Source organism: Teretinema zuelzerae (genome assembly GCF_021021555.1).
Taxonomy (GTDB): domain Bacteria; phylum Spirochaetota; class Spirochaetia; order Treponematales; family Treponemataceae; genus Teretinema; species Teretinema zuelzerae.
In genome coordinates, this window is record NZ_JAINWA010000003.1 from 1,611,667 (window position 1) to 1,727,009 (window position 115,343).

Below are 115,343 nucleotides of genomic sequence, written 5' to 3' on the forward strand. Positions count from 1 at the left end.
TCATCGAAGCGGCTACAGTGGACGGATGCTCGAAGACCGAACTGCTCGTCAACATCGTAGCGCCGATGAGCAAGGCGACGATCTCGGTACTCTTCACGTTCTTTTTCCTGTGGACATGGAACGAGTTCTTCATCCCGCTCATCATGCTCGTTTCCAATTCCCGCCAAACGGTCCCCATCGCCATCTCGGTGACGCAGGGCCAGCACAACATGGACGCCACCATGGCGAGCGCGTCCGCCCTCTTGGGGATTCTCCCCTGCATCGTCTTTTTCATTCTCTTTCAAAGAACCTTGTCGCGGGGCATTACCGCAGGAGCGATCAAATGAAATTCACCAACGGATACTGGCTTATTAAAGAAGGAATCACCGCTCACCACGCAGCGCAGGCCTACGAGGCCGAACAGGACGGCGGCGAACTTGCCGTGTTCGCCCCGGTCAAACCGACGAAGACGCGGGGAGATACGCTCAACGCGACGCTGTTGACCGTAAGGCTTTCAAGCCCGATGAGGGACATCGTCCGCGTGAGAATTTCCCATTTCGAAGGCGGCCTTGATGCCGGACCCTTTTTCGAAACCGCATCCGATCCGCTCTTCCGACCCGAGATTTCAATCGACGAGAACGAAGCCCGCATTTCGTCGGGCAGGCTGGAGGCGCGCATCGCCTTTTCCGATTCCTGGCTCGTGGAATGGAGCGGAAGCGGCCGGCCCCTCACCTTCAGCGGAACGAAATCGACAGGCTATATGGTCGACCCGGATAAAAAAGCGTATATGAAGGAAGAGCTCAACCTTTCCCCCGGAGAATACGTCTACGGTTTGGGAGAACGCTTCGGACCCTTCGTCAAGAACGGGCAGAGCGTCGATATATGGAACGCGGACGGCGGAACGGCCAGCGAGCAGGCCTACAAGAATATTCCCTTTTATATGACGAACAAGGGATACGGCGTGTTCGTCAACGATCCCGGGGCGGTGTCCCTGGAAGTCGGCAGCGAAAAAACCTCGCGCGTCCAGTTCAGCGTTCCCGGAGAAGTCCTGGATTACTTCATGATCTACGGTCCGACCCCGGCCGAAGTCCTTGAACGCTATACGGCGCTCGTCGGAAGGCCCCCGCTCCTTCCCGAATGGTCCTACGGCCTGTGGCTCACCACGTCGTTCACCACTTCCTACGACGAGAAAACGGTCATGTCCTTCATCGACGGGATGGCGGAGCGGAACATACCCTTGAGCGTCTTTCATTTCGACTGTTTCTGGATGAAGGCCTTCCATTGGACCGATTTCATCTGGGACGCCGAAACCTTCCCCGATCCGGCGGGGCTTATCAAACGCATCAAGGATAAGGGAGTCCGCGTATGCTTGTGGATCAATCCCTACATCGCGCAGCGCTCTCCGCTTTTCAAGGAAGGAAAACAAAACGGCTTCCTTTTGAAAAAAACCGACGGCTCGGTATGGCAGACAGACCTCTGGCAGCCCGGCATGGGCATCGTCGACTTCACGAATCCCGAGGCCGCTGCCTGGTACGCGGAGAAGCTCGAAGCGCTGCTCGCACTCGGCGTCGACGCCTTTAAAACAGATTTCGGCGAACGCATTCCGACAGAGGTCCGCTGGCACGACGGCGGAGACCCGGTCAAGCAGCACAACTGGTACGCGCAGCTCTACAACCGCACGGTGTTCGAGCTGCTGGAATCGAAAAAGGGAGAAGGAGAGGCCTGCCTGTTCGCCCGTTCGGCGACCGCGGGAGGCCAGAAATATCCGGTTCACTGGGGCGGCGACTGCGAATCGACCTTCGAAGCGATGGCTGAAAGCCTCCGCGGAGGATTGTCTCTGGGGCTGTGCGGCTTCGGATACTGGAGCCATGATATCGGCGGATTCGAGGGAACTCCCCGCGCGGATCTCTTTAAGCGATGGATCGCGTTCGGCCTGCTCTCCTCCCACAGCAGGCTTCACGGCAGCAATTCCTACCGCGTGCCCTGGAACATAGACGATGAATCGGTAGAGGTAACGCGCCGCTTCGCGCTATTGAAAAAGCGGCTCATGCCCTATTTGCACAAATGCGCCCGCGACGCGCATGAAAACGGGATTCCGGTCATGCGGGCGATGTTCCTAGCCTTCCCGGACGACCCTGCGTGCGCGTTCCTGGACCGGCAGTACATGCTGGGGCCTGATATCCTGGTGGCTCCGGTCTTTAATCCGGAAGGCCTCGCCGAATATTATCTCCCCGAGGGAAACTGGACTCACCTCATAGACGGCAGAATCATACGAGGCGGTCGATGGATACGGGAGTCGTACGATTTCATGAGCATCCCTGTTTGGGCCTTGGATGGTTCGGAGGCGTCGCTGATTGCGAGGTAAGTCCGCGGTCTGGACAGACCGCTTCCGCTCCCGTATGCTTTATCCCGACACGAGAAGGAGATACTAGAATGAAACGGGCATGGTGGAAGGAAGCGGTGGTCTATCAGATTTACCCGCGCAGTTTTATGGATTCGAACGGCGACGGCATCGGCGACATACCCGGCATTCTCTCGCGGGCGGACTACCTCGCGGAGCTCGGAATCGACGTCGTCTGGCTTTCGCCCGTGTATCAGTCTCCGAACGCGGACAACGGGTACGACATCAGCGACTATCGGGCAATCATGACCGAATTCGGCACCCTCGACGATTGGAAGCGTCTTTTAAAGGCCCTTCACGACCGGAACATCCGGCTGGTGATGGATCTCGTGGTCAACCATTCCTCCGACGAACATCCCTGGTTCGTCGAATCCAAAAAATCCCGGGACGGCGCGTACGCCGATTACTACATATGGCGCGACGGCCGGGGCGGCTGCGCCTGCGACGCGGAGCCGCCGAACGACTGGCAGTCGGTGTTCTCCGGCCCCGCATGGAAGTATTCGGCCGCCCGCGACCAGTGGTACCTCCACCTGTTCGCGGAAAAACAGCCGGACCTGAACTGGGAAAACCCGGTTCTCCGGCGCGAAATATTCGACATGATGAGGTTCTGGCTCGATCTGGGTATCGATGGTTTCCGAATGGACGTCATCAACATGATTTCCAAGGACGCCGCCCTGACGACCTTCATGAACGGCCCCCGCGTCCACGAATTCCTCCAGGAAATGAACGCCGAGATCCTCTCAAAATACGACATTATGACGGTAGGCGAAACTCCGGGCGTAGATCCCGCGCTCGCCGAGCTCTACGTCGGGGAAAACCGGAACGAGCTCAACATGGTGTTCCAGTTCGAGCATATGGACGTGGACTCGGGCCCCGGAGGAAAGTGGGACATACGCCCCTGGATGCTCACGGAACTCCGCGCCATCCTCGGAAAGTGGCAGCGGGAGCTCGACGGGAAGGGATGGAACAGCCTCTATCTCAACAACCACGACCAGCCCCGGATGGTGTCGCGATTCGGAGACGATTCGCCCCTATGGAGGGTAAAGAGCGCGAAAATGCTCGCGACCATGCTTCACACCATGCAGGGCACGCCGTACATCTACCAGGGCGAAGAGATCGGAATGACCAACGTCGCCTTCCCGAGCATCGAAGATTATGAGGACGTGGAAATCCGCAACTGGGTGAAGGAAGAACGCGAACGCGGAGCTCTCCGCGACAACGAACTGCTCAAAAGAATCCACTACCGGGGACGGGACAACGCCCGTACGCCGATGCAGTGGACGGCGGGAAAAGGAGCGGGATTCACCTCCGGAACACCCTGGCTCGGAGTCAACCCGAACTACGCCGAAATAAACGCAGAAGCGGCTTTAGCCGATCCGGACTCGATCTTCCGCTACTATCAAAAGCTCATCGCGCTCAGAAAGCGGAAAAAAGAGCTCGTCTACGCGGGTTCGTTCGAAGACCTCTGTCCCCGCAATGAATTCGTGTACGCGTACCGGAGAACTCTCAAAGCTGAAACCTTTACAAACGCGCAGCCGGAATCGGACAGAAGCATTCTGACCATCCTCAACTTCTCGGGCGAAGCGCAGGACATCGGCTTTCTAACCGATCACATCGATAACGCGGGAGACCTGGTGCTGGACAATCGTTCAACCGACGAAAAAAAAGTTCCTCTGTCCCCGGCGACGCTCGGCCCATGGGAGGCCCGCGTCTATCTCGGAGAAGGCAACTAAGCGCGTAGTTAACCAAACAGGCAAGCTTTCGCCCTCTGCGGGGAAGGCTTGCCTTTTTACCACGTTCATATATTTGTAAAATCCGCAACAAAACATCCTTATTAGATTGCATACAATTAAATCGAGTGCTATACATAATGCAAGGAGATTAACATGAGCGTATACGATTTTTCTGTTAAGAAAGCGAACGGTGCTTCCGTGAATTTAGCGGACTATAAGGGAAAAGTTCTCTTGATTGTTAATACAGCGACTAAATGCGGACTCGCTCCCCAGCTCAGAGGCCTTGAGGAGCTGCATAAGAAATACGCCGAAAAAGGGCTTGCGGTCCTCGGCTTTCCCTGCTCCCAGTTCGCCGGACAGGAGCTAGACGACGCAGACGAAATACATGCCGTATGCCAAATGAACTACGGAGTAACCTTTCAGATTTTCGACAAGATCGATGTGAACGGAAAGACGGCCCATCCCCTGTTCGCATATTTAAGGAAAAAAACCGGCGGACTCTTCGGCAACTCGATTAAATGGAATTTCACCAAATTTCTCATCGACGCGGAGGGGAAAACGATTCAAAGATTCGCGCCCGCGACTGTCCCCGCGAAGATGGAACAGAAGATAGCAGCTCTTCTCGGATGAGGAATTCCTGCGCACGAAACAAACATGCCCAAGGAGCTTGAAATGAACATATACGATTTAACTGCGACAGCAATCGACGGAAAACACATTCCTCTTTCTGAATACAGGGGAAAGGCCCTTGTAATCGTAAACACCGCGAGCAAGTGCGGCTTTACGCCCCAATACGAAAGCCTTGAACAGCTGTATAAAAAATACAGGGACAGAGGTCTGGAAATTCTGGGATTCCCCTCGAACGATTTCGCCGGCCAGGAACCGGGAAGCAATCAGGACGTAGAAAGCTTTTGCAAGATGAACTACGGCGTTTCCTTCAAGCTCACTGAAAAAACGTCCGTGCGCGGCCCGCAAGCTCACAAAGTATTCGCTTTTTTAACGAAAGAGAAACCGTTCAAGGGCTTCAACGCAAATCATCCCATAGCGTCCCTGCTTGAATCCAATCTGCGCACGAATTTTCCGCACTTCATGGAAGGAGACTCGGTAAAGTGGAATTTCACCAAATTCCTGATAGCTCCGGACGGAACGGTGTATGAACGCTTCGAGCCGACTACTGATCCGATGGAAATGGAAGCTGATATTGTGAAGTTGTTGGAAAAACGTTGACAGCGTTTTGGAATACCGCTATACATCACGGGAACGAAGAAGGGGAAGGAACATGTACGAAGAATTAAAGCTCGACAACCAATTATGCTTTCCCCTGTACTCCTGCGCGAAAGGCGTGGTAGGCAAATACAAGCCGTTTCTCGACGAACTGGATTTAACCTACACCCAATACATCGCCCTGCTGGTGCTGTGGGAAAAACGGAAGACTAACGTGAAAACCCTGGGAGAGGCTCTGTCCCTCGATTCGGGAACGCTTACGCCTCTTTTAAAGAAACTTCAGGAGAAGGGATTGATCTCAAGGGAGCGCGATCCGGAAGACGAGAGAAACCTGACCGTAAGCTTGACCCCCGAGGGCGAGAAGCTGGAACTTAAAGCCAGGGAGATTCCTTCCAGAATTTCCCGGTGCATAGACCTCTCTAAGGAAGACTCCATCGCCCTGTACGGAATCCTCAGAAAGCTGATGGCGAAACTGTAGCAACCGACGCTACACCTTGTATCCGAGCAGCTCCTTTTCCAAGGCGCCGCTTGCGTCGAGGTTGCGGTCGACCTCGCGGCGGACGGCCGAGAAAGCCTGTTGCAACCCCTGCATGGCATCGGCCTGGGCCTTAGCGGAAGACGCGATGGACGAAAACCGGCTCAGAGTCTCTTCCAATCCGGACGCCATGAGCGTAGTTTCTCGTTCCTGTATTTCCATCCTTTCGCGGACGATTCGCGAGTTTTCCTGCACCTGATTAATCGACGATTCGACGCTGCTGGTGCCCGCCGACTGCTCTTTCATGGCGGAGGCTATTTCGGCGGAAATGGAAGCGGCTTCCGCTATTCCGCCGGACAGGGAAAGAAAGGCCTGAGAAGTCGCCTCCGAAGAAGCGACGCCCTTGTGAACACGCCCGTCCATCTCCAATACCAAATCTTTGATCTTTTTCGTTTCTTTCGCGGCGGAGGCTGCCAATGAACGAACCTCTCCGGCGACGACCGCGAACCCCGCTCCGCTTGTTCCGGCGTGAGCCGCTTCAATCGCCGCGTTCATCGCCAGCAGATTCGTGTCTCCCGCGATTCTGGAAAGCGAGCCGAGCACTTTCAATACGTCGGCCGCGGACTTTTCGATATCCTTAATCGCCTTCGCCGCCTCATGAACGGAACTGTTTCCGGAGTTTCCCTTCGCCGCCAAGTCGGACGTTACGGCGCCGGAACGATGAGTCATCGACTCGACGGAGCGTATGTTCGCGGACATTTCCTCCATCGCGGAGGCTGTTTCGTCGGTGAACCTGCGCTGAGAATCCACAGCGCCGGCTACCGCCCGGGCGGCGGCGCGCAACGATTCGAGAGAATCTTTGAGAATGCGGGATTCGGTCGCCTGCTTGTCGATGGACGAGCTCAGCGAAACGACCGATTCAATCACGTTCATCGTCGCCGTCTCCGAACCCTTCATAACTGAATCGATGGATTGGGCGGCCTCGCGGGTTTCAGCGGCCGCGGCGCCGATGCGATATATCAGGGATCGGAATCGGTCCATCAGGCGGTTGACCGAATCGGCGAGCTGGCCGAACTCGTCCATTGAACGCAGCGACAATCGCTTAGTAAGATCCCCGCCTCCCTCGATTACATCAAGAAGCCTCTCGTTGAGCGCGCTGATCTGGCCTTTCATTTCGAGGGATCTGGCTCCCTGGACAAGGATGCATACTACGGCGAGAAAAAAGGCGGTCAAGAGGAACACGGCCGTTTCCCTCGTTTCGTAGTCCGCAAGGGCATCCCACGGCAGCGGAACATCCTGAGGCGTGAAGCTCTTTCTGGCGGTTACGCCGGGCACAGCCTTTACGATGCCCGCACGCAGAACATCTTCGGCCCTCGCCTCTCCTGAGGCTTCGGAGCGGAGCGCCTGAAACGAAAGATCCTGGTAAGCAATCAATCCATGCATGTTGAACTGAAGATAGGTAGCCGCGTACACCGCGACGATAGCGACGTGCAGAACCTGCTTGGACGTGCTGCGCATGGCGCGTTTTCTGTTTCCCAATCCGGTGATGCCCAATCGATCGCGCAATTCGCCGAAGCAGATATCGTGCAGAGCCGACTGCGCCGACGCGTACATTGCCGCTCCGGCGATATTCGAAACGAGAATGATCAGCCGGAACGGAGAAGTGAAGCCGCCGATGCCGTCTTCGATTAACACCAGGATGGCGTATCCCATGGCGAAGCCGAAAAGGTTCAGGAATAACACGATCCAGGAAAAGCGGAGCAGGGATACGCGGAGTCGTTCGGTTTCCTCTTCCCCGAGAGAAGAATCGCTTCTGAGCCGGTTCAGGGCCGACTCGAAGGGCCGCGCGGCGAAATACAGCACCAGGCCGAATACTACAGCGGGAGGGACTACGTAGAACAGAATAAAATTGAAAACATAGCCCGGCAAATCAGAAACCGAAGCGATTCCCAATACCGCGTTGTCCCGGAAATAGCCCAATATCTGCATGAAAACATACACGACGAAAATCATTCCTACGGAAATGAGGCTCACCTTCAGGGCGAGTCTCGAGGGGGCGACTTTTTTATCTTTCATATCTGGTTGAATTGTTCCCTTTCGGAACAATCCTGTCAAGAATAAAACCCGCGATGCCGCGCAAACCAGGAAATATTCGCGCGCAGCCCGGTTAATCGTTTATACTTGTTGATAATAACCAGGAGGACGCAATGTATACAGCGACAATGAGGTATAATTTCACCGAAGAAGGCTTTCAGGAAGGGTGCGCTCTGTGGAAAACCATCGTGTTCAACGCGGCGCAAAAGGCCCCCGGCCTGGTTCGGATGCAGTTTCTCACGGCCCAGCCGACCGCCCTCGCCATCGGCACCTGGAAGGATAAAAAACATGCCGAGGACTTCATGAAAACCGGCGTTTTCAAGGAATTAAAAGACGCGCTGAAGGGAAAACTCGTTTCCGAACCGGAACCCGAGCTGTGGGTGCTGGAAAGCTTTTGGGGAGAGAGTTCGGGCACGGGCCGCTGATAATAGCCGAAAACCGTCAATTCATTCATTTTTCCATCCTTTAGACTGCCGTATTGCCGGATAAAAGCTATACTGTAGGCATTACAGGAGTACCGATGAGCACGATCATTCAAAAAACACTCAGTTACTTTTACGCTCCCTACGAGAATGCCGATATACGAATTCAGAAAAAGGCCAGGCTGCTGGCTCCGCTGACCCTCTCGATAGCCGCGCTGTGCGTCCTGCTTTCAATGGTTATGGGCGTAACCGCCGCCTACGCGGTGGCGGGAATCCTTTCCGGATTCATAGTGCTGTGCGTCGCCGTCCTTGTTCTTCTCCGAAAGGGAGCCTACGCGATATCGTCATCACTTTTTCTCTACGGCCTCTTTCTGGCGATGTTCGCTGCGATCAAGTTCGACGCCTACAAGAACATCTATGAAACCTACGTATTCGCATCTTTGGGTCTTTTTTTCATGCTGATGGTGGCGAATCTCGGAGCCCACTACCTCCACGCGCTGGCCGCGACGATCGGAACCCTGGCGGGAATCGCCGCCCTCTACGTTCTCGACTCGCTTCCCGGCGAAGGCGGAACGGTTTCGCTATTGGCTATACAGAATCTTGCGACCTGCGGCGTAATAACCGTCGCCGGAGGAGCCCTGTGCGCGGCGGCGATCAAGATGCAGAACAACCTTGTCCGGGAGACCCTGACATCCGCTACTAAAGCGCGCACCCAGGCGGACGAATTCGGAAACGTCGTCAGTTCAGCCTGCGAGTCCATCATGAAAATCGGCAGCGAACTCGCGGAAGCCTCGGAGACCCTTTCCTCGGCCATCACGCAGTTCAGAATTACCGTACAGGAAGAAACTTCCGGGCTCGAAACGCTCGACGACGTATTGCTGCAGAACGAGGGCGACGAGCGCAAGGGTATCGAGGCCCAGGCGCGGGTGCGCAATTCCCTGGCGGCGTATTCCGGCAGAGTCGAGCGCGTTGCCTCCTCGGTAGCCCGGATGATCGAATCCATCGGAGCGATCGCTCAAAACGCCGGAGAGAGGAAAGCCGCTGTCGATCGCCTGACGGAAATGGCGAAGGACGGCAGCGTAAAATCGAAAGACCTGTCGCGCACGATAGAATCGATCGTCACGGCGACCGCGAGAATGGACGAGGTGAACTCCCTGATCGGAGACGTAGCGAGCAGAACGAACCTGCTCGGCATGAACGCTTCCATCGAGGCGGCTCATGCGGGTTCGGCCGGCAAGGGATTCGCCGTCGTCGCGCAGGAAATCAGAAAGCTTTCCCAACAGGCCGAATCGGGATCCCAAACGATAGCGCAAACGCTTGCCGCGACCAGATCCGCAGTAGACGGAGCGGCGAAGGCCAGCGGCGAAACAGGTTCGTTCATCAACGAGATGGATCAGGAAATCGAGCAGGTGGCGGACACCTTATCCGGATTGATAGAGCGGCTTCAGGAAGTGGCTCGAGGCACCGGGGAAATACGTTCGGCGATGGAAGATTTCTCGGGGCTCGCGGCTGAAACAGGCAAGGAAGCGGCTTCGACGGAGGACCTCCTGAAAAAGGTGATCGACATGTCCGACGTGTCGAGGGAAGTCGCCTCGAACATGAAAACCGACGCGAAGTCCATGATGAAAGCCTGCGACGCCCTGCTGGACAAGGCGGCCCGCGTGCGCGATCTGGGTAAACAAAACATATCCAAGATGCAGGAACTACAGAACTCCGTTTGCGGTATCGCTTCCCGTCATTCATAACGCTTTCCGCCGATGCTGCGGAACCGATCCGACTCGCGTAGGCAAAAAAAGGCGGGAGCCGTTTCCTATTTCAATATATACCTTAATCAAGAGCAACACGAAAGGAGCACGGGATGGATTGGCAGACGCGCATGCTGCGCGCGATAGAGTATCTGGAAGGGTGTTTGACCGCGGATTGGGATCCTGCCGAGGCCGGGCAGAGAGCCAACTGTTCGCCCTTCCACTTTATGCGCATGTTCGAGGTGATCGCGGGAATCAGCCCAGCAGAATACCTCAGGCGGCGCAGGCTTTCCGCGGCGGCGCTCGATCTTTCAGGCGGGTCGGAAAAGGTGTTGGACGTGTCCCTCAACTACGGATGGGATTCGCCGGACGCCTTCGCCAGAGCCTTCAAGAAAGAGTTCGGGTGTCTTCCCAGCGAAGCCCGCCAGAACGGCGCCCGGCTGCACATCTACCCTCCGCTCGCTTTCACTATCGCTCTGAAAGGAGACAAAGCAATGGAATACCGAATCGAACAGACGGGCGAAATCAGGATGACCGGCCTCAGCCGCCGCTTCAACAGCCTCGACGGAAGCAACTTCAAGGAAATCCCGCTCTTCTGGGAAGAGGTCATGAAAACGGATGTCTGCGACCGGCTGTGGAAGGCGAGCAAGCAGGAGAGCCTCGGAGTCGTCGGAGTCTGCTATGACCACGATATGAAAACCGGGGAATTTTCCTACGCGATCGCGATAGAAACTCCGGAAGACCTCACGCTCCTCCCGGAAGGCTGCGTCGACATCCTCGTGCCGGCATCGACCTGGGCGAAGTTCACCTCGCGCGGGCCGCTGCACCCCAACTTTCAGGAAACGATCAAACGCATCTACTCCGAGTGGTTTCCGGCCTCGGGGCGAGAGCACGCGGGAACGCATGAAATCGAATACTACGGTACGCATCCGGACTCTGCCTCGCCCGACTATTGGGCGGAATACTGGGTGCCGCTGAAGTAGCATCCCAGGCGCGCCGCGGTTCCAGCGGACGCAGAGGGCGGCGTACCCGCCGGAGTCCTGAGGTTCCAGCAGCCGCGCCGGCGCTTCAACGGTCGCCGCGGCCGGCGTTCCCGCAGGAGTCCTGATGTTCCAGCGGGAGCGCCGGCGTTATATCCGGCGAGCCTCTGCGGACTCATCCTGTCAACTTTCCTTGTCGTATGGCTGTAACAGTGTTACAATTATATACAGACAAAGGAGTTCTGGATGAAGATACGGTCACAACTGCTCGGAATCATTGCAAGCATAACCGGAGTGTTTCTCCTTTCAGTCGGAGTTTTCTTTACCACCGAATCGAATAAATCGAAAATAGAAAGAGAGTTCAGGCTTCTGGAGGAATTGCGGTATCAATTGTTCCAGGAAACGAGCTTTCTCCACGCGTTCACCTTTACGCCCGCTTTGAACGCGATCGCGGATTACGAAGCGGTGACGGAAAAAACGAATCAGTCCTTCGAAGCGCTTGCCCGTATTACATACCTTCCGTCTCAGCAGGAATCCGTTCGGGAAGCCTTATCGCAGATCGCGCGCATGAACGAGAACATCCAGAAACGCAGGGCAAGTCTTCTTTCAGCGACCGAGGAATTTCTTTCCAAGGGGACAGAGACCGGCGGATTCCGAACCAGCCTCAAGCTCGCGGACTACACCATACTCCCCTATTTCGCGCGAAAGCCCGGATATGAAGACTATCTTTCCGCGGCGAAGGACTTTGCCTCGGCGATTGTGGTGATGAACCAATCCTGCAAGACGAGCATAGATATAATCGACGAAGAATACGAGATTATACAGGGCGCGATTCAGACGATCAGGCGGAATTCGCTCATTTCGTCGGCCCTGGTTGCGCTCATCCTCGGCATTGCCGGATTCATCGTCGCGGCGCGCATAGCAAGGCGCATATCGATCCGCATCCAGCGCCTTGAAGCGTCGACGCGGCTCATCAGTTCAGGAGATCTCACCAGAAAAATCGAGATACCCGGCGCGGACGAAATCAGGGAGCTCGGATCGCTGATGGAAGAAATGCGGCGCAGCATCACGGCCTCGATGAACGCCATCCAGGAAACCGCGACCAAGGCGATGAGAAGCAAAACCAAGCTGGAAGAAGCGGTCGGCAATTCGACCCAGGCGCTCTCCCGCCTGGACGATGAATCCAACCGGGTAGAAAACGTATCGATCTCTCTCAACGAAAACGTAGAACGCGCAAATACCGCAATGGGAGAGATCGTCAGGGACCTGGAAGCCGTATCCGGCATGATCCACTCGCAGGCGGCGATGGTCGAAGAATCCACCGCTTCCATTACCCAGATGGCCTCGTCGATCGTGTCTCTTTCTTCCATAATGGAGAAGAACAAGGACGGATCCGAAAAACTCGTGGAAATCGCGGGAGTGGGCGAACAGCGTCTTCTGGAAACCGGCGAGATCATTTCCCGAATCAATGAAAGCGTGACTACCATTCAGGACATGGCGAACCTCATAAGCGGCATCGCGACCCAGACCAATCTTTTGGCGATGAACGCGGCGATAGAAGCCGCCCATGCCGGTGATTTCGGCAAGGGATTCTCGGTAGTCGCGGACGAAATCAGGACTCTCGCGGAGGCGTCGGCGGAGAACTCCAAGATCATCTCGAAAAATCTCGCGGACGTCATCGGAAACATCACGGACGCGGACGCCGCCAGCAGAAATTCGTCTGAATCGTTCCAGGAAGTTCAGAAGGAGATCCGCAAGGTAAGCAACAGTTTCGACGAAGTGCTGAACGGACTCAGGGAGCTCAAGCAGGGCGGAACGCAGATCATGGAAGCGATGGTCGAGCTCAACTCCTACACGACGACGATAACGGACAATACCGAGGCGATAAACCGCCAGACGGCCCTCGTCTCCGGCGCGATCCAGGCCGTTCAAGGATCGTCGGAAGAAGTCGCGGCCGCGAGCGGAACCATCGGCAACGAAGTCGTGTATATCCGGAACACCTTCGTAGAGGTCGGCAGCCACGCGAAGGCAGTCGGAGCGATCAGCGAAAACCTTAACGAACATGTGTCGCATTTCACGACAGAAGCGGCTGATCCGGCCGGAACTCAGGATTAACCGCGCATTACACGAATCGATAAAAAAAGGGCGGCCTGGAATTGCTCAGGCCGCCCTTTTCCATTTTAAACACTCCGGATGCCGCACGCGAACGGTTTCAGGACGTCGCGAGCAGTCTTGGACAGGCGCGAGCGAACCGCTATATCCTGAAGGTTCCGTTTCCGCTTTCGCAGGAGAAGAAGCCCGCTTCCAGGCCGGTCCGGTTTTTATACGCGGCGCCGACCTGCAACGCGAAGCCTTTTACCGAGTCCTTGTGCACGATCGCGATCGCGCATCCGCCGAAGCCCGCCCCGGTCATTCGGGCGCCGATGCAGCCGTCCGCCTGGACAGCCTCTTCGTACAGGGTGTCCAATTCCAGGCCGGTGACCTCGTAGTCGTCGCGGAGCGATTCATGGGATTGGCCGAGCAGCTTTCCGAGCTCTGCGAGATCGCCCCGTTCGAGGGCTTTCACCGCGTCCAGAACCCGCTCGTTTTCATACACACAGTGCTTTGCTCGTTTGCGGATGATCGGATCGATCAGAACCGAAGCGAGCTTTTCGAACTCCGCCGAGTCCAGATCGCAGAGAGCCTCGATGTTCGCGTGCGCTTTCAGTATGGAAAGTGCGGTCATGCACTCGCCGAGCCTCTCGTTGTATTTCGAATCGGCGAGCTGCCTTTTCTTGTTGGTGTTCATGACCACGATGCGGTAATCGCCGAGCTCCAGCGGCACGTAGCGGTACTCGAGCGTATTGCAGTCAAGTTCCACCGCGTAGCCTTCCTTGCCCATCGCGACGGCGAACTGGTCCATGATTCCGCATTTGACGTTCATGAACTCGTGCTCGGAGCGCTGGCCCATCTTGGCAAGCGTGACCCGGTCGATTCCGAAGCCGTAGAGTTCGCTCACCGCGTAGCCGAAGCCGATCTCGAGGGCGGCAGAGGACGATACGCCTCCGCCGGCGGGGATGGTGCTGAACATGAGCACCTCGAAGCCCGAGTCGAAGCGATAGCCCTCGTCCTGCATAATCTTGAGTATGCCGTTAAGGTAGTTCGCGTAGTCGTTCTCCTTCGCGTAGGAAAGGCCTGCGGAAAGGTCGAATTCCATCCTGCCCGGGAAGCGGAGGTCGTCGTACACGATTTTCGAATCCTTGCGGCGGCGAATCATGATGTAGAGATACTTGTTTATCGCGGCGGGGAAGACTTTACCGCCGTTGTAATCGATGTGTTCGCCGATAATGTTGATCCGCGCGGGAGACGCGAACACGGAAACTTCCGCGAGGTCTCCGCCGTACGCACGCGCGAACTCGGCGAGCAATTCTTTTTTCAGGAGATCGCGCGAAAGAGCCGGATCCCCGCAGTCTGCGAGATAGGCGAGCTTGGCCCGGCGGGTCTCCGCGGCGGTGCGTTCTACCGCCGCGACGTTCGCCGCGGCCCACGCGCCGGATTCGGAGGAGGCGTAGTACTTGATCAAATTCTTTCCGCGCAGGGGAGTATAAAACTCGATGTGAAAGTGGAATGAATCCTTTACGTCGTCGTACTCGGGGCTGTTTACGGGATTCTGATGGAGAACCATCATGTAGGGGAAGGGCCGATCGAAAATATGATCGAAGGCTCCGGTAACGATTTTGAGGATTTCGGCAAGGTCTGTCTTTTCGCCGTCCGTCAAATCCGAAAGATAGTTGCGGTGATTCTTCGCGGTGATGAATACTCCGTACGGATAATCGGTAAAGAACGGAATATAGGCGTAGAAGGATTCGTTTTCGTACACGATGCGTTCGCCGAATTTCTTCTCTTCCTCGTTCATCTTGCACAGAAGGCATCCGCCGTGTTCCTCATGGTGCTTGCGAGCGTTGTCGAGCTCGACCTGCACCTTCTGCGGTATCCAGGAATACGCGTAAATCTGCCCGTGCGGATGCGGCATGGTAACGCCGATTTCTTCGCCCTTGTTTTCGAAGGGCATGACGTATTTGTTCGCAGGAGTTTTCGCCAGCTCGACGCAGCGCTCGGTCCACAGATCGACCAGCTTCCGGATATGGGCAACGGGGAGCTCGTGGAGCGTTTTTGTATGCTCCGGGGAATACAGGATTACCTCGCAGGCTCCCTTCGAGGGCACGGCGCGATAGAAATCAGAACCGACCGGATCAGGCTCAGGAGGGTTGTCGCTCAACGCGGGAAAATCGTTATTGTACTTGTGTACGTCGTAGCGGTCGGGAACCTTCCCCGATCCCGGACAAAAGGGGCACCAGTTCTTCGGCATCTGGGGCCGGTTCTGCCGATGGGAGGCGACCATGGTCCAGGTGCCCAGCAGAGGGTTGTAACGCAATTCAGACATCTCATTCTCCATTTATGAACGCCCCGAAAACCGTCTTCCGGAATTCGGGGCGTCATTATCTTATTTATTCGAGCGCGGAAAGTATTAGCGGTTTTTAGCTTTCGAGGCAAGATCGAAGGCGACGGCGCCGAGGAGAACGAAGCCCTTGATCGCCTGCTGCCAGTCGATTCCGATGCCCATGATCGACATGCCGTTGTTGAGCACGCCCATGAAAAGTCCTCCGACGATGGCGCCGAGAACGGTTCCGATTCCTCCGGTGGTCGAGGCGCCACCGACGTAGCAGGCGGCGATGGCGTCGAGCTCGAAGTTCTGTCCGGCCTTCGGCGTCGCGACGTTGAGCCGGGCGGCGAACACCATGCCGGCAAGAGCGGAGATGACGCCCATGTTCGTGTAGATCCAGAACATCACCTGCTCGGTCTTGATTCCGGAAAGCTTCGCGGCCTTCGCGTTTCCGCCCAACGCGTATATATGTCGGCCGGGAATGGTCTTTGTAGTAAGGAAGTTATAAATCATTATGAGGACGAACAGCAGAATCATGATGTTCGGGATGCCCTTGTACGAAGCGAACACCAGGGCGAAGGCCATGACCACCGCGATAAGAAAGGCCGTCTTGACCGCTACCGCCCACACAGGAAGTCCTTCGAAACCGAACTTCTTCTGCTTTCTCGTCTTATGAATCTCGTTGAACACGATGACGAGCGCCGCCGCCACTCCGACCAGAATGGTCATATAGTTTTTGTCGCTTCCGAAGGGATCGCCCATGAAGCCGGACGACAGGCTCTGGAAAAGCTCGGGGAAGGGTCCCTTCGACTGTCCCTGAAGAACGACCAGGGCCATTCCGCGGAAAATAAGCATGCCCGCGAGAGTGACGATGAAGGCTGGGATCTTGATATAGGCGATCCAGTAGCCCTGCCATGCTCCTATCAAGCCGCCGACAACGAGGGCGAGCAGCATGGCGGGAATAGCGGGAATGCCCTTGTCCACCATCAGAGTTGCCGAGATTGCTCCCACGAAGGCGACGACCGATCCTACCGAAAGGTCGATGTTTCCGGTAAGGATGCACAACAGCATTCCGATCGCCAGAATCAGAATATAGGAGTTCTGCAGAATCAAGTTCGTCAGATTAACCGGCCTGAGGAGAACCCCGTCGGTCAGAACCTGGAAAAAGATCATCGCGGCCGCGAGGGCCAAAAGCATTCCGTACTGGCGGATGTTTTTCTTTGCAATCGTAAAAACGGTATTCATGGGGTGCCCCTTAACGCTGGATTATGTTTCGCATTATTTCTTCCTGGGTGGCGGTCTTGCCGTCCAGTTCCGCGGTTATCTTTCCTTCGCTCATTACATACAAGCGGTCGCTCATTCCGATAACCTCGGGCATTTCGCTCGATATCAGAATGCAGGCCATTCCCTGGGCCGCGAGCATGTTGATGATGGTGTAGATCTCGTACTTGGCTCCGACGTCGATGCCGCGCGTCGGTTCGTCCAGAATGAGAATGCGGGGATCAGTGAAGATCCACTTCGAAAGAACTACCTTCTGCTGGTTACCGCCGGAGAGGTTGTTCGTCAGCTGAAGAATCGAAGGAGTCTTGATGCTGAGCGCTTTCTTGAATTTCTCCGCATGTACGATTTCTTCGTGTTCGTCGATGACGGAATGCCTGGAGATTTTCGACAGCTTCGCGAGGGTCGTGTTCCGCCGCACGTCGTCGATCAAAACCAGGCCGTACTGCTTGCGGTCTTCGGTAACATAGGCGAGCCCGTGTTCGATGGCCGAGGGAATCGAGTTCATGTGCACTTCTTTTCCGTCGATGAAGGTCTGTCCGCTTATGTTCTTGCCGTAATATTTTCCGAACAGACTCATCGCGAGCTCAGTGCGTCCCGCGCCCATGAGTCCGACAAGGCCGATTACCTCGCCCGCCCTGACGTTGATATTGACGCCGTCGATCATCTTCCGCTCGGCGTCTTCAGGGTGCCACGCGTTCCAGTTTTTCACTTCGAATACGACGTCGCCGATCTCGCTTTTCCGTTTCGGGAAGCGGTCGGTGATTTCGCGGCCGACCATGCCCCTGATGATCCGGTCTTCGGAAATGGGGGTATCGCCGACGTCCAGGGTTTCTATCGCCTTGCCGTCGCGAATTATTGTTATTGTGTCCGAGACTTTCGCTATTTCGTTGAGTTTGTGCGAAATAAGAACGGACGATATTCCATGCTTTTTAAGTTCCAGGAGCAGCTGAAGAAGATTCTCGCTGTCCTTTTCGTTCAGCGCCGCCGTCGGCTCGTCGAGAATAAGGAGCTTAACGTCCTTGGCGAGAGCCTTCGCGATTTCCACGATCTGCTGCTTTCCCACTCCGAGATGGTTCACCGGCGTGTTGGGATTCTCCTCGAGGCCGAGTTTTTTCATCAGCTTGAGGGCTTCTTCGCGGGTTTTATCCCAGTCTATAACCAAGGCTTTCGCCTTTTCGTTTCCTATGAAAATGTTTTCCGCGATCGATAAATACGGGCTCAGCGCGAGCTCCTGATGAATGATTACGATTCCGGCCTTCTCGCTCTGCTTTATGTCGCGGAACTCGCAGAGCTTGCCGTCCATGAAAATTTCCCCGGTATACGTCCCGTGCGGATAAATCCCGCTCAAGACGTTCATCAGGGTCGATTTGCCCGCGCCGTTTTCTCCGACAAGGGCATGAATTTCCGCTTTCTTAACCTGCAGACTCACGGAGTCGAGAGCCATAACCCCGGGAAATTCCTTGGTTATGTTTTTCATCTCGAGCAAAATATCCGACATGCGTTTCCCCCTCTGATGCTTCGACGCCGAAACCGCCGGACTATTCGGAGCCGTCCAACCGGCGTCGATCGACGCCGGTTGCGCGGCTCCTTACAGTTTCCGGACGGCGGTTACGCCGTCCCTGGACAAAATGTTATTACTTGATTTGATCGGCTGTGTAGTAGCCGCTGTCGATGAGAGCTGCGGTAACGTTGTCTTTGGTTACGATGGTGGACTCGAGCAGATACGAAGGAACAACCTTTACGCCGTTATCGTAGGTCTTGGTGTCGTTAACCTGCGCGGGTTTTCCTTCAAGAAGGGCGACAGCCATCTGGACAGCCTGTTTTGCGAGAGCGCGGGTATCCTTGAAAATCGTGGAATACTGCTCGCCGGCGAGGATGGATTTGACTGAGGGAAGCTCAGCGTCCTGTCCGGAAACGAACGGCATGGGAGTTGATCCCTTTCCGTAGCCTACGCCCTTGAGGGAGGAAAGGATTCCGAGGCTGATTCCGTCGTAGGGGGAGAGAACAGCGTCGATCTTGCGGTTGGTGTAGAATGCGGAAAGAAGGTTGTCCATGCGGGCCTGGGCGGTTGCGCCGTCCCAGCGAAGGGTGGAAACCTTGTCCATGCCGGTCTGTCCCGATCCGACAACGACTTTTCCTGCCTTGATGTAGGGATCGAGGACGGACATTGCGCCGTTATAGAAGAAGTAGGCGTTATTGTCGTCGGGAGATCCGCCGAACAGTTCGATGTAGAAGGGGCCCTTAGCGGTCTTGAGATTAAGAGCGGCTTCGAGGGTGGACGCCTGCTGTACGCCGACCTTGAAGTTGTCGAAGGTTACGTAGTAGCTGACGAAGGGTGATTTCCGGATAAGGCGGTCGTACGCGATTACCGGAACCTTGTTTTCGTTTGCTTTTTCCAGAACCTTGGTCATGGATTCGCCGTCGATCGCGGCTATAACCAGAATGTTCACGCCTTTGGTGATCATGTTCTCAATCTGGGAAATCTGGTTTTCAACAACGTCTTCAGCGTATTGAAGATCGACCTTGAATCCGAGTTTTTCAAACTCCGCTTTCATGTTTCCGCCGTCTGCGATCCAGCGAGCTGATGATTTTGTGGGCATCGAAATACCGACAGTACCGACGGTCTTCTTTCCAGCTTCTGCTGTACCGCCTGCGAAAAGCGAAGCGGCGAGACCGAGCGCGACAAGCGCCGACATCAGTTTCTTCATATGTTACTCCTCCTTAGGAAATGAACGGAAAACAGCCGTTCCCTGTATTAAAAGCGTGTAGGTACACGCCCTGTGTCTAATACTATGAGGGCTTCGCTGGTTTGTCAAACGGAATAAGTGAAAAAAACCGTTTTTTTAGAAAATAAAACCGGTTTACATACGCTTTTTTTACAAGCGTGGACGTACACATTTACTAAACACCATAAAAAAAGACCGTTCTGCTCTGTTGCAGAACGGTCTTAATGCGAGATTTTGGGTGCCTGTGTCTACGCCGGAATCAGCGGCAGGTTTGCCCGTAATACGCGTTCGGCCCATGCTTGCGGGAGTAATGCTTGCCGACGATATAGTCGGGCAAAGGCTTCGCGCCGGGATTGATCTGCCGGGTAAGATAGGCCATGCGAGCGACTTCCTCGAGAACCGCGCCGTTATACACGGCCTTAGCCGCGCTCGCGCCCCAGGCGAAGGGGCCGTGGCCGCCTACGAGCACCATAGACACCTCGTCTGGATTAAGCTTTCCCGCGCGGAAATGATCGACTATGAGGTCGCCGGTTTCCTTTTCGTAGTCGCGCTCGACCGCTTCCTTCGAGAGGTACGGAGTGCAGGGAACCGGAACCTGGATATGATCCGCGTGCGTCGTCCCGAACAGGGGAATATCCATGCATGCCTGCGCCCACGCGACCGCGTGAGTCGAATGCGTGTGGATGATGCCCCGGACGAGAGCTCCGTCATGCGCGGTGAACTCGCGGTAGAGAACGAGATGAGTCGGCGTATCGGATGAAGGATTCAGGGATCCCTCAACCGTCTTGCCTTCCAGATCGATCACCACCATATCCTCGGCCTTGAGATCGGGATAGGGAACCCCTGACGGCTTTATGGCGAAAACGCCTGCGCGGGGGTCGAAGGCGGATACGTTTCCCCAGGTGTACAACGCGAGACCCCGCACGGGGATCTCGCAGTTCGCTTCCCAGGCTTCCTCTTTGAGGGAGGCATAGGGAGACGCCATTATTTCCTCCAGGCGGCCGCGTTCCAGCGGAGCTCGTTCCGGAAGACGTTCACGGTTGTATTCTTGTCTATGGCGATGCACTCTATTCCGACCATTTCAGCCCAGTCGCGAACCATGTCGGTATCGACGATGTTCGAGAACGCGGTGTGGTGTCCGCCTCCGGCGAGAATCCAGGATTCGGCTGAAACGCGGAGATTGGGCTCGGGTTTCCAGAGCACGCGGGCGACGGGAAGCTTGGGGAAGGGCTTCGGCGGAGTCACGACGTTCACTTCGTTTATGACGCAGCGGAAGCGGTTGCCGAAATCCACGACGGCCGCGCAGATGGCGGGACCGGGCTTTCCGGTGAACACGAGGCGGGCAGGATCTTCCTTGTCCCCGATTCCCAGCTGGTGCACTTCCAGGGTCGGTTTAGCCGCTGCGATAGAGGGACAGACTTCGAGCATGTGCGCGCCGAGATTCATCTCGTTGCCCGGCTCGAAGTGGTAGGTGTAGTCTTCCATGAACGAATCGCCGAGTCCCTGTCCTCCGCCGCCGAGGCCGGAGGACATAACCTTGAAGGTGCGGACCATTGCGGCAGTCTTCCAGTCGCCCTCTCCGGAGAAGCCGAAGCCGTCCGCCATGAGGCGCTGGCAGGCAAGGCCGGGAAGCTGCTTCATTCCGTGGAGATCCTGGAAATTGGTTGTGAACGCGTTGATGTTCCGTTCCGCGAAGAATCGGCGCATGGCGAGCTCGATGCGGGCCTGTTCTCCGATCTGCTTCAGGGCATAGGCGCGATCCTTCCCCCACTGGATATCGTATTCTGCTTCATACACTTTGATCTGCGCCGCGATTTCGGCTTCCGAGACCTTGTTCATATACTCGACGAGGTCTCCGATTCCGTAATACGGGACAGACCAGCCGAGCTGGATCATCGCCTCGACCTTGTCTCCGTCCGTGACGGCTACCTCGCGCATATTGTCGCCGAAGCGTGCGATTCTGAGATTTTTGCCGTCAGCGACGGCGATTCCCGCGCGCATCCACAGCGCGATGCGGCTGCGGGTTTCATCCTCGCCCCAGTGTCCGACTATGACCTTGCGGGGTTTTTCCATCCTGGCGGTGATGAAGCCGAACTCCCGGTCGCCGTGGGCGGATTGATTGAGATTCATGAAATCCATGTCGATGCTGTCGTAGGGAATGTCGCGGTTAAACTGGGTGTTGAGCTGCAGCAGAGGCTTTTTGTAGGAATTGAGTCCCGCAATCCACATCTTCGCGGGGCTGAAGGTGTGCATCCAGGCGATCACGCCGGCGCACTTGGCGTTCGCGTTCGCTTCTTCGAGGACGGCGCGGATTCCCTCGGACGTAAGAACCGTGGGCTTCCATACGATTTTACAGGGCATGCGCGCATCGGCATTCAGGGATTCGACGACTTTGCGCGAATCGTCCGCCACCTGGCGAAGGGTCTCGTCTCCGTAGAGGTCCTGACTTCCCGTCACGAACCAGAATTCATACTGTTTCAGATCGATCATTTGGTTTCTCCTTCGATGAATTCGCCCATCTTTCTATAGCGGGCGTAAAGCTTCTCGTATATCGCGACGTTCGACGGATCGGGCTTGTGAACCCGCTCGGTTCCGGCGGACAGGGCTTTCTGCGCGGTGAATACGTCAGGATACAGCTTCGCGGCGGTGGCGGCGAATACGGCGGCTCCGATGGCGCAGGACTGGTCTCCGGCGGTCACCTGGATTTCGCGGTTCGTCACGTCTGCGAGGATCTGCATGCCGAGCTTGCTTTTCCGGGCGACTCCTCCGATCGCCATGATGCGTTCGATTTTAATACCGCCCGCTTCGAAGGCTTCGATGATGGCCCGGGCGCCGAAAGCAGTCGCTTCCAGCAGGGCGCGCATGAGGGCGGGAGCGTCGGTTCCCAGCTTGATGCCGGAAATCGCGGCGGCGAGCTTCTGGTTCGCCCACGGTGTTCTCCGTCCGTTCACCCAGTCGAGGGCGACGGGAGAGGATTCGGAGGGAGATATATCGGCGGCCGCTGCTTCAAGTTCCGCGAGAAGCTTTTTCTCGATCGCCTCGACGGCTTCCGAACCGAGCCCGGGAAGGCCGGCTTCCGCGAAATGCCTAAGCGGCCACATGAGGAGGTTGCGGTACCAGGCGTAATAATCGCCGTAGGCCGACTGGCCCGCTTCGTAGCCGATCCAGTCCGCGACGACGGAGCCGTCGACCTGGCCGCAAATTCCGCCGATCAGCTTTTCGCCCTCGGGAGTTGAGGGCTTAGGCCCGATGATGACGTCGCAGGTCGAAGTTCCGATGCTCTTCACGAGAGTGCCGGGGGCGGCGTCTCCGCCGACGGCGCCGATGTGGGCGTCGTACGCGCCGACGCAGACGATTACCGATTCAGCCAGCCCGAGCTTCTTCGCCCATTCGGGGGTGAGCGTTCCGGCGGAAGTATCGGTAGTCCAGGTTTCGGTGCCGAGAGAATCGCGGATTGCGGAGAGCTTCGGATCGAGGCGGTCGAAGAACTCATGGGGGGGATAGCCGCCCCACTCGGCATGCCACATGATCTTGTGTCCGGCGGCGCAGCGGCTCCGCTTGATTTTTGAAGGATGGGTCGTACCGGTCATTACAGCGGTGATCCAGTCGCAGTGCTCGACGGCGGTGACGGCCGCAGCGGCGACTTTCGGGTTTTTCCTGATGGTATGGAGGATCTTCGCCCAGAACCATTCGGAAGAATATACGCCGCCCATGTATTTGGTGTAATCGGTGCCGCCCCAGGAACGGGAGACCTTGTTGATCTCGTCGGCCTCGGCTACGGAGGTGTGGTCCTTCCAGAGGATGAACATCGCGTCAGGGTCTTCAGCGAACGAATCGAGAAGGGCCAGGGGCGTACCGTTCGCGTCTGCAAGAACGGGGGTCGAGCCGGTCGTGTCGACGCTGATCGCTCGGATTTTTCCGGCTATGGAGGGGGAGCCGGGAGACGCTTCGTCGGCCTGCTTTACGGCAGAGCGGACGGCCTCGGCAAGGCTTTCCACATAATCGAGAGGATGCTGGCGGAACCGGTCTTCCCTGGGATTGCAGAAAAGCCCTTTTTTCCAGCGGGGATAATACACGACATGGGATCCGGCGACTTCGCCGTTCGCCGCGTCCAAAATCACGACGCGCACGGAATCGGAGCCGAAATCGGCGCCTGCTACGTACTGTTCTGATGGTTTGATCATACAAGATTCTCCTTGAAAAAAATATCGAATGGCATTTCGATGAGTCTTTCGCTCTCGGCGTCGAGAACTATTTTCCGGTACAATTGATGCAATACGTGGCGGCCTTGTTCTTCCGGTCGCTGGGATATGAGGCAATCGAGGCGGCCCGACGACAGCGCTTCCCTGTTCAGGGCGACGAGGTCGAACCCGACGATGACGATGCGATCCTTCACCCCCCGCTTGAACGCCCAGTCGCCCGCCAGATGCACCGCGGCGGACACGCCGAAGATGCCGCGAAGTTCGGGACAGGAGGCGAGGATGAAGTCCAGCGAATCGTCCATCCGCTCTTCGTGAAGCTCGGGACAGGGGACATCGAAAACCTGCACCCCGGGCCGGGAAGAAAACCAGGCGCGGAACCCCCGCGCCCGTTCGTTCAGATTAAAGGCCTGCGAATAGGGACGAAGAACCGCGAAGGGTCCTCTGCCGTCGCAAAGCATGTCCATCATACGCCCCGCCAGAAAGCCGCCTCCGAAAGGATTCTGAGCCACGGTCACCGCCGCCTCGGATCCCGGAAGCGGCGAGTCTATGAGGGCGTAGGGAGTCGAGCCGCCGTAGAGCTTAAGGAGCCGTTCGGTTTCGTCCTGCATTACCGGCGCGACGACCCAGGCGGCGCAGTTTGCGTTCGCCATCTGCTCGAAGGCGTTCCGCAAAGATTCAGCGTCGGGTCGGGAAAAGGTGAAGAGCTCCAGCGAAAACGAAAAGGCTGAAAGCTCCTCCGCGGCGAGACGCAGGCCCTCCCATATAAGAACCCAATAATTGCTTTCCTTCTCGAGCTCGGGGACGAGCACGCCGATGAGGTAGCGCTTATTCCGTTTCAGGTGGCGCGCAAGAGGATTCGGCTGGTAGCCTTCCTGGTCGATGATAGCCTTAACGCGCGCGCGCGTAGCCTCAGAAACCCGGCCGCGGTTGTGAAGAACCCGGTCTACTGTTCCGATGGATACGCCTGCGAGTTTTGCTATCTCTGTCACCGTCATGTGCGTGTTCCTTAACACAAAAATGCGTGTACCTACACACCGGATACTAACAGATCAGTCTTGCGCTGTCAATAATTTTATTTCTCATAAAACCTTAAATTTACGTTATATATCGGATTATCTGGAAAAAGTATTGATTGACAGGCCTAAAACCCTGCCCTATTATCGTTTCATGTCCAAAAAAACGTTCGATTTCCTGCCCGAACATGAAGAGGTCCTTGCATACACGCTCGCCAGGCTCCCGTACGGAAGAACAGAAGCCGGCGCGATAGCCGACGGCGCGAATCCCGAATCCCTGCCGAAGCCGACCGGCGACGCTTCAACCTGGGGACTGTTCTACGAAACGGCCGACGCTGTCGGATTTTTCGCCCATGCTTCAGAATCGCCGATGGATCTGCTGATCCGCTCTTCATCGCATGAAGAGGCTCCCCGCGCCGTTCACCTGAAAATTGCCAAAAGAGATTTGTTTTCCGCCGTCGTACCCGTTGGCAGAAAGCCGGCGAACGCTCTTGCGGCATTCATCGGCCGTTTGTCGGCGCGCTTTTTCGCTTCCGAGGAAGAAACGCTGTCGATCCGATGGAAAGACGGAGAAGTTGAAAAAAAACTGTTGTTCTTCGGCGATAAATTCGGAGAAACATTCCCCTCGTTCCGAGCATAACCTTAGCCCTGAAGATTCTCCCGGAAAAAGATGTCCATCGGAATCGCGATATCTGAACGTGTCTCGTCCTCGAGAACAAGACAGCGGTACAGTTGCTGCATGACAAGCCGCCCCTGCTCTTCCGGCCGCTGCGAAATAAGGCAATCGATTTTCCCGGTCGAAAGCAGCATGCGGTTCGGAGGGACAAGATCGTATCCGATTATCCTGACATCGGTTTGGGGATTCCCCGACCTGAAGCCGCGGGAGCACAGATAATCGGTGATGGTGTGAACCATCGACGAAACGATGAACACCCCGCGCAAATCCGGAAGTTCCCGCAGCAGAGATTCGAGGGCGGAAAGCATCTGGCGGGGCTCGTTTTCCTGGCATACCACGTCCCTGACGATGACGCCGGGCCGGCCGGCAAACCAGGAAGCGAAGCCGCGGGCGCGCTCGTTCAGGTTGAAAGCCTCGTTGTAGGGTCTGATGACGGCGAAGGGTCCGCCAGAGTGCGAGACCAGATCCATGAGCCTCCCAGCGAGAACGCCGCCCTGGAACGGGTCCTGGGCTACGGTGGTCAGGGGACAGGCTCCGGGAAGCGGACAGTCGATGAAGGCGTAGGGAACAGGATTCTCGACGTCCATGAGCAGCACGAGCGTTTCGTCCTGCATTACCGGCGCGATTATCCACGCGCTGCAATCGGAAGAGGTCATCCGCTCGAAGGCGGAGAGAAACGAAGATCGGACGGGACGTACGAACTCGAAAAGCTCGAGCTCGAAAGAGAAGGCTGACAGAGTCGCGGCGGCCGCGGCGATGCCGTCGTAGATCAGCTTCCAATAGGTGCTTTCCTTGGCTAATTCCGGAATAAGGACGCCGATCCGGTATTTCAGGTTTTTCTTCAAATGCCGCGCAAGCGGATTCGCCTGATACCGGCTTTCTTCGATAATTTTTTGGACCTTCGCGCGGGTTTCTTCCGAAACCCTGCCGCGGTTATGAAGAACGCGGTCCACGGTTCCGATCGAAACTCCCGCCTTTTTCGCTATCTCTGTGACTGTCATTTTCTTTCCCCAAGGCCATCAGTATACACAGAAAAACCGCGTCTTTGAAGAGATATAAAAAAAAGACTTGTAACTTATCGATAAAAGTAGATATACTTCGTTATCATGAACCAAGATCAACCCATACTGATATTGAATCCGTTGGAAGATGTAGAAAAAATCAAAGCGCTGGCCTCCGAGCCCCGCATCCAGATACTCGACCTCGTGCGGAAAGAAACCCGCAACGTCAATGAAATAGCCGAAGAAATGCAGCTGCCGCAGTCCACTGTCGCTACGCACATTTCCATCCTGGAAAAAGCGGGCTTGCTCAAGACGGAATCCGTGAAGGCGAAAAAAGGCAGCCAGAAACTGTGCCGCCCGGGTTTTCAGGAAATCATCATAAAATTCCCCGAGGAAGTAAAAGAGGAAGACTGCATCGAAGTCGAGATGCCGATCGGACTCTATACGAATTACCAGGTGAGCGCTCCCTGCGGCCTGTGCTCGCAGGAAAGCATCATCGGCTTTCTCGACATTCCCGATTCATTCCTCAATCCGAACCGCATGAAGGCCGGCCTCCTGTGGTGCGAAACCGGCTATGTCGAATACAAATTCCCCAACAACACCATTTACGACAACCGCAAGGTTTCAAAGCTCGAGCTCAGCCTCGAACTGTCGTCTGAAACTCCGGGAACGAATAAAAACTGGCTGTCCGACATAACGCTCTGGCTCAACAATGTGGAAATCGGTTCCTGGATTTCTCCCGGCGACTTCGGCGACAGACGAGGCAAGTTCACCCCCGAATGGTGGAAGCTGGAAGGATCCCAGTACGGACTGCTCAAAAACTGGAGCCTCACCGATGAAGGAGCCTTCGTGGACGGCGTAAAAATTTCATCGGTCACCCTTTCGGACATAAACCTGACCGAACATCATTCGATCAAAGTAAAGATCGGGGTGAAGGAAGACGCCGAGCACATGGGCGGAATGAATATCTTCGGACGGGGCTTCGGCAACTACGATCAGGGAATCATTCTCCGGCTCTATTTCTGAGAAAAAGCGTTTAGCGCGGATATCCTTCCACATCAAGCCGATCTTACAACTGCAAATGAAAGACCCTCTGAACACGATTCAGAGGGTCTTTTTTTTACGATAATTCGGACAACTCGTGTTTGTCCGAACGTTGCGGATTATTCCGGGCAGTACGGCCACTCGTCGCGGGTCCACTCGATCTTTTCGATTTGAAGGACGGGCTTTCCCCGTTTTCGCGGTCGTAGGCATGGTAGACAAGCCGATTTACGCCGTTGTCTGTGTATACGGAACAATGTCCCGGACCGGCCCATCGCGGATGAGAGGAACCGTCGCGAACGACTGTCCCGCCGCCCTGAGCCATTGCCCTGCCCTCGCGGTCGAAATACGGCCCCTCCGGATCGGACGAACGGCCGACGACGATTTTATAGGTGGAATCGACGCCGCGGCAGCAAAAATCATGCGACACGAACAGATAGTACCAATCGCCCCGGGGAAGGACGAAGGCTCCCTCCACGGGGTTCGGCTCGGCAACCTTGCTGGCGAGCGTCGTCACGACCGGGCGGTCCAAATCGAGCATTCCGGTTTCGCGGTCGAGCGCGCGCATGCGAATGCCGCCCCAGAACGAGCCCCAGACGAACCAGTCGCGGTCGTCAGAATCCGTAAAAACCGCGGCGTCGATGGCGTTGAAATCGTCGCTCGCCTGCGAAAAAACGACGGGTCCGCGGTCGATCCAGCCGTAGTCCGCGCTTGAAGGATCGAGAGACCGCGAGGCGGCCAAACCGACCGCAGAAACGTTCGATCCGAACGTCGATACCGAATAATAGACGCGCCATTCGCCGTTTCTGAAAACGACCTCGGGCGCCCAGAAATGCGTGGAACCGGGAATCGCTTCCGAAGTCCACGCGGGATTCGATTCGAATACCCGCCCGGCGCTCTCCCACTTTTGCAGATCCGCGGAACGGAAGAAGGGAAGCCGGTCTCCCGTCTGGAAGCGCCAGTACGCGCCGTTTTCAAAGACGATGGTCGGGTCGTGGGCGATGATATCGCCGGAAAGCTCGAGTCTGGACATGGCGGATCGCTTACTTCAAGCCGGTCATTGCGACGGAACTGATGATCTGCTTTTGGAAGATCATGAACACGATCAGCACGGGAAGCAGGGCGAGAACCGAGGCCGCGAGAATGGCCGGATAGTCTGTCTGAATCGCGTAGTACGAATTCAGCGACTGAATCATCACCTGTATGGGCATTTTCGCTTCATCGTTGATGTAGATGCTCGGCGCGAAATAATCGTTCCACGCGCCCATGAACCACAGAATTGCCTGGGCGGAAACGGCGGGCATCGCGTTCGGAAGCATGATCTGCCAGAAGATGCGGAAAAAGCTCGCGCCGTCTATGCGCGCGGATTCAATCATGGAGGTCGGTATTCCGCTCATATACTGCCTGAGAAAGAAGATCATCGCGACGTTTCCCAGAAGGCCGGGAACAATGAGGGGATACCAGGTATCCAGCCAGCCGACGCGGGAGTAGATGATGAACTGGGGGATCATGATGATGGCGAACGGAATCATCATCGTGCCGAGCAGGGCCATGAAGAGCTTGTCCTTCCCCGGAAAGCGGAGCTTCGAAAACGAGAAGGCGGCGAGAGCCGACGACAGGGAGCCGAACACCACGACGGTGATGGAAATGAAGGCGCTGTTGCGGAATCCCTTCAGAAGCGGCTTCATATCCCACACGCGGATGAAATTGTTCCACTGGGGATTCTCCGGCATGCCGAGGGACAGCTGGGACATGAGGAACTGATTAGGCGTCTTCAGCGAAGAAATGAGCATCCACCACAGCGGGACGAGCATCAGGAACGAGCCTAAAATCAAAATAAGATAAACGGTAAAGTTTCCCAGGAATCGCGCTTTTCTGATCGAGCCGTAGGATTCTTTCATCGGTGCGTTGTTCATTCGATTCTCCTCGCCTATTCCAGGTAGTTGTCGCTTTTCGGGCCCAGCTTGAACTGGATCGCGGTTACGACGAAAATAATGACGGCCAGAACCCAGGCGGCCGCGCAGGCATAGCCCTTCGCGTCGGCGGACGAGAAGGCCTTCTCCCAGATGTAGTACACGATGGTCGCGGCGCTGTACTCAGGGCCGCCGAAATCGGTCATGATCTGGGGTTCTACGAAGAGCTGGGCTCCTCCGATGACTCCGGTGATCATGATGAAAAACGATATCGGCTTCAAAAGCGGAAAGGTGATCTTGCGGAAGATAACCCAGGAATTCGCTCCGTCGACGACGGCTGCCTCGAAGTAGGACTTCGGAAGGTTCTGCAAACCGGCAAGGTACAGGAGCGTGGTGAAACCGACTCCCTTCCACACCATCATGGCGGTGATTCCGGCCTTGACGGTTTCCGTATTGTACATCCAGTTCGGACCCTTTATTTTGAACGCCCACCAGAGAAACTGGTTGAGCAGGCCGTAGTCTCCGTTATAGAGCCAGCGCCAGAGAATAGACACCGCGACGATGGAAGAAACGACGGGTATATAGTAGATAACGCGAAACACCTTTACGCCGGGCATATCGCGGTTGAACGCAAGAGCAAGACTGAACGCCCACACCATGCCGATGGGAATTCCGATCATATAGTAAAACGTATTCCACAAAGATTTCCAAAAACGCTCGTCCTGGAACAGCTCGACATAGTTTTCAAGCCCGATGAAATAGTGGTCGCCCATAGAATTCCAATCAGTGAAACTCGCGAATATGGAAAATAAAAACGGTCCCGCGGTGAACATGAAAAACTGCAGGATCGGGAGAAGAGCGAACAGGATGCCTGCCCGCGCTTCCTCATTCCATACCTTCCTGGAATGAACAGCTGTTGCCATGATAAAACTCCCTTACATAACGATTAAACCGGCGGCCGGAAAAAACAGCCGGGGAAATCCCCGGCCGCATTCCTGAAAAACTGAACGCTTATTTTTTCATCTTGGAATTGGCGCGGTCCAGAAGCTTCTGCATCTTGGGCTGCATCTTTTCGCAGTATTCCTTGGCGGTGACCTTGCCGTCGAGCACGGTCTGAATATTGATCCAGAACTCGTCGAACCAAACCGCGTTGTAGGTGAACTCGGCGGGCCAGCTGCGGCCGTAATCGTTGATGATGTCGATGTACTCCTGGCGGTTCGCGGGATAGCCGGGCTTATTTACATAGCGGGGAGCGAGGGATTTCAGGTTAGGAATCTGAAGATCCATGTCGGTCATCATTTCCATCGCTTCTTTGTCCGCAGACAGATAGAGGGCGAATTCGGCGGCGAGCTCGGGATGCTTGGTGTTCGCGGCGACGCCGTATCCGACGGAGCCTACCCAGGTCGCGCTCTTCATGCCGGCTTTTCCGACCGGCCAGGGAATGACGTCGTATTCGAACGAAAGATTCTTGAACGCGGCGAGGTCCCAGGGAGCGACCGGGAAGAAGGCGATTTCGCCCTTCAGCCAGCGCTGATAGGTGTCCATCGACTGGGCTTCGCCCATGGTGGGGGTGATGCCGTCTTTCAAAGTATGGTCAGCCCAGTACTGAAGCGCTTCGTAGAACTTCGGATTGGCGATGTCTACCTTTGTCTTGGACGCGTCCAGGAAGTCACCTCCGTTGCCCCATGCGAACTGGATGAACGACCAGCGCACGTTGAGTCCCGTACCCCACTGGTCCATCTTTCCGTCGCCGTTCACGTCTTTGGTGAGTTTCTTGCACACGTCGGTGAACTCGGCGAAGGTGTAGGGCTTGTCCTTATCGGGAAGGGGAATTCCGGCTTTCTTGAAAAGGTCCTTGTTATAGCCGAACGCGAAGGGTCCGAGATCCTTGGGCAGCGCCCAGAGGTCGCCGGTACCGACTTTCTTGCCGTCGTAGCGGTATTTGTTCAGGGCGTTTTCGTAAATATCGTTTACGTTCATGCCGGACTTCTTCGCGCCTTCTACATAGGGGGTAAGGCTCAGAAGCTTTTTGTTGTCTACATAAGTGCGGATCGCTTCCGGGCCGACATAGAATACGTCGGGAAGATTATTGGCGGCGAGGGCAGCCTGGATTTTCGGACCGAACTGGTCCATCGTTACGGAGATAAACTTAATTTTTACTCCGGGGTGAGCCTTCTCGAATTTTTCGATCACTTTTTCCATGATCGCCTTTTCCTGGGGCTGGGCGTAGTTCATCCAGGTAATTTCCTGGGCCCAAACCGCCGCGCCGACGCACAGGGTCGCGATTATTGCGCATAGTCTTTTCATTACACATCCTCCTTCTAGAATGCAGCGGAGTCAGTTCCGCTCTTATAAATGTATCGTAAACCCGGTATCTTCAAGCTGTCAATAAAAATTGATATAAACCGATAAAAATAATTAAGAAAATATGCGTGTACGAACATTATTTTACATTCATGCAAAAAAACCTTCTTGTATATTGATATATATGGGAATACATTGGTTGATACAGGAACTTAACAACCACAACGGGAGGCTTCGCATGAGCGGATGCAGAAATTGTAATCCTGAGAGAATGCCGAATCAAACAGAACTGGAAGAAATAGCCGGCTCGATGCCTCCCCCGATTTTGGAAGCCGCTACAGAGGCTAAAATCAAGGAGAGACTGATAGCGTGCGGGCATTGCGAAGAGCTGAGAGAGGGGGTCCTGTGCGCCCAATGCGGATGCTTCGTTCGCATCAGATCCCGAACAGAGAAGGCCTACTGCCCTCACCCGCAAGGAAACCGGTGGCGATAGTCAGGCCGCCGGGGCAATCGAAGGCGAACCACGAAGACAGACGGCTCGCCGCCGAACGCCCGAGAGTCGGCAGCCGAGGACTCGGGCGCCCGCGGCGATGAACTCGCCGGGAATCAATCTTTGACAGCGCTCAAATATTCTCCGGAAAGGCTCTGGCCTGATACCGAACAGATAGCGGCTATAGACAGAGTTCGGCACTCGTCGAGCGTCTTGTTCCTGTTCCAGTCTACCGAATCGGTCACGATTCCGCGGAAGGTTCCCGAACTTTCGGCCGGAGAAACAAGATCCAGCACAACCTCCGTCCCCTCGAGGGACCAGGTTCCGGACCAATACCCGGAAACGATTCCCCCTTCTTCCAGAACAAGACTTTTAGAGGCGGTTGCCACGGCGTCCGACAGGAATACATTGCTGCGAGAGGATCCTTCGAAGGTGGTGAAATTTCCCGTGTCGTGGGAGCGTTCGGTCGCCACGGCCTTCCAGGAGCCGACAACACGCGATGCGTCCACGAATTCAAGGATTTCGTCGTAATACTCGTTGGGATTCAGGACAGGCCAGCCGTCGGAGGTGAACCACATCTGGCGCACCTGCAGAAAAAAGAAATACGATGCAAGAAAATCGGTCCGGGTATGATGGGCGAAAAAAATACGCCCGTCGGCCAGAGGAAGAAGGGACTGTCCGCCGGGCGCTCTCCAGCCGTAGGAAGCGCCGAACTTGTGGCTTCCGAGGATTTTGCTGCCCGCAAGCCGATAATGGGAATCGTTTTTAATCCAGGTTACTCCGGACATCGATCGCCCAGAAGCGTCGAGATAGGGTCCTTCGATCGACGCCGAGCGGCCCACGCGGACGCTGTAATCCACCACGAGATCGCCCGAACTCGCGAACAGATAGTAATACCCCGCGGCCGAGTTATAGAGCAGCTGAGCCCCCTCAAAGGGAGAACCGCTTCCTCCTGCGATTTGAATGCCGTACGCGCCGGAGATTTCATCGGCGGGACCCGAAAGAGCCGCACCTTGAGAGTCCGCGGGAAGCCCGGTATCCGAGTCGATCCGCATAAGGGCGATGCCGCCCTTCCAGGAGCCGTACGTCATATACCAGTCGCCGTTTTCGTCCGTTGCGAGATTTCCTTTTTCGTCGAAGACGAATTCAGGATCGATTGCCCCGAAACCGTAATCCCAGCTCGAGTTCCCTTCGTTAAGGCAGGCCGAATCTATCTCGTCGTCGGCTTCCCAGGCGTATCGGACTATCGTAGAAGACTGATAGGCGGCGGGATCGTACTCATGCGCGGGTTTGTAGGGACCAACAGGCGAATCAGAAATCGCGAGACCGATCCAGGCGCGGGGTTTTTTATTCGCCTCGCCGGGAACAAGATCGTTATCCGTGATGATGCCGTGATACATGAAGTACTTCCCGTCTTTTTTTATGACGGTCGGAGCCCAGCTCGACGGTTTTCCCGTGCCGAAGCACCATTCAAGGAGTTCGTCGTCCCAGTTCCCCTGAAGGGCGGAAACGCTCCTGCAGGTCCAGGTTTTTAAGTCGGACGAACTCCGCACCTGGATGCCTCCGCCCCAGACGTTTCCGATGCTCGCGTCTGTGGAAAAAACGTACCAGGTGCCGTCGTCGTCGCGGAAGAGCTTCGGGTCGTGGCAGTTCAGCGGACCCCAACTCGAAGGACTGGAGGTATTCATCGACGCGATATTCTTGTACTTCGAAACCACCGGGCTCTTGATGGTCGGATCCATCGCGCATGAGACTGTCCCGAAGAGAAAGAGGGACAGAGCAAGCGTCGAAAAAAGGGCATGCACAGATTTCATTGCGTTTTTCCTTTTTGGAATACGGGAAAGCCTTCGGCGTCCCATTCGATCGCCCGGACACGGGTGTGCCGGTTCGGATCGTACAGCGGAAGCTCGACGTCGGGATACGGACGGGCGTGATACACCAGCACGTCCGTTTTATCGTCGAAGCTTTTCGTAAAGGAATTGTGCCCCGGACCATAGATTCCGGCTTCAGGATTCGTAACGAAAACCGGTTTATCGAGCTTCGTCCAGGAGGCGGCGTCGGTCAGATCGGCGTCGGCGGGGGCCCAGAGGAGGCCCATGCAATAGTTCGAGTCGGTTGCGCTCGCGGAATACGTTATAAACACCTTATCTCCATGGGTAAGAAAGGCCGGCCCCTCGTTCACTTTGAAGCCGACGCACTCCCACTCGAGCTCTGGCCGGGAGATTCGCGTCTGAGGAAGCTCAAGCGTATACGGAGTACTCATCTTGGCGATATAAATGGACGAATTCTCCGTGCGCTCTTTCGATTTTTGAGCCCAGACGGCGTACCTCTGTCCCCGATGCTCGAAAGAGGTCAGATCGAGAGAAAAAGAATCCCACTCTGAAACAACCTGTCCCTTTTCCTTCCACTCGCCCCGGAACGGATCGGGCGACGAATTCGCCAACACCCAGTTCCGTATATACCAGGGATCGCCAGCCTGTCCGGCGGCGAAATATATGTACCACACGCCGTCTATCCAATGAAGTTCCGGCGCCCAGATATGCCAGCTCATCGGGCCTTCGGCATGTTTTCTCCACACGACGCAGGGAGCGGCGTGCTTCAGGCAGTCGAGCGTCCAGGCACGGCGGATTTCGATGCGGTCGTATTCGGGAACGGAAGCTATAAGGTAGTAGTATCCGTCCGTATGTTTGTATATCTGGGGATCGGCGCGCTGAAGAACCAGCGGCTCCGTGTCTGCGAAATTTTCAACCATGATGCATCTCCTTGGTGTATTTACTGAGCTTTCCTGGAGCCGCGCACGCGCTTGGCCCACCAGGTTTGTCCGTCTTCATCGATTCCGGCGAAAGCCAATCCGCCCCGCCCGTTTTCCCAATCCCAGGACGGAACGACGGTTCCTTCTATTAATAAAGTTTTTCCGTCCTCATCCGCGAGTTCGAGGCGGAGGGTCGATTCGCCCGCGAGTTTCCATGAGCCCGTGTATCCGGGCGCCGTAACGGAACCCGAGGCCTCGAAAGTCCAGCTTTCAGCGACGGGGTCTTCGTAGGAAAGGCGGTGGTGACAGAGGACTTCCCAGCTTCCGGAAACGGACGATTTCGGCACAGCCTGAATTTTTTCGCCGGCGTATCGGGCGGGAGAAGGAAGAGGCCAGCCGTCGGCGCTCCAGAAGATTTTACGCACATGGAGGTAGGTCCAGTTTTTATCGGAGACCGGCCGGGCATGATGCAGGAGATACCAATCGCCGCCGTCGTTCAGAACCGACTGATGTCCGGGAGCGGCCCAGCCTTCCCCGGTCGTAAACGAGTATCCGCCGATCAGCTTGTTGCCCACGTTCGCGGAGACGATTTCCACATCCTCCGGAACATCGTCGCTCCAGGGATAGTCCGTCAATTTTTGTCCCGAAAAATCGTAATACGGACCGGTGATTGAATCGGCCCTGCCGACGCGCACGTTATAATCCGAGAACAGCGAATCGTAGCTGAGGAAGAGGTAGTACTTTTTGAATTCGCTGTTGTATACGATATACGGCGCTTCGCTTCCCGCCTGGCTTCCGCGCGTCGCGACCAGACGACCGGGCTCCTCGCCGACAGGCCGGCCGGTAGTTTTATCCATTTCGATGATGTAAATCCCCTCCGAGAACGATCCGTACACCATCCAGAGGTTCCCCTCCGCGTCGAACGACACGGCCGGATCTATCGCGTTCACTTCGGAGGAAAAATCGGATTTGAGCAGTATTCCGCGGTCGGTCCAGGGACCTTCCGGACTGGGAGCGGTCGCAAGGCCGATGCAGGACTGAGGCGAATACAGCACCGAGGCCGAATAATAAAGATAGTAGGCGTTTCCGAGCTTGATGACGTCCGGAGCCCAAAGCGTTTCCGCATCCGACCATTCAGCGGCAGGCTCAGGAATATCGTCGAAGACCGTTCCCACCCAGGTCCAGTTCACAAGGTCTGTAGACTTGCGGATCTGGAGGCCGCGGGTCGGGCTTCTGCCGACCGCGACATCGGTTGAATATATCCAATACGTATCGCCGTCTTTAAGGACGGCGGGATCATGCACGTTCATGGAACCCCAGGCATGGGGCGAGTGTATCGCGCCGGTATTATACAGGCGGAAATCCCCCGGTTTTCCGGGATAGGCCAATCCGTCGGACGAAGCCGCACCGGAATCGGCGATGTCCGATTCCGCGGGGACAGAGGAAGAAACGGACGGCGCGGGAGAGCCGGCGCAACCCGCCGCGATAAAAACAGCCGCGAATGCCGCGGCGCATGCGTTTCCGATGTACGCAACCGGTTTTACTGACATACAAAACTCCTGATAAAAACGGCTTCCCCGGGAGCAAACCCGGGAAAACCGCTGGTCGAACCGTTATTTCCGCACAATGCCTTTCATGACGGCCTTGATCTGAGCGGGAGTATATACCGCGTCGGCGATCAAAATCTCATCCATCGCTCCGGTAAAGAGGGGGTCGGCGCTCCAGTTGCTGCGTCCGATGTAGCATCCTTTCTTCACGATGTCGGTCGGCTTCAGGTCGAGCGGAACTTCCTGAGCGGCTTTTCCGTTTACATAGAGAACGACCTTGCCGTCTCCGAAGGTAAAGGCGATGTGGCTCCATTCGCCGGGAACCAGTGTGGGAGCAAGAAGCGTTACAGCTTTGCCGCTGGAGAAAATGTCGAGGCGGGTTCTTTTTTCAATGCCGGCGAAGCCGAGCCAGATGTCCGCAAGGTTTCCGTCGCCGAAATCCATGATGCGGGACCAGTCTCTCCAGCTGTCCGGCTTCACCCAGGCGGCGAAGGTCCATGCGGCCGCGTCCAGAGTGTCCTCGGGAACCATGATGTATCCGTCCGAGCCGTTGAAAACCATCGCCTGGCCGTATTTGCCCTCGACGAGAGTTCCGTCGCCGCCGGCGAGTCCGTAGCGTTCGTTTCCCGACGCGTCGATTACGTCGCCGTCTTCGATCGGCGTTTCAAAATCGTATACGACCAGAGCCTTCATGTCGAAGTCTGCCGTCGTCATCCCTTCGTCTCCCGAAGCTCCGCCGCCCGAGCTTGCGCAACCGGCGATCGAAAGAACCGCGGCGAGAGCCGCGACAGTTGTCAGAAGTTTTTTCACAAGGTTTCTCCTTTCCCAAAAATGCTTTTCAATAGAACCGGCCGCCGGATCGCCGGCAGCCGGACATTGTCCGAATGAGACGAAAATCAGAACCAGAAGCACATCGCGACGGGAACACGGTAGCCGATCGCGGACGAGGTAGTGCTTGTTTCAAACCCGGTATACTGCACTTCCACTCCGGTGCGGAGGTAGCCGTTCTGGAAATTCTTCTGGATGTAGGGATAGCCGTACACTCCGATATATGTTCCGGGAGTTCCGGTCGCCACGTTCGCGGCGAAGGGCATCCATTCGGCGACCATCGCGTTGTCGTCGTATACGTTGGCAAGGCGTCCGTTGGAAACGGTCGAGCCGTTCGCGTCCTGAGCGTACATGAACTGTGTGTTGAATCCGGCGACGAAAGACTTCCCGAGGTCGTAGCTCACAGCGGCCGCAAGCTGATTGAAGAGCTGGATTTCGTTCACCATGAAGTAATGCTCTCCGTTGTATACCAGGCGGTCTTCGAGGGCGACAGTCATGCGGTTAACGGGAGAGAATTTGCCGGACACGGTGAACGAATGGTGCATCGCGTCGTTGTCTTCCCGGAGGCGGAAGTCGTATCCCGCGTTGAGGGCCACGCCCGGAACGAGGTTGGGCATGTCGGCCTGAAGCCAGGCTTCGGTATAGAGGCTTTCTTCCGAATAATTGGCGGTGCCCTCGAGGTGGACTTCGTTGTAGTAGCCGGCGACGAACTTGACTCCGAAGGGAGCGGCGTAGCGGACGCCTGCCTTGAACTTCTTGAGGAGATCGGGATATGCGTTGTGCGCCGCGTAGTTCACGCCGTTTCCGCTGACGGGAAGAATCGGAAGCCCGACCATGACGCCGAGACCGTCGACTTTATAGGGGGTGAATTCAACCGCGGTAAAATGCTGGCCGAAGTCGCGCTGGGCATAGTAGCCGGTGGGCATATTGCCGAGGGCGTAGCCGGCAAGCGTATAGCCGAAAGTCGCGTCTTCGAATTTTCCGGTCATGATGCGGGCTTGTCCGTTAAGAAGCTCAACCCGGACGTTTCCTTTATAGAAGATGGTATCGATATCGTCGGCGTTCGAGGCGCTGGTGTCGACATCGTTGTAGAGGCCGTACCAGGTGCCGAGCGAGGCGTCGAGGCAGACGCCTGTTTCGAAGTGGAAATTCTGAGCGTCCACCGCCACGTCGAGCGAAGTGCGTCCGTTGTAGAAGGAACCGAATTCCGCGGCCGCGTCCGACTCGATATAGTCTCCGTCGCCGGCTTTCTGAAATTCCTGTCCGACCGCGAAATTCGTATAATCAAGATATCCGTGAATCGATGCAGTCTGGGCGGCGAGACCTGCCGCTGCAGAAACCGCCAACATCGCTATTGCAAGGCTTTTTGCCATTTTCATTTCAGTATCTCCTTTAGTTAGGCTGTACTCTGATTTTCAGAATCACTGCGCCGTAGCGGTATACACGACGGTTCCGCCGAGCGACGCTTGAGCGGTTATTACGGCTTCGCCCTTGGTGACGGTCAGAACGATATCCTTGTCGTCGAATACGGTCGCGAAATCGTCCCAATTCCATGTCGAGGTATAGGCAACAGAGGCATTCGTCGGAAGAGTGGAATTGCTCCATGCGTCTGCGCGGAGATACCAGACATCGCCGGTAGCGTCGTCTTTAAGCGCAAAGGCCCAGTTTTTCCAGTTTTCGGTCGCGGGCGTATCGCAGTGAAAGGTGTATACGAGCACGTCTCCGTTTTCAATGCCCTCGGTTGCGAGAAAAAGGTCGTACGCATTCCACGCAAGGGTACCGGGGCCCGCGGTACCGACGGATACTGCAGAGTTCAAGAGATTGATTCCGTTTTTCGTCACGCTTGCGACATTCAGATAGACGTCTTCTCCGCCGAGATAAGCCGTCCAGGTTGACGATTCTATCGGATCCTTCACCTCGAGGGTGCATCCGGCGAAAGCCAGCGCGAGGCCGGCCGCGATCAATACCAACAATGAAGCTTTCTTCATTTTCCTCTCCTTTAATTCAGTTGCCGGCGCAAACCTTCCCGCCGGCGGTCTTCACGTTCGGATGAGGGGGATGGGACAGTCATCGGCGATCCCCATCGTCGATGACTGCCCCGCACATCACGTTGGAATAATAAACCTGTTTTTATACCCTGTCAAATTGTTATTTATCATATTTAAAGGTTTTAAATAAAGATATTTGATATAGAGCAAGCAATAATTACTACTAACCAGAAAATAAATGCGTTAGAATTCATTAAAAATGATAAGTATCGTTATAAGATGGTTTATAAAACATAAAAATCCGGGGAGACATCAGCTCTTGCGGGGCAGTATGGAAACCTCCCCGGATAAGAGGAGGAAGTTCAATATTGAAGATAACCCGGGTTATATATCCATGCAAGTTGTTTTTTATCATTGTATCACCACTTTATCGGGTTTTTACATTTAAAATGCATAAAATAAGCTCTTTTATTTGTTGAAAGGAAAAACAATCCCTTTATTTACGGTTATTTATCATGATAAATGGTTTTAAATCTTGACAGGTGCAGAATGCTGGAAAATACTGAAAGCTCCGGTTTTCATCCGGAAATATTGATATTTATTGAAAGGAGCGATACATGCGGAAAAAAGGCGTTGTATCACTGATTTTGCTGTCCTTCGCGTTCATTGCAGGCGCGCAAAGCCCTACCGCCGTGCTTGAGATAGACGGCGCGGGAAAAAAGACTGCCGTAAGCCCGAATCTGTACGGAATCTTCTATGAAGACATCAATTTCGCCGCTGACGGAGGATTATACGCTGAATTGATTCAAAACAGGTCCTTCGAATATAAATTCGCGACAGAATCATGGGATACGCTGAAAGGCGGCGAAAGCAGAAAGCCGAGAATTAAAATTAGAACGGAAAATCCCCTGAACCCCCAGAATCCAAAATACGCGCAGATAGAGCGGACGTCCCCGGGAATGGGCGTCGTCAACGCGGGGTTCGGAGGAATCGCGGTGAAAGAGGGAAAGAAGTACCCCGGATCGATTTGGCTGCGCTCTCCGGGCGGCGAAATCTCTTCCGTCGCCGCGGCGCTCGATTCGGGAAGCGGCGAAACCCTCTCGAGCGCCTCGATCAAAGGCATCGGGACTGAATGGAAGAAATTCGAGTTTACTCTGTCCCCGACGAAGGACTCGTCAAAGGCAAAACTGATCATCTCCCCGGATCAAAACGGAATTCTCGATATGGACATGGTATCGCTCTTTCCTCCTGAAACCTATAAAAACCGCGAAAACGGGTTCAGAACCGACCTTGCGGTCCTTTTGGAAGAACTGAACCCCGGCTTCATGCGTTTTCCCGGCGGCTGCGTCGTGGAAGGCAGGGTAATAGAAGAAGCCTACCGATGGAAAGACACCATCGGACCGGTCGAGGAACGCAAAGAAGCGCCGAATTTCTGGGGATACCAGCAAACATACGGCATCGGTTTCCACGAATATTTCCAGTTCTGCGAGGATATCGGAGCGGACGCGGTGCCCATCGTCAACTGCCATATGTCCTTCGCCGATCGCGATATTCCCTACATCAACCTGAAGGACCTTCCCGATCTGAAGGAGTGGATTCAGGACGCGATCGACGTGCTCGAATACGCCAACGGACCGGCGGCTTCCAAATGGGGAGCCCTGCGCGCGAAAAACGGCCACCCGGCGCCTTTCAATGTGAAGTACCTGGGAATCGGAAACGAACAGTTCAATCAAAGCTACTTCGACCGCTACGAGGCGTTCGCGAAGGAAATCAAGAAGGTCTATCCCGAGGTTAAACTGATTCTGAGTTCGGGACCCCTCCCGAGCGGGATTATTTTCGACAGCGCGTGGATGAAGGCGCGCGAATTCCAGAAAGAGGGACTCGTCGATCTGATCGATGAACATTACTACTGTCCGCCCGAGTGGTTCCTGGCGAATACGAAACGATACGACTCTTACGACCGTTCAAAGACGAAGGTGTTTCTCGGCGAATACGCGGCGCACGCGGACGGACGGAGAAATAATATGTTCGCGGCGATCGCCGAAGCCGCATTCATGACCGGTCTTGAGAGGAACGGAGACGTCGTAGAGATGGCGTCGTACGCTCCCCTTTTCGCGAAGGAAGGGAACGTTCAATGGGCCCCGGACATGATCTGGTTCGATAACGAGAAAGCCTGGACGACGCCGAGCTACTGGGTCCAGAAAATGTTCGCGGACCGTAAAAGCGAAAAAACGCTTGCAAGCGTTCTGACCGTCGATTCCTCCAACCGTAAGCCCGCGGCGATCGGAGGCTCGGTCGGACTGGGAACCTGGGCGACCCGGACAGAGTACGCGGACATCATGGTGAAAGACGCAGACGGGAAAGTCCTTTACGACGGAAGAAAAGCGAAGATCCGCGACTGGAAGCCCCTGACGGGAAGCTGGAGCGCGAAGAAAAACGCGATCGTCCAGGATTCTTCGGGAACGGATTGCAGGATTCTTCTCGACGCTCCGGGATGGGACGGATACACCTTCAGCATGAAAGCGCGCAAAACCGACGGAGCGGAAGGAATGCTCGTCATGTTCGGCGTCAAAGACAGAACCTGGTACTGGTGGAACATCGGCGGATGGAACAATACCCAGTCCGCGATAGAAAAGGGTACGGGAGAATCGAAGGGCATCATCGGGGAAAGCGTTCCCGTATCGATCGAAGCAGGACGCTGGTACGACATCAGAGTCGAAGTCTACGGAGCCGTCGCAAAGTGCTATCTGGACGGCCGTCTGGTACACACGATTTCCGACGCGCAGGCCTGGGATCCCGTTTTCGCGCATGCGGGCGAGGCGAAGAACGGAGACATCATTATCAAACTGGTGAACGCGGACGGAAACAAAAATCCCGTTCGGATCAAGCTGGCCAACGTCGGGCCGCTCCAGGCGACCGCAAGCGCGGTCGTCCTCGCAGGCGCGAAGGACGCGGAAAATACGGCAGCGAGGCCCGAGGCGGTGCTGCCGGCGAAAACCGAATTCCAGGGAGTATCGCAGGACTTTACCGTGACGCTCGAGCCCTGGTCGGCGTCCATACTGACGCTGAAGAAAAAATAATACCGTTTTCCCGTGGGGGAGGACTCCGTCCGGGGAGCCCTCCCCCATTTTTTCATGCATCTCAATCCATGACTCTCAGAGACCTGACCTCCAGAATCTTTCCGGCCGCGGTCCGTTTTCCGGCCGGCTTGAACATAACCTCGGCTTCGACCAAACCGCCGGAGCCGGCAGGCAGCCCGGCGAGAACCTCGGCAGGCACCGCGAAGCGGGAGTCGACGGCCCTGTCCTCCCCGCTTCCGACCAGATCTACCGCGGCTATCCTGCTTCCGTTCACCACAATATCGAAGCGCCGTTTAAGGCCGGGGCGCGGGCCGTCCATATCGTGCCATGCGACGAGGAGCTCCGCGGGACGCGAAGGATCGAATTTCATCCTGCAACTGATATAGCCGTCAGGTCCTGCCGCCTCCCTCCAGCGCATGTCCAGCGAGGCGATATAGCCCGTAGACGACTCTGCCTTTTTCATGCCGTGCTCGATCTCGGACTGCTGCTCGCCGGGTTTTACAAGATCGACTGTGGACGCTGCGAAACGCTCGTCCCTGCCTGCCGCTCCCGTTCCCGCGGAGAAATATATTGTGTACCGTTCGTGATGGACTTCATGAAAGGGCTTCAGGAAAAGCCGTTCGCCTCCCGCGATAGCGCCGGATATCGTTTCAAACAAGATGCCGTCCTTTTTCCAGTCTCCCGCGGGAGCGATGAAATCCGCCGGGCGCCGAACATCCGCAATTACCGGCGGAACCGGAATTCCCGGCCAGTTCATCAGCGAAAGATGGTCGCCGACGGTATCGGATGCCGCGTTCCCTTTCTCTCCCGGGAAACCCTTTACGCCGAGGCAAGCCGCAAGGACGAAGGGGCCGTACTCGAAAGAATAAAGCGAATCGTTTCCCATCGCAGTGCGCATGCGGACGATCGGATCGAATGTGATAGACAGCGAATCGCCGGCCTTGAGCCCGTCGATCTCGAACCATCCTCCGCGCTCGACGACGTTCTCCGAGGAGAGGGACAGAGGAGCGGAATTCCATGACGGTTGTCTGATTCGAAGGCGCGGAACCGTGGTTTCAGAGCGCATAACGCGAAGCGTCATCGTCCCGTCGCGGAAGGGATCGCCGGACGCTTCGATTTCCCAGCCCGCCGCCGACACGGTCGAAGGCGCGAACAGAAGGAGGGACAGAGCATCGCCGTCGAGGCTCCAGACTGTTTTACCGTACCGTTCAGGATTCTCCATTCCGGTTCCGGTGCAGCACCAGAATGAATCTTCGACAGTCCCGTACACCTTGAAGTGCCCCGGCTGGGTAGAAACGAAGTAGGTCTTCGCTCCGGTATCAGGCTCCTGCGAAGCGAGAATATGATTGTACAAGGCGCGCTCGCAGAATTCGGAAACCTCGGCCGAGCCGGTCCAGGAAAACACATGGCTTCCCAGTTCGATCATGTTATAGGTATTGCACGTTTCGCAGGTGTCTTTTCCCAAACTCTCCTTCCCTGCCGGCCCGAAATGCTCGCCGATCGAATTTCCGCCGATGGCGTAGCTTCTCTTCTTCGTGACGTTTTCCCAGAAAAACTCGACGCCCCTGCGGTATTCGGTCTTGCCGGTTAATTCATAGAGGCGGGCTAGACCGATGATTTTGGGAATCTGGGTGTTGGCGTGGAGTCCCTGCAGAGAGTCTTTTCCGGCAGTCAGAGGATCGACGACCGAGCGGTGAATCCACCGCACCGCCAGCTCAAGATAGCGTTCGTCGCGCGTAATCGAGTAGAGATCCGCGAATGCCAGGCACATCCCTCCGTGTTCGCAGACGAGCATCCGCTGGAAGTCCGCATCGCTCATCCGCGACAAGCCGTTCGCGGCCCAGTCGGCCATTCCCGTAACGATGCGCAGAGCTTCCGCGTTGCCGGCTCTCCGGTACGCCTCAATCAACCCGGCGTATATCTTGTGTACCGAATACCAGGGAACCCAGTACCCGGCGAGCGAGAAGTTTTCAACCTGGAAAGTTCCGCTGAACGCGGCGTCGAAGGGAGCCGAAGGAACTCCGCCGATATAGCCGTCTGACCGCTGGAGCCGGCCGAGCTCCGAAACGGCGTAGTCAAGCCGCTTGCGGGCCGTTTCGCTTCCCGTTGCTTCGACGAATCCTGAAAGCGCGGAAAGATAGTGGCCGAGCGAGTGCCCCGCGATCTGCCGCGACTCCCAGCCTCCGTACGGCCGGCCTTTCGCCTCGAGCTCTCTGCCCGCGGCGATCCAGCACGGAGATAAAAGCCTGTCGGCGTCCAGAGCCAGTACATACTCGAGGCCGACCGCCTGAGATCTTCCCAAAAGAGAATCCGGAGCGAGACGGACCGTCAAATTCTGCGATGATAGATTCATTGCTGCGCCTCCGCATGCGGCTAAGCATGCCAAAAAGTGAATTAATTTCATGAGCACAGTATCAAGCCGGAGCAAAGCGGCGAAAAGACGCAAAATTCCGGGAAATAGAGCGGGATTCCGACCTTTACGCCGAAGCACAGACTGAGGAAAACGGGTATACTCGCTCCATAATGACAGAGACCCTATCAATCACCGTGCTTCCCGGCGAGGAAGCGAACGACGCAATTCTCCGCGCGAAAGCGGCGGAACGCATGAATATCAGCGCGGCGGACATCACCGGCCTGATCGTAAAGAAAAAATCGATCGACGCCAGAAAAGGCCGCGTGAAGATCCATCTCGCCTGCCAGGTGTGGGTCGGAGAAAAACCGGCTCTCGAAGAAACGGCCGCATGGACGCCGAAATGGAAAAAAGCCGACGGGAGCCGTACCGTCGCCATCGTAGGATCGGGTCCAGCAGGACTTTTCGCCGCGCTGAGGCTTCTGGAAGACGGCATTAAACCGATCATCGTCGAACGAGGAGCTCCCACCCCGGAGCGCAAACAGGATATCGCCGACATTACCCGCACCCAAACCGTGAAGCCCGACTCCAACTACTGCTTCGGCGAAGGCGGAGCCGGAACCTTCTCGGACGGCAAACTCTACACCCGGTCGAACAAGCGGGGAGATCCGTCGCGCATACTTGCGATATTCCATCATCACGGAGCGCAAAAGGAAATACTCACCGACGCCCATCCCCACATCGGAACGGACCGGCTCCCCGCCGTCATCAATGCGATACGGGAAACGATCGTATCCCTCGGAGGAGAGTTCCTTTTCCATACGGCATGCACCGGCTTTATCGAAGAAGACGGAAAGATCCGGGGAATTCGGGTCGACGACGGCAAACAGGAAATCCGCTCGGACGCTGTGATTCTGGCGGGAGGCCACTCTTCCCGGGATCTTTACCGCTTGATCGCGCAGATGAGGCCCGAAGGCGCGCTCGAGGCTAAGGCCTTTGCCATGGGCGTGCGCGTCGAGCATCCGCGCGAAATCATCGACCGTATACAGTATCACGGCAGGGACAGAGGAACGGAGCTTCCCGCGGCGGAATACCGCTTGACCGCCCAGGCCGGAGAACGGGGCGTATATTCGTTCTGCATGTGCCCCGGCGGACTCATCGTGCCGTCTGCGACCTCCGACGACGAAATCGTCGTAAACGGAATGTCGCCTTCCGGCAGAAATTCCCGCTGGTCGAACTCGGCCGTCGTCGTTGAAATCAGGACGGAAGACATACCGGAAGACTTCCGCGAAAAGGATCAGCTCGGCGGACTGCGCTTTCAGGAATGGCTCGAGAAGGAAACTAAAAAGCACGGCGATGGCCAAAAGGCTCCGGCCCAGAGGCTCGAGGATTTTCTCGCGAAACGCGAATCGAAAACCCTTCCCGAATCCTCGTACAGCCCCGGCCTCGTTCCGTCGCGCCTCGATCTCTGGCTGCCCTGGCATATCGGCGAGCGACTGAAGGAAGGCTTCCGCCAGTTCGGCGCTTCGATGCGCGGCTTCATCTGTCCGGAAGCGCTTCTCGTCGCTTCCGAAACGAGAACCTCCTCCCCGGTGCGGATACTCAGAAATCCGGAAACCCTGGAATCGGAGGCGTTGCCGGGCCTATGGCCGGCGGGAGAGGGCTCCGGCTACGCGGGAGGAATCGTTTCCTCGGCTATGGACGGAGAAAAGTGCGCCGCGGCGATCGCCGCCAGGCTTCAGGCGAGCGCGGCGGGTTCGGCCAGATAATAGCCCTGCAAATAATCGATGTGCATCGAGCGGAGGGAGTCGAAGACTAGCTCGTCTTCCACGAACTCCGCTACCGTTTTCTTGTTTGACTTCCTGCAAAAATGAACGATGCCTTCGACCAGCGTGCGGGCGTTGTCGTCTGTCCGAATCTTCCTGATCAGCGAACCGTCGATCTTGACGATATCCACCGGAAGATTGATGAGCGTGCAATAATTCGAGTAGCCCGTTCCGAAATCGTCGATAGCGATTTTAAAGCCGTAACGGGTTATGTACTCGATGAACCAGAGGCACCGGTCGAGCTCGACCAGTTCGTCGCTCTCCAGAATCTCGAAAATAATCCGTCCCTTCTTTTCCTTTATGATCTCGAACACCTCGTCTACAAGCAGAATGAACTCGGGCCTCATTATATCGTGGATCGCGATGTTTACCGAAACGTCGACATCGTTTCGCACGATCGCGTCGGCCGAGGCTCGCAGGATGAAATCGGTGAGATACGGATACAATCCGGTCGATTTGGCGACCTCGAGATAAGGATGAATTGAAACATAGGATCCGTCCTGGCGTCTCAGGCGGAGCAGTGCTTCGTACCAGACGACCTCGGCGCCCTTGTCGCAGAATATCGGTTGGAATACCGCCCGAAAACCCTCCGTTTCGCGATTATTGATCAATTCGGAAAAGCGGATGACGCTCTCGTACGCGGTCGTTTTTTCGCTTTCATCCTCGTCGAAAACGGACAAAACGGAATGAGTCCGCTCGGCTTTCTTCAAGGCAATGTCCGACCGGGACAGAGGGCTTCTTTCGTCGCCGGGAAGAACTATGGCAGCTCCGAGCCGGTACACCAACCGAATGCGGTCGCGCTCCCAGGGAAGGGACTCCAGATCCAGCGATTTGACGATTTTCGAAAGCAGCTGCTCCGCTCCCTGAACGGTCGGTTCTACATCGCTGTCTATCAGAATTCCGTATTCGTTGTATTTGAGCTGGTAGGTGCGGTACCGGTAGCGATTTTCATACTTCCTCAGCTTTCTCGAGGCGAACTGGGAAATGATGTCGGAAAACTCATAGCCGAACAAGGCGACCAGATCGCTGAAATTCTCGATCTTGATGATGGCGAACACGTAGAAGCGGTTTTTTTTCAGCGAATGAAGAAGAACGTCGCGGCAAGGAAGACCGGTGGACTCGTCGAATACGATCATATCAGTCAGCCGGGAAATCATCCCTTCCTGCCTTTTTTCCGAAGCGTAGCTGAACACCCATATAAAAGCATAGGTAAGAAAGCTCACCGCAGAAAGTTCGAAGGTAGGAGAGATAAGCCAGGGTGGCAGCACCGAGGAAGCCTGCAGAAAGCCTACCGCGCTGACGAGACCGAAATAGCCGGCGCACCAATACGACCCCCGACGGGACCCCCTCAGCTGTATTGCGAGGGCCGGATACACGAGGGAAATCATCATATATAAACCCGAGCCGCCCGGACTATAGACGGAAGCGAAAAATCCGATAACGGGTAGCGCCAAACTGACGTAGGTCATCAGCCGCAGACGCCGAAAACGGATAAGAAAAGCAAGCAAGGCAGAAAGGATGAGAAAGACGGCCAAGTGCACAACCGGTTGAGACGGCATAAGATCGTAGCGTTTATTGAAAAAAAGAGAAGCGGATAGAAACGGCGGGAAAGCCAGAGCCGTCGAAAGGGCGTAGAGGATCAGATGATACCGGTAATGTCTGCTTTCATCGCGGATTTTCTGATACCAGGCGGTATCCTTATACGCAAAATCAAGCAAGCCCTGACGGATGAACTTTTTCTCGAGCATGTAAAATCATACTACGGGGTGTTTTTACCCTTTGTCAATGAAATATGACATTTGAGAATACTCGATTTTCTCCAAAAGATCATTTTAGTACGAAAGAGGCCCCTTCGAAATCAAGCACGCCCTCGTCCTTCATGCGGGAAAGCTCGCGGGACAGGGCGCTCCGATCGGTGCACAGATAATCAGCCAGTTCGGTCCGGTTCCACGGAAGGCTCAGTGTTTTGCTTCCCTGCTTTCTCCGTTCAAAGTCGAGGAGGGCGAGAAGGCGCTGCCGTATAGTCCGGGCCGATAAAATTTCCAAACGCGCGTTCAACACCAGGTTTTTCCGCGCCATGAGACGCATTAAATTTTCGATAACCCGATGATGGAAGGCGCAGGCCTTCGCGCAGGGGCGCAGGAGCCGGGAACAGGGGATATACAGGATGCGGGACATTTCCATTGCCTGAACGGTTACCGGGCTTTTCTTTTCGCCCGCGCAGACGAAACTTTCGGCAAAGACCGCGCCCGGGCCGAAGGCAGCCAGTATCACCCGGTTTCCTTCGCCGTCGCTTCTCAATATTTGCACGCTTCCGGCGATTACGACGCCGAGCGAATCGATTTCCTGCCCCTCATGAAGAAGGATTTCGCCCTTCTTCGCGGAGAGCCAGGAACCGCCGATGCAGGTGAGCAGCGTCGCGGTCTCGTCCGACGACAAGCCTTCAAACAGGGGAATATTTCCGGGAATTACCACGGGAAGACCTCCTTTCGTTGCATTTGCAACATATCATTGATAGAGACTTGCGTATAGTGGAAAAACAGAGAGAACAGAAGGAGACACGAATGAAACGCCAGATTATCAAGATAGATGAAAACAAATGCAACGGATGCGGACTCTGCGTGAGCGCCTGCCACGAAGGGGCTATAGCCATGATCGACGGAAAAGCCCGTCTCATACGGGACGATTACTGCGACGGCCTGGGAAACTGCCTGCCCGCCTGTCCGACGAACGCCATAACATTCGAAGAAAGAGAGGCTGCCGCATACGACGAAGAAGCGGTCCAACGACATCTTGAGGAACAGAAAGCGAAGACCGCGCAAGCCTCGTTCGCCCCGGCAGGTCACTCGAACGGACTCTCCGGCGGGATGAAATTCGCGCCGGCCTCGCCTGCGCACGCTGCGGCTCATAGCCCGGCGCCCTCCTCTTGCGGATGCCCCGGCTCTGCCTCCAGAAGCCTGAGAAGCGAAAACGCTCCGGCACCGGCCGCTCCTCAAAACCTCCGCGGCCCGTCGGCAGAAACGGCAGAATCGCAGCTGCGCCAATGGCCGGTCCAGCTCAAGCTCGTGCCGGTGAACGCGCCCTATTTCAACGGAGCCCATCTCCTGGTGGCGGCCGATTGCGCGGCCTACGCCTACGCCTCCTTCCATCAGGATTTTATCCGCAACCGCATAACGGTGATCGGGTGCCCCAAGCTAGACGCTGGCGACTATACCGAAAAACTCACCACTATTCTGGCCAACAACGACATCAAGAGCCTGACGGTGGTCCGCATGGAAGTTCCCTGCTGCGGAGGGCTGTCCCACGCGGCTACCGAAGCCCTCAAGGCGAGCGGCAAGTTCATCCCCTGGCAAGTCGTTACGGTTTCCACCGAAGGCGAAATCCTCTCCTGACAAAAACGGGGACGGGAATCGGCGCACAACCCCCGCGCCGATTCTCGTCCCCGATGTTTTTTACTCTTCAGGCTTCAGCACTGCTTCGACCCTCCGGTCCGGATCCAGATATTTCCGCGCCTGGGCCTGCAAGCCCTCGGCGGTTAACAGTTCAAGAAACGGTTCCGATTCCGCGATCATCGAAAGGGGAAGCCCCTGCATATCCCGGCTCGCGATCTCTGAAAGCCACCATCCGTTGTTCCGCAAGCCCGTTTCACGCGAGCGACGCCAGGCTTCACGCAGCTTCGTCACCTCGGCCTCTCCGGGAAGCTCATCCCGAAGCCGCCGGATCTCTTGTAAAACAGCCCGGGTCAGCGCGTCCTCCCGTCCCGGTTCGCAGCCGAATTCTATCGTTATTTCATACCCGTTTTCCGGAAAACCGACGAGGGAGCCGCCGACGGTCGCTCCGTAGGTTCCGCTCATATCCTCGCGGATCACATCGCGCAGCCGCAGATCGATAAGAGATACGAGCGAGTCGAAAAGATCCCGGTCGCGTCCTGAGGGAAGGGCTTCTCCGCCGAAGGCGAGAAACACCCTGCTGCCCGAATCCCTGCCCCGGACCAGCGTCTGCGAACGGATGCCCGAGGGAAAGGCGATTCCGGAAGGCTTCGCTGTCTCCCGTTTCGCCTCTGCGCCGCCGGCCGCGCCGGAAACGCTATTCGTCCCGCCGAAATACCGCAGAACATTCTCTTTCAGGAGCGCCTCATCGATGGAGCCCACGAATAAAAAGGTAAAGTCGCCAGGATCGGCGAACCTGCCGCGCCAGGCCTTTTCGGCGCGCCCGCTGTCCATAAGAGCGACAAGCTCTTCGGTCAGATTGGAACGCCGGATCGAGCCGCCGTAGAGAAGCCGGGTTTTCAAGTCGGCGAAGGCCTCGATCGGACTGTTTTTCCGCGAGGAGGCTACGGCGGAAAGCTGGTCAGTCAGGGCGGTCCAGGGCTCGGTCGAGAAGCGCGGCGAGGCAAAGTGGAGAGCGGTCAGTTCGAAGAGGGTTTCCAGGTCCGATACCGAAGAATACCCCGAAAACCCTTCCCAGCTTTCATCGAGCCAGGGTGAAAGGGAGACGGATTTTCCCGCCAGCTTCTTGGACAAACCGCTCGCGGAGAATTCTCCGAGGCCGGACATTTCAAGCCAGTCTCCCGCGACGATGGCGGAAGGAAAATCGGCATCGGAAACCAGGGAGGTTCCGCCCGAACTCCAGGCGGAAAACAGGATCTGATTGTCCTTGAAGTCGGTCGGCAGTACCAGCACCCGGGCTCCGTTGGAAAGCCGCCACTCACGGATATCGGTGCCGGGAACAACAGACTCACCCGCGATGGAAAGAGGCTTCGATCCGGAGGGGACCTCAAAAAGAGGCGTATCCAAATTCTCATCCTCCCAGGGGCCCAAATCCGCTACGGGTGCGGCTTGCCACAAACCGAGAAGCTCCTCTTCATCCGGCACGTCCGCGGAATCCTGCGGAGCGGACACGAACAAGCGGCTTCCCCTGCCGTCGAACCATTCTTCTATAGAAGCGTTCACTTCTGCAACGCTGATGTCCGGGAGAATCCGCTCGTACAGATTTTTTCGCTCGTCTATCGAAAGAGCCGGATCTTCCAGCAGAAATTCCTGCAACAGCTGGGACGCATACATGGCCGATGAAGCCTTATCCCGATCCAGCCACGACTGTCTCGCCGCGTTCAACATCGAATCCCGGCCGCGGGAAAGCTCGGCGGCGGTGATTCCGTAGCGTTCGAACCGTTCGAGCTCGGCCGTTATCTCGGCGAGGCCTTCGCGGAACCGCCCCGGTTTCGGAACAAAGCCGACATAGGTAAATCGCCCGGGACCGGCAATCCGCTGGGAAGACGCGCTTCCCGCCAAAAGCTGCGAAACCCCGTTCAGACGATTCTCCTCGAGCCTCGCGTTGAACGCCTCGAAGGCGATGCCCCTCACCAGACGCCGCCTGAGAGCGCCTTCGGTCGCGACAGGTTCGTACGGAAAGGCCTCGAAAATCTGCGCGGTCGCGTAGCGCAATTCCGGATCGCGAAAAATCAGAACTTCAGGCTCCCCGCCGAACGATAGAGGCGGTACCGAAGGCGTCTTCTGCTCGGGAGACGCCGGAATAGAGCCGAGGCTCTTTTCGATATGCGAACGAACGACCTCCGGATCGGCGTCGCCTGTTATCGTCACATTCATCGACTCAGGCCTGTACCATGCCCGATAAAAATCGACGACCCGCTCGCGGGATATCGCGCGGACAATTTCGGGATCCCCGATCGGCAGCCGCTCCGCATAGGCCGAGCCCTCCAGAATAAAGGGAACCCGCAGATCGCCGGCCCGGCCTTCCGCGTTCCTGCCCAGGCGCCACTCCTCGATTACGACGCCGCGCTCCTTGTCGAGCTCCTCGGGATCGAAGCTCAAGCCCGCGGCCCAATCGCGCAAAACAAGAAAGGTGTTCGCGATGATCTCGGGATCGTCGGCGGGAATTTCGAGCATATACACCGTCTCGGTAAAAGAAGTGTAGGCGTTCACCTCGGGGCCGAAGGCCATTCCGATGGATTCGAAATAGCTCGCCAGCTCGTTCTTTTTAAAATGCTCGGTGCCGTTGAAGGCCATGTGTTCAACAAAATGGGCGACGCCCTTCTGGTCGTCTTCCTCGTGAACCGAGCCGGCCTTCACCGCGAGCCGGATGAACAACCTGTTCGCCGGCTCCCTGTTTTGAAGAAACTGCCAGGACAGACCGTTCTCCAGGCGCCCGCGAAGAACTTCGGGATGCGCGGCAAGGGCCGGCGTACCGTCGCCTGGCGCGGAGCCGGTCGAACGCGCGGCGCCGGCGCAGGAAAGCAGCGCGGCCGCGGAAAAAAGCATGCATACAGAAAAAAACAGCGCTCGCGCCTGAAAAAACGGGCGCCGGGCGAAATCATCGATTTTCATTCAATCCTCCGTTCCAAAGACTTATAATAGGACACCTCTAAAAAACTTCAGTTTTTTAGAGGTCTACCTTAATATAGGTGTAAATCCTGTAAGGATTTACAAGGGCACCGAGGAAAACTCACCGAGTTTTTCGAGGTGCCCGATAATACAAAGGAGCCGGGCCCCTCAAGAAGGACCAATCTCGCGAAGCGCGGGCTCGCCCGATTGACCCTGACAGCCGTCCCGGGTATTCTGTGAACCATCCGAAAGGGGAGTAGTTACACGCCTGGAATCAACAACCGGTTCAGCCTTGCGGCGGCCTGGTTCCAGCCTCCGTACCAAACGGCGCAGCCGCGAGGGGAAACGGGGAAACAAGACCTTTCGCACAGGGATCCGAATCAAGACCGAAAACGGCTCTTGGAAGAAATCGGACTCCGGTGCGAAAGGTTTTTTTTCGCTCGCCCGGATGATAAGGAAGAAGAAATGGAAATGAAATGGATCGTACTCGCGATCGCCGCGCTCATGTACGGAGTAGTGGTCGCGTTCCCCCACAAAAAAGCCTGGGCTACCCTCGGAGCCGCTGCGGCGGTGATTCTCCTGCAGGTAGTGACCCCGGCCCACGCGTTCGGAACCCTCGTGAACTGGAACGTCCTCATGATCTATGTCGGCAGCCTCGCGATAGCGGAGCTCTTCATCTACTCCCGGGTTCCCGCCCGCATCGCGGACAACATCGTAGCCGCGACGCCGAACATAGGGCTCGCGATAGTCGCAATCCTCATGATGACCGGCATCATCTCCGCCTTCGTGGAAAACGTCGCGACCGTCCTCGTCATGGCTCCCATCGCCCTCGCCCTCTCCCGAAAACTCAAAATGAACCCCACATACTTCATGGTGGGCCTGGCAGTCATGGCGAACCTCCAGGGCACCGCCACACTCGTCGGCGACCCGCCCTCGATGATCTTCGCGAGCTTCGCCAACTACGGCTTCAACGACTTCTTCGTCTACCAGGGCCGCCTCTCCATCTTCTTCATTGTTCAGGTAGGAATGCTCGCGGGAGCCGTCTTCTTCTATGCCTACTTCGCCAAAAACGGCGGACAAAAGGTCGACATTGAACGCGAACCGATCGTCTCTCTCGTTCCCACGGCCCTTCTCGTTCTCATGATAATAGGCCTGGCGATATCATCGTTCTTCCATACCGGCATCTCGATTTGGTCCGGCCTCACAGTCATGATTCTCGGAGTCGCAGGACTTCTGTGGTACCGCTTCGTCCGCAAGGAATCGACCGCCGACACCCTTAAAATGATCAAAGGGCTCGACTGGGAGACCATCGTCTTCCTCATCGGAATTTTCATCGTCATCGGCGCTATCGCCGAAACCGGCCTTCTCGAAGAATTCGCGATCTTCCTCTCTACCCTCGTCGGCTCAAACGTCCTTCTCGGCTTCGTCGTCATTCTCGCCGTCTCCGTCGTCATCTCCGGCTTCGTGGACAACGTTCCCTACATCATCGCAATGCTGCCCGTCGCCTCGACCCTCGCCGTAAACATGGGGCTCAAACCCGAACTCTACATGTTCGCCCTGCTCATCGGTTCCTGCCTCGGCGGAAACCTCACGCCCTTCGGAGCCTCCGCGAACATCGTCGCCATGGGCATCCTTAAAAAAAACGGCTCGCCCATGAACTTCTCCGGCTGGCTCAAAATCGGCGCCCCCTTCACCCTCATTACCACCGCCGCCGCCTCGGCATTCCTCTGGCTCGTGTGGCGATAATATAAGGAATCAAGGTCGACGCAGAACGTCCCTGCTCCGGCGAAAATCCATCGCCGGAGCGGCCGGCAAGGGAGCCGAACGTCGGAGCGAGCCCCATCCCCGTACCGCTTGCCGGCTTCCCTGCCCGGATGCTGAAACAGTTACCCTCCGCGCATACGCCGCGCGGTCAGCCAGTGCCTTCACTCTCCCGGGGCGGTTTTCTTCCGGTGTTCGGTTATCCACCGGGCGCTCCAGTCCACGAACGGCCGTTGATCGAAGCACCGGATTTCCGCGTTCCCGACGAGAACCGGCCGTATGCCGGCGAAGGAGTCCCAATCCTTCCCGAGCGCGACAAAATCTGAATCGTCGACCGCAATCGTGTCATAGCAAACGCGCTCCCGCTTCCCCTCCCGATACACGGCGCTCCATTCCCTCGACATCGGCTTGTCCCAGTCCGCTCGATATTCCGCCAAGTGAATCGACGTGTTTTTGTCGTACCCGACGCCCATCAGCAACACCTGTCCGTCCAGCTTATACAGCCTCCCGGTCGGGGAATCGTCCCCGAAGATGTCGGATAAATCGTGGTTTTCAGTCAAATACGCGGCGTGCTTTCCCGCAGCGCACACCGAGCGGGCCGGATGCGATGAACGCCTGGAGCCCGGCCAGGTCCGGAGCATTTCGGCAACCGCGCCCATGCCGATTGAAGGCGTCACAGCAGGATCGAAGGCGGGCCAGTTTTCGCGGATCGCGGGCCACCACGCTTCAGGCTCGAGCCAGTGGACGCCCGTTTCAGGATCCAGGTTCTTCCACGTTTGCGCCGGCATCATCAGCGTGCCCTCAGGACCGACGACTTCCAGCAGGGCACGGATCGCCGTTTCCGCCCCGCCCATAACGAAGCCGAACGATGAAAGCGACGCATGGGCGAAGACAGAGGCGCCGGCTTTCAAGCCCGCCTTGCGCAATCCGGCGATAATGTCTTCTTTCAGAATCAACGGCCTATCGGTTTTCTCGGACATGATTTCTCCTTTACATACGGTTGCCCGTATACCGGGATTATTCAAGGTAGACCGGTTTACCACAAGAGGGTATCCCGGATAAAACGAAGAAAAAACCAGTTCGCCTTCTACAGACAAATAAGAAGAGTAGCGAATTGCGGCTTTACGCGGAAGATCACCGGATGATCAGCGAATAATCATCCAATGAGCCCTGCGTACAGCGCGCGGAAGCTTTGAGCCGTCAAACCGCGGGCAAGAACTTCGGAAGAAACGCCGGAGGCCTCCAGAACAAAGCGAAGCGCGCTGTTCGCCTGCCAGAACGAGCCGAGCCTTCCGTCGCTTCCGATGAATCGGGCGCCCTCGCGGTCGAGGACGCGGGAATGGCGGTTCACCGAGTCGAGATAGGGCCTGAGACGATGAGCGTTGTCCGAGATAAAGCTCGAAGCGAACCAACCGTCCTGCATATCTGCGAAAACAAGAGGGCCCCACTCCTTGTCGAGCAGCTCGGCGAACAAACGATCCGCCGCGGGAGCGTCGGGAGCGCCTTCGGCCTCGATGAGAGCGGAGCGGAGAAGAGTGAAGTGGAAGTGCGACTGCACGATGGAAATATCCCGGTGGGTGAGCAGATTAAGATAGCTTGATGCGGCGACCGATGTGTCGACCGTCCGGCGGTCCGGGAGAGAATCCGCGAAGGACTTTCCCTTGAGAACGCTCGAAACGATCTTCTCGGTGCGGGCCTTCACTTCGGTATATCTTCCATAGAAAACTGCGGGAATAATCATGAGGAGAGCCTCCGCGAAACAGCGCTGATAATCGAAACCGGGGGACCCCCGGGGAAGGCATTGTATGAAGAGAGCCGCAAAGATGCAAGTTTCCGGCCTAAAAAAAACATCCGGGAGTCAGCAGGAACGCGGACGGAATTTTCCGTCGGTCGTGTTATACTCGGTACTATGAAAAGAAACCTTTCGCCTCGAACGCTGTACAGCGCGGGACTTTTGGTCGCAGCGGCCGCCGTGCTCTTCGCATCGTGTCTTCCCGGACCGAATTCTTCCGCTCTTGTTCAAAGCGCGGATGCCGAACCGGCGGGATTTCTTCTGGGACTCTGGCATGGAATAATCTGCGTCGTGTCGTTCATCGTATCGTTCTTTAAAAAAGACGTGAACATCTACGAAACGGTCAACAACGGCTGGCAATACAACGCGGGATACCTCCTCGGACTCATGATATCCCTGGGCGGAAGCGCACGCGGATCCTGCGGCCAAAAAAAAGAGTTCCCGCCCTGCGCCGACGGTAGAAATCCCCGCAAAATCGCGCAACAGGAATCAGCGGACGAGCAATAAACCTGAGTGAATCCCGCATCGGGGGAACCCCGAATATGCCCCGCAACATCATTAATAAGGAAGACTTTATGGAATACCGAGTTCATCAAAAAGAGACATTCTACTTCACCCTTAAAATTCTTTTCACCGTCGTCGTCGTTTTTTTCGCTGTATCAGCTTTAAAGAATCTTACCGCCCTGGGCGCCGAAGCCGCGGGTCCGACCGCCGCCGTTTTCGTCTTTTACGCCGTTTTTATCTGGCTCTTCATCTGGTTCCAGAAGGTTTTGTTAATCGGACACCTCAAGGGAAACGGCGTGGAGATCACCGCCTCCCAGTTTCCGGAAGCCCATGAAGCCTATCGCAAGATCGCGGAAGGACTCCAAATCAGGAAAATCCCGCCCCTTTTCATTCTGCAGGAAGGAGGAGCGCTCAACGCCTTCGCTGTGCGTTTTTCCGGACGAAACTACATTGCCGTTTATTCAGAAATATTCAGCATGTACGAATCTGCTCCGGAAATCGTGCAGTTCGTCCTCGCTCATGAACTGGGCCATGTAAAAAGAAACCATCTCGTCAAACGCTTCTGGACCCTTCCCTCGGCGTTCGTCCCCTTCCTGGAGGCGGCATATTCGAGAAGCTGCGAGCATACCTGCGACCGCATCGGCGCAGCCTTCTGCGGAGAAAAAAGCATCCAGGGGCTTATTCTTCTCGCGGCGGGAAAAGACATCTTCAGCAAGGTTAAAGTCGAAAGCTACATTGAAAGCGCGAAAACCAACAATACAGCCGCCGTCAAATTCGCTCAGCTTTTCATGAGCCATCCGTACATACCGCTCAGGATCAGGGATCTCCAAAATCAATAACGGAATACGCCGATGACGCATACATGTTTTGACCTGTCCCGAAGCCGATCCAAGCCTCTCAGGAACTGCCTTGCCGCGTTCCTCTTCGCCGCCTTCAGCGCGGCTCCCGTATTCGCCGACTTCGACGGCTTGCGGACGGCAGTCGCGGAAGCCGAAGAGACGACGGAAGAAGAGGAAGAGTCGTATTCCAGCGGAGGAGGCGGAGGAGAAAACAGCCTCGCCGCCGCGTTTTTCGAACTTTTTGTTCAAGTGTGGATCGTCAATAATTTCTACATGAGCTACGGAGAGGCTCCCTACCTCGAAGGAAAACTCATCCGCTATCCCCGGCCGGTTTTAGCGGGCGCTCAGGACAAGCCGGACATCGAGTTCGCTCCTGTTTCCGAAAAGGACCACTGGTTCGCCGCCGAAATCCAGCCGGTGTGGATGAACGGCCTCGACGCCGGAGGTTCCTGGTTCAGCTTCCGGGGAAACATGTGGCGGTTTTTCGGTCCCTGGATAGAAGCGGCGTACCTCACCGACGGAACGGAACACCTCGCGAACGCAAGGCTCGGAGCGAACTTTTCCATCATACAGACGAATCCCTTCACGCTCGGCGCCTACTTCCAGTGGCAGCTGTGGTCGGGCATCCTCGACCGATCGAGCGGCACGATGGGCGCATATATCGATTCGTATCCGTTCAAGCCCGTAGCCCTCCATTTCCGCGGCGGCGTGCAACAATTCGACGGCTACCAGATCGGCGAAGCCGAACTCCGCGGCGGCTTTCTGCGCAAAAAGGCGGAATACTCGCTGGGCTGGAGATGGTGGACCGTGCAATCGAACAGCGGAACAAAGATCGAAGTCTACTCGGGCCCCTTCGCCTCGATCGGCTGGTGGTTTTAAAAACGCGAATCCGTACCGGACACGCTGGAGAACATTGTGAATTACACGATTCCGAATCGAATATCGGCACTAACGCACATGATCCGGAGCGCTTCGAAAATCGTAGTCGACGCTCCCTCCGGTTTCGGAAAAACATCCGTCCTCAGTCATTTTACAGCCCTTATACCCAAATCGAAACATCTCGACTTCGCCATTCCGCTTCTGGAATCAGGCCGCATTGCGGAAGAGCTCTATGAACAGGTTTTATCCGGCATCAGAATAGCCGACCCGGACACAATGGTGGTAATAGACGATTTTCACCATTTTATCCCATGGATTCCGAAATCTCAGCTCAAACAACTATTCGACTTCTCGATCAAGGGAACTCTTGTCATAACAGCGATGCGTATGGATCGCGATGACCTATCCGTTTTGGAAACAAATGAATTCTTGAGGATCACCGGAACAGATCTTTCTTTTACCCTGGAGGACATTCAGTCGTACAGCCGCGCCGCGGCCTCTCCCGCCTGTTATGAAAACGCGGCGGAAATTCTCGCGGCGACAGGCGGCTGGCCCGCCGCTGTACGGCAACTGGCAAGAACAAATGCGTTTTCACCATCGAGTTATGAAGACATCATGAACCGATTGTTGGAATTCGTCTTCTGGACGGCACTTTCCGACAAGGAAAAACAGATTTTGTTGAGCCTCGCGGAATTTGACAGGCTGACGGTTTCCAGAATTTGCGCGGCCGTCGAATGCGATTCCATCACAGCAGAAATCAACGCTCTTTTGGATCATCCCTTCGTCATTCGGCAGGAAGACCGGAATTCATACGCGTTTATACCGGCGCTTTCGCATTTCTTAATCAGGAAAAGAGAGGCAGAAGGAACAGCGTTCGAAGAAGCCGTGATTCGCCGCACGGCGAACATTCTCGCATCCGAGGGGAAAACCGAAGAGGCCTTGCATGCTTATCTGAAGATTCGAGACTACGACGGAATGCTATCTTGCGATCTTTCGGAATTGAAGATAACAACAGAGAACGAAGCGAAGCTTATGACGCTGCTGAAAGACATCGCGTTCCGTTGTCCTTCGAACATAGTAATAACTCGCCCGATGAATTCGCTCCGTCTGGCGTGGATGCTGCTGGCTTACGGAAACAATGAAGAATTCCGGACGATTCTGAACATCGTAGCTTCGCATACGCTCATGCCGTCGAGTCCGGAAGCAACTCGCGTTGAAGCGGAAACGCTTTTACTGCGATCGTTTACATTTCATCCCGACCTGGACGCAATGATCAAGCTGCTTCGCGAAGCGCACGCTCTTTTTGCGGGAGAAAAATCGCGAATCATACGCAACGATTATCCCTGGCGATTCGGAGATTATTCAATGATTTCCAGTTTTCACACGAAAAAAGGGAGCGCGGACGATGAAGCGGAAAAGCTGGAAGAATACATACGATTACTATCCGCCATGACAGGGGGGTACGGATGCGGCGCGGATGCGTTGTTTCGAACAGAACTTGCGTATCATCGCGGAGATCTCGTCGAAACCGAAATTCTGGCGAACAAGGCGATATTTCTCGCCGAATCATCCAAACAAAGCATCATTCTAATAGCCGCAGCGATGATGTTAGCGGAAGTGATGCTCCATAACGGAGATACAGAAGGCTGGAAACGGACTATTCTCATTATGGACAAAGCCGTGCAATACCCCGCGCGTTTTCCGTTGATAGTCGGACGAGTCTTCGAGACTGTTCAATGCGTCCTCTTCTGCGAACTGCAAAGGCCGATGGACTCAGCCGAATGGCTGGTTAAAGGGTTATTCACCGATGAATTAACGCACGCGCCGATCTTCGGCAACGCGGTATATGCGCACCTGAATTGTCTTTTGCATCTGGGCGAATACGTCAAATTGATCGGAATCCTCCAGGGAATACGGTCGCAGGGTTTTTCGGGCTATCCGTTCGCCATGTTTCTTTTCTATTTGCTTGAATCGGTCGCGCAGATGAAACTCGGAAACCGGGTAAAGGCGACGGCTCTTATCGAAGCAGCTGCCGGGGAAGCTCTGCCCGACGGGATCATCTTTCCGCTCGTCTCGTTCTCCTGGTTGCTCAAGGGCTTGCCCGATGCATTCATACAAAAAAAAGAACCGTCGTTCACGGGACGATTCAACGAAATAAAAGAAAGATTCGCCTCGGGATGGATTGTTGTTTCAAAGGACTTCGCTCCGAACTCGCTGCCGGGAAATCTTACTCCGAGGGAGAAAGAGATCGCGAAAATGGCCGCGGCGGGACTTCGAAACGCAGAAATCGCAGACGCTCTGGGCGTGACCGAAAACACGATCCGTTTTCATCTCCGCTCGATTTTTCAAAAATTGGCAATCGACCGCAGAGCGAAACTGGCGGATGCATTGAAATTCTGACACAACCCGTCCGATTGGACGGGGATACTGTCTTATCCGGGAGATACAGTACTCGGTACGGTCGAATCCAGCCGTACAAACCCATTTCCCGGAGGAATCATGAAAAGAAATCTCAATTTGACAAGAAAGCAAAACAGTACAACGGCAGCAAGCCGTTTCGCCTTTGGACTGGCGGTATTCGCCATGCTGTTTCAATTCTCAGGATGCAGCATGCCGGGCACAACGGAAGAAGAAAACAAACCGGATCTTACCGGTCTCGCCGCGCTGCTGGCCAAGCTTGAAACTCCGAAAAACCTTACAAATAGCGCTGCCACTCCAATCAAATCCGAAGAGGAAAAAGACGAAGCGAAAACAGAAAGAAGCGCTACGAAAATAGTTAACGGCGTACCGATCCAATATGAAACAACGACGAAAAAATTCAAAGCTTCCGCGACATACGACACTCAGGTTTTATTGAATCCTTCAACGGATGTCATCTACCCGGGATCGGTGATCGTCGGTTCGTCCATCGACGACGGTTCGTATCAGGAAGTCGTCAGGGGAAGAAAAAACGAGATTATGGTCAGTTATGGCGGTTTGAACGGAGTCACTACAGAAGGGGGGAAAGACGGCGTAGTTTCGGGGAAAATATATCCGTCGCTCTCCGAGTTCCGCAAGTTCCATAATCAAATAATCAATCAAACCTTCAAAGGCGCTAATTCCACCTATACGATGGTTGCATCGGATATATCGTCCGAAGACTCCTTCAACGTGTTTTTTTCCGCCGGAGTTTCATATGAATCCCCTTCGATTTCTGCTTCAGTGAAAGCGTCCTTGGACTACACGAAGGAAACAACCAAAAAGAAATATATGATCAGTTTCGCGCAGACGTATTATACGGTCGACATCGATCAGGGCGTGGAATCCTTTCTGTACAGCGATTTCAATCTTGACGACTTTAAGGGAGTCAGACCGGTGTATGTATCTTCGATCGCATACGGCCGCCTGGGCTATATAACGCTTGAAAGCGAAGCAAGCCTGGAAAGCATCAAAGCAGGCGTCGAAGCCATACTTCAGACCCCATCGCTCGCAGTGAACGCGAACGCGGGGACAGAAATAAAGTCTGTTCAGAACAGCAATAATCTCAACGTTACAGTGATCGGATCCCCGACTGTAGTAAAATCCCTGGAGGACTTTGCTGATTTCTTGACCAACGGAGGATTCTCCAGCGAAAGCACTGGACAAATAGTGTCTTACAAGCTTCGATTCGTCGACGACAATTCCATCGCGAATATAGTATTTAACGGAGAGTATACTCTGAGGTCGGTAAAACCGATAATGGGAAAATACAAAGTTGATGCGCAGTTAACCGGAATCTCCTGCGGAAAAGCCGGAGATCCCGACGACGACGCGGACCTCAGCGGAGCTCTGACCCTCTCATATAACGGGACAGATCACGATCTATGGAAAACCGGCGCTCACAATTTGTGGTATATTCCTCTTAAAGGTGCGTGGACTGAGTTCCCGGGCACGCCCGCCGTCAAAAATACCAACCATGCGAAATACTATTCCACGGATGTTAAAAGCTTTTTCATTACATCCAAAAACGACAAATTTGATATGAAGGCTGAATCGGTTATCGAAGACAACATACGGGACGACGAACACAACGATGTCACCAAGTCAATCTCATTAACAGACCTCGATCCGGATAATACGTATACAATCACCAGCGATTACTACTATTACGGTAATTTAATCTATTCAACAAAGTTCAAAGTCAAGTTTACGATTTCCGAGATTTTTTCCTGAGATTCCGATCGGCCGGCACACCCCCTCGAAGACACAAGTTTCAGGAGTTGTACCGGCTTTACATTCAACACCCGCCGCTATTCTGATTCGGTAAGAACGCCGTTTACATAGTTGTATACAGAACCGTCGGAGAAAGTCACGAGGAAGGTTATCGTTGACCCGTCAGTAGGAACATTGACGAATACGATCTGGGTTATATTGCCTCCGCTCACCGCGATCGGTCCGTTCAAAAACGTACCGGATTGAATCAATGTGCCGATTACGGAATATCCGTTCGCGTCTGTGTAATTGTACGGAATATTGGCGGTACCGTCGGAATTCACCGTAGCGTTCGCGATCGCCGAAGCGCGGCCGTTGCCGAGCGCGGTTATCACTCCGTACACTTCGCTCGCCGTATGACCTCCCCCGCCGTTCCCGTCTCCGCCTCCGCCTCCGAAGTTCGGAGAAAGATATACCGAGAAATTGAAAACATTCGATCCATTCGCAGTCACGTAAGCTTTAAGAGTGTTCGACGGCCATTCATCAATCGAATCCATTCCGTAAGCTCCGAAATAATCGCCGGCGGCGGGCGCCCCTCCGATCGCTCCGGATGCGTACACGATCGCGTAAATGTAGTATGAGCCCGCATCGTTGCCTGCCGCGGAATATATAATTTTCCCGTCCTCTACGACTCCGTTTTTGTATGCGGCATATCCGTTTCCTCCGTTTTCATCCGTATCTACGATAAGCGCATAGGGTTTTCCGTTCATCCCTTCGGGAACAAGAACAGTACCCGTTACAGTCGCGCCGTCGTCACCGTCGTCACCGTCGTCTAAATCGGGCATCGCGATTGCGTTCATGTCGAACTTGACCGAACCGGAAGACGGAACAACGCAGTTCGCTGTCGATGGAATATTCGTCAAACTTGCCGCTCCGTACATCGCGACGAAATCTCCGGCAGCCGGATTGCCGCCGCTTGAAGCACTGAGGTGAACCACTGAATAGATATAATACGTGCCTTCATCCACATCGCTTATTGAATATGAAAAAGAAGAACCGGCAGCTGTTCCGCTGGTCGATTTGACAAAGCCGGTTGCCGGATCTTTATCGCTATCGATAAAAACAATCCAGGGTTTTCCGTCTACAGATTCCGGAAGAGTCACAGTTCCAGTTACTTCAACGCCCTTTTCCTCGTCAGTATCGCCGGCGACTGCATTGTCGCATCCAGAGAGGGTCAATCCGGTAAATGCAATGGCCAGAATCGCTGCGGCTCCCAGGCCGCGCAGGTTGATGGTCATATGTGATAGCCTGCTTAAGCTATAAAAATCAGTATAGCTTGAGGAAAAAACTTATCTATAAAAACAGACAAGAAATATCAAAAAATGTCCATTATCGTTAATTGATCAATGCTTAAAGGAATAAACTCAGTTACGCGCAGACGGCGGAAATGCTTTCGCTCGCGGCGAGAAAGACGCCGAGGAGGGCGGGATCGAAGTGCGAACCGGATTCTGAAAGAATGATGTCCAGGGCTTCTTCGTGTGAAACAGCTCTTTTGTAGGGCCGCTCGGACACGAGGGCTTCGTAGACGTCGGCTAGAGCGACGATGCGGGCGACAAGGGGAATGTCCTCACCCTTACGTCCCTCCGGGTATCCCGAGCCGTCCCATTTCTCATGATGAAAGAGCGCCATCTTCGACGCCAAAGCGCACAGGGAGAATGACTCGCAGTTCGGAAAGCTTTCCCGGATCAACCGCTCCCCTTCAAACGTATGAGCCTGCATTTCCTTTCGCTCAGCTGGAGTCAGGGGGCCGGGCTTCTGCAGTATGCTCGGAGAGAGCGTCCGCTTGCCCAGATCGTGCATCATTGAGGCAATGCAGATCATGTCCTCGGAGAACGATAACGATTTCCGCATAACGGGCGGAAGATGGTCGATGAAGGTTCTCACGAGGGCGCTGGTTCTGCGGACATGATGAACAGTCGCAGGATCGTCGTAGCCGGCCATGATAATCATAGTATCCAGTATTCCGGCGCACAATGATGGTTGAGAGAGATAATTCACCGCACCGGAAACTAAATCCGGGGAGTCGACTTCGTACAAGACGGTGACATGGGACATCGGCTGGCGGGGAAACGAATGGGGATACATGACGCAGCGCAAAGGCCGGCCGGTATCAGAGATGCTGAATACTTCATCCCGAACAACGAAACGCTTTTTTTTTCCATGCAGGGAACGTACGTCCTCTTTTATGTCTGAACGAAGATGCTGATGAACCAGAGTGTACCAGTTGCATGAAGGAATCTCGCGGAGTTGCAGATTTAAAAGCGCTGCCCACTGGTCGTTCGCCGCGAGCACCGATCCGGAAAGAGAATCGATGACCGCAAGACCCACGGAACTTCTCGGATCGGGTTCCGGAATTCCGATGTTAGTTGATTCATTCACCATCATATTTTAATCACACTATTCTATATAATGACAGCATATGTCAATAATTGCGAGAGAAAAGCTTTTCGGACAACACCAGAAAAATTGTATTAGTATACATTTTTTACAAATTTGAAAAGCATGGTTTACAACCAGGGTTTGAGAAATAAAGGACGAGGGGGTGGCGGAATGGTAATTTCCTATCTATACCTACCGGTAGGTATAGATAGGAAATTACCATGGAGACAGGGGCGGGCCGCGTCTGTAAACCGACAAACAGGGGACAGAGCACGAGAGTACAGTCGCAGCCGCCCCCCCTCCCAGGACTCTCCGACAACGACAGTCCGCATTGAAAGCTGAGGCGGTTTCGGAGTATTCTGCTTTCCTATGACCGAACTCAGCCAGGAAATCCACAAACGGCTCACCTTTGCGATCATTTCGCACCCGGATGCCGGTAAAACGACTATCACCGAAAAACTCCTCCTCTTCGGAGGAGCTATCCATATCGCCGGAGCCGTCAAGTCCGGCAAATCCGCGCGGGCTGCAGTCTCCGACTTCATGAAGATGGAGCAGGAGCGCGGAATTTCGATTTCCACTTCCGTAATGGGATTCGAATACCGCGGACGCAAGATCAATCTGCTCGACACTCCCGGCCACGCCGACTTTTCCGAAGACACCTACCGCGGCCTTTCCGCGGTCGATTCGGCCTTGATGGTCGTCGACTCGGTAAAGGGCGTCGAGGAGCGGACGAGGCAGCTGTGCGTCGTCTGCCGCATGCGGGCCACTCCGATCGCGACCTTCGTGAACAAGCTCGACCGCGAGGGCAAGGACCCCATGGAGCTGCTCGACGAGATCGAGCGCGAGCTCGCAGTGGAAGTGCGCCCGGTAACCTGGCCGATCGGACAGGGAAAGCTGTTCAAAGGCGTCTATAATCTCGTAGAAAAATCGCTGTACTTGTTCGCCGCGGGGCAGGATCATCTTCCCACGGACGCCATTCCGGTGAACGGGATCGACGATCCGCTGCTGGACGAAAAGGTCGGCTCGAGCCTCGCCCAAAAGCTCAGAGAAGACGTCGAGATGGTAAGCGGCGTGTATCCGGCCTTCGACAAGGACGAATACATGGCCGGCCGCGCGACTCCCGTGTTTTTCGGTTCGGCGCTGAACAATTTCGGCGTGCGCGAACTTCTGGACAATATGGTGGATATCGCTCCGTATCCGACGCCGAAGCAGGCGGAAGAGCGGATGGTGCTTCCTGAAGAGGCGAAGTTCACCGGCTTCGTGTTCAAGATCCACGCGAACATGAATCCTAAGCACCGGGACCGCATCGCGTTTCTGCGCATCGTCTCCGGCAAGTTCGAGCGAAACACGCTCTATTACCACGTGCGCGCGGGAAAGACGTTCCGGGCGGCGAATCCGACGGCTTTCATGAGCCAGGACCGGGAGATCATCGACGAAGCGTGGCCGGGGGACATCATCGGCCTACACGATACGGGCACCTTCAAGATCGGGGATACGCTGACCGAGGGAGAAGGGGTGAATTTCAAGGGCATTCCGAGCTTCGCTCCGCAGATATTCCGTTCCATCATGAACGCCGATCCGCTGAAGGAGAAGCAGTACCACAAGGGGCTGGACCAGCTCGCGGAGGAAGGAGTCGTGCAGATTTTCTCCAAGATCCATCAGCCGAACGCCCGAGTGCTCGGCGTGGTCGGGCAGCTCCAGCTCGAAGTTCTGCAGAACCGGCTCGAAACGGAATACAACGCGTCGTGCAAGTACGAGCCGATCGACGTTTCGATTGCGCACTGGGTAACCAGCGACGACGAGAAGGCGCTGAAAAACTTCGTGGAAGCGAACATCAGGCGCATCCTCGTCGATATCCGCGGAAACTACGTGCTCGTGTCGGATTCTGAGTGGGCCTTCAACCGCATACATCAGAACAATCCGGAACTCAGGTTTTACACGACGAGCGAGATGGTCGAAAAAAGGGCGTAGACGCGCCGGAACAAGACCCGGCGCGCTTCGGCGGAAGGCTGACGGCGCTTAGAGCGTTCCAACGACGGTTTCGATCCAGCACTTCGCGAGGGCAGCGTGCCCCGCGGCGCTCGGGTGGCAGCCGTCTACCGTCCAGGCGATGTCCGGGCGCTTCTCAATGAGAGAGGCCTGCGTTTCCTGGAGCGGAACATACAGGGCGCGGTACTCGGCGGCGAGGGCTTTCACGATGTCCCGCCGTTCGGCGAGCAGTTCCGAGACTTCCCTGTTAGTTCCGTTATCAATCGTAGTCGGGCTGCACAGGATGAGCTGGCGCGTTCCCGCCTTGAGGGCGCGGTCAAGCAGGCGGCGGTAATTGTCGGCGTATTCTTCGACCGGCACGTAGTGCTGGCCGTTCCAGGAGCCCAGTATCCGCCATACGTCGTTCACGCCGATTTTAACGGAAAGAACCTGGGGACGAAGGTCTTCGCAGTCTTCCTTCCATCGTTCGAGAAGCTCGGTGGTCCGGTCTCCCCCAACTCCGCGATTGACGAAGCGGAAACCCATTTCCGGAAGAGAGGCCTGAATCCAGCCGGCCGCAATGCCCGCGTATCCTGAGCCCATGCCGGCGGGATCTTCCCTCCGCCCGGTATCCGTTATGCTGTCTCCCTGAAAAAGAATCGAATCGTTTTGCCGCAGATAATTCAACATTTGTACCTCTCCGTTTTGAAACATGATGGAATGAAAACAACCGGGATGGCAAGATGTTTACATGAGCGAAACGCGATTGCGCTGACAGAATCCGTTTTTTGGGTATACTATCCCTACATGGATCCGCGCACCCCTCACGAAGCTTTAAAATCAGTATTCGGCTACGACCAATTCCGGCCCCTCCAGGAAGACATTGTCCGATGCGTCCTGAATAAACAGGACACCCTCGCGGTCATGCCGACCGGCGGCGGAAAATCGCTGTGCTATCAAATACCGGCGCTTCTGTTTCCCGGACTCACCGTAGTCGTTTCCCCCCTCATCGCCCTCATGAAGGATCAGGTCGACCAGCTGACGAACGCGGGGGTCGAAGCGATAGTGCTCAACAGCTCCCTGGACAAGGAGGAATGGGTCGCGAACGTGCGAAAGCTCCGTTCAGGCTCCGTGAAGCTCCTCTATGTCGCCCCGGAAACCCTCGTTACGGACAGGACGCAGGAACTGCTCTCCGATATCCGGGTGGACTGCGTCACCGTCGACGAGGCGCATTGCATTTCCGACTGGGGGCACGATTTCAGGCCGGAATACCGCAAGATCGCCGGAATCCGGGAGCACTTTCCCGGCGCGGTTTGCCTGGCGCTCACCGCCACAGCGACATCCGGCGTCCGTAAGGATATCAGGAAGAACCTGAAGCTGCACAATCCCGCGGAGTTCACCGCGAGCTTTAACCGCTCGAACATCTATCTGGAAGTGGCGCCGAAAAGCAATCCAGTCGCGCAGGTGCTGGACTTCCTTTCTAAAAATCAGAACGCGTCCGGCATCATCTACTGCTTTTCCCGCAAGCAGGTCGAAAGCGTCGCGGACGAGCTCGTTTCCCGAGGCTACCCCGCCCTCGCTTATCACGCGGGGCTGAACGATGAAACGCGGGCGCGGAATCAACAGAAATTCGTGGCCGACGAAGCGCTCATCATGGTTGCGACGGTCGCCTTCGGCATGGGAATCAACAAACCGAACGTAGACTTCGTAATCCATTTCGATCTGCCGAAAAGCCTCGAGCAATATTATCAGGAAATCGGCCGGGCGGGGCGGGACGGAAGGCCGGCCCGGGCGCTGCTGCTCTACGGACGCGGAGACACGCGAAAAATCCGTTTCTTTATGGAAGAAAAAAGCGCGGCGGAAAACAGAAAAGCCGAAATCCTTCTAAAAGCAATGACGAACTACGCCGAAAGCCGCACCTGCCGAAGGGCGGCTTTGCTGTCCTGGTTCGGAGAAAACTTTGAAAATTCGACAGAAGAAGTCCGGGAACCCGGGTTGTTCGACGCCGGAACGACCGGCTCAAATACGGGAGTTCCGGCCCCGGCCGGCTCCGACGGTCGAAACGGACGGCTTCCCTGCTGCGACGTCTGCGACAAGGGCCCCGTTCCGGAAGTCGACATGACGATTCCCTCACAGAAGTTTCTTTCCTGCGTGGCAAGAACCGGAAACCGCTACGGGGCGGCCTATCTCATCGAGATCCTTCTCGGCTCCCGAGCAAAGCGGATCCTGGAAAACGGGCACAACAAGCTCAGCGTATGGGGGATCGGACGCGAGCTTGAAAAGGACGGCTGGTTCCAGCTTTCTAACCTCCTCCTCGAGGAGGGATATCTATCGAAGGACGACGAATACGGAGTCCTCTCGCTCACCTCGCTCGCGAAGGAAGCGCTCGCAGAACGCTTCGAAATCATGCTTCCGTTTTTCGCGACCGGCGAACCGGACAAGATTTCGCCGCTCAGGAAAAAGGGCGCACGGATGTCGCAGGCGGGATTGGAGAGCTCCGACAAGGCGGGGCAGACAATCCTCGCGCTCATGAAGGATCTCAGGCGCTCGCTCGCGGACGCGGCCTCGGTTCCGCCCTACGTCGTCTTTCCCGATCGTACACTGGAAGATATCGCTGTTAAAAAGCCGGTGGTGCGCTCGCAGCTCCAGGGAATCTACGGAATCGGAGAAGTGAAGGCTGAAAAATACGGAGACTTCATACTCCAGACGGTGAGAAAAAGTCTGGATAGATAGACACAATATTCAGTGAGGAAGATGATGAAATTCTGCATTATATCCGACATCCACGGTTCGGCCGCGGCGTTCAAAAAATGCGAAGAGGCCTTTCTCCGCGAGAAGGCCGACTATCTCGTGCTTTGCGGAGACTACCTCAACCACGGGCCCCGCAACCCCATACCCGTAGGATACGATCCCCAGGCGCTCGCGCCGATGATTAACGCGTGGAAGCTGAAAATCATGGGAGTTCGCGGAAACTGCGACAGCGAGGTCGACCAGATGCTCCTGGAATTCCCCTGCACCAGCGATTACCTTATTTTTTTCACCGGGAAGCGCCGCTGCTTCGTTACGCACGGACACCTGTATACCGAGGGAAACCGGCCGCCCCTCCAGAAGGGAGACCTCTTCATTTCCGGGCACACCCATGTTCCGGTCCTGAAAGAAGAAGACGGCCTCATCCACCTGAATCCGGGATCTCCTTCGCTCCCGAAGGAAGGCAGCGAGCCCTCGTACGCGATGATTACGCCGGATGGCGTGTTTTTGAAGAAGCTCGACGGCACCCTCATCAGCTCGATGAAACTCTGATTTTTTTATTAACATAAAACGACAACTGCGTATTGATATTTTTTTCTCGATATCATACAGTTTCCGTATACCGAACCTGCGGTCAGGATAGTTCCTGTCTGAAGCCAAGGGTCAGGATACGCGCAACCCAAGACATCTCTCCCGTCGAACCCCCTTCAGACGGGACAGGCCTGTCCGGCCGCGCCCTGACCCGAGCTTTCCGCCGGTTCCCCAGGAGGAAGGCATGGAAAACAGGTCCGTCGGCGTAATCGCCATCATCATCAAAAACAGATCAGCCGCGGTTCATCAGGTGAACGACGTCCTTTCGGAATTCGGGGACATGGTCATCGGACGCATGGGCATCCCCTATCACGAGCGCTCGCTCAACATCATCACCCTCATCGTCGACGCATCGACCGACAGAATCGGCTCTCTCACGGGCAAGCTCGGCATGATAGCCGACGTCACCGTCAAATCGACTCTCGCGAAACTCTAAGCGTCTCGAACCGGACTCTCACCATAATTTTCAAGGAGATACCCATGGCCCGCACTGAAACAACAGCACAATGGCAGAAAAACCTGATCAAGCAGGATGAAATCGACCGATACCTCTCGAGCGGAAAGGATTTTATCGACGACGAAGCGATCGAGAACGAAATCAAGGCGAACAGTTCGGCCTCCCCGGAACGCATCCGGGAGATCGTTAAAAAGGCCTTCGACATCAAATTGATGGACTCCGCGGACGTCGCAGCCCTCCTTTCCGTGACGGACCCGGCCCTCAAGGAAGAAATTTTCGCGGCTGCCCGCGAAATCAAGATGAAGGTATACGACAAGCGCGTCGTCACCTTCGCTCCCCTCTACTGCAGCAGCAAATGCGTGAACGCTTGCTCCTATTGCGGCTTCCGCTGCGGAAACGAAGCGATCGAACGCCGCGTCCTCAGCCTCGACGAAGTCGAAGCCGAAGCGCGGGTGCTCGCTTCCAAGATCGGGCACAAGCGGCTCGTCATGGTGTACGGCGAACACCCGGACACGGACGCCGACTACATCGCGGAAACCATGTGCCGGGTATATTCAATTAAAGATCCCGTGCGCGGAGGAGTCGGAGAAATTCGCCGGGTCAATATTAACGCCGCTCCTCTCCCGATTGAAGGCCTCGTTAAGTTGCGCGAGGCCGGCATCGGCACCTATCAGGTATTTCAGGAAACCTACCATCACGATACCTATCGAAAAGTGCATCCGGAAGGAACGCTGAAAGGAAACTATCCCTGGAGGCTCTACGCCCTCCACCGGGCCATGGACGCCGGAATCGACGACGTGGCGGTGGGAGCCCTTTTCGGCCTCTACGACTGGAAGTTCGAGGTGATGGGACTGGTCGCCCACGCGCGGGACCTGGAAAAACGGTTCGGACTGGGACCGCACACCGTTTCCGTCCCGCGCCTCGAACCCGCCGCTGACACCGATTTCTCCTGGGTGAAGCACTGGGTGAGCGACGAGGACTTCCGCTACCTGATCGCGGTGATCCGCCTCGCGATTCCCTATGCCGGGCTCATCGTCACCAACCGCGAAAAACCGGAAATGATTCGTTCGGTCATCAAGATGTGCACCCAGCGCGACGCCGACACCCGGGTGGGAATCGGCGCGTATTCTGACGCCTTCCCCGAAACAGAAGCCGGAGCGATCAACCATCAGCAGGAAGAAAAGCAGCAATTCATGCTCGGCGACACGCGCAGCCTCGACGCGATCATCCGCGAACTGGTGGACATGGGGCATATCGTTTCCTTCTGCACCGCCGGCTACCGCTGCGGCCGGACCGGAAAGAAAATCATGGACGCGCTTTCCTCCGGACAGGAAGGATGCTTCTGCAAACTGAACGCGGTTCTTACCTTCCAGGAATGGCTAGAGGACTTCGCTACCGGAGACACCAAGGAAAAAGGATCGAAGATCATCGACAAAGAGATGGAGGAAATCCGGGCGCGCGTTCCAGCCGACTTCAGCAAGGCTCAGCTCGAACATCTGGAAAAAGGACTCCTCCGCATCCGCGCCGGCGAGCGCGATCTGTATTTCTGACCGTAAAGGACTCGAGCATGACCGATACCGAACGAAATGCCGAACAACTCCGCGCGCAGCCGGGCGATCCGCGCGGAATTCAAACCATGCGCGCAATGGATAATTTTCGCATCGCCGGACGGCCGGTCAGAACAGAACTCGTTCGCGCGTACGCGCTTGTAAAAAAAGCCTGCGCCCGCGTGAACGGGGAACTCGGATTCCTGGGCGCGGACCGGGCCGCCGCCATAGAAGCAGTCTGCGACGAAATCGCCGAGGGAACGCACGATCGATGGTTTACGGTGGACGCTCTCCAGGGAGGGGCCGGCACGTCGACGAACATGAACGTCAACGAGGTCATAGCCCATCTTGCCTCCGCTCGCCTCGGACAAGCGGGAAGCGTCGAGCCCTTGCGCGACGTGAACCTTCATCAGTCGACGAACGACACCTACCCCACCGCGCTCAAGCTCTGCGCGGCCCTCCGCCTCGCTCAAGCCGCAAAGGCGGCGGAAGCCCTGCAGGGCGCCTACCAGAAAAAAGAAACAGAATTTGCTTCAATCGTTGCCGTCGGCCGGACGGAAATGCAAAGCGCCGTTCCCATGACGCTCGGCGCGATATTCTCAAGCTTCGCCGAAGCCGCCGGCCGCGACCGCTGGCGTATATTCAAATGCGAAGAGCGGATACGGACGGTGAATCTCGGCGGCACTGCCGTGGGGACCGGGCTCGCGGCGCCGCGAGACTACATTTTTCGCGCGACGGACGAGCTCCGCAGAATCTCGGGAGTGCGCCTCGCGCGCGGAGAAAACCTCGTAGACCAGACTGCAAACGCCGACGCCTTCGCGGAAGTCGCGGGAATCCTGTCCGCCTTCGCGGCGAACCTTGAAAAGCAGGCAAGCGACATCCGCTTTCTCTCCCATACCGGCGAAATCCGCCTTCCCGCCCTGCAGGCCGGCTCGTCGATAATGCCGGGCAAGATCAACCCCGTCGTTTGCGAAGCGGTCATCCAGGCCGGCATGAAGGCGAGGAGCCTCTGCGCCCTGGTTGCCGAGGCGGCGTCCCGGGGAACGCTCCAAATCAACGAGTTTCTCCCGCTCATCGCGGATTCGCTTCTGGAAGCGATCGATCTCGCCGAGCGGAGTGCGGAAGCGCTTGCGGCCCATGTTGCACTCATCGCCGCGAATCCTTCCGTTTGCGCGGAACTGGTTCGCCGGGACCGGATGATCGTCACCGCTTTTCTTCCGGACCTCGGATACGCGGCCGCGGAGAAGCTGCTCGCGGAATTCGACGCGGCTCGCGAAACGGACGGAGCTCTCGAAATAAGGTCATTTCTCGAATCGAGGCTCGGCGCCGAAGCCGTCAAGCAAAAGATTTCGCCTTCTTCGCTTTCGGAGCTGGGCTACAGGAGGAATCAATGAATCAGACGCCGCGCGGACTTCGCGTCCACATCGGAATATTCGGCCGGACGAACACCGGTAAATCGAGCTTCCTCAACCTCGTCACCGGACAATCGACGGCCATCGTCTCGCCGGTCGCAGGAACCACCACCGACGTCGTGGAAAAAAGCATGGAGCTGCTTCCGCTCGGCCCGGTGACCTTTCTGGACACCGCAGGCATCGACGATTCGTCGGAGATAGGAAGCCTGAGAATAGAAAAAACGAGCAAGGCTCTGGAGTCCTCGGATGTGTCAGTGCTCGTGGCGGAAGCCGGAGTCTGGACGGAATACGAAGAAACGCTCGCCGCCCGATGCGCAGAACAAAAAACGCCGCTGATCGTCGCAATCAACAAAACCGACGTCGCGGCGCCTTCGGAGCAATGGCTCGGCGAACTTTCCTCCCGGTTTCCGGGAGCGGGTTTTCTCGAGATCTCCTGCGTACAGGCAGCGCACAAGCCCGAGCTCCGCGAAAGGGCGATCTCGGCCTTCAAGGCTCTTCTCCTCGAACGGATTCCGGAAAGCGCCCTGGAACTCCCTGCGATTCTCGGCGATTTGCTTCCGTCCGGAAAAGGCCTTCCTCTCGTCGTACTCGTGGTCCCCATCGATCTTCAGGCCCCGAAAGGAAGACTGATTCTCCCGCAGGTCCAGGCCATCCGCGACGCCCTCGATTCGGACGCGGCGGTCGTAGTCGTAAAGGACCGGGAGTACCCCGCCCTCCTCGACAAACTGGGGGCGGAACCGGATCTCGTAGTGTGCGATTCGCAGGCGGTCCTGAAAACCGCGGCCGATACTCCAGATCGGATTCCGCTCACCACCTTCTCCATCCTTTTTTCCCGATTCAAGGGAGACATCGTCTCCATGGCCGCCGGAGCCGCCGCGATAGAAACGCTCAAAGCCGGAGACCGGGTGCTCATCGCCGAAGCCTGCACGCACCACTCGCTGGAAGACGACATCGGCAGGGTGAAAATCCCCCGCTGGCTCAGACAATATACCGGACTCGATCTCGCGATCGACCACTGCACCGGAAAAGACTATCCTGAAAATCTGGGAGAGTACCGCCTGATCATCCACTGCGGTTCCTGCACCCTCACCAGAAGGCAGATGCTTTCTCGCATCGAACGCGCGGGCCCGCGGGCGATTACGAATTACGGCATGGCGATTTCAGTTCTGCAGGGAGTTGCCGAACGAGCCCTCGAACCCTTCCCCCAGGCTCTGGACGCGTATCGGAAAGCCCGTAAAACCGTTTCCGCGCCGAAGGAGAGCTTCAGATGAGAACAGAATTTCTCGACCGTTTCAAACGCGTTTTCCCCGACCCCCGCTTCCCCGATCCGGTGCGGCCGGACATCGAAGATCTCGTCTTCTTTCTTGATTCGGAAGATCCCGGGGAAAACGCCTACCTCTTCGATAAAGCCGCAGAGGTAAGAGACATTCACTGCGGCAGACGAATGGTGGTGCGCGGGCTTTTAGAATTCTCGAGCCACTGTTCCAACACCTGCCTCTATTGCGGACTCAACCGGAACAATCTCCGCGCCCAGCGCTACCGGCTCTCCGCGGAGGAGATCAGCGAAGGAGCGGCCCTCGTCCATGCGGCGGGAATACGCACAATCGTCATGCAGTCGGGAGAAGACTCCTTTCCCGCCGACAGGCTCGCCGAAGCGATCAGGGAAATAAAAAAGCGCTTCGATCTCGCGATCACCCTCTCGGTCGGCGAACGAAGCCGCGCGGATTATGCGCTGTGGAAAGAAGCCGGAGCGGACCGCTACCTTCTGCGCATCGAAAGCACGGATGAAAAACTCTACCGTTCAATGCACATCGGACGCGAAGTTGCGACCCGGCTTGAATGCCTGGAAAATCTCCGCGGCCTCGGCTACCAGGTCGGAAGCGGCATCATGGTCGGTCCTCCCGGACAAACCGCCGAAATCCTCGCCCGCGACATCCTCTTCCTCGCCGAGCGCGAGTGCGACATGATCGGTATCGGACCGTTCATTCCGCATCCGGACACTCCCTTCGGAAGCGCCCGGGCGGGAGGCGTTCCGCTTACGCTGAGAACCCTCGCACTGCTGCGCCTCCTCACCCGGAACGCCTGGCTTCCGGCGACGACAGCCCTCGGAAGCATGGACCGTGATTACCGAACCGACGCTCTTAAAGCGGGGGCGAACGTGCTCATGCCGAACTTCTCCCCTCGAGAAGTGAAAACCAAATACGAAATATACCCGGGGAAACGGTGCGTTACGGAAGGAACCGGAGCCTGCGCAGGCTGCACCGAGCGGATTGCCCGCGAAGCCGGACTCGAACTCGACCTCTCTCGCGCCGACAGTTTGAAAATGAAAACGGCCCCGGATTACGCATCCAGGGCCGCTTCGGATCAATAAAAATTCTCCGCTTTATTCTACATAGGTCCACATGATTTCTTCGCGCGGATCAGGCGTTACGCCCTTTCGCGCGAAGAGCTCGCTCAGCGTGACCAACTCGTAACCCTGCGCGAGCAGCTCCGGAATCAGGATGTCCAGGGCCTCCGGCGTGGGATGCGGATACGGCTGCACGTCGTGAAGCAGAACGATCGCTCCGTCCCTCATGCCCTTGAGAACGTTCGCGGCGCGGTCCTCTGCCGAGGTTCCGCAGCCGGCCCAATCCATTCCGAGAACGCCGCCGGCGAACGGAAGTCCGGCCTCAGCGAAGAGAACCTCGCTGGTGGCGAGATTCGGCGGCCTGAAAAAGCGCGGAGTCTGTCCGGTATACCGCTGAATTGCAGCAGCGGTTTTATCGAGAGACGCTCGAATATCAGCAGGCGACTTTTCGTTCAAACTCTCCCATCCCCAGGAATGGTTTCCGAACTCGTGTCCGGCTTCCGCCATGCGCTTCGCCAAATCCGCGGTATCCTCGCTCAACAGTTGTCCGACGACGAAAAACGTCGCCTTTACGCCGTAGGCGTCCAGCTTATCCAATACAAGCGCCGTCTTTTCGATATCGGGACCGTCGTCGAAAGTAAGGGCGCAGAGTTTTTTCGGTTCGGCCACCGCAGTCTCCTTCGCGGCAGGCTTCGAAGCGCAGGAGCTCAAAGCAACGAGCGCAGCCGCGGCCGCCATAATACCAATTTTCAATTTCATGTTCATCCTCTTTTTACTCGACAGAGATATAATAATCGTACGTAACCGTCCAATCCCCGCCGTTCAGGTCGTAGCCCGCCGCTCCGTCGGGAGCCGCGGGAAGAGTCCACTGGGCTTCGAGTCCGTTATAGCCGTACATATTCTCCGATTTCATATGAAGCATGAGGCCCTTCTTTCCGCCTACTTCGACTACAGTTCCGTTGTCTGCCGCGGGGCGGCCTTGAGTCTTCGAAACGTCGCCCGACTTCCCGTCTTCGAAATCGAGGAAATACACCGTCTTTCCTTTTCCGTCCACGATCTTCACATTATCGATCACCAGGACCACGTCCTTGGACGGCTTGTCGGTATTCGATTTGATGCGGAACACGTTCATGTTCGAAAAGTTTCCGTTCGTACCGTCGTAGGTCGTCGCGTCCTTGGTTACCTTTATGGAATAGGTATTCCATGCGTTGGGCTTGTATTTCAGCTTGAGCTCGTCGCTTCCCTTCAGATAGATGCAGGACCAGGACGGCGTATAGAACGCTCCCTGAACCATCAGCGGCTGGACTCCCTTCGGAATTGCCGTATCCGCGCCGTACAGCGCGGCGCCCGCGACTACCAAAACCGCTATCAAACCGATAATCTTTCCTTTGTTCATGTCTCTCTCCTTATATCAGGCGGTCGCCTGATTAAGGCCATTCTATTCCATTCTGTTCCATTCTGCAACAAAAAAAATATTGATGTTTACTGTTTAAACTGGTATAAGTGATGAATCGCTACATTGGAGAAACCGTGAAACTGACGAGCGAAGAACTGGGATCCATAAACGAAGCCTCGAATCAACCGAAATTTCTTCAAATCGCGGATCGCCTCCGCGAGCTTATCGACTGCGGCCGACTCTCCCTCGGCGACCGGCTTCCCTCCGTCAACGAGATCATCGCCCACTTCTCCGTATCCCGCGACACGGCCGTCAAAGCCTACCAGGAACTCAAAGACCGCGGACTTATCGAAGCGACTCCCAATAAAGCCTGCTTCGTCAGCAACACCCTCCTCACCGACGACCCGCCGCGCATCCTCTTTCTCGCTGATTCCATGTCTCCCTTCAAGGAACGCCTCTACTTCGGCCTGATCGACTCCCTCCCGAGCGGCTACTACGTCGACATTTACACCCACGGCGACGACTTCGACACCCTCCGCACGATTTACGAAAAGTACCGGGCTATGCGCAACTGCGCCGCCATGATGATCATACCGACCTCGGCCCAGAACCGCGAATACGAGTATTTCCGATACGTAAATCCGGGAAATCTCCTGTTTCTGGACCGCAGGGTTTCAGGACTCCGCCATCCGGCAGTGTGGCAAGACTTCCGCCACGGTTTTCACTCGGCACTGGTCGCGCAAACCGCAATTTTAAGCCGCTATACGCGCCTCGTATTTCTTACCAAATTCTATACCAATCCCATAATAGAAGAAATGAAGGAAGGACTGTCCCGCTTCGCCGCAGGAGCCCGCATCCCCTTTCATCAGCTTCGCGCGCCCTTCACCGACCGGGACGCAGCAGCCGTTATCCAGCCGGAGGCAGGCGACGTCTACTTCATCCTCGACGACCATCTGCTCTCCCAGCTTCTCCAGGCCTGCGAAGCCCGGAACCTGCGGGTCGGCCCGGACGTCGGAGCAGTCGCGATCAACGAGGGTCCGCTGTACCCCGCCCTCAAGGTTCCAGTAAGCGTTCTCTCCGCCGATTTCTACGCCCTCGGAGCAGAGGCCGCCGGCTTCATCGCAAACGGATCCGTCCCCGCGGCCCCGGTGGAAACCCGCCTTACCGTCCGGGCCTCTCTTCTCCCGTAAAAAAAACTCTTTTTTTACAAGCAGAACAGTGCAGAACGGATAAACCATGATATACTCGACCTCAGGATTACAATCACCGGAGGAATATCCATGCTCAAAGAGCGACCAACCAAAACCGCCACTGTTTCCGCCGTCTGCATCGCCGTCGGGCTCCTCGGCCTGATAAGCGGCTGCGCCTCGCCCAAAAACCTTCATGAACTCGCATCGAAGAAAAATCTCAACTTCGGAGTCGCCATCCAGGCAGGAGACGTTCTCAGCCTTGAAACCAGCGCCCTCCTGAAAGAACACTTCAACCTCATCGTCCCTGAAAACACCATGAAATGGAAAAACATCAGGCCGACGAAAACCTTCTGGAACTGGTCCGACATGGACAACATGGTGGACTTCGCCGAAAAAAACGGAATGGTGATCCGCGGACACACCTTCGTTTGGCACCAGCAGAACGCTCCCTACGTCGACAGCCTTAAAACAAAGGACGAAGCGGTCGCCATGCTCACCGAACAAATTACCATGGTGATGGAGCGCTATAAAGGAAGAGTCTTCGAGTACGACGTCGCGAACGAAGTCCTCAACGAGGACGGAACTCTGCGCGACACGGTCTGGCTCAGAACCATCGGCCCCGAATACATCGACATCGCGTTCAAAGCCGCCCGCGCGGCCGACCCCAAGGCCCGCCTCGTCCTCAACGACTACAGCAACGAATACGCCGGAACCGCGAAAGGCGACGCCTTCTACGAACTGTGCAAGGACATGAAAAACCGCGGAATCCCGATAGACGGCGCCGGCCTTCAGCTCCACCTCGTCGCGGAACACACGTTCAACCGCGAAGGCCTGCTCGCGCAAATCCGCCGCTTCGCCGAACTCGGAATGTTCGTCACCTTCACCGAAATAGACGTCCGCATCGCAATGCCCTCAAGCCCGGAAAAGGAAGCTCAGCAAACCGAGATATTCAAAGGCCTCATGGAAATCGCGGCGACAGAGCCGAACACCGGACACTTCGTCGTATGGGGCTACACCGACGCGAAAAGCTGGATCCCCGGCACCTTCCCCGGCTACGGCTCGGCCCACCTCTTCGACAAGGCATCCCAGCCCAAGCCCGTCTTCGAGGACCTCAAAAAAATCCTCGCAGACTCTCCCAAGCGTAAAAAATAACCTTCCCGCCAGGCGCAATACGCAGCCTTCCCTCCCTGAGCGAAACATCCCGCTTGGGGCGGAGGACAAAAAAAAGCCGGCCCCGAAACGCCGGGACCGGCTCGCCTTTCAAACACCTTTTATTATCTGCATGCGGATGTACGCGGCTGATCCCGGATGTACGCGGCTGCACCCGGCTGCCGCGGAAAGCCGCCTCACGCCGCCCGGCCAATGCCTCAATGCACCTTCACGAAAAAAGTCCGCTTCCGCGGTCCGTCGAACTCGCAAAAATACACGCCCTGCCACCGTCCCATCAACAGCTCGCCGTTCTGCACCAAAAGGGTGACGCTCGAGCCGATGCAGCTCGACTTTAAATGGGCCGCGGAGTTCCCTTCGGCATGTAGAAAATCGCCCGTATCGGGAAAGGCCCTGCTGAGGCCCAACAGCACATCGTGGACCACGTCCGGATCGGCGTTCTCGTTTATCGTGATTCCCGCGGTCGTATGGGGGCAGTATACGATGCAAAACCCGTCCTGGATCCCGCTTTCCCGAACCGCTTCGTACACTTGATTCGTCAGATTCGTCATGCCCTCGCGCTCGGTATTAATGGTAAACTCGTACAACATGGCAGCCTCCACTTCCGATTATCGATCATCGCGCTGAAATTAACAATCAAAGAGGCGGGGGAACAGCGTACCGCGAAAGCAAACTCCTGAGTTCAATTTCCGCCGCCTCCACCGCGCGGCTCCCCCTGGCTCCATAGCGGTTTTTTTTGTCTCCTCGGTTTTCCGTGTGTACACAGTACTTTCATGCCTGCACAGTACTTTCATGCCTGCACAGCACTTTCATGCCTGCACAGCACTTTCATGCCTGCACAGCACTTTCATGCCTGCACAGCACTTTCATGCCTGCACAGTACTTTCATGACTGCACAGTACTTTCATGACTGCACAGTACTTTCATGACTGCACAGTACTTTCATGACTGCACAGTACTTTCATGCCTGCACGGTACTTTCATGCCTGCACAGTACTTTCTTGTCTATACCTACCGTTCGGTATAGACAAGAAAAACCACTATTCCGCCACCCCTTCGTCCTTTTTCCCAACGACGCCTGCGGTTCCCCGACCCTATCAACAAGGCCGCAGAAAGATTGCTTTAGAAGACGCCCCCGTTTTCCATCGCGATTCTGCGTTCAAAATCCATATGAAAGAGCCTTTCCCAGTGATTGATGTTGAGCGTTCCCCGCTTCAAGCGAATAGCCAGAATACAGCAATCGGGATCTCCTTCCTTATTCGCGAGATCGTACCAGGCAGCGAACGCGGCGCGCAGCTTAAGACGCAAGTCCGCGTTCCTCGGATCCAACACCCAACCGATATTTTCGCCTACGCCGCTTGCGGTGAACATCTCGACGCACGAAGCCACCGACACTTCCGGATTCTTCGCTATCTGCTTCATCTTGTTCGATTTAGCGTTCGTCGTCACATAAAAAACGCCGGCCTCATAATACGCGTCCACGCCGCGGACAATCGGGCGGGGTGCGCCCGCTTCGTTTGCTTCTGCGGCTATGGTCGCAAGCGATACAATATTATCCCTGCCGTTGCCGAACTTCTCGTCAAGCAGCTTATACCCTTCCTCGAAATCATTCACTTTGCATGCCTCCGCCGGCAGTATTACTGATTTTATATTGCACTGCCGTATTTACCGCTCAGTATACCGCCGGTCCCGTTAGTTGTGCAGATTCTTTTTCATGAATATAATCAGGTTCTGTAACCTTTTTCGCCTGCAAATATCGATAACAGACTTAACAACGGAAAGGATCAGCGAATGATAACAATGAGTGAACGAAGCGCCGGAATAACCGTGGCGACAATACATAATAAATTCGCCTCGGCAGAAGTGTCTCTTTACGGAGGGCAGGTTCTATCGTTCAAGCCGGATGACCGGGACGACATTCTTTTCATGAGTTCGCCTTGCTCATTCAAACCAGGAAAGCCGATCAGAGGAGGCATCCCGATTTGCTTTCCGTGGTTCGGCCCCCGCACCGACGACCCAATGCTTCCTCAACACGGCTTCGCTCGCACATCGACCTGGAGTATAATCTCATTCGAAGACGAACCTGAAAACTCCACTCTGATTCTTGGATTGTCAGACACGGAAGACAGCCGCCGCATATGGCCGCACTCATTCGCCGCAGCGCTCGCCGTCACCGTATCAAAAAAGCTGTCACTCACTCTATCGGTTACGAATACAGGCGGGTCTCCGCTGTCCTTCACCGACGCGCTGCACGCCTATTTCAAGGTATCGCAGATTGAATCCGCGCGCTTGATCGGGCTGGAACAATCCGAATACCGAGACCTCGCCGCACTCCGCTCAGGCGCTGCTTCAGAAAAACCCGACACGCGAATAACGCAGAACGGAGAAATCGTCTTCACGGGGGAAATCGACAGGGTATATCTGACAGATTCAAACATAAGGATTATCGACAACATAAAACCCGGACAAATAATCATCCGAACCGAAGGCTTCCCGAACCGCATTATTTGGAACCCCGGTCAAGTTAAAGGCGAGGCGATAGCCGATCTCGGAAAAAAAGAATGGAACAGCTTCGTTTGCATGGAGGCTGGCGCCGTCGACCCCAACGAAATATCCGTCCCTCCGGGCGCGACAGTCTGCCAAACAATGATCATTGAACCCAAAAGGTGAAACGTTTTGTTATGCTATTATTCTGAACTGCTCGCTTTTCTCGTCTTTCCTGGTTTCCACATAATTAGCCTTCGTTAAGTGTGCTAGCAACTTAGTCTGGCTGTTGACCTTTTTACCCTTGTAAGAAAAATCCTTCATTATATTCTTGATCTTCTTTCCGAACAACGCTCCGTTGTACCACTTATCCTTTTCGAAGGACTCGATCACTTCCTTGATCTTATTACTCTCGTTCGCGTCGAAGCCCAGACTCATCAATTCTTTTTCCAACTTTACGATGCTTTTATTCGCCTGCTCTTCCTCGAGAAAATTATCTTCTATAACCAGGATCTCATCGGTGCTGCTTGTGAACAGCTTTTTATCCTTATCCGTCTTTCTTGTCACCAGCCAGACCTGCTTGCCGTACTTCCTCAATTTATCCATAATAACCGTGAAATCGGTATCCGAAGTGATAAACACATACAAATCGATCTCCGGCGATTTTTGATACAAACTTTCAAAAGCCTCTACCGACAAGATCAAATCGGCCCTGTTTTTCAGATTCTTTTGAGACACATGCGGCGCCTCGCGAATATTGAAATTCAAATCCTTCATCTGTTCGCGGAATTTCGCTATGCCGTTAGTATCCCCGCATGCCAATTTAATCGCGAAAATAGGAGACAAATCCTCTTCGATATTCAATGTAATTGATTCCAGCAATTTGCTCAGATTCAATTTCTCGTTTACATTTTCCAGATCAAAATACAATGCAATCGAAATCGTTCCTTTCATTTTACAATCCTTTTTCTCAAAGATGTGGTAGAAACAATATAAAGGCGTGATGATGCATCAATCAAATAATAGCAAAACATACACTGCTGTCCAAGATAAATAGAACTATTTTAAAAACCCGATTTCCGTGATACAGTTTTGTTACCACACAAACCTTTACCACAAAAGGAAATCGGGTATGAATAACTATAACACACTTTTTGGCCAGCTTCTATCACAAGTTAAGAGACCTGAATTTGATAAACTGTGCCACTGCTGGATTATGCAACCTTTTTTCTGTAAATTTCGTTCAAAGCAGGTCGATCGTTTGACTCCGGCAAGTACCGTTTATCATTCTGCCATTGGTCATTTTGCTCGATCAGCATGGCAGCCGCGAGACGAAGTAAACTGGCCGCATTCGGGAAAACGCCTACTACTTTCGTTCGCCTGTTGATCTCCTTCATCTGGCGCTCTGCCAGATTCGATGTTCGCATTTTCCTCCTGTGATTCTCCGGGATGTTGAATACACTCAATCCTTCCCGTATATTCTCATCGGCCCAAGCCGCTAAACGCGGATGGGTTTTTTGATATTTTTCAACGAGCTGTTGCAAATATCGTTCCGCGTTCTCGCGGTCAGGTGCATTGAACACCTTCCGAATATCAGCGGCTATCAGCGGGATGTCATCTTTTTTCGTGACGTAGGAGTGGGCATTCTGCTGCAGATGAAACTGGCAGCGTTGCCACAGAATTCCAGGGAAGACAGCATCGATTGCAGCGCGCAGTCCTGAGTGGTCATCACTGGTGATCATTCGCAGGCCGTGCATCCCTCGTCGTACGAGACCCTCGAGAAAGGAACGCCAGTTTACCTCTGCCTCACTGTTCGCGACTTCGGCGTCAAGAATATGCCGATTCCCGCTGTAATCAACGCCAATAGCCACTAGAAGCGCCTGCTTGACCACCCGGGAACCGACGCGAACCGATTCATAGGTCGCATCAAGTACCAAGTATTGAATCTGTCCGACAGGCTGCGCCTTCCAAGACGTAATCTCTTCATCGAGCTCCTTTGCCAGCCTGCTGACCTGGGACGAGCTGACTTCGGTGCCACAAAGAATTTCGACGATATCCGAGACCCTGCGGGTACTTACTCCTTTGACATACATTTCGGCGATGGCGAGCTTGAGAGCACGCTCACTGCGCATGCCTTTCTCGATGCAGCTGGGATAAAACTCCATCCCGCGAACTTGTGGTACTTTCAAGAGGACTTTCCCGGTCGCAAGATTGAGCGTCTTGTCTTTAAATCCATTGGCATGCCCAGTACGCTCTTCCGTGCGTTCATATGGTTCGGCGTTGAGAGCCTTTGCTCGCTCGATCTTCATGGCCTCATTGACGACCACTTCGATAACACGAGAAAATTTATTGTCCCCATTCGCTGCCAGCATCTGGATCACTTGCTCCAAAAGTGTATATTCTGATTCGTAGGCCATCGGGTTCTCCTTATGGTTGGTTTGGTCACTTACCATTTGAGCCCGATCGGCCTGCTTTTTTCAACCCAATTTACAGAAAGAATTGTACACTAACTAATAAAGTATATTGAAAAGAACCGGAATATTCGGAACAAGGAATATACAGTTGGTTATCGCATTTGTGATACTCATTTTCAGATAATGCATTTAATAACTGTTCTCTATGTTTAATCACTATTGATTCAATTAATTCATTATCGTAGTTGTCTGTACTTATTTGTTTTAACTTTTTAACAAGGTTTATATAAATATCATTAATTCGGTTTATTGTTTCATTTGAGAGAGATATGTATTGATTGTTTTGAATACACTCAGAAACAAAATAATTATATATTGAACCAGAAAAACTTTGTATTTTCTCATTTGTATTAATCTGCTGATATAAATATAAATTATTTTTAATCAGTTTAATAATATTAAGCTTTGTATGTTCGTCTTGTAAATACTCAATAACGCCGTTCAAATTTACTCCTTTTCCTCGCCGCGCCGAAGGCGTCGCTCTAACATTTGCTTAACCTGCGTTTTGCTTGGCGCGGTTTTTGCCGAGCGCAGCGAAGTGCAAAAATCCGTGACAAGCAAATAAGTCAGGTTGAAGCAGTTGTTGGGCAAATCCTAAGATAATTTCATTAAGTTTTTTATCAGCTAATAATGTAAAGAACTAAACAATTTTCTAGAGTGCTCTTTACTTATTTTATGCATTTCATATTTTACGAACATTATTATAGCTTTTTTATACTGATTATTGAACTTTGAATATAGCTTCGCAACCCATATCCTACTTGAGAAATCAATTGTACGCATGTGAACCAAGTAATCTTGGCGGTCCATGGCTGCATAATTGTTCTATGTCTTCAGGATCAGTATTTGCAGGAAACAGTACAACTGTATACATTCTATTTTGACAATTCAGACACAGATCTATTACCGATTCTTCTTCTGTTTCTAAAACAGTTTCAAATTCTTTTCTTATTGCTTTTAACTCATCCGTATGTTGATTCGAGTATAATCCATAGTATCGAATTGTAACCAATCCCGCCGGCGGTATATGATTTAGATATCGTTCAACAAATACCTTTTTCCCTAATACTGTTTCTATTTGTTTTCCATTATGTGTTTCGCTAAAACCTATAGTGTTTTCATTTATATCAAAGGTCTGTTTTAAGTTTATAACTGCACCACACGAAGTGTGACCTAGATAACCAGCTATGCTTTTTCCTGTATCTCGATGATACTCCGGATATATACGCCACTCGTTGTCTTTAATATCTTTTGTGTTGGGTAAACTTTCTATATGAATCTGTTTTAGCAATTCTTGATAAGCAATCTCATGAAATCTATTTGCCATTTCAGTGTAGCGGAGTGTCCTGAGCCTTTCCCATTTTCCGTTCTGATTTATCCCACCATCACTGAGAATGCAGTGTATGTGAGGTTTATAACTCATTCCTCTTCCGTGCGACTGAAAATCTAAAGCACTTCCGCATAATAAACCTGTTGTTGCTCGTAATTCCGCAATAACTTTGCTAGCGCTCTTAAATAATATTTCTGCTACTTTTTTCTTGTTCCTTAGCCAGGTTGTTGTAAATGCTGCCGGCATAGAAAAAACTAAATGATAGTGGCTTACAGGCAAGAGCTTTTTACTAACCTTCTTTTGCCACAACACTTTATTTCTATTTGAACAGGTTGGACATTCACGCGTATTGCATGGATTATACACTACTGTTCTGGTATAGCAGTTAGGGCATTGGACGATGCGTCCTCCTCGTGCAGCAGTTCGACACGTATGCATGTTTTCTACCGCTTTTCTTTGTTCTGTGCTTGCAAAGAAAAGCGGGCTATTCATAACCTGTGTGATCTCAGCGAGAATGGACTTGTTCACGTGAACTAAGTAATCAAAAATGTACGTTTCTGCCCATGTTTTCGGGTATCTTCTCTTCTCTTCCCGCACCGCGCAAGCGGTGTCGGCCCAACATTTGCTTAACCTGCAATTCCGGCCCGAAGGGATTGGCGTGGTTTGTGCCGAGCGAAGCGACTAGCACAAACCATGACAAAAGGAATTGACAGGTTGAAGCAGTTGTTAGAGATTTTTTTTTATAACAACAGTATCTAGATTTCTATCGTTCATATTCTCATAATATGTTACTGAATAGTAGCTTTTATTGTTAGTGTACAATTCTTTCTGTAAATTGGGTTGAAAAAAGCAGGCCGATCGGGCTCAAATGGTAAGTGACCAAACCAACCATAAGGAGAACCCGATGGCCTACGAATCAGAATATACACTTTTGGAGCAAGTGATCCAGATGCTGGCAGCGAATGGGGACAATAAATTTTCTCGTGTTATCGAAGTGGTCGTCAATGAGGCCATGAAGATCGAGCGAGCAAAGGCTCTCAACGCCGAACCATATGAACGCACGGAAGAGCGTACTGGGCATGCCAATGGATTTAAAGACAAGACGCTCAATCTTGCGACCGGGAAAGTCCTCTTGAAAGTACCACAAGTTCGCGGGATGGAGTTTTACCCCAGCTGCATCGAGAAAGGCATGCGCAGTGAGCGTGCTCTCAAGCTCGCCATCGCCGAAATGTATGTCAAAGGAGTAAGTACCCGCAGGGTCTCGGATATCGTCGAAATTCTTTGTGGCACCGAAGTCAGCTCGTCCCAGGTCAGCAGGCTGGCAAAGGAGCTCGATGAAGAGATTACGTCTTGGAAGGCGCAGCCTGTCGGACAGATTCAATACTTGGTACTTGATGCGACCTATGAATCGGTGCGCGTCGGTTCCCAGGTGGTCAAGCAGGCTCTTCTAGTGGCTATTGGCGTTGATTACAGCGGGAATCGGCATATTCTTGACGCCGAAGTCGCGAACAGTGAGGCAGAGGTAAACTGGCGTTCCTTTCTCGAGGATCTCGTACGACGAGGGATGCACGGCCTTCGAATGATCACCAGTGATGACCACTCAGGACTTCGCGCTGCAATCGATGCTGTCTTCCCTGGAATTCTGTGGCAACGCTGCCAGTTTCATCTGCAGCAGAATGCCCACTCCTACGTCACGAAAAAAGATGACATCCCGCTGGTAGCCGCCGATATTCGGAAGGTGTTCAATGCGCCTGACCGCGAGAATGCAGAACGATATTTGCAACAGCTCGTTGAAAAATATCAAAAAACCCATCCGCGTTTAGCGGCTTGGGCCGATGTAAATATACGGGAAGGATTGAGTGTATTCAACATCCCTGAAAATCACAGGAGGAAGATGCGAACATCGAATCTGGCAGAACGCCAGATGAAGGAGATTAACAGGCGAACGAAAGTAGTGGGTGTTTTCCCGAACGCCGAGAGTTTACTTCGCCTTGCGGCTTCTATGCTGATCGAACAAAACGACCAGTGGCAGAATGACAAACGGTACTTGCCTGAGTCAACCGACCGACCTGCTTTGAACGAAATTTACAGAAAAAAGGTTGCATAATCCTTTTATTAATACTATTTTCTATTTGTTTTATTGATGGGGTATATATAAATAATCCATTTATTTGAAGTGATTTTAATATCTCTTCATATTTTTCTTTATATATTTCTAGATTTTGATCTTCATTTATTAAACTACGGCGAAAATGATTACAAAAAGACATGTGAGCTATAACTGTGCCCCATTTATTTGGTTCAAATTTGTAATCAAACCAATTGGTACATTCAATATAATTATTATTAGATATATACTGATCAATACCAAATATAGCTGTATAACCAGCATAGTCTAAATACTTTATTAATTCATAATCTTTACCACAACCAATATCTATTATTGGTTCCAGCAATCTGAATTGGTTGAGCCTTAATAAATTATATTGAAAAGAACCGGAATATTCTGAACAAGGAATATATAGCTGGTTATCGCATTTGTGATACTCATTTTCAAATAATGCTTTTAATAACTGTTCTCTATGATTACTTACTATTGAATCAATTAATTCGTCATTGTAGTTATCTGTACTTATTTGTTTTAACTTTTTTACCAGATTTAAATAAATATCATTGATTCTGTTTATTGTTTCATTTGAGAGAGATATATATTGATTGTTTTGAACGCATTCTGAAACAAAGTGGTTGTATATTGAACCAGAATAACTTTGTATTTTTTCATCTGTGTTAATTTGTTTATACAAATTCAAATTATCCTTAATCAGTTTAATAATATTTGATTTTGTTTGTTCGTTCTGTAAATATTCAATAACGCCGTTCAAGATTATTCCTTTTCTTCGCCGCGCCGAAGGCGTCGCTCTAACATTTGCTTAACCTGCGTTTTGTTTGGCGCGGTTTTTGCCGAGCGTAGCGAAGTGCAAAAATCCGTGACAAGCAAATAAGTCAGGTTGAAGCAGTTGTTAGATCGCCAACTGTTAAACAATTCAGTTTATAACCAACTACATCAATGTTAGAAAACGATTTGCAGTACCATTAAAAACCCGAAGGCTGAATCCTTATGACTTGTTATAATGTGAAGACTGAGGCAACTCTTCTGCATATCGTTTTCTAACATCTGATTCTGGAAGTTTTTTACATAAGTGGTATGAAGTCAACTTCATCAACGAAAGAAAAAGTTTTAATCACGATAACACTTTAAGTAATAAACTAGGTGCAAACTGTATAACCGTTTTTCAGAGTGTTATCATCTGTTGTACTTTTTCTTAAGTCTATTTTCAGTGACAGTTTACTTCAGTTATACACAATCTTCTTCCAAATCTATTCTTTTATCTTCTATTAATAAGTGTAGATTGGTCGAACTAACATTGGTTTAACCCGCAACGCGTTCATGGCGCACTTTTTGCCGCGCCTTAAGCGCGAAGTTGCAAAAAGTGTGACATAGCGTTGTCGCGGTTGAAACCGTTGTTATGTTTCTTTTTATTATAACTTATTCTCTTTTAACATTCAAATATTTTTTTGCTTTTTATTATTTCATATTGAAAATTCAAAAAATCACAATTAAAGCTTCCTTGCCGAAGGCGAAATCTTTATACTTTTCTTTTCTGTTTTTTGATACAAGAAAATCAAAATTTAAAAAATGGAATTTTCTTTCTTCGCCGAAGGAAGATTAATGAAAGCTCAAATAGTTTATTTCAATAGTGCGGCGACGACTTCGCCGTTTTTCATTCAGTTTTTTACAATCAGCCTTTTGTAATTCTTAATTACAAACTAATTTTAATTTTTTCATTGCGTAGCAACATATAAGTAAAAAATACAATAAAGGCCGATTAACTTAAAAAATACAATTTAAATTTCTCAAAAAACAAGACTTAAGTTTCCTCGCCAAAGGCGAAATAGTACATTACAGTTTTTATCATACAATATAGAGCAATCTTGGAAAACTTTTTCTTTTTCAAATTTTATTTACGCCAGTTTTTTTAAACCGCTTGAAAATCCCACTAACAAGCCCAAATTTACAAAGTTTGGATTAATCTTTTAATTTCTTATCGCGCGCAGCGTCAACATAACATTTGCTTAACCTGCATTGCGTACATTGGCGCAAAACTTGCTGAGCGTAGCGAAAAGCAAGTTTTGTGACAATAGCAATGTCAGGTTGAAGCAGTTGTTAGGCAATTTTTATTCACTATTATTCAATAGTGTTTAATATAAAATATTCTTGTTCAATTAATACTATAAAAAATATTATTATGATCATTCTCATTTGTGATAATAATTTTTTTTGATAATATATTATTAATATTCTTCATAAAATTAATAATTATCTGATATTGTTCATTTGCAACAAAATCCCTTGGGTCGATATCAATCTCAATTCTTGATAAATCAAAAAACATATGAATATTAAAAATAATATTTTCTTCTTGAATTGACAAAGTGTGGGTATGATCTTTATCTTCAAACAGCAGCTCTATATTTTTTGGCAACGATTGTTTAGCATTATCTTTTATATATTCAATTTTATAATCAGATCTTAATAAATAATCATATAACAATTTCCAATCATTTAGTTCAGTTTTTTCTATCAAAATATCTCTTAATGACCCATCATACTCTAGGAATTTATTAAATTTTACCTCTAAATCATTATTAGTATTATCCATCTTAATAATCCTCATGTGTAATAACTATGTTAATTCATATAATACTTATTTTGTTTTGATATACAGAAATATAATTTTTAATAAACCTATCTTTTTTTATCTTCGCCCGCCGAAGGCGTGTGCCTAACATTTGCTTAACCTGCGTTTTGTTTGGCGCGGTTTTTGCCGAGCGTAGCGAAGTGCAAAAATCCGTGACAAGCAAATAAGTCAGGTTGAAGCAGTTGTTAGCTGAATTTTTTACCAACTAAGCTTTAATCCGTACGGTACAAATTTATAAAACTCTTGATCTTTACTTATTATAGTCATATTTCTCGATATGCTTTGCCAAATAAGCATTCTGTCGAAAGGATCATTATGTGTGTTTTCTTTTAATTTATGATATGTGATTGCTTCTTCGGGTGTTAAACTAATTACTTGAAAATCCATTCTTTCTGCAATTGTTAACAATTCTTCTGGTTCTATTTTATCAAGATTTATTTTTTTTAATCTAGTTTTTATTGATATTTCCCAGAAGCTTACGGCACTTACAAAAACTTCATTCTTAGGATTTTTAATTATTTCTAATGCTTTTTTAGATAGGTTTTCTGTATTTGAAACAGTCCAAAGAAAAGTATGGGTATCTAATAAATAATTCATGATAAACCCAATAATTCTTCTTCAGTCATTTTAAAATCATCCGTAAACTGAATATTAACTTTACCTTCAAGCAATCCTATTTTTCGTTCTTTTTTATCAACAGAGTCTTTATACGGTACAATCATAGCAATGGGTTTCTTCTTTTTTCCATAAAGAATACCAAAGGATTCTCCGGATTTAACCTTTTCCAGAACCTCTGAGAACTGTGCTTTTAACTCACCAACAGGAAGTGTTTTCATACCAAAAATATCATACAAGATGCGGTATTTGTCAAGTTGTCAAGTATGACACTAAGTGTTCTTTTATGGTAAATCTCTATATTATAATGTTTTATGTTTTTCATTATCTTTTTTGCTCCGCGAAGCGGAGTCCAGCTAACATTTGCTTAACTTGTAATTCCGGCCCGTAGGGATTGGCATGAAAATTGCCGAGCGTAGCGACTGCAATTTTCATGACAAAAGGAATTATCAAGTTGAAGCAGTTGTTAGTTTATTTTTTCTTAGACTTTGTCTTTGAATTCCTCATATTTCATTCCTAACTTATCTTCAATTTTTGGTAATATTGAATTCCACATATTGAAAAAGACTTTTTTTCTTCTTTCAATTTCTTCTACTGTTATTGAATGTACTATTTGAATATTACTAATATCTTCAGAATAATTTGGTGGAAGTGTTTCAAGCTGTTTTGAGCAGAATATTCTCCATTTATAATCTGGTACTAATTCATTATTTAATGCAAACAAAGCATTAAAGAAATGTGTTAACCCCTCACTAAATTGATAATGAGCATTTTCAATATCTCCTCTGCGAATCCATAAGTCGGTTAACCTATTTATATACCATTCAGAAAGTGTGATTCCTGACATTAACAACCATTTTTTTTCACTTTCACTTATTGATGTATTATTTTCTATTAAACTTGTAATCAGGTTGCTTTTCTCCCAATACACTTGAGAGGTAGAATAAGCCCACCTTTTCCCCATTTCCCATTTAATTGCGAGTTCATTTTTATAATCAACATCAAAAATATGTAACTGATATCCATGATAATCAAATGTATCGGAAGTAATCTTTTGTCTATATTTTTTTCTAAAAATCGTTATATCAATATCAGAATCATTATCATAATAACCACGAACAATTGCACCGAGGAAAGCAATTCCTATTACATCTTTCTTGTTAATTTCATCAACATATTTTACTGCTAATTGGTAAGCTTCATTAAGCTTTTCATTATTGTTTGTTTTAAGCTTAAATTTCATTTTTTTCCTCGCGCGCCGAAGGCGTCAAACTAACATTTGCTTAACCTGCGTTTTGTTTGGCGCGGTTTTTGCCGAGCGTAGCGAAGTGCAAAAATCCGTGACAAGCAAATAAGTCAGGTTGAAGCAGTTGTTAGGTTTTTCTTCTTTATCAACTATCTTCATTAATAAAAGTTTCTATTTCTTCAATTGTTGGACAATACTCTTTTTCAGTAGAAACTAGTAATGTAGGTACATCAAATTCAGGAAGATCATATTTTTCACCTGGCTCAAAATAACCAGTTTCTCTATAAACAGAAACTCCTTTATCACCATGATAATATTCACGTTTTGGATTTGCCAAACCTCTTTCCAAATGGCGTAATGCACTTTTGGTTGCATCAATATCGCATATTATAATAATTACATTTGCAACTTTCATAAAATCGGATACAAAATATTCCCAAATTTTATGATCAAAAGCAGCTTCAATAATCAAAGATATTTTTGATTCAAGCAACTGAATTACTGTATCCTTAAAAATATCATTTACTATTCTATTAGTATCTTTTGGTAAAAGATCATGTTTAATACCAAAAGTATTCACATATCCTTCTTTGAGCTCATCACGACTAACTTTAGGAATATACAAGTGTTTTGATAGTTTATCAGTTAACGTAGTTTTTCCAGAACCTGGTCGTCCTGTAATTACTATACATTTCGGTTTAATCATTATAACAAGATCCTTTTATCATATTTTTTTAACCGTAATTCACTAGCTATAACAACGTAACCGTCAATTTCAGAGCAACTTGACTAGTTCTTCGGAAGTAATCTTGTAGGGAAGCAGCTTCTCGATTTCTGCTTCAGTCCTGCACAGCGGCAATCGGTCAAAGATAAAACAAAAATAGAAATACGGATCATGACCGTTTGCTTTTGCCGTTTCAACCAGGCTGTAGATTCCAGCGCTCGCGTGCGCTCCACGGGGACTGCCCGAGAACAGCCAGTTCTTTCTGCCGATCACAAACGGACGTATGGCATTTTCAACCGCGTTCGTATCAGGCGTCAACAAGGGATGATCTATGTAGCGCGATGCCAGCGGAAACTCTGCCAAGGCGTACGATATCGCCATTCCGAGTTTGCTTTGCGGTGCAACGGTCAGTGCATTGCGGGACAACCACATGCGTAAGTCCGACAAATACGGTTCGGCCTTTCGTTTCCGCCGTGAAAGGAACGTTGACTCATCGATTGCTTTCTCGTCAAGCTGCTTCCGCAACTCTCGCTCGACTTCATAGAGATTCGCGATGAGCTTGATTGCCTCAGGGGCGTTACCGGTTTTCCCGGCAACCTCCCATGCTTCAACAAATTTCCGCCTGATATGCGCAAAGCATCCGACATGGACGAGGTCTGGTCGATACGACGGGTGCTTTTCATCATGAAACCGGGCATAGCCCTTGTACCCGTCGGTTTGCAGGAAATAACCCTTGAAACCCGAGAGCAAGGATTCCGCGAAGGTTCCTGCACGGGAGTGATGATATGAAAACCGGTGAATCGGTTTTCCGTCATGGAACCCGCGCTGCACCCACATATACGATTTCGATGTATTGTTCTTTCCGCTCTCGTCGAGAACCTGTACCGTTGTCTCATCCATGAGAAGAACTGGAGAGTTCATCAGATCGCGGTTCATGAGATCGATGAGAGGCCCGATTGCCCGCCCCACGGCGATTGCCTGATTCGAGAGCGTCGCGCGTGAGATTCCCAAACCATAGCGCTCAAGCACTTTCGACATTCGGTAGAATGGAATGGAATCGGCATACTTGGCCGTCATGAAGAACGCCGTCGTGCGGTTCGAGAAATCGCTTCCAGGAATGACCTTCACCGGAGGAGGAGCGATCAGGATCGGAGCAGTCTCTGATTCCTCAAACCTCTCGCACGCACATGGTCCGTACTTATGGCGAACATGAACGATCTTTACGAAATGCGCCGGAACAAGGTCATACTCGCTTGATCGTTCTTCGCCGATGACCGGCCGGTCTTTACCGCAGCACGGACAGGCGCGATCCGTACCTGCAAGCTCATGAATCTTTTCAACAACCGGCAACGGGATGTCTTTCGGTTTGCGTCCGCTTTTCTTTCTCTGGTGTTCGGCGACCTTGATCTCCTGGACAGGCGGCGCTTTCTCGTCAGCATGTGCTTCAGCTTCGTCGAACAAGAGGTACTGGGGATCCTTTTCGAAATGCTTCTTTTCAGAAGACTTTCCGAACAATTTCTGACGGATCAGGAAGTAGTTTTCTTTCCAGATTTGTATCTCATGATCTTTGTTCTGTATTGTAAGTTGAAGGCCATTAACGATTTCTTTAAGAGCCTCAATTTCTTTTTCAAGTTCCGTCATCGTTTTCGGCATGATAGAATTCTATCATGCCGGAATTTTGATGGCAAGAGAAATATTACCCGGCGATGGAACACTGCACTTCTTTGTGAGCTTTCCAGATATCGATACCGCGTAGCAACAATCGAATCTGGTTTCTTGTGATTTCTGTCAGATCCGATTCTCCCTGCGGCCAGGGAAAGCTGTCCTTTTCAAGACGTTTGAGCCACAGGCAAAAACCAGTCCGATCCCAATACAAGACTTTAATAACCTTCTTCGTCTTGCCGCAGAAAACATAATATGAGCCATCGAATGGTCCTGAAGAACGTTCTGCCTGAACAAGTGCTGATAATCCGTTAATCTGTTTCCTCATATCTGTGTACCCCAACTGGACAAATACCCGTGTGTCTTTCCTCAGAATCATATGATGTTCTCCTTTGGGAAAATTTCATATGAATTCTGAGTATTGTACTTATGGGGTGAATTTGACGGTTACATAACAACGGTATTAAACTCATTTTAATTAGTTTGTTTAGAACAGAAAAGTCTAGTTCTGTGTTGTAGATGAAACGCAATTAATTGCTTAACTAATGGCGTCCAATAAAGAGTTAATTAAAAGATTTACTTTATACATAATTCAACAGACTTAAAGAATTAACAAAAACAAGCACAATGGTTTAAATCAATATTTAGCACATTCGTTGCGCCGCGAAAGCGGCGTCAACCTAACATTTGCTTAACCTGCGAGGCGTCATGGCGCGATTCTTGCCGAGGAGCGCAGCGACGACAAGCAAGAATCGTGACATAGCCGAGTCAGGTTGAAGCAGTTGTTAGATTAACGAGCGAATCTCTGTGTCCATTTGTTCAAAAAGAGATGATTTCAACTTCGTATTAAAATCTTCAATATTTTTTTCTCGTAGATAGTGAACAAGCATACTTAAGTAGATACTACAGAAAATATTTACTGCGGGACTAAAGAGAGAGTATATACTGAACAGAAAACTTGAAGAGTGATTTGTAAATAAGTTGATCTCAAGCAATATTGAGAAGAGCACTGCAATACCAATAATAAAAACACGATCGTGGTTTTTAATGTCTTTTTTTAGCTTTTGATCAATAATGTTAGAATACTTCGTTTTGATTTCTTTCTTTTTATTAATAAATAGTAGGTAATTATCTTCATATTCTTTTAAGTAAGTTATAAGTATGTTTAATTCATCCTTGTCAAGAAAAAGTATATATGAAAAATCTTCTATAGGAATTCTCTTGTTTTCATATCCTTGAGTTTTAGAATATTTAATACACATGAACTTTGATATTAATAAGTTATCAAATGGTCCATCTTGTTGCTTTATAATAATAGCTGCAGAATCAGATGCACATAATTTGTGTATGCTAGAGAGAGTTACATCTTGCTTTATATTGACTCCATAATCATCAATATTAATGCATTTATCTAAACTAATAAGATTACCTAAAAATTGGAATAGCTTGCTTTTTTGTTGAACTAAGTCAGAGTAATCATCATTAACATTATAAAAAGAAAATAAAAAACCTGTAAGATTTCGATCTTTTGCATAAGACCTAAACTCGGTATAGGTTTTGCTAAGTTTTGCTAAGTTTTTCTGATATAGTTTGTTTTGCTCTATTTCTTCTTGTTCCTCTTCTTGCATTCTTTGTATTTTTTCTTGTTCTCGTAAATACTGTAACTGCTTCCTTCTGAGTTCAGCATCTTCTCTGTCTTTCTCCTTTTGTCGTTTCATAACAGCTATTTCATCTTTACATCTTTGGCATGTGCCATAGGTGTATTTGCTTTCAGTACCGCATCTTGAACATATTGGCATTGTTTTCTATCTCCTTATTAATACAATAATTGCGCCGCGAGAGCGGCGTCAATCTAACATTTGCTTAACCTGCGTTTTGCTTGGCGCGGTTTTTGCCGAGCGCAGCGAAGTGCAAAAATCCGTGACAAGCAAATAAGTCAGGTTGAAGCAGTTGTTAGTTTTTTCTTAATCAATACTAGTTATGTGTAGAAATGTCTTAAACAAGTTAACTGGTTTAATTTCTTTTATACATTTCCATTTTGTGTAGATGCATTTTTATCAGAACAACTGGTCTAATTATATTTAACAATATTAATTCTTTCTCTTAATCATGTTTATTATGTGTAGAAGAGGTCTCATCAGATTAACTGGTTCAAGTCCCTTTTAAATCATTTCTAATTATGTGTCGAACTGTTACAGCATTTTAATGTTCTTCTGTCCTCGGGCGCCGAAGGCGTCAAACTAACATTTGCTTAACCGGTAATTTCGCGCCCGTAGGGCTTGGCACATTTTTTGCAGAGGAGCGAAGCGACGACAGCACAAAATGTGACAAAGAAATTATCCGGTTGAAGCAGTTGTTCGATGCTCTTATACTAAATAACACTATTTATTTACGGATTAAAATCTATTTAATTTATTTTGATAAACTCATATACACATCCATCCAGTTACTATTCTGTTCTATAATTTAAATATTCTTTACAATAAATATTGATCCAATTAATAAAGAAACTAACTCCATGCTTCCAACAATATAATTAATAAAATTAAAATTTTGAAATGCTATGCCCTGTAAAAGACCTAAAACTATAAAAGGAATTAACCATAACACTTTTCTTCTAATAATTATATCAACTAATAATCCGATATATATAACAATTGATGCAAAATAATTATGTAAAGACAAATATTCAGGAAAATACGAACTAAATGTTGCTAAGGTAATAAACCCAATACCAGTTAAAAACTTATTATAAAGGAGCCAACAACCAATAATTAATAAAAAGAAAGTATAAAAATATACTCTACTAATATCCATACCCATAATTGAAGAATATGTTACTTGATTATGTAATAAAGCATCAATACAGCCTATAATAATAAATGAAAATAATATTAAAGCTGTAATCAATTTTCTTATTGTGACTTTGTTAACTCTTTTTATCAACATAATGCTTTCCTTGATTCTTTTGCTAATTTAGTAATTCACCTTTATTAATTTTATGATAAATTATATAAACCTACTACTAAAAGCCATAGATTTATCTTTATAAATATTTTTATTTACCTCAAAAAAATAATTTTAAAATTATTTCATTTATTAGTAAAATTACCAATAGTTTTTATATAGATAAATAATTCTTTCCGCGCGCGCAGCGTCCATCGAACATTTGCTTAACCTGCGAGGCGTACATTGGCGCAAAACTTGCCGAGCGAAGCGACTAGCAAGTTTTGTGACAATAGCCGAGTCAGGTTGAAGCAGTTGTTCGGCGCTTTTTCATATTTCTATTCTCATTCCTGTACTCAATTTATGAACTTTATTGCCAAGTTCCTCCGTAAATAAACCAAATGCAAAACTACCCGTACAATGCCCAGTATATAAATTTGTATCGTATTTTTTTATCGCTTCAATTTCTTCTCTAATTATTTCTTCTTTCTCATTTTTTTTATTAACCGGATTACACATATGAAATCCACCAATAAATGCTTTTATTTTTCGATTTGGAAAGTTATGTTTAACATCCTCTAATATTTTGCTAACACCATGATGTGAACATGCACATAACACAAAAAGCTCTTGATCCTCTTCTATAACAATTGCGGATTCATGTTGAAAATCATCATTTCTATATTTTCCATTCTTTTTGATATAAAGATCTTTGTTTAAATTTGATTTGTTTTTATATTTTGATAGTTTTACTAAATGTATGTAATCAAGTATTTTTTCTGAATTATTATGAACTACTATTCGATTTCTATATTTACTATTTAATTTAATCCCAACAGGAAAATATAGAAATGACATTATTTTGGTGTATAACTTTTCAGATAAGTCTGTGTTCACATGTATTAAAGCCTTTTTGTTTATTAAACAAAAATTATTGATATCACCACCATGATCGATATGATTATGAGATAATACAGCTATATCTACATTATGTAACTGTACTCCTAAATATTTGGCATTTTGCTGTAAACTATTTAATGGACCAAAATCATATAATAACGAAGTATTGTTTGTAGTAATTAAAAGTGATAATCCATGGCGACCTTTAACTTTATTATTATCACTTGTATTTTCAACAATTACTTGTATTTCCATTTTTTCCTCCGCGCGAAGCGTCCGCCGAACATTTGCTTAACCTGCGTTTTGTTTGGCGCGGTTTTTGCCGAGCGCAGCGAAGTGCAAAAATCCGTGACAAGCAAATAAGTCAGGTTGAAGCAGTTGTTAGACAATTTTTTTTAGAAATAGCTAATTCATTATAATACAAAGAAATAGTATTATTGCTATTTCATAGTTCTTTATCATATATAGATTTATTTGAATTTCTTATTACCATTAAAAACACTTTCGAATCATTTATTGACTTATAATACGTATTGTTTTACATTTTATACGTAAGGAGGTTGATTATGTCTAAAAAATTAACATTGAACATTGATGATGAATTGATTACTTTTGCTCATTCCTATTCTCAACAAAATGGTTTGTCTATTTCTAAGCTGTTCGAGCAGTATCTTAATCGTTTACGATCAACTGATCAAAACCAAGAACTAAATTCTAAAACGACTACTTTATATGGTCTTTTCCAAGACTCACCTATTCCAGATAAAAAACTATTAAGGACAGAATTTCATGAAAAAGATTCTCATTGATTTAAATATCATTCTTGATTTTTTGAATAAAAGAAATTTCCATGTAGAAGCAGCTCAAGTTATTAATATGTGTGTAGAAAAGAAAATATCTGGCTACATCTGTGCTCATGAAGTAACAACGTTATCATATTTTCTACTAAAGGATCAAAAAGATAAAACAAAAGTAATAAATACAATTACAGCATTACTAGATATATTCAATATAATTCCAATTGATGAAACTATTTTGCGGGATTCATTAATATCACCAATTTCTGATTACGAAGATGCAGTTATTGAAGTGAGTTCAATGAAATCAAATATTGACTACATTATTTCACGTAATATTTCTGACTTTAAATCTTCTCGTATTCCAACGTATACACCAGAACAATTTTTAATTCTTTAATTCTTTCCTCGCCCGCCGAAGGCGTGTGTCTAACATTTGCTTAACCTGTAATTCCGGCCCGAAGGGATTGGCGTGAAAATTGCCGAGCGTAGCGACTGCAATTTTCATGACAAAAGGAATTATCAGGTTGAAGCAGTTGTTAGAGGCCTCTTATATTATTATTTTCTATATATTTTTATCTTATTCCGCAAAAGCCCAATCACTTATTACTATTGTGTCAAGTGAATTTTCTTCATCAAAATAAAACCTATATCCTACACCCATTTCAGCTAATCCAGCTTTTTTCATATAATAAAAACAATTACTATCGTTATTTAAGTAGAAACCATTTGGATAAATTCTCTCAATATCATCTCTATTTAGTCCAACATTTGCATTTAATTCTACACTATATTTATTAGAACTAATAATTATTGTTCTAAATTTAAACTCTACAACATCAAATAAAACGTCAAGACCATTAAAATTATACTCGTATATTATTACATTGCCTTTCTCATCTCCACTAAACGGGTTGCTTTTATAATCTGAACCTAAGATTTTTATTATTTTTCCTACTGTATCAGTAAAAAAATTAATTTTCTCATTATCAATATAAATATTCAAGAAATCGTCATCGAATATATTTTGTAGAATTATTTCTTGATTATTATCCTCAATTTTTTTACCTTTTATTTTATTAATCCAATCCTGTTTACTATTGTTTGCTACTGTATTTTCTGCAAAACAAAACAAGGTTAGCATACTAAAAAGTAACACAATATAATATTTTATTTTCATCCTTTCCTCATGCGCCGAAGGCGTCCCTCTAACATTTGCTTAACCTGCGTTTTGTTTGGCGCGGTTTTTGCCGAGCGTAGCGAAGTGCAAAAATCCGTGACAAGCAAATAAGTCAGGTTGAAGCAGTTGTTAGTTTATTTTTTTGTCCGTATTACTGATGTAATAATAATCAGTATCCCTGCTGCGAAAGAAAAATAACTTACTGGTTCTCCGATATTTGAAAAACCTATTAATAGTTGTAAAACACCTAACAGGATCGTACTAATTGATTGTGATTTATTCATTTGACCCATTTTCAATTCTTTACCGAAAAAATAAATAAACATTATTATCGTGATTACAACTAAAACAAAAAGAACAGAATTCATTTTTTCCTTCTTATTTAAAATTCAAATTTTATTAAAATTCTTTAGTTACTGACAAGTTTCCAAATAATTCGTTATCCAAAAATTACATTATTTTTTCTTCAACAAAATATTCCTATCTTCATAATAATCATTATGTGTAGAAGGGTTTTAAGCACGTAAACTGTTTTAATCATTGTTCTTTATTTTTTTAATTACTAAAAGCAATAAGGATTCTTTATTACAAGAGCTAGTCCGATCAATTGTTGACAGTTTATTTTACTCAATATTATTGTCTTTATTTTTTTGTAGCTTCATTCTTACTAAGACAAAAACAATCCTATTAATCAATTCCATTAATGTGTCGAACTGTTATAAGCATTAATTAAATTCATGTAATTTCAAAAAAACAGAAGCCTCGTTACAGCATTTTACAATACATTTTTCCTCGCGCGCCGAAGGCGTCAAACTAACATTTGCTTAACCTGCAATTCCGGCCCGAAGGGATTGGCGTGGTTTGTGCCGAGCGAAGCGACCAGCACAAACCATGACAACAGGAATTGACAGGTTGAAGCAGTTGTTAGAGATTTCTTTTTATAACAACAGTATCTAGATTTCTATCGTTCATATTTTCATAATATGCTACTGAATAATAGCTTTTATTAATGCTATTTTCTATTTGCTTTATTGATGGTGTATATATAAATAATCCATTTATTTGAAGTGATCTTAATATCTCTGCATATTTGTCTTTATACTTTGTAACCGTCAATTTCAGAGCAACTTGACTAGTTCTTCGGAAGTAATCTTGTAGGGAAGCAGCTTCTCGATTTCTGCTTCAGTCCTGCACAGCGGCAATCGGTCAAAGATAAAACAAAAATAGAAATACGGATCATGACCGTTTGCTTTTGCCGTTTCAACCAGGCTGTAGATTCCAGCGCTCGCGTGCGCTCCACGGGGACTGCCCGAGAACAGCCAGTTCTTTCTGCCGATCACAAACGGACGTATGGCATTTTCAACCGCGTTCGTATCAGGCGTCAACAAGGGATGATCTATGTAGCGCGATGCCAGCGGAAACTCTGCCAAGGCGTACGATATCGCCATTCCGAGTTTGCTTTGCGGTGCAACGGTCAGTGCATTGCGGGACAACCACATGCGTAAGTCCGACAAATACGGTTCGGCCTTTCGTTTCCGCCGTGAAAGGAACGTTGACTCATCGATTGCTTTCTCGTCAAGCTGCTTCCGCAACTCTCGCTCGACTTCATAGAGATTCGCGATGAGCTTGATTGCCTCAGGGGCGTTACCGGTTTTCCCGGCAACCTCCCATGCTTCAACAAATTTCCGCCTGATATGCGCAAAGCATCCGACATGGACGAGGTCTGGTCGATACGACGGGTGCTTTTCATCATGAAACCGGGCATAGCCCTTGTACCCGTCGGTTTGCAGGAAATAACCCTTGAAACCCGAGAGCAAGGATTCCGCGAAGGTTCCTGCACGGGAGTGATGATATGAAAACCGGTGAATCGGTTTTCCGTCATGGAACCCGCGCTGCACCCACATATACGATTTCGATGTATTGTTCTTTCCGCTCTCGTCGAGAACCTGTACCGTTGTCTCATCCATGAGAAGAACTGGAGAGTTCATCAGATCGCGGTTCATGAGATCGATGAGAGGCCCGATTGCCCGCCCCACGGCGATTGCCTGATTCGAGAGCGTCGCGCGTGAGATTCCCAAACCATAGCGCTCAAGCACTTTCGACATTCGGTAGAATGGAATGGAATCGGCATACTTGGCCGTCATGAAGAACGCCGTCGTGCGGTTCGAGAAATCGCTTCCAGGAATGACCTTCACCGGAGGAGGAGCGATCAGGATCGGAGCAGTCTCTGATTCCTCAAACCTCTCGCACGCACATGGTCCGTACTTATGGCGAACATGAACGATCTTTACGAAATGCGCCGGAACAAGGTCATACTCGCTTGATCGTTCTTCGCCGATGACCGGCCGGTCTTTACCGCAGCACGGACAGGCGCGATCCGTACCTGCAAGCTCATGAATCTTTTCAACAACCGGCAACGGGATGTCTTTCGGTTTGCGTCCGCTTTTCTTTCTCTGGTGTTCGGCGACCTTGATCTCCTGGACAGGCGGCGCTTTCTCGTCAGCATGTGCTTCAGCTTCGTCGAACAAGAGGTACTGGGGATCCTTTTCGAAATGCTTCTTTTCAGAAGACTTTCCGAACAATTTCTGACGGATCAGGAAGTAGTTTTCTTTCCAGATTTGTATCTCATGATCTTTGTTCTGTATTGTAAGTTGAAGGCCATTAACGATTTCTTTAAGAGCCTCAATTTCTTTTTCAAGTTCCGTCATCGTTTTCGGCATGATAGAATTCTATCATGCCGGAATTTTGATGGCAAGAGAAATATTACCCGGCGATGGAACACTGCACTTCTTTGTGAGCTTTCCAGATATCGATACCGCGTAGCAACAATCGAATCTGGTTTCTTGTGATTTCTGTCAGATCCGATTCTCCCTGCGGCCAGGGAAAGCTGTCCTTTTCAAGACGTTTGAGCCACAGGCAAAAACCAGTCCGATCCCAATACAAGACTTTAATAACCTTCTTCGTCTTGCCGCAGAAAACATAATATGAGCCATCGAATGGTCCTGAAGAACGTTCTGCCTGAACAAGTGCTGATAATCCGTTAATCTGTTTCCTCATATCTGTGTACCCCAACTGGACAAATACCCGTGTGTCTTTCCTCAGAATCATATGATGTTCTCCTTTGGGAAAATTTCATATGAATTCTGAGTATTGTACTTATGGGGTGAATTTGACGGTTACTATACTTTTCTAGATTTATATCTTCATTTATTAAACTACGGCGAAAATGATTAGAAAAAGACATGTGAGCTATAACTGTGCCCCATTTATTTGGTTCAAATTTATAATCAAACCAATTGGTGCATGCAATATAATTATTATCAGAAATATATTGATCAATACCAAATATATCTTTATAACCAGCATGTTCTAAATACTTTAATAATTCATATTCTTTTCCACAACCAATATCCATAACTGGTTCCAGCAATCTGAATTGGTTTAGCCTTAATAAAGTATATTGAAAAGAACCGGAATATTCGGAACAAGGAATATACAGTTGGTTATCGCATTTGTGATACTCATTTTCAGATAATGCATTTAATAACTGTTCTCTATGGTTAATCACTATTGATTCAATTAATTCATTATCGTAGTTGTCTGTACTTATTTGTTTTAACTTTTTAACAAGGTTTATATAAATATCATTAATTCGGTTTATTGTTTCATTTGAGAGAGATATGTATTGATTGTTTTGAATACACTCAGAAACAAAATAATTATATATTGAACCAGAAAAACTTTGTATTTTCTCATTTGTATTAATTTGCTGATATAAATATAAATTATTTTTAATCAGTTTAATAATATTAAGCTTTGTATGTTCGTCTTGTAAATACTCAATAACGCCGTTCAAATTTATTCCTTTTCCTCGCCGCGCCGAAGGCGTCGCTCTAACATTTGCTTAACCTGCATTGCGAAGCAATGTCAGGTTGAAGCAGTTGTTAGTCGCTTCTCTCTTATTGCATTTCAAATGATTTGATTTGGAAGATTTTACAGGTTTCTTTCTATTATTTGCTGCTTTTAATACTTATACTCATCATCTTTTGTACTAGTTTCTTTTTTTATTATATCTCTTTCACATTTATTTCTTTCATTTCTCTTTTTTGGACATATCTTTACCAGGTCTTTTACTATCTTGGAGTCGCTATACTCTTACACCCATTCTCTTTACGTTTCAGGAAGCTTTATCTTACACAATATTTCATGTGCAGGAACTTCTTCATACGTTTCCAAGGTCATAATGATTTCCATTGCCGCATGACATATAGGACAATGATCTACACATTCCGCTTCTTCCATCTCTATTTCCATCGGAAATATTTTCTGCAGTTTTTCTAACTTATCGCTGTATTGGTTTGAGTATAATCCATAATTCCGTACTGTTACAGTATGAGGGACAGGTATGTGATTCATGTATCGAGATACAAACAGTTCCTTATCCAACTCAATTCGCGTCTCTTTCCCTGCATGACGTTCAATATAACTAAATGTTCCTTTCTCTTCGTTTTCCACCAATTCTTGATTAAGGTTTATCACTACACCCTTAGCGGCGTGTGCTAAATATCCTATTATCTTTTGTACATTTCCCTGATAATATGTTGCGTATACATTCCATTCGCGATCATTAATATCCTTCTGTTCAGGAATATCTTGTATATGTTTTCTCTGTAATTCTTTAACAAGATATTCTTTTATCACATCAGTAATTCGCGTATATGATATCGTTCCTAACGGCATCCAGTCACCGTTACCAGTCAGTCCACCATCAGATAACACGCAATGTATATGCGGTTTATAAGACATCCCCTTTCCATGTGTTTGAAATACCGCTATACATCCAGGGGTTATTCCATAATATTTCGATATGTTATTTATTGCACGCTTTACACATTCGAAAAAAGCGTTCATGAAATCTTTCTTATTTCTGAGCCACACGCCAGTGAAAACCTGTGGAATTGATATGACTAAATGAAAGTGATTAACATTTAATACAGATGTTAATACCTTATCCTCCCATCTTTTCTGGTTCGCTTTATAACAGATAGGACAACCACGTTGGTTACAGGAATTATATACAGTTGCGATTGTTCCACATTTTGTGCATTGCACAACTCGGCCGCCATACCGGGTTGTTTTACACTCCCTCATATTCTGAAGAGAGCGTTTTTGTTTCGCATCAAGCTTAAAGGATCTTTTAAGCGCAACAGAGCATATCTGCTCGAGTATACGGTTCTTCATGCATAGCTTGTATGCACAAATTCCTTTTCCTGCCTAACATATTCTTTCTTTTCCTCGGCGCCGTAGGCGTCCGACTAACATTTAGTTAACCTGCATTTCCGGCCCGCAGGGCTTGGCGGAATTTTTGCTGAGCGTAGCGATTGGCAAAAATTGTGACAACAGGAAATGTCAGGTTGAACTAGTTGTTAGATAATTTTTCCTTTATACAACAGTAAATCAAACCAATTTCATTTCCAGATAATTCAATGCGGTCATTTAACGATGAATAACATTCTATATTCTTAAAACCAGAATTTTCCAAAAAAAACATACCTTCAGGATATGTCCAATTTCGAAATATGTGGTTTTCTTGAATAAAATTAATTACTTTAGATCCTTTTAATATTTTTATTTTTTGAGTTTCGATTAAATAACTTTTTAATAAATCCACTTTATAATCTAATTTTACTTTATATTTGAATCCATTATCTTTGAAGATATGTTTACGATTTTTAATATATTTTATTATTCCTAAAATATTTTCCTGATGAAGAATAAATACTCCTCCTGGATTTAATGAATTATAAATTGTATTTAATGTGTTCTTAATATTTTCATTTGATAAAATATGCCCAAATGCTCCATATGAAAATATACAATCATATTTTTCTGCATTTAAATCGTTAGTGAATTTTAGCTTATATTCATCATTGCTTACTTTTTTTTGAGCTAATTTTAACATTTTTTCTGATACATCATATCCAGTTACAGAATACATATTTTTTGAGAAAAATAATGAATCTATTCCAGTCCCACATCCAAAATCCAGTATTTTATCTATTTTGATTAAAGATTTTTTACTTAAAATAAATTGTATAAAATCAAAAATCTTCTTGGGATTTTTTTGATATACTTTTTCCATTATCAAATCATAATATTCAGCTCCAGATTCATAACTTGTATTCACTGATTATTATCCTTTTAATACTTTTTCCTCGCCCGCCGAAGGCGTGTATCTAACATTTGCTTGACCTGCTTTGCCGTGCCCGAAAGGGCTTGGCGTAAAACTTGCAGAGCGTAGCGACAGCAAGTTTTATGACAAAGGCAATGTCAGGTCGAAGCAGTTGTTAGGCGAATGTTTTTATTTCAGTTGAATATAATGTGGAATTATATCAAGATATTTATTCCCTTTTAGGTGGAAACCTTCTGGAATGATTCCAAGTTGTATAAATCCAATTTTTTTATATAGATTTAGCGCAGCCTGATTTGTTGCAACTACAGCATTAAATTGTAAGATGCGAAACTTATTATCTTTTGCTGCCTGTAACGAATGAATAACGAGTTTTTCACCAATTCGTTCACCACGGTGTCCGTTTTTTACTGCGTATGATGCATTTGCTATATGACCACATTTGCCAATATTGTTTGGATGTAATATATACAGTCCAACAAGCTCATTATCATTAAAAGCCACAGCAGTTAATGTTTGATTCTTAAAAAAAGATAAACCGGTCTCAACTGATAGACAGTCTTCTTGGGGAAAAGCATTGCCCTCTTCTACAATACTATTCCAGATATTAATCATTTCAGGAATGTCTTTCTCGGAAAATGGGCGAATACTGAATGTCATGAATTGTCCTCCAAAATACGTTGAAAAGGTTGATTTATACTATTTGCAACTGTGATCTATACAATATATTATTGGCTCTATATTTGCCATAAAAAAAGTGGAAAAGAGGGTTTTGTATTTTTCGTAGTAAAGTATTTACCAATAAAATCTATGTGCTTTTCTGGTAAAAAAATGCTACAAAATATTATGCGTAAATAAAGCGTTTAAAATATATATCATCGAAAGTGCTTAAAATAATCTGTTATCAATGAATTGATTTATTTGAAATTAATTAATTTAATCCGCGCCCGCAGGGTCCGCCTAACATTTGCTTAACCTGTATTTTCGTGCCCGCAGGGCTTGGCGTAAAACTTGCCGAGCGAAGCGACAAGCAAGTTTTATGACAAAGAAAATATCAGGTTGAAGCAGTTGTTAGGTTTTTTTCTTTTCTCGCTTGCAAGCATTTGTCCCACATATGAGATCTGATGTCTGATTCTGCCATTTCCATTAAGTGCGCATAAGCATAAATTCCATTATCAAACAAATAGTATTCGTTGGTTTCAAAACTTACGCTATAAACATAACCATTTGCTCGTTTTCCATCTTTAAATGCTTTTACAATAAAACCATTTTCATCACGAAACACATTAATTTCATAGCTCATTCCATCAACTTCCACATTTTTTGTTTCAATCTTTTCCATAATTTATCTCCTATAATATTTTTATAACTTACTTAAGTAAATTATTGCTGTAACACACGTAGTATCTTAAATGAATAAGAAAACATTGTAGAAAAATCTACAAGTGAGAAAACTATTATAAATACAATAAATAAAGTGTATAACAAATTTATGATTTTACTTTTTGATTTATTATTAAGCCTGTCAACTAGCTTCATAGTAAAACGACACCAAATAACAGAATAAACAAACATCATTATTCCAATGTGTTCTTTTTTTATTGTAGAAACTGCATACAAAATAATGATTATATTTGATATATAAACGATTAGGTTAAAAAACAAATAGACAATTTGTTCCTTTTCATCAGTAATTAGTGCAAGTGTGAAAATAGTTTCTTTATCCATTGTTAGCCAAATAACAACCGATAATAAAATAAAACAATAACCTAAAATAATCATGATTATTGTTTGTTGTGACATACTTTGTATGAATGTCCCTACTGAAATCAGTATGCCAAATGCTGTTAATCGATTAATATTCTTGTCTATCCAGTTTTGAATAAAAAAAGTACCAGATGGGTTTTTATCATCGCGGTTTTGTGAATTTGCTATCTTTTCAATAATAGACTTTGTAAAATTACTAAACATTTTTCCCTCTTTTCTGCGCCCGCAGGGTCAACCTAACATTTGCTTAACCTGCGTTTTGTTTGGCGCGGTTTTTGCCGAGCGTAGCGAAGTGCAAAAATCCGTGACAAGCAAATAAGTCAGGTTGAAGCAGTTGTTAGATCGCCAACTGTTAAACAATTCAGTTTATAACCAACTACATCAATGTTAGAAAACGATTTGCAGTACCATTAAAAACCCGAAGGCTGAATCCTTATGACTTGTTATAATGTGAAGACTGAGGCAACTCTTCTGCATATCGTTTTCTAACATCTGATTCTGGAAGTTTTTTACATAAGTGGTATGAAGTCAACTTCATCAACGAAAGAAAAAGTTTTAATCACGATAACACTTTAAGTAATAAACTAGGTGCAAACTGTATAACCGTTTTTCAGAGTGTTATCATCTGTTGTACTTTTTCTTAAGTCTATTTTCAGTGACAGTTTACTTCAGTTATACACAATCTTCTTCCAAATCTATTCTTTTATCTTCTATTAATAAGTGTAGATTGGTCGAACTAACATTTGCTTAACCTGCGAGGCGTCATGGCGCGATTCTTGCCGAGGAGCGTAGCGACGACTAGCAAGAATCGTGACATAGCCGAGTCAGGTTGAAGCAGTTGTTAGATTTTTCTTCTTTAATGTTCATGTCTATGATGCATATCAGGATAATGACTATGTTCATGTGTTATTTCATCATGCTCATGTATATGCGAATGTTTTGTATGAGTATCAAAGTTTTCACCATGTGAATGATTATGATGATCATCGTCGTGAGTATGCATGTGTATATGAACCATTCTACTATGAAAGTGACTATGTTTATGTGATATTTTATTACTAAAAATGATTCCAATAAATAACAGTATAAATGCAATAATAGTTATGAAGCTAAATTTCTCTCTAAGAAATAAATACGCAGCAATTATTCCCCAAAATGTTGATGAGCTAAATAATATTTGACTTCTAGTTGCTCCTAAATTCTGTGCAGAAGTTACATATAGAAAAATACTAATACCATATGAGAACACGCCGATTAATAAACCAATACCAATATATTGTATTTCAATTTTATTGCCGGATAAGAACATTCCAATCATTAAATTTACTGTTCCACCAAATAGACCCTTTATGAAAGTAGTTGCTTGAGGTGTAGTTCCATCGATAATTGCTGTTAAATGATTATCAACACCCCAGCAAATACATGCCAATATAATAAATAAAGCAGAAATGATTCCGCTGGAATTTTCTTGCGAGCATATAACAATACTTGATAAAAGCGTAAAAATTATTCCAAGTAATGTATATCGACCAAGGCTTTCTTTAAATATTATAACTCCTAACAGAGCAGTCGCAACTAACTCCATATTGAGCCAAATTGAAACTGACATTGAGTTTGCTGATTTCAAACCAACCATTAGAAATAACGGACCTAACAAACCACCAAATAGGACGATTCCTATAAGATGTTTTTTTGTGCCTTTTGTATTTAACAATACTAGTTTTTTTGATTTATTAATTATCATGTAAGGCAAAAAAGCGATACTTGCGCCAAGGTATAATAAACCTGCAAGTTGGAAACTATTAAGATGTGAAAGAGTTAATTTACTTAACGGTGTTGCAATTCCAAAAAGCAAGCCGGCTGCTAAACCCATTATTATTGCGATAATTTGCATTCGTTCGTTTTTCCTCGGCCCGAAGGGTCAATCTAACATTTGCTTAACCTGCGTTTTGTTTGGCGCGGTTTTTGCCGAGCGCAGCGAAGTGCAAAAATCCGTGACAAGCAAATAAGTCAGGTTGAAGCAGTTGTTAGATCGCCAACTGTTAAACAATTTAGTTTATAACCAACTACATCAATGTTAGAAAACGATTTGCAGTACCATTAAAAACCCGAAGGCTGAATCCTTATGACTTGTTATAATGTGAAGACTGAGGCAACTCTTCTGCATATCGTTTTCTAACATCTGTTCCTGCAAGTTTTTGCACAAGTGGTATGAAGTCAACTTCATCAACGAAAGAAAAAGTTTTAATCACGATAACACTTTCAGTAATAAACTAGGTGCAAACTGTATAACCGTCTTCCAGAGTGTTATCATCTGTTGAACTTTTTCTTAAGTCTATTTTCAGTGACAGTTTACTTCAGTTATACACAATCTTCTTCCAAATCTATTTCTTTTTCTTCTATTAATAAGTGTAGATTGGTCGAACTAACATTGGTTTAACCTGCGTTTTGTTTGGCGCGGTTTTTGCCGAGCGCAGCGAAGTGCAAAAATCCGTGACAAGCAAATAAGTCAGGTTGAAACCGTTGTTAGTCGCTTTCTCTTGATATAAACACACCACCAAATAAACTTGTCATTGCATAGAAAGTGATATATTGATCATTATTTATTGATAACCGCACATAATATTTTGTCCCAGATCCTGGACCAACTGGACCAAACAATGACCAACAAACACTTAATCCTGTGATATTTTGATAGTTCTTTTTTACATATTTAACAATTCGTTGTCGCAAGTAATAAATATATATTACATACACAGGAATAACGACAGCTATACTCATTAAAAATGATTTCATTGTAACTTCCTTTTATTATGATTATCAATTAAACTCATCAATCAAAAAAGTTAAAATACTCAATTATTACCGGTTATTAAATATTCTGCTTTAATTAATTTTGATACATGTTGATTGCTTATTGTATCAACTGGATTAAATCCGTTTCGTGTATACATCTCGGTAATAGGTTTTCTGTTTCCATCATAATCTAATCGTATGTATTTTTTATTCATTTCTCGTCCATATTCTTTTACCCACTTAAGTATTCTATCAGAGTAATTCTTACCACAATACTTATTACTGATAACAAATTTGTAAAAAAAATATGTTGAATTATCAGTTACTTCTGGCCAATACAACCGATCATACTCAACTAAAATGAAACCACCAATAATTTCATTATTAATTATTCCTACATAAAAAACGGGATTCTCATATTTTTTATTCAATGCCTCAAGAGTAAATTGAGATTCATCCCATAATGGTTTATTCATTGATCGCAACCATTTTACTTTCTCAATATAGATAGAAAGTAATGTATTTATTTCAGTAGAATCAGCTGTTTTTATCGTTAACATAAATTCCTTTAATTTCTTTCCTCGGCGCCGTAGGCGTCCGACTAACATTTGCTTAACCTGCGTTTTGTTTGGCGCGGTTTTTGCCGAGCGTAGCGAAGTGCAAAAATCCGTGACAAGCAAATAAGTCAGGTTGAAGCAGTTGTTAGAAACTTTTTTTTCGTTATATGCAATAGAAAGGCCAGAACGCTTCCCAATTTCATATAATAGAAGATTTTTCTTTGTATAATTTTCATTAGTATATTTTTCATATAGAACATCTTCGATACTTTTATTTAATATCTTTTTCCTAAAAAGAAAAACCAATCCATCTTTTTATCATCAGTTTCTTTAAGATCTTTTTTAATCTTTTTTTTAAGCATTTTCTTTTAAGCATTTCTGAATTTACAGTGATTATTTTTAGTGGTTCCATCTACATAATTGTGTCTTTAAAAAATACAATATTTGTCTATTTATTATAGCTCACTATTTTTTTTAAATAATAAAAATCTTGTTTAAAAGTTTTTATACAAAACTCTACTTGCTTGAATTTAATAGTAATATCATAAAAATTCACGCTTAAAGAACTTTTCTTGTTTTTCCCAATTATAACATCCAAAAAAATATCCACCAATCATCCAAACTAAATAATGAATAAATACCAAGAAGATACTATTTACTTTATTCAATAAAACAAAAGGCACAATACTAGACGTACCACAAATAGAACCCCAAAACAAAGATCCGTAAAGCATTGCATATTTCTGTTTTCCTAACAGTCTTAACTTAACCCATTTCTCATTAATCATCGTGTGACTCCCTAAAAGAATTTATCAGTGCTTTTTAAAAGGATATTCATTCTTACGTAGTTGAGAAGAACTATATTTCTTTTCTCCGCGGCGGCGCAGCCGTCTTTCTAACATTTGCTTAACCTGTAATTCCGGCCCGAAGGGATTGGCGTGAAAATTGCACTAAAGGAGCGTAGCGACGACTGCAATTTTCATGACAAAAGGAATTATCAGGTTGAAGCAGTTGTTAGATAATTTTTTTCTTACCAAACTTCAATTAATTGTTTCAAATAATCTTTATCAAAAGATACGGAAGAGAATATCTGCTCATATTTACTATCAGCAGTCAAATCTCCAGGCGGATTACCAAGAGTATCAAAAAGCAATCTATATCTTGGTAAATCATTCTCATTTATTTCAAAGTATTTTTTAATATTTTGTGGAACTGATGTGAAATCGTAAGCTTCGCTATTTATTACTGCAGAATTATATTTTTTAATTTTCAATATTTTATAGTAGTTATGATTTGATGTTGTTTCAAAATCCCAAGTATTATTTCCCAATTTAACTGCCTTTATTTTTAAACTAATTAGCAATTTCTTATTTTCAATTTTCCAATCACCAAAAATATATTGGATATCATTTAATCCAGCATGATCTTTGTAAACCCTGAACATTCTATTTGGATAAAAAGTAATTGAAATTCCTAATCCACTATTTTCTATATACTGATTATTATAAGTATCAACAAACCAAGAACCAATATTGTTTATTTCATCACTGGTTAATTTATATTTTTTAATAAAATAGAAACTATTATTAACACTCTTAAAATTAGTATCTACAGATTCAAATATACCTTCGTCTATAAATGATTGATATTGATTTTTTTTATTACAACTAACAAGAAATGCACTTATCATACATACAATTAATACTACAGTTATTTTCTTCATTTTTCCCCGCCCGCCGGAGGCGTGTATCTAACATTTGCTTAACCTGCGAGGCGTAATGGCGCGATTCTTGCCGAGGAGCGTAGCGACGACTAGCAAGAATCGTGACATAGCCGAGTCAGGTTGAAGCAGTTGTTAGATTTCTGTTTCTTTCTTCTTCCCGCTTGTTTTACTTTTTTTATTCTTATATTGATTTAGTTTAATATTATTGTATAAAACTCCAAATAATCCTACTAATACTAAAGCAGGTATCCCTTTTACTTTAACATAAACATTTTTATCTGAATAAAACTCAATAATTTGTTGCAACAAGTTTCTATCATATTTTGAATTCATTATTTTTATTAATAATATTACTGAAGAAATAATACCTATAATCAAAAAAACTATTGAACCATTTAATTGTGCAGTGAATTTATTTCTTTTTATTTTTATATTCTCGTTTTCAATCTGTGTTACCGTTTTATCCTTAAAAGAATAACCACAATCACATTTCAATGAGTTAGGCGGATTAATTAATCCACATTTTGGACATTCCATAGTCTTTCCTTTTCATGTTGTTTAAAAATTACGATAATAATCTTATTCGTTTTTATTTGTAAAACCACCAACTATTGTGTTACATAATAAACAGTATTACTAATCATTAATACGAATGATAGTTGATATAAAACCTCAAGCTAATAACATATTTAGTAAAAAGACCACGGATCAAAAATAATAATCATTTTTATCTCAAATTAACAATATTACAACAATATAGACTTTTTGTATTCGTCATTTTTTTCCTCTGCCCGAAGGGTCAGTCTAACATTTGCTTAACCTGCGAGGCGTAATGGCGCGATTCTTGCCGAGGAGCGTAGCGACGACAAGCAAGAATCGTGACATAGCCGAGTCAGGTTGAAGCAGTTGTTAGGTGAAATTTCTTTAATAAATACTAAATCAATCTATTGCATTTTACAAACTGTAAAAACTATATCATCAAAATTATTATCATCAATAATATCATTGCAATAATAACGTTTCCCGTTCTGAATATTTTCTGAATACATACATGCGCCATTATGCCAATATTGTTGAACCTCATTAATTATACACACATTGTAATATGTAATAAAACCATTTTTAATTGCTTTTACAGAGAAGGAAAATG

100 protein-coding genes and 1 pseudogene (2 of these 101 only partly in view) are annotated in these 115,343 nt (G+C 50.0%); 36 read left to right on the top strand and 65 right to left on the bottom strand.

The window, feature by feature from the left end; all coding sequences use genetic code 11:
- The 6 genes from K7J14_RS14225 to K7J14_RS14250 all read left to right on the top strand — a co-directional run.
- Positions 1–326: the final stretch of a carbohydrate ABC transporter permease gene (locus tag K7J14_RS14225; protein ID WP_230757800.1), read on the top strand. The gene continues 514 nt to the left of window position 1, outside the view; the window shows 326 of its 840 coding nt (coding positions 515–840); its start codon lies beyond the left edge, outside the window; it ends in the stop codon at positions 324–326.
- Positions 323–2,344, top strand: coding sequence for an alpha-xylosidase (yicI, locus tag K7J14_RS14230; protein WP_230757802.1), 2,022 nt, complete (start codon positions 323–325; stop codon positions 2,342–2,344). Before K7J14_RS14225 ends, yicI begins: the two co-directional genes overlap by 4 nt.
- Before the next feature lie 68 nt (positions 2,345–2,412).
- On the top strand, positions 2,413–4,113 hold the full coding sequence (locus K7J14_RS14235) for an alpha-glucosidase (protein WP_269062475.1): 1,701 nt from the start codon (positions 2,413–2,415) through the stop codon (positions 4,111–4,113).
- A gap of 153 nt (positions 4,114–4,266) precedes the next feature.
- The gene (locus tag K7J14_RS14240; RefSeq protein WP_230757803.1) at positions 4,267–4,743 is read left to right on the top strand and encodes a glutathione peroxidase; all 477 of its coding nucleotides are present in this window, start codon (positions 4,267–4,269) and stop codon (positions 4,741–4,743) included.
- Between the two features lie 42 nt (positions 4,744–4,785).
- Positions 4,786–5,340: a glutathione peroxidase gene (locus tag K7J14_RS14245; protein ID WP_230757804.1), complete on the top strand. Its 555-nt coding sequence runs from the start codon at positions 4,786–4,788 to the stop codon at positions 5,338–5,340.
- A gap of 52 nt (positions 5,341–5,392) precedes the next feature.
- Complete coding sequence (locus K7J14_RS14250; protein ID WP_230757807.1) at positions 5,393–5,815, top strand: MarR family winged helix-turn-helix transcriptional regulator; 423 nt, start codon at positions 5,393–5,395, stop codon at positions 5,813–5,815.
- A gap of 9 nt (positions 5,816–5,824) precedes the next feature.
- On the opposite strand, the gene K7J14_RS14255 is transcribed toward K7J14_RS14250, so the two are convergent.
- Positions 5,825–7,888, bottom strand: coding sequence for a methyl-accepting chemotaxis protein (locus tag K7J14_RS14255; RefSeq protein ID WP_230757810.1), 2,064 nt, complete (start codon positions 7,886–7,888; stop codon positions 5,825–5,827).
- Positions 7,889–8,019: 131 nt separating this feature from the next.
- Here K7J14_RS14255 and K7J14_RS14260 point away from each other — a divergent pair, with 131 nt between their 5' ends.
- From K7J14_RS14260 to K7J14_RS14275, 4 genes are all read left to right on the top strand, one after another.
- Positions 8,020–8,331 (top strand): hypothetical protein, encoded by a 312-nt coding sequence (locus K7J14_RS14260; protein ID WP_230757812.1) that lies wholly within the window; start codon positions 8,020–8,022, stop codon positions 8,329–8,331.
- A 95-nt stretch (positions 8,332–8,426) separates the two neighbouring features.
- Positions 8,427–10,073, top strand: a complete 1,647-nt coding sequence (locus tag K7J14_RS14265) for a methyl-accepting chemotaxis protein (RefSeq protein WP_230757814.1) — start codon at positions 8,427–8,429, stop codon at positions 10,071–10,073.
- Between the two features lie 113 nt (positions 10,074–10,186).
- Entirely contained in the window at positions 10,187–11,056 is an 870-nt protein-coding gene (locus tag K7J14_RS14270; protein WP_230757817.1) for an AraC family transcriptional regulator, read from the top strand.
- A 243-nt stretch (positions 11,057–11,299) separates the two neighbouring features.
- Positions 11,300–13,168 carry a methyl-accepting chemotaxis protein gene (locus K7J14_RS14275; protein WP_230757819.1) on the top strand — a complete coding sequence of 623 codons (1,869 nt, stop codon included), beginning with the start codon at positions 11,300–11,302 and terminating at the stop codon, positions 13,166–13,168.
- A gap of 139 nt (positions 13,169–13,307) precedes the next feature.
- Here K7J14_RS14275 and K7J14_RS16415 read toward each other — a convergent pair whose 3' ends face one another.
- From K7J14_RS16415 to K7J14_RS14315, 9 genes and pseudogenes are all read right to left on the bottom strand, one after another.
- On the bottom strand, positions 13,308–14,471 hold the full coding sequence (locus K7J14_RS16415) for a galactokinase (protein WP_408033999.1): 1,164 nt from the start codon (positions 14,469–14,471) through the stop codon (positions 13,308–13,310).
- Between the two features lie 153 nt (positions 14,472–14,624).
- Positions 14,625–15,488, bottom strand: a pseudogene (galT, locus tag K7J14_RS16420) (galactose-1-phosphate uridylyltransferase); the annotation flags it as partial.
- Positions 15,489–15,560: 72 nt separating this feature from the next.
- Positions 15,561–16,721, bottom strand: a complete 1,161-nt coding sequence (gene mmsB, locus K7J14_RS14285; protein WP_230757825.1) for a multiple monosaccharide ABC transporter permease — start codon at positions 16,719–16,721, stop codon at positions 15,561–15,563.
- 10 nt (positions 16,722–16,731) lie between these two features.
- Positions 16,732–18,255, bottom strand: a complete 1,524-nt coding sequence (gene mmsA / locus K7J14_RS14290) for a multiple monosaccharide ABC transporter ATP-binding protein (protein WP_230757827.1) — start codon at positions 18,253–18,255, stop codon at positions 16,732–16,734.
- Positions 18,256–18,391: 136 nt separating this feature from the next.
- A complete protein-coding gene (gene chvE / locus K7J14_RS14295) occupies positions 18,392–19,465 on the bottom strand; it encodes a multiple monosaccharide ABC transporter substrate-binding protein (protein WP_230757838.1) in 1,074 nt (357 codons plus the stop codon).
- Between the two features lie 277 nt (positions 19,466–19,742).
- On the bottom strand, positions 19,743–20,468 hold the full coding sequence (gene araD / locus K7J14_RS14300; protein WP_230757840.1) for an L-ribulose-5-phosphate 4-epimerase AraD: 726 nt from the start codon (positions 20,466–20,468) through the stop codon (positions 19,743–19,745).
- On the bottom strand, positions 20,468–21,973 hold the full coding sequence (gene araA / locus K7J14_RS14305) for an L-arabinose isomerase (protein WP_230757842.1): 1,506 nt from the start codon (positions 21,971–21,973) through the stop codon (positions 20,468–20,470). The genes araD and araA overlap by 1 nt, the downstream gene beginning before the upstream one ends.
- A complete protein-coding gene (locus K7J14_RS14310; protein WP_230757843.1) occupies positions 21,970–23,667 on the bottom strand; it encodes a ribulokinase in 1,698 nt (565 codons plus the stop codon). The genes araA and K7J14_RS14310 overlap by 4 nt, the downstream gene beginning before the upstream one ends.
- Complete coding sequence (locus K7J14_RS14315; RefSeq protein ID WP_230757844.1) at positions 23,664–24,680, bottom strand: LacI family DNA-binding transcriptional regulator; 1,017 nt, start codon at positions 24,678–24,680, stop codon at positions 23,664–23,666. Before K7J14_RS14315 ends, K7J14_RS14310 begins: the two co-directional genes overlap by 4 nt.
- 172 nt (positions 24,681–24,852) lie before the next feature.
- Between K7J14_RS14315 and K7J14_RS14320 the strand changes: the two genes are divergently transcribed.
- A complete protein-coding gene (locus tag K7J14_RS14320) occupies positions 24,853–25,338 on the top strand; it encodes a hypothetical protein (RefSeq protein WP_230757848.1) in 486 nt (161 codons plus the stop codon).
- A gap of 2 nt (positions 25,339–25,340) precedes the next feature.
- Here the strand turns inward: K7J14_RS14320 and K7J14_RS14325 are convergent, their stop codons facing one another.
- Positions 25,341–26,375 (bottom strand): substrate-binding domain-containing protein, encoded by a 1,035-nt coding sequence (locus K7J14_RS14325; RefSeq protein WP_230757851.1) that lies wholly within the window; start codon positions 26,373–26,375, stop codon positions 25,341–25,343.
- 105 nt (positions 26,376–26,480) lie between these two features.
- Between K7J14_RS14325 and K7J14_RS14330 the strand changes: the two genes are divergently transcribed.
- Complete coding sequence (locus K7J14_RS14330; RefSeq protein ID WP_230757854.1) at positions 26,481–27,401, top strand: ArsR/SmtB family transcription factor; 921 nt, start codon at positions 26,481–26,483, stop codon at positions 27,399–27,401.
- Between the two features lie 94 nt (positions 27,402–27,495).
- Here the strand turns inward: K7J14_RS14330 and K7J14_RS14335 are convergent, their stop codons facing one another.
- The 4 genes from K7J14_RS14335 to K7J14_RS14350 all read right to left on the bottom strand — a co-directional run bounded on the left by K7J14_RS14335 (position 27,496) and on the right by K7J14_RS14350 (position 31,636).
- Entirely contained in the window at positions 27,496–28,449 is a 954-nt protein-coding gene (locus tag K7J14_RS14335; RefSeq protein WP_230757856.1) for an arabinan endo-1,5-alpha-L-arabinosidase, read from the bottom strand.
- Positions 28,450–28,459: 10 nt separating this feature from the next.
- On the bottom strand, positions 28,460–29,332 hold the full coding sequence (locus K7J14_RS14340; protein WP_230757859.1) for a carbohydrate ABC transporter permease: 873 nt from the start codon (positions 29,330–29,332) through the stop codon (positions 28,460–28,462).
- 14 nt (positions 29,333–29,346) lie between these two features.
- The gene (locus tag K7J14_RS14345; protein ID WP_230757861.1) at positions 29,347–30,252 is read right to left on the bottom strand and encodes a carbohydrate ABC transporter permease; all 906 of its coding nucleotides are present in this window, start codon (positions 30,250–30,252) and stop codon (positions 29,347–29,349) included.
- An 88-nt stretch (positions 30,253–30,340) separates the two neighbouring features.
- Entirely contained in the window at positions 30,341–31,636 is a 1,296-nt protein-coding gene (locus K7J14_RS14350; RefSeq protein WP_230757863.1) for an ABC transporter substrate-binding protein, read from the bottom strand.
- Positions 31,637–31,904: 268 nt separating this feature from the next.
- On the opposite strand from K7J14_RS14350, the gene K7J14_RS14355 reads away from it, so the two are divergent.
- Positions 31,905–32,126, top strand: coding sequence for a DUF6171 family protein (locus K7J14_RS14355; RefSeq protein WP_230757864.1), 222 nt, complete (start codon positions 31,905–31,907; stop codon positions 32,124–32,126).
- A gap of 113 nt (positions 32,127–32,239) precedes the next feature.
- Here K7J14_RS14355 and K7J14_RS14360 read toward each other — a convergent pair whose 3' ends face one another.
- From K7J14_RS14360 to K7J14_RS14385, 6 genes are all read right to left on the bottom strand, one after another.
- A complete protein-coding gene (locus K7J14_RS14360; RefSeq protein WP_230757868.1) occupies positions 32,240–33,937 on the bottom strand; it encodes a family 43 glycosylhydrolase in 1,698 nt (565 codons plus the stop codon).
- Complete coding sequence (locus K7J14_RS14365) at positions 33,934–34,875, bottom strand: glycoside hydrolase family 43 protein (protein ID WP_230757872.1); 942 nt, start codon at positions 34,873–34,875, stop codon at positions 33,934–33,936. Before K7J14_RS14365 ends, K7J14_RS14360 begins: the two co-directional genes overlap by 4 nt.
- Positions 34,876–34,895: 20 nt before the next feature.
- On the bottom strand, positions 34,896–36,425 hold the full coding sequence (locus K7J14_RS14370; RefSeq protein WP_230757883.1) for an arabinan endo-1,5-alpha-L-arabinosidase: 1,530 nt from the start codon (positions 36,423–36,425) through the stop codon (positions 34,896–34,898).
- 63 nt (positions 36,426–36,488) lie between these two features.
- A complete protein-coding gene (locus K7J14_RS14375; RefSeq protein WP_230757890.1) occupies positions 36,489–37,232 on the bottom strand; it encodes a LamG domain-containing protein in 744 nt (247 codons plus the stop codon).
- Positions 37,233–37,318: 86 nt separating this feature from the next.
- Entirely contained in the window at positions 37,319–38,629 is a 1,311-nt protein-coding gene (locus K7J14_RS14380; protein ID WP_230757891.1) for a hypothetical protein, read from the bottom strand.
- Positions 38,630–38,671: 42 nt separating this feature from the next.
- Positions 38,672–39,238 (bottom strand): hypothetical protein, encoded by a 567-nt coding sequence (locus tag K7J14_RS14385; protein ID WP_230757896.1) that lies wholly within the window; start codon positions 39,236–39,238, stop codon positions 38,672–38,674.
- Positions 39,239–39,855: 617 nt separating this feature from the next.
- On the opposite strand from K7J14_RS14385, the gene K7J14_RS14390 reads away from it, so the two are divergent.
- Positions 39,856–42,318 (top strand): alpha-L-arabinofuranosidase C-terminal domain-containing protein, encoded by a 2,463-nt coding sequence (locus tag K7J14_RS14390; RefSeq protein WP_230757899.1) that lies wholly within the window; start codon positions 39,856–39,858, stop codon positions 42,316–42,318.
- A 61-nt stretch (positions 42,319–42,379) separates the two neighbouring features.
- Here the strand turns inward: K7J14_RS14390 and K7J14_RS14395 are convergent, their stop codons facing one another.
- The gene (locus K7J14_RS14395; protein WP_230757903.1) at positions 42,380–44,671 is read right to left on the bottom strand and encodes a beta-L-arabinofuranosidase domain-containing protein; all 2,292 of its coding nucleotides are present in this window, start codon (positions 44,669–44,671) and stop codon (positions 42,380–42,382) included.
- Between the two features lie 170 nt (positions 44,672–44,841).
- Here K7J14_RS14395 and K7J14_RS14400 point away from each other — a divergent pair, with 170 nt between their 5' ends.
- Positions 44,842–46,437, top strand: a complete 1,596-nt coding sequence (locus tag K7J14_RS14400) for an NAD(P)/FAD-dependent oxidoreductase (protein WP_230757907.1) — start codon at positions 44,842–44,844, stop codon at positions 46,435–46,437.
- Here the strand turns inward: K7J14_RS14400 and K7J14_RS14405 are convergent.
- Entirely contained in the window at positions 46,407–48,242 is a 1,836-nt protein-coding gene (locus K7J14_RS14405; protein ID WP_230757911.1) for an EAL domain-containing protein, read from the bottom strand. The two genes, K7J14_RS14400 and K7J14_RS14405, sit on opposite strands and share 31 nt — an antisense overlap.
- 79 nt (positions 48,243–48,321) lie before the next feature.
- Positions 48,322–48,969, bottom strand: a complete 648-nt coding sequence (locus tag K7J14_RS14410; RefSeq protein ID WP_230757914.1) for a Crp/Fnr family transcriptional regulator — start codon at positions 48,967–48,969, stop codon at positions 48,322–48,324.
- An 89-nt stretch (positions 48,970–49,058) separates the two neighbouring features.
- Here K7J14_RS14410 and K7J14_RS14415 point away from each other — a divergent pair, with 89 nt between their 5' ends.
- Positions 49,059–49,886, top strand: coding sequence for an ATP-binding protein (locus K7J14_RS14415; protein WP_230757917.1), 828 nt, complete (start codon positions 49,059–49,061; stop codon positions 49,884–49,886).
- A 60-nt stretch (positions 49,887–49,946) separates the two neighbouring features.
- On the opposite strand, the gene K7J14_RS14420 is transcribed toward K7J14_RS14415, so the two are convergent.
- Positions 49,947–52,838 (bottom strand): M16 family metallopeptidase, encoded by a 2,892-nt coding sequence (locus K7J14_RS14420; protein ID WP_230757923.1) that lies wholly within the window; start codon positions 52,836–52,838, stop codon positions 49,947–49,949.
- A 462-nt stretch (positions 52,839–53,300) separates the two neighbouring features.
- Here K7J14_RS14420 and K7J14_RS14425 point away from each other — a divergent pair, with 462 nt between their 5' ends.
- Positions 53,301–54,581: an ArsB/NhaD family transporter gene (locus tag K7J14_RS14425; protein ID WP_230757926.1), complete on the top strand. Its 1,281-nt coding sequence runs from the start codon at positions 53,301–53,303 to the stop codon at positions 54,579–54,581.
- A 179-nt stretch (positions 54,582–54,760) separates the two neighbouring features.
- On the opposite strand, the gene K7J14_RS14430 is transcribed toward K7J14_RS14425, so the two are convergent.
- Positions 54,761–55,576 (bottom strand): aminoglycoside N(3)-acetyltransferase, encoded by an 816-nt coding sequence (locus K7J14_RS14430; RefSeq protein ID WP_230757929.1) that lies wholly within the window; start codon positions 55,574–55,576, stop codon positions 54,761–54,763.
- Between the two features lie 176 nt (positions 55,577–55,752).
- The gene (locus K7J14_RS14435; protein ID WP_230757932.1) at positions 55,753–56,337 is read right to left on the bottom strand and encodes a hypothetical protein; all 585 of its coding nucleotides are present in this window, start codon (positions 56,335–56,337) and stop codon (positions 55,753–55,755) included.
- Positions 56,338–56,505: 168 nt separating this feature from the next.
- Here K7J14_RS14435 and K7J14_RS14440 point away from each other — a divergent pair, with 168 nt between their 5' ends.
- From K7J14_RS14440 to K7J14_RS14460, 5 genes are all read left to right on the top strand, one after another.
- Positions 56,506–56,895, top strand: coding sequence for a hypothetical protein (locus K7J14_RS14440; RefSeq protein WP_230757935.1), 390 nt, complete (start codon positions 56,506–56,508; stop codon positions 56,893–56,895).
- 68 nt (positions 56,896–56,963) lie between these two features.
- Positions 56,964–57,731: a M48 family metallopeptidase gene (locus tag K7J14_RS14445; RefSeq protein ID WP_230757939.1), complete on the top strand. Its 768-nt coding sequence runs from the start codon at positions 56,964–56,966 to the stop codon at positions 57,729–57,731.
- A 12-nt stretch (positions 57,732–57,743) separates the two neighbouring features.
- Positions 57,744–58,610: a hypothetical protein gene (locus tag K7J14_RS14450; protein ID WP_230757940.1), complete on the top strand. Its 867-nt coding sequence runs from the start codon at positions 57,744–57,746 to the stop codon at positions 58,608–58,610.
- A 36-nt stretch (positions 58,611–58,646) separates the two neighbouring features.
- Positions 58,647–61,010, top strand: a complete 2,364-nt coding sequence (locus tag K7J14_RS16280) for a helix-turn-helix transcriptional regulator (protein WP_230757943.1) — start codon at positions 58,647–58,649, stop codon at positions 61,008–61,010.
- A gap of 99 nt (positions 61,011–61,109) precedes the next feature.
- Complete coding sequence (locus K7J14_RS14460; protein ID WP_230757946.1) at positions 61,110–62,801, top strand: thiol-activated cytolysin family protein; 1,692 nt, start codon at positions 61,110–61,112, stop codon at positions 62,799–62,801.
- A 77-nt stretch (positions 62,802–62,878) separates the two neighbouring features.
- Here the strand turns inward: K7J14_RS14460 and K7J14_RS14465 are convergent, their stop codons facing one another.
- Both K7J14_RS14465 and K7J14_RS16285 read right to left on the bottom strand, forming a co-directional pair.
- Positions 62,879–64,078, bottom strand: a complete 1,200-nt coding sequence (locus K7J14_RS14465; RefSeq protein WP_230757953.1) for a hypothetical protein — start codon at positions 64,076–64,078, stop codon at positions 62,879–62,881.
- A 130-nt stretch (positions 64,079–64,208) separates the two neighbouring features.
- On the bottom strand, positions 64,209–65,219 hold the full coding sequence (locus K7J14_RS16285; RefSeq protein ID WP_230757954.1) for an HD-GYP domain-containing protein: 1,011 nt from the start codon (positions 65,217–65,219) through the stop codon (positions 64,209–64,211).
- 369 nt (positions 65,220–65,588) lie between these two features.
- Here K7J14_RS16285 and K7J14_RS14475 point away from each other — a divergent pair, with 369 nt between their 5' ends.
- Positions 65,589–67,190, top strand: a complete 1,602-nt coding sequence (locus tag K7J14_RS14475) for a peptide chain release factor 3 (RefSeq protein WP_230757955.1) — start codon at positions 65,589–65,591, stop codon at positions 67,188–67,190.
- A 48-nt stretch (positions 67,191–67,238) separates the two neighbouring features.
- On the opposite strand, the gene K7J14_RS14480 is transcribed toward K7J14_RS14475, so the two are convergent.
- A complete protein-coding gene (locus K7J14_RS14480) occupies positions 67,239–67,877 on the bottom strand; it encodes an SGNH/GDSL hydrolase family protein (RefSeq protein WP_230757956.1) in 639 nt (212 codons plus the stop codon).
- A gap of 117 nt (positions 67,878–67,994) precedes the next feature.
- On the opposite strand from K7J14_RS14480, the gene K7J14_RS14485 reads away from it, so the two are divergent.
- The 7 genes from K7J14_RS14485 (at position 67,995) to hydE (ending at position 76,313) form a co-directional block, all read left to right on the top strand.
- On the top strand, positions 67,995–69,920 hold the full coding sequence (locus K7J14_RS14485; protein ID WP_230757957.1) for a RecQ family ATP-dependent DNA helicase: 1,926 nt from the start codon (positions 67,995–67,997) through the stop codon (positions 69,918–69,920).
- 24 nt (positions 69,921–69,944) lie between these two features.
- Entirely contained in the window at positions 69,945–70,487 is a 543-nt protein-coding gene (gene yfcE / locus K7J14_RS14490; RefSeq protein ID WP_230757959.1) for a phosphodiesterase, read from the top strand.
- A gap of 223 nt (positions 70,488–70,710) precedes the next feature.
- A complete protein-coding gene (locus K7J14_RS14495) occupies positions 70,711–70,962 on the top strand; it encodes a TM1266 family iron-only hydrogenase system putative regulator (RefSeq protein ID WP_230757966.1) in 252 nt (83 codons plus the stop codon).
- Positions 70,963–71,006: 44 nt separating this feature from the next.
- Entirely contained in the window at positions 71,007–72,533 is a 1,527-nt protein-coding gene (gene hydG / locus K7J14_RS14500) for a [FeFe] hydrogenase H-cluster radical SAM maturase HydG (RefSeq protein ID WP_230757969.1), read from the top strand.
- A gap of 17 nt (positions 72,534–72,550) precedes the next feature.
- Positions 72,551–73,924 carry a lyase family protein gene (locus tag K7J14_RS14505; protein WP_230757972.1) on the top strand — a complete coding sequence of 458 codons (1,374 nt, stop codon included), beginning with the start codon at positions 72,551–72,553 and terminating at the stop codon, positions 73,922–73,924.
- Entirely contained in the window at positions 73,921–75,213 is a 1,293-nt protein-coding gene (hydF, locus tag K7J14_RS14510; RefSeq protein ID WP_230757981.1) for a [FeFe] hydrogenase H-cluster maturation GTPase HydF, read from the top strand. The genes K7J14_RS14505 and hydF overlap by 4 nt, the downstream gene beginning before the upstream one ends.
- The gene (gene hydE, locus K7J14_RS14515) at positions 75,210–76,313 is read left to right on the top strand and encodes a [FeFe] hydrogenase H-cluster radical SAM maturase HydE (protein ID WP_230757984.1); all 1,104 of its coding nucleotides are present in this window, start codon (positions 75,210–75,212) and stop codon (positions 76,311–76,313) included. Before hydF ends, hydE begins: the two co-directional genes overlap by 4 nt.
- A 12-nt stretch (positions 76,314–76,325) precedes the next feature.
- Here hydE and K7J14_RS14520 read toward each other — a convergent pair whose 3' ends face one another.
- Together K7J14_RS14520 and K7J14_RS14525 are read right to left on the bottom strand one after the other, a co-directional pair.
- Positions 76,326–77,048, bottom strand: a complete 723-nt coding sequence (locus K7J14_RS14520; protein WP_230757995.1) for a polysaccharide deacetylase family protein — start codon at positions 77,046–77,048, stop codon at positions 76,326–76,328.
- 13 nt (positions 77,049–77,061) lie between these two features.
- Positions 77,062–77,685, bottom strand: coding sequence for a hypothetical protein (locus K7J14_RS14525; protein ID WP_230757997.1), 624 nt, complete (start codon positions 77,683–77,685; stop codon positions 77,062–77,064).
- A 110-nt stretch (positions 77,686–77,795) separates the two neighbouring features.
- Between K7J14_RS14525 and K7J14_RS14530 the strand changes: the two genes are divergently transcribed.
- Entirely contained in the window at positions 77,796–78,875 is a 1,080-nt protein-coding gene (locus K7J14_RS14530; protein WP_230758010.1) for a GntR family transcriptional regulator, read from the top strand.
- Positions 78,876–78,965: 90 nt separating this feature from the next.
- Entirely contained in the window at positions 78,966–80,027 is a 1,062-nt protein-coding gene (locus tag K7J14_RS14535) for an endo-1,4-beta-xylanase (RefSeq protein ID WP_230758013.1), read from the top strand.
- 215 nt (positions 80,028–80,242) lie between these two features.
- On the opposite strand, the gene K7J14_RS14540 is transcribed toward K7J14_RS14535, so the two are convergent.
- Both K7J14_RS14540 and K7J14_RS14545 read right to left on the bottom strand, forming a co-directional pair.
- A complete protein-coding gene (locus K7J14_RS14540; protein ID WP_230758015.1) occupies positions 80,243–80,632 on the bottom strand; it encodes a secondary thiamine-phosphate synthase enzyme YjbQ in 390 nt (129 codons plus the stop codon).
- A 532-nt stretch (positions 80,633–81,164) separates the two neighbouring features.
- A complete protein-coding gene (locus tag K7J14_RS14545; RefSeq protein ID WP_230758019.1) occupies positions 81,165–81,656 on the bottom strand; it encodes a pyridoxamine 5'-phosphate oxidase family protein in 492 nt (163 codons plus the stop codon).
- A gap of 177 nt (positions 81,657–81,833) precedes the next feature.
- Here K7J14_RS14545 and K7J14_RS14550 point away from each other — a divergent pair, with 177 nt between their 5' ends.
- Positions 81,834–82,712, top strand: a complete 879-nt coding sequence (locus K7J14_RS14550; RefSeq protein ID WP_230758021.1) for a D-hexose-6-phosphate mutarotase — start codon at positions 81,834–81,836, stop codon at positions 82,710–82,712.
- A 9-nt stretch (positions 82,713–82,721) separates the two neighbouring features.
- Here K7J14_RS14550 and K7J14_RS14555 read toward each other — a convergent pair whose 3' ends face one another.
- From K7J14_RS14555 to K7J14_RS14570, 4 genes are all read right to left on the bottom strand, one after another.
- Positions 82,722–83,480, bottom strand: coding sequence for an NYN domain-containing protein (locus tag K7J14_RS14555; protein ID WP_230758024.1), 759 nt, complete (start codon positions 83,478–83,480; stop codon positions 82,722–82,724).
- A gap of 260 nt (positions 83,481–83,740) precedes the next feature.
- Positions 83,741–84,943 carry an IS256 family transposase gene (locus K7J14_RS14560; protein WP_230758026.1) on the bottom strand — a complete coding sequence of 401 codons (1,203 nt, stop codon included), beginning with the start codon at positions 84,941–84,943 and terminating at the stop codon, positions 83,741–83,743.
- 70 nt (positions 84,944–85,013) lie between these two features.
- The gene (locus K7J14_RS14565; protein WP_230758031.1) at positions 85,014–85,445 is read right to left on the bottom strand and encodes a hypothetical protein; all 432 of its coding nucleotides are present in this window, start codon (positions 85,443–85,445) and stop codon (positions 85,014–85,016) included.
- Positions 85,446–85,769: 324 nt separating this feature from the next.
- Entirely contained in the window at positions 85,770–86,858 is a 1,089-nt protein-coding gene (locus K7J14_RS14570; RefSeq protein WP_230758032.1) for an IS91 family transposase, read from the bottom strand.
- Between the two features lie 376 nt (positions 86,859–87,234).
- On the opposite strand from K7J14_RS14570, the gene K7J14_RS14575 reads away from it, so the two are divergent.
- Positions 87,235–88,437 carry an IS256 family transposase gene (locus K7J14_RS14575; protein WP_230752658.1) on the top strand — a complete coding sequence of 401 codons (1,203 nt, stop codon included), beginning with the start codon at positions 87,235–87,237 and terminating at the stop codon, positions 88,435–88,437.
- Here K7J14_RS14575 and K7J14_RS14580 read toward each other — a convergent pair.
- The 11 genes from K7J14_RS14580 to K7J14_RS14630 form a co-directional block, all read right to left on the bottom strand.
- Positions 88,331–89,212: a hypothetical protein gene (locus tag K7J14_RS14580; RefSeq protein ID WP_230758037.1), complete on the bottom strand. Its 882-nt coding sequence runs from the start codon at positions 89,210–89,212 to the stop codon at positions 88,331–88,333. The two genes, K7J14_RS14575 and K7J14_RS14580, sit on opposite strands and share 107 nt — an antisense overlap.
- A 1,398-nt stretch (positions 89,213–90,610) precedes the next feature.
- Positions 90,611–91,051 (bottom strand): hypothetical protein, encoded by a 441-nt coding sequence (locus tag K7J14_RS14585; RefSeq protein ID WP_230758040.1) that lies wholly within the window; start codon positions 91,049–91,051, stop codon positions 90,611–90,613.
- A 237-nt stretch (positions 91,052–91,288) separates the two neighbouring features.
- Positions 91,289–91,687: a type II toxin-antitoxin system VapC family toxin gene (locus K7J14_RS14590; RefSeq protein WP_230758042.1), complete on the bottom strand. Its 399-nt coding sequence runs from the start codon at positions 91,685–91,687 to the stop codon at positions 91,289–91,291.
- On the bottom strand, positions 91,684–91,926 hold the full coding sequence (locus K7J14_RS14595) for a type II toxin-antitoxin system Phd/YefM family antitoxin (protein WP_230758045.1): 243 nt from the start codon (positions 91,924–91,926) through the stop codon (positions 91,684–91,686). Before K7J14_RS14595 ends, K7J14_RS14590 begins: the two co-directional genes overlap by 4 nt.
- Before the next feature lie 260 nt (positions 91,927–92,186).
- Entirely contained in the window at positions 92,187–92,948 is a 762-nt protein-coding gene (locus K7J14_RS14600) for a hypothetical protein (RefSeq protein ID WP_230758046.1), read from the bottom strand.
- A gap of 148 nt (positions 92,949–93,096) precedes the next feature.
- Entirely contained in the window at positions 93,097–93,657 is a 561-nt protein-coding gene (locus tag K7J14_RS14605; RefSeq protein WP_230758047.1) for an AAA family ATPase, read from the bottom strand.
- Positions 93,658–93,726: 69 nt separating this feature from the next.
- Entirely contained in the window at positions 93,727–95,328 is a 1,602-nt protein-coding gene (gene tnpC / locus K7J14_RS14610) for an IS66 family transposase (protein ID WP_230758059.1), read from the bottom strand.
- Positions 95,329–95,371: 43 nt separating this feature from the next.
- Complete coding sequence (gene tnpB, locus K7J14_RS14615; protein ID WP_230758062.1) at positions 95,372–95,716, bottom strand: IS66 family insertion sequence element accessory protein TnpB; 345 nt, start codon at positions 95,714–95,716, stop codon at positions 95,372–95,374.
- A 406-nt stretch (positions 95,717–96,122) separates the two neighbouring features.
- A complete protein-coding gene (locus K7J14_RS14620) occupies positions 96,123–97,136 on the bottom strand; it encodes a hypothetical protein (RefSeq protein WP_230758064.1) in 1,014 nt (337 codons plus the stop codon).
- 667 nt (positions 97,137–97,803) lie between these two features.
- A complete protein-coding gene (locus K7J14_RS14625; RefSeq protein ID WP_230758065.1) occupies positions 97,804–98,286 on the bottom strand; it encodes a hypothetical protein in 483 nt (160 codons plus the stop codon).
- Positions 98,287–98,613: 327 nt separating this feature from the next.
- Positions 98,614–99,438 carry an MBL fold metallo-hydrolase gene (locus K7J14_RS14630; protein ID WP_230758071.1) on the bottom strand — a complete coding sequence of 275 codons (825 nt, stop codon included), beginning with the start codon at positions 99,436–99,438 and terminating at the stop codon, positions 98,614–98,616.
- A 311-nt stretch (positions 99,439–99,749) separates the two neighbouring features.
- On the opposite strand from K7J14_RS14630, the gene K7J14_RS14635 reads away from it, so the two are divergent.
- On the top strand, positions 99,750–99,992 hold the full coding sequence (locus K7J14_RS14635) for a DUF6364 family protein (RefSeq protein ID WP_230758075.1): 243 nt from the start codon (positions 99,750–99,752) through the stop codon (positions 99,990–99,992).
- Positions 99,973–100,380: a PIN domain-containing protein gene (locus K7J14_RS14640; RefSeq protein ID WP_230758080.1), complete on the top strand. Its 408-nt coding sequence runs from the start codon at positions 99,973–99,975 to the stop codon at positions 100,378–100,380. Before K7J14_RS14635 ends, K7J14_RS14640 begins: the two co-directional genes overlap by 20 nt.
- 180 nt (positions 100,381–100,560) lie before the next feature.
- Here the strand turns inward: K7J14_RS14640 and K7J14_RS14645 are convergent, their stop codons facing one another.
- From K7J14_RS14645 to K7J14_RS14720, 16 genes are all read right to left on the bottom strand, one after another.
- Entirely contained in the window at positions 100,561–101,160 is a 600-nt protein-coding gene (locus K7J14_RS14645; RefSeq protein WP_230758083.1) for a hypothetical protein, read from the bottom strand.
- 1,118 nt (positions 101,161–102,278) lie between these two features.
- Positions 102,279–103,880, bottom strand: a complete 1,602-nt coding sequence (gene tnpC, locus K7J14_RS14650) for an IS66 family transposase (protein WP_230758059.1) — start codon at positions 103,878–103,880, stop codon at positions 102,279–102,281.
- 43 nt (positions 103,881–103,923) lie between these two features.
- On the bottom strand, positions 103,924–104,217 hold the full coding sequence (gene tnpB / locus K7J14_RS14655) for an IS66 family insertion sequence element accessory protein TnpB (protein ID WP_230758086.1): 294 nt from the start codon (positions 104,215–104,217) through the stop codon (positions 103,924–103,926).
- Positions 104,201–105,016 (bottom strand): hypothetical protein, encoded by an 816-nt coding sequence (locus K7J14_RS14660; protein WP_230758089.1) that lies wholly within the window; start codon positions 105,014–105,016, stop codon positions 104,201–104,203. Before K7J14_RS14660 ends, tnpB (K7J14_RS14655) begins: the two co-directional genes overlap by 17 nt.
- 314 nt (positions 105,017–105,330) lie before the next feature.
- Entirely contained in the window at positions 105,331–106,401 is a 1,071-nt protein-coding gene (locus tag K7J14_RS14665) for an IS91 family transposase (protein ID WP_456243441.1), read from the bottom strand.
- A 178-nt stretch (positions 106,402–106,579) separates the two neighbouring features.
- Positions 106,580–107,347 carry a class I SAM-dependent DNA methyltransferase gene (locus tag K7J14_RS14670; RefSeq protein WP_230758095.1) on the bottom strand — a complete coding sequence of 256 codons (768 nt, stop codon included), beginning with the start codon at positions 107,345–107,347 and terminating at the stop codon, positions 106,580–106,582.
- Between the two features lie 174 nt (positions 107,348–107,521).
- Positions 107,522–108,010, bottom strand: a complete 489-nt coding sequence (locus K7J14_RS14675) for a GNAT family N-acetyltransferase (RefSeq protein ID WP_230758097.1) — start codon at positions 108,008–108,010, stop codon at positions 107,522–107,524.
- Between the two features lie 394 nt (positions 108,011–108,404).
- Entirely contained in the window at positions 108,405–108,692 is a 288-nt protein-coding gene (locus K7J14_RS14680; protein ID WP_230758099.1) for a hypothetical protein, read from the bottom strand.
- Positions 108,693–108,733: 41 nt separating this feature from the next.
- Positions 108,734–109,321: a hypothetical protein gene (locus K7J14_RS14685; RefSeq protein ID WP_230758102.1), complete on the bottom strand. Its 588-nt coding sequence runs from the start codon at positions 109,319–109,321 to the stop codon at positions 108,734–108,736.
- A 652-nt stretch (positions 109,322–109,973) separates the two neighbouring features.
- The gene (locus K7J14_RS14690; RefSeq protein WP_230758105.1) at positions 109,974–111,011 is read right to left on the bottom strand and encodes a DMT family transporter; all 1,038 of its coding nucleotides are present in this window, start codon (positions 111,009–111,011) and stop codon (positions 109,974–109,976) included.
- Positions 111,012–111,643: 632 nt separating this feature from the next.
- Entirely contained in the window at positions 111,644–111,913 is a 270-nt protein-coding gene (locus K7J14_RS14695; RefSeq protein ID WP_230758107.1) for a hypothetical protein, read from the bottom strand.
- 59 nt (positions 111,914–111,972) lie between these two features.
- Positions 111,973–112,776 carry a GNAT family N-acetyltransferase gene (locus K7J14_RS14700; protein WP_230758109.1) on the bottom strand — a complete coding sequence of 268 codons (804 nt, stop codon included), beginning with the start codon at positions 112,774–112,776 and terminating at the stop codon, positions 111,973–111,975.
- Positions 112,777–113,012: 236 nt separating this feature from the next.
- Positions 113,013–113,258 carry a hypothetical protein gene (locus K7J14_RS14705; protein ID WP_230758112.1) on the bottom strand — a complete coding sequence of 82 codons (246 nt, stop codon included), beginning with the start codon at positions 113,256–113,258 and terminating at the stop codon, positions 113,013–113,015.
- Between the two features lie 242 nt (positions 113,259–113,500).
- Positions 113,501–114,193, bottom strand: coding sequence for a hypothetical protein (locus K7J14_RS14710; protein ID WP_230758114.1), 693 nt, complete (start codon positions 114,191–114,193; stop codon positions 113,501–113,503).
- 132 nt (positions 114,194–114,325) lie between these two features.
- Complete coding sequence (locus tag K7J14_RS14715) at positions 114,326–114,730, bottom strand: hypothetical protein (protein ID WP_230758117.1); 405 nt, start codon at positions 114,728–114,730, stop codon at positions 114,326–114,328.
- A gap of 407 nt (positions 114,731–115,137) precedes the next feature.
- Positions 115,138–115,343 carry the 3' end of a hypothetical protein gene (locus K7J14_RS14720; protein WP_230758120.1) on the bottom strand. It continues 265 nt past the right edge of the window, so the window shows 206 of its 471 coding nt (coding positions 266–471); its start codon lies off the right edge, out of view; the stop codon is at positions 115,138–115,140.

Coding starts and splice junctions, on each gene's coding strand:
- yicI (WP_230757802.1), top strand. CDS start 323: ATGAAATTCACCAACGGATACTGGCTTATTAAAGAAGGAATCACCGCT.
- K7J14_RS14235 (WP_269062475.1), top strand. CDS start 2,413: ATGAAACGGGCATGGTGGAAGGAAGCGGTGGTCTATCAGATTTACCCG.
- K7J14_RS14240 (WP_230757803.1), top strand. CDS start 4,267: ATGAGCGTATACGATTTTTCTGTTAAGAAAGCGAACGGTGCTTCCGTG.
- K7J14_RS14245 (WP_230757804.1), top strand. CDS start 4,786: ATGAACATATACGATTTAACTGCGACAGCAATCGACGGAAAACACATT.
- K7J14_RS14250 (WP_230757807.1), top strand. CDS start 5,393: ATGTACGAAGAATTAAAGCTCGACAACCAATTATGCTTTCCCCTGTAC.
- K7J14_RS14255 (WP_230757810.1), bottom strand. CDS start 7,888: ATGAAAGATAAAAAAGTCGCCCCCTCGAGACTCGCCCTGAAGGTGAGC.
- K7J14_RS14260 (WP_230757812.1), top strand. CDS start 8,020: ATGTATACAGCGACAATGAGGTATAATTTCACCGAAGAAGGCTTTCAG.
- K7J14_RS14265 (WP_230757814.1), top strand. CDS start 8,427: ATGAGCACGATCATTCAAAAAACACTCAGTTACTTTTACGCTCCCTAC.
- K7J14_RS14270 (WP_230757817.1), top strand. CDS start 10,187: ATGGATTGGCAGACGCGCATGCTGCGCGCGATAGAGTATCTGGAAGGG.
- K7J14_RS14275 (WP_230757819.1), top strand. CDS start 11,300: ATGAAGATACGGTCACAACTGCTCGGAATCATTGCAAGCATAACCGGA.
- mmsB (WP_230757825.1), bottom strand. CDS start 16,721: ATGAATACCGTTTTTACGATTGCAAAGAAAAACATCCGCCAGTACGGA.
- mmsA (WP_230757827.1), bottom strand. CDS start 18,255: ATGTCGGATATTTTGCTCGAGATGAAAAACATAACCAAGGAATTTCCC.
- chvE (WP_230757838.1), bottom strand. CDS start 19,465: ATGAAGAAACTGATGTCGGCGCTTGTCGCGCTCGGTCTCGCCGCTTCG.
- araD (WP_230757840.1), bottom strand. CDS start 20,468: ATGGCGTCTCCCTATGCCTCCCTCAAAGAGGAAGCCTGGGAAGCGAAC.
- araA (WP_230757842.1), bottom strand. CDS start 21,973: ATGATCGATCTGAAACAGTATGAATTCTGGTTCGTGACGGGAAGTCAG.
- K7J14_RS14310 (WP_230757843.1), bottom strand. CDS start 23,667: ATGATCAAACCATCAGAACAGTACGTAGCAGGCGCCGATTTCGGCTCC.
- K7J14_RS14315 (WP_230757844.1), bottom strand. CDS start 24,680: ATGACGGTGACAGAGATAGCAAAACTCGCAGGCGTATCCATCGGAACA.
- K7J14_RS14320 (WP_230757848.1), top strand. CDS start 24,853: ATGTCCAAAAAAACGTTCGATTTCCTGCCCGAACATGAAGAGGTCCTT.
- K7J14_RS14325 (WP_230757851.1), bottom strand. CDS start 26,375: ATGACAGTCACAGAGATAGCGAAAAAGGCGGGAGTTTCGATCGGAACC.
- K7J14_RS14330 (WP_230757854.1), top strand. CDS start 26,481: ATGAACCAAGATCAACCCATACTGATATTGAATCCGTTGGAAGATGTA.
- K7J14_RS14335 (WP_230757856.1), bottom strand. CDS start 28,449: ATGTCCAGACTCGAGCTTTCCGGCGATATCATCGCCCACGACCCGACC.
- K7J14_RS14340 (WP_230757859.1), bottom strand. CDS start 29,332: ATGAACAACGCACCGATGAAAGAATCCTACGGCTCGATCAGAAAAGCG.
- K7J14_RS14345 (WP_230757861.1), bottom strand. CDS start 30,252: ATGGCAACAGCTGTTCATTCCAGGAAGGTATGGAATGAGGAAGCGCGG.
- K7J14_RS14350 (WP_230757863.1), bottom strand. CDS start 31,636: ATGAAAAGACTATGCGCAATAATCGCGACCCTGTGCGTCGGCGCGGCG.
- K7J14_RS14355 (WP_230757864.1), top strand. CDS start 31,905: ATGCCGAATCAAACAGAACTGGAAGAAATAGCCGGCTCGATGCCTCCC.
- K7J14_RS14360 (WP_230757868.1), bottom strand. CDS start 33,937: ATGAAATCTGTGCATGCCCTTTTTTCGACGCTTGCTCTGTCCCTCTTT.
- K7J14_RS14365 (WP_230757872.1), bottom strand. CDS start 34,875: ATGGTTGAAAATTTCGCAGACACGGAGCCGCTGGTTCTTCAGCGCGCC.
- K7J14_RS14370 (WP_230757883.1), bottom strand. CDS start 36,425: ATGTCAGTAAAACCGGTTGCGTACATCGGAAACGCATGCGCCGCGGCA.
- K7J14_RS14380 (WP_230757891.1), bottom strand. CDS start 38,629: ATGAAAATGGCAAAAAGCCTTGCAATAGCGATGTTGGCGGTTTCTGCA.
- K7J14_RS14385 (WP_230757896.1), bottom strand. CDS start 39,238: ATGAAGAAAGCTTCATTGTTGGTATTGATCGCGGCCGGCCTCGCGCTG.
- K7J14_RS14390 (WP_230757899.1), top strand. CDS start 39,856: ATGCGGAAAAAAGGCGTTGTATCACTGATTTTGCTGTCCTTCGCGTTC.
- K7J14_RS14395 (WP_230757903.1), bottom strand. CDS start 44,671: ATGAATCTATCATCGCAGAATTTGACGGTCCGTCTCGCTCCGGATTCT.
- K7J14_RS14400 (WP_230757907.1), top strand. CDS start 44,842: ATGACAGAGACCCTATCAATCACCGTGCTTCCCGGCGAGGAAGCGAAC.
- K7J14_RS14405 (WP_230757911.1), bottom strand. CDS start 48,242: ATGCTCGAGAAAAAGTTCATCCGTCAGGGCTTGCTTGATTTTGCGTAT.
- K7J14_RS14415 (WP_230757917.1), top strand. CDS start 49,059: ATGAAACGCCAGATTATCAAGATAGATGAAAACAAATGCAACGGATGC.
- K7J14_RS14420 (WP_230757923.1), bottom strand. CDS start 52,838: ATGAAAATCGATGATTTCGCCCGGCGCCCGTTTTTTCAGGCGCGAGCG.
- K7J14_RS14425 (WP_230757926.1), top strand. CDS start 53,301: ATGGAAATGAAATGGATCGTACTCGCGATCGCCGCGCTCATGTACGGA.
- K7J14_RS14430 (WP_230757929.1), bottom strand. CDS start 55,576: ATGTCCGAGAAAACCGATAGGCCGTTGATTCTGAAAGAAGACATTATC.
- K7J14_RS14435 (WP_230757932.1), bottom strand. CDS start 56,337: ATGATTATTCCCGCAGTTTTCTATGGAAGATATACCGAAGTGAAGGCC.
- K7J14_RS14440 (WP_230757935.1), top strand. CDS start 56,506: ATGAAAAGAAACCTTTCGCCTCGAACGCTGTACAGCGCGGGACTTTTG.
- K7J14_RS14445 (WP_230757939.1), top strand. CDS start 56,964: ATGGAATACCGAGTTCATCAAAAAGAGACATTCTACTTCACCCTTAAA.
- K7J14_RS14450 (WP_230757940.1), top strand. CDS start 57,744: ATGACGCATACATGTTTTGACCTGTCCCGAAGCCGATCCAAGCCTCTC.
- K7J14_RS14460 (WP_230757946.1), top strand. CDS start 61,110: ATGAAAAGAAATCTCAATTTGACAAGAAAGCAAAACAGTACAACGGCA.
- K7J14_RS14465 (WP_230757953.1), bottom strand. CDS start 64,078: ATGACCATCAACCTGCGCGGCCTGGGAGCCGCAGCGATTCTGGCCATT.
- K7J14_RS14475 (WP_230757955.1), top strand. CDS start 65,589: ATGACCGAACTCAGCCAGGAAATCCACAAACGGCTCACCTTTGCGATC.
- K7J14_RS14480 (WP_230757956.1), bottom strand. CDS start 67,877: ATGTTGAATTATCTGCGGCAAAACGATTCGATTCTTTTTCAGGGAGAC.
- K7J14_RS14485 (WP_230757957.1), top strand. CDS start 67,995: ATGGATCCGCGCACCCCTCACGAAGCTTTAAAATCAGTATTCGGCTAC.
- yfcE (WP_230757959.1), top strand. CDS start 69,945: ATGAAATTCTGCATTATATCCGACATCCACGGTTCGGCCGCGGCGTTC.
- K7J14_RS14495 (WP_230757966.1), top strand. CDS start 70,711: ATGGAAAACAGGTCCGTCGGCGTAATCGCCATCATCATCAAAAACAGA.
- hydG (WP_230757969.1), top strand. CDS start 71,007: ATGGCCCGCACTGAAACAACAGCACAATGGCAGAAAAACCTGATCAAG.
- K7J14_RS14505 (WP_230757972.1), top strand. CDS start 72,551: ATGACCGATACCGAACGAAATGCCGAACAACTCCGCGCGCAGCCGGGC.
- hydF (WP_230757981.1), top strand. CDS start 73,921: ATGAATCAGACGCCGCGCGGACTTCGCGTCCACATCGGAATATTCGGC.
- hydE (WP_230757984.1), top strand. CDS start 75,210: ATGAGAACAGAATTTCTCGACCGTTTCAAACGCGTTTTCCCCGACCCC.
- K7J14_RS14520 (WP_230757995.1), bottom strand. CDS start 77,048: ATGAAATTGAAAATTGGTATTATGGCGGCCGCGGCTGCGCTCGTTGCT.
- K7J14_RS14525 (WP_230757997.1), bottom strand. CDS start 77,685: ATGAACAAAGGAAAGATTATCGGTTTGATAGCGGTTTTGGTAGTCGCG.
- K7J14_RS14530 (WP_230758010.1), top strand. CDS start 77,796: ATGAATCGCTACATTGGAGAAACCGTGAAACTGACGAGCGAAGAACTG.
- K7J14_RS14535 (WP_230758013.1), top strand. CDS start 78,966: ATGCTCAAAGAGCGACCAACCAAAACCGCCACTGTTTCCGCCGTCTGC.
- K7J14_RS14540 (WP_230758015.1), bottom strand. CDS start 80,632: ATGTTGTACGAGTTTACCATTAATACCGAGCGCGAGGGCATGACGAAT.
- K7J14_RS14550 (WP_230758021.1), top strand. CDS start 81,834: ATGATAACAATGAGTGAACGAAGCGCCGGAATAACCGTGGCGACAATA.
- K7J14_RS14555 (WP_230758024.1), bottom strand. CDS start 83,480: ATGAAAGGAACGATTTCGATTGCATTGTATTTTGATCTGGAAAATGTA.
- K7J14_RS14560 (WP_230758026.1), bottom strand. CDS start 84,943: ATGGCCTACGAATCAGAATATACACTTTTGGAGCAAGTGATCCAGATG.
- K7J14_RS14575 (WP_230752658.1), top strand. CDS start 87,235: ATGGCCTACGAATCAGAATATACACTTTTGGAGCAAGTGATCCAGATG.
- K7J14_RS14585 (WP_230758040.1), bottom strand. CDS start 91,051: ATGGATAATACTAATAATGATTTAGAGGTAAAATTTAATAAATTCCTA.
- K7J14_RS14590 (WP_230758042.1), bottom strand. CDS start 91,687: ATGAATTATTTATTAGATACCCATACTTTTCTTTGGACTGTTTCAAAT.
- K7J14_RS14595 (WP_230758045.1), bottom strand. CDS start 91,926: ATGAAAACACTTCCTGTTGGTGAGTTAAAAGCACAGTTCTCAGAGGTT.
- K7J14_RS14600 (WP_230758046.1), bottom strand. CDS start 92,948: ATGAAATTTAAGCTTAAAACAAACAATAATGAAAAGCTTAATGAAGCT.
- K7J14_RS14605 (WP_230758047.1), bottom strand. CDS start 93,657: ATGATTAAACCGAAATGTATAGTAATTACAGGACGACCAGGTTCTGGA.
- tnpC (WP_230758059.1), bottom strand. CDS start 95,328: ATGCCGAAAACGATGACGGAACTTGAAAAAGAAATTGAGGCTCTTAAA.
- tnpB (WP_230758062.1), bottom strand. CDS start 95,716: ATGATTCTGAGGAAAGACACACGGGTATTTGTCCAGTTGGGGTACACA.
- K7J14_RS14620 (WP_230758064.1), bottom strand. CDS start 97,136: ATGCCAATATGTTCAAGATGCGGTACTGAAAGCAAATACACCTATGGC.
- K7J14_RS14625 (WP_230758065.1), bottom strand. CDS start 98,286: ATGTTGATAAAAAGAGTTAACAAAGTCACAATAAGAAAATTGATTACA.
- K7J14_RS14630 (WP_230758071.1), bottom strand. CDS start 99,438: ATGGAAATACAAGTAATTGTTGAAAATACAAGTGATAATAATAAAGTT.
- K7J14_RS14635 (WP_230758075.1), top strand. CDS start 99,750: ATGTCTAAAAAATTAACATTGAACATTGATGATGAATTGATTACTTTT.
- K7J14_RS14640 (WP_230758080.1), top strand. CDS start 99,973: ATGAAAAAGATTCTCATTGATTTAAATATCATTCTTGATTTTTTGAAT.
- K7J14_RS14645 (WP_230758083.1), bottom strand. CDS start 101,160: ATGAAAATAAAATATTATATTGTGTTACTTTTTAGTATGCTAACCTTG.
- tnpC (WP_230758059.1), bottom strand. CDS start 103,880: ATGCCGAAAACGATGACGGAACTTGAAAAAGAAATTGAGGCTCTTAAA.
- tnpB (WP_230758086.1), bottom strand. CDS start 104,217: ATGAGGAAACAGATTAACGGATTATCAGCACTTGTTCAGGCAGAACGT.
- K7J14_RS14665 (WP_456243441.1), bottom strand. CDS start 106,401: ATGAAGAACCGTATACTCGAGCAGATATGCTCTGTTGCGCTTAAAAGA.
- K7J14_RS14675 (WP_230758097.1), bottom strand. CDS start 108,010: ATGACATTCAGTATTCGCCCATTTTCCGAGAAAGACATTCCTGAAATG.
- K7J14_RS14680 (WP_230758099.1), bottom strand. CDS start 108,692: ATGGAAAAGATTGAAACAAAAAATGTGGAAGTTGATGGAATGAGCTAT.
- K7J14_RS14685 (WP_230758102.1), bottom strand. CDS start 109,321: ATGTTTAGTAATTTTACAAAGTCTATTATTGAAAAGATAGCAAATTCA.
- K7J14_RS14690 (WP_230758105.1), bottom strand. CDS start 111,011: ATGCAAATTATCGCAATAATAATGGGTTTAGCAGCCGGCTTGCTTTTT.
- K7J14_RS14695 (WP_230758107.1), bottom strand. CDS start 111,913: ATGAAATCATTTTTAATGAGTATAGCTGTCGTTATTCCTGTGTATGTA.
- K7J14_RS14705 (WP_230758112.1), bottom strand. CDS start 113,258: ATGATTAATGAGAAATGGGTTAAGTTAAGACTGTTAGGAAAACAGAAA.
- K7J14_RS14710 (WP_230758114.1), bottom strand. CDS start 114,193: ATGAAGAAAATAACTGTAGTATTAATTGTATGTATGATAAGTGCATTT.
- K7J14_RS14715 (WP_230758117.1), bottom strand. CDS start 114,730: ATGGAATGTCCAAAATGTGGATTAATTAATCCGCCTAACTCATTGAAA.